Source organism: Streptomyces sp. NPDC050732 (genome assembly GCF_040654255.1).
GTDB lineage: Bacteria > Actinomycetota > Actinomycetes > Streptomycetales > Streptomycetaceae > Streptomyces.
Genome location: NZ_JBFAHP010000004.1, coordinates 172543 through 272457, shown reverse-complemented (window position 1 = coordinate 272457; position 99915 = coordinate 172543). Strand labels below are relative to the sequence as shown.

Below are 99915 nucleotides of genomic sequence, written 5' to 3'. Positions count from 1 at the left end.
GCCGACGTGATCCCGCTGCGGGAACGCGGCAAGTACCAAGGTGCGATCGGTGCCGTCTTCGGGGTGTCCACGGTCATCGGGCCACTGCTGGGCGGCCGCCCACGCACCTCCGTACTCGCACGGTGCCGCTACCGCCGCTCGTAGATCCGCTTGTGGCCGCGCAGGGCGGCCAGCCGGAACGCGCCGCTGGTCTGCACGGGCGTCGGGTGGTCCCCGCCGTCGGTGGGGAAGGACCGCTCGTGCAGCTCGCGGTAGCCGGCGTAGTCCAGCGGCTTGCGCTGCTCGATGACCTGCTGGTGCTCGGTGGTGCGCAGCTGCTCGCGGTAGCCGGCCACGACCTCGCCCGCGAAGAACTCCGCGACACTGCCCGAGCCGTAGCTGAGGAACCCGATGGAGCGTCCCGTCAGGTCGTCGGCCTGGTCCAGGAGCGCGGCCAGGCCCAGGTACACCGAGGCGGTGTAGCTGTTGCCGATGACCCTGTTGTACGCCGTGGTCAGGCCGAGGTGGCCCTCGATGGCGTCCTTGTCGGTGTCGTGGCCGCAGTAGTTCAGCAGGTGGCGGTGTGCCTTGTAGGCCATCTTCGTGAACGGCTGGTGGTAGCAGAACGCCGCGAAGTCGTCCAGGGAGCGACCGCCCTGCTCGCTGTAGTCCTTCCAGCAGCCCTCGACCGCCTGCAGGTACGCGTTGATCGACTCCTGGCCGTCGACCAGCGCCGCGTCCCGGTAGTTGGGCCGCCAGAAGTCCATCACGTCCGCGGTGAACAGGCCGGAGGGGCCCTCGATCCGCACCAGCGCCGGATCCGCGCTCACCAGCATCGCCACCGCCGCCGCGCCCTGGGTGGCCTCGCCGGGGCTGTCCAGCTCGTACTTGGACACATCGCTGGCGATCACGAGGACCTGCTGGGAGGGGTCGCGTGCCACCAGGCCCAGCGCGAACTGCAGCCCCGCGGTCGCCCCGTAACAGGCCTGCTTCAGCTCCACCACCCGCGCCGCCGACGGCAGCCCGAGCAGGGAGTGGACGTACACGCCGCCCGACTTGGCCTGGTCGATGGAGGACTCGGTGGCGAAGACCACCGTGCGGATCTTCTCGCTGCCGTGCCGGGCGACGATCGGCGCGGCGGCCGCGGCGCCGAGCGTCACGATGTCCTCGTCGGCGGCCGGGACGCTCATCGACTCCTGGCCGATGCCGATGTGGTACTTGCCGATCTCCGTGCCGTTGTACTCGGCGAGCGCCGTATGCGGCAGCACGAACTCCGTCGTCGCGAACGACAGATCGTGAATCCCTATGCCTGAACCACTGGCCATGCCCTACACACCGACCTTTTCCGTCTTGTTGTCGCGCTCCAACTGGACATGTGCACGCATCAGTTCGCCGGGGTTGGTCTGCGCCGCGAGCAGCGAGAGCTCGCCGCACAGCACGGTCGCGGCCGCGATCACGGCGAGCCGGCGGGCGTTCTCGCCGGGCTCGCGCTCGACGCGGCAGCCGAGCCGGGCGAGGTTGGTCTCGACGAACTCGATGCCCTTGCCGTTGCCCACCGTGCCCACGATCAGGTTGGGCAGGGTGCAGGCGAAGTAGAGATCGCCGTCGCGGTCCTCGGCCATGGTGACGCCCTGGGAGCCCTCGACGATGTTGGCGGCGTCCTGGCCGGTGGCGAGGTAGAAGCCGAGCAGCATGTTCGCGTAGTGGGCGTTGGCCGAGCGGATGCCGCCGGCGAGCAGCGTGCCGAGCATGTTCTTGCGGATGTTCAGCTGGACGACCTTGGCGGCCGTCGTGTGCAGGACGTCGGTGACGACGTCGCGCGGGATCAGGAGCTCCGTGACCACGTTCTTGCCGCGGCCGAGGATGCCGTTGATCGCGGTGGCCTTCTTGTCCGTGCAGTAGTTGCCGGAGATGGAGCCGTAGGCGATGCCCGGGATGGTGTCGAGGAGGTGCTTCAGGAGCGCGTCGGACGCGAGCGTCGCCATGTTGTGCCCGGACGCGTCACCGGTGGTGAACTCGAACCGGATGAACAGCAGGTTGGCGTTGATCTCGTGCCGGATGTTGATGAGCTGGGCGAACCGGCTGCAGCCGCGCACCACTTCGCGCAGTTCGTCGATGCGGGCGTCGATGGCGCGGGCGGCCACGTACGCGGTCTGCGCGTCCGTCGCCTCCACGAGCACGGACCGGGTCATCCGCTCGTCGACGAGGGTGGCGACGATGCCGTTCTCGGCGAGCATGGACACCTTGGCGCCGCGGCCCACGGAGGGCCACAGCGGTGTCTCGTAGGTGGCGAGGGGGACCTGGGTCTCGGTGGTGGCGACGTTGCCGGAGATGCGCAGGGGGCCAACCCAGCGCATCGGGACGCCGGCGATCGCGTGTGTCTCGGTCATCGGGTGCTTCCCGTCAGTTCGTGGGCGGCCTGTACGGAGCGGGAGCGCTGCGCGAACGGCGCCGTGTCGATGCCTCGGTCGGCGCAGAAGTCCCGGAGTTCACCGCGGATGAGCAGGTCGCAGCGGGTCAGGTCGGCGGGGGTGCGGGCGCCGAGCATGGTCTGCAGCGCGGCGAGCTGGTCGAGCCACGTCGAGATCTGCGCGATCAGCGCGGAGACGCCCTCGTCCTTCAGGGTGCGGAGGAATCCGCCGGACGCGCCGACGCCGGACGCGCCGAGTGCCAGCGCGCGGGCGACGTCGAGGGCGTTGCGTACGCCGCCGGAGGCGAGTACGGGGATGCCGACGTCCTGGTTGTCGAGGAGGCAGGCCGCGGTGGACTGTCCCCAGCCGTGCATGAACGCGTACTCGCCGAGTTCGCGGCGGCCGTTCTCGATGCGGGCGAAGTCGGTGCCGCCGCGGCCGCCGAGGTCCGCGACCTGGACGCCGAGGCTCTCGATGAGCAGGACGGTCTCGCGGCTCAGGCCGTTGCCGACCTCCTTGACGATCACGGGGACCTCGACGGCCGCCGCGATCTTCTCGATCTGCGGGACCCAGGAGGAGAACGACCGGTCGCCCTCCGGCATGGGCGTTTCCTGCGCGGTGTTGATGTGGATCTGCAGGGCGTCGGCCCGCACGAGGTCGATGGCGCGCTGCACCTTGTCGACCGAAGCCGTCGCGTTGACGTTGGCCAGGACGAACCCGTCGGGGTTCTCCTTGCGCAGCACGCTGAACGTGTCGGCGCAGGACGGGTCCTTGAAGTACGCGCTCATGGACCCGGAGGCGACGGCGACGCCGGTCTCGCGGGCGGCGATGGCGAGGTCCCGGTTGATGACGCCGGTGCTGACGCTGCCGCCGGTCATCGCGTTGATGTAGAGCGGCACCGGCCAGGAGATGCCGGCGAAGGTCGTGGCCAGGGACACGTCGGGCCGGTCGAGGCCGGCCAGGGCGTGGTGGACGAACGACACCTCGTCGAACTGGTTGTGTCCGCTGTGCTGCCGCTGGTGCTCGACGGCGAGGCGGACGTGGTCGTCCTTGCGTTGAGAGATCATTCTTCGTTCCCTTCCATGGCGGGACGGATCGGCAAGGGCCGCACCCCCGCCGTGGCCCACCGTTTCCGTACTTGGGCGATGTCCAGTGCCGCGTCGGCGTCGAGCAGGGCGATGCCGCAGTCGCCGCCGCCCGCCCCGGAGGGCTTGGCCGCGCCGCCGACCGCTTCGGCGGCGTCGCACAGCGCGGTCAGCCGAGGCGTGAAGATGCCGAGCCCGGCTTCTTCGTCGATGCGCGCCAACTCCCCTCGGGCGCGACGGATCTGACGCAGCAGTCCTTCGTGGTCGGCGCGGTCCAGTGCGTCGGCCGCGGCGTGCACGAAGTCGTTGCTGGTCTCCACGAACCTCCGGTGGGAGGCGCTGCCCCGCCAGGTCTTCCGGTCCAGGCCGGACACGAGGGACGAGGTGGAGGCGGGTGTCCCGGTCCAGCCGACTTCCAGTGAGAGGGCCGCGGGCTGCGGCAGTCTGCGTACGTCGTGGCCGGGCCAGGGCACGCGCAGGGCCTCCTCGACGCCGGCTCTCGCGGCCAGGTCGAGGACGGCGGCCCGGTCGGGTGCCCGGTAGGCGATCCAGCCGCCCCAGGTGCCGGCGGCGAGGTCACCGCCGGAGGCCCTGGGTTCGAGGCCCGCCGTGGCGAGCATCGCGAGGCGGTAGCGGGCGTCGCGCGTCAGGTGGAGGCCGCAGTGGGCCGCCAGGGCGGCGACGGTCGCCACGACGACCGCTCCGCTGGACCCGAAGCCGAACTTGGTTCCGTTGTCGTGCAGTTCGCTGCTGACCGAGATGTCGAGGGCGGGCTCGGGAAGGCCTCGTTCGGCGAGCAGCCGGCCGACGGTCTCGACGGCCGCCGCCACGTGGGCGAAGCTCTCGCGGAGCAGGTGTGCGTCCCGCGGTTCCGCCCCGTCGATCCTGCCGTCCCGCCAGCGGCAGTGTGCCGTGTACGGGGTGAGGTCGGAGGAGAGGGCGACGCCGGGGTCGCCGGGGTCGGACACGGTGACGGTGACGTACCGGTCGACGGCGATCAGGATCGCCGGGTTGCCCGGTTCCACGACCGCGTACTCGCCCGCGACGAACAGTTTGCCCGGCGCGCGCCGGACGACCGTCGGCCGACGGGTCACCGCCCGTCCCCGGTCAGGAGCCGGGCGCCGGGGCCCGGGCGGGCGATGTGGACGGCGCCGCCCCGCGCGGCGGCGCGCACGGCGTCGGCGACCCGGTCGGCGTCGGCGTCGTGGCAGAGCACCTTGACGTTGGGTCCGGCGTCCATGGTGGCGTAGGCGGCCACGCCGTCGCGTCTGAGCTGCAGGACGCTGTCGAGGACGGTGAGCGAGGCCGGTGACATGTAGCGCACGGCGGGGCGGGCCGCCAGCATCGTGGCGTGCATGCCGAGCGCATTGCGTTCGGCGATCTCCCCGACCGCTTCGAGGTCGCCGCGGCCGAGCGCCCCGCGCATGTCGGCCAGGTCGTCCTTGCTGGAGGCGGCCCACGGTTCGTAGAGCGGTGAGGTGTCGACGGTGCGTCGCATGGCCGCCCGGCTGGACACGTCCTTGGGTCCGGCGTTGACGACGGCGACGACCAGGGCGGGGGCGAGGGGCCCGGTGGGCACCGGCTCGGCGTACGAGCTCAGGTCGGCCTCCTCGTCGGTGCCGGTCTCCCGGCCCGCGTGCCAGACCACGAAGTCCCCGAAGAGGGACCGGGAAGCCGAGCCTGAGCCGCGCCGGGCGAGGCGCGACAGCGCGACGGCGTCGAGGTCGAGGCCGTAGGCGGTGGCCGCGGCCACCGCCAGGGCGGCGAAGCCGCTCGCGGAGGACGCGAGGCCCGCCCCGGTGGGCACGGTGTTCTCGGTGTCGACGACGGCCCGGTCGGTGACGCCGGACCGCTCGCGCACCAGGTCGAGGAAGGTGACGATGCGCCGCCGCGCCTCGCCCTCCGCCGGTGTGCCGCCGAGCATCACCTCGTCGTGGCCGGCCCCGGGGGCCAGCCGGACGCGGGTGGTCGTGGGGAAGATGTCCAGGGTCATGGACAGGCTGTCGGTGCGCGGCAGGATGAGCCGCTCGTCGCGCTTGCCCCAGTACTTGATGAGGGCGATGTTCGGGTGCGCCACGGCGGTCGCGGTGCCCGCCGTGGCCTTCGGTGCGGTTCTCACCGCGGTGGCCCGCTGTTCAGCGCCCATGACCGGCAAACCCCCTCAGCGGTACGACCCATGTCTGAACGGCACCGGCTTCGTGCAGTTGCCGGGTCACCGCGCTCGCCTGCTCCGACCGGGTCAGTGCGAGCACGCAGCCGCCCATGCCGCCGCCGGTGATCTTGGCGCCGAGGCTGCCCGCCGAGACCGCGCCGTCGACCAGCGCGTCGATGCGATCGGTGCTCAACCCGGCGGCGCGCAGCAGCTCGTGATACTCCGTCATCCGGGAGCCGAGCTCCTCGGGCTTGCCGTCGGCCAGGGCGTGCCGGGCCTCGTCGGTCAGCTCGGTCGCGCGGCGCACGAACCGCTCCTGTGCCCCTTCGTGGCGCTGGAATCCTTCGCGCAGCATGCCGACGGCGTCCTTGGTGCGGCCCACCTCGCCGCTGTCGGCGACGATGAACAATCCCTCGCAGCCGATGGGCAGTTCCTCGGAGCGGCCCTGTTGGAACAGCAGCGGGCCTGGGGCGCCGACGGCGGTGGCGTCGACGCCGCTGGCGCGGCCGTGGGCCACGTTCTCGGCGGTCTGCACGAGGTCGAAGGCGGTCTGCGGGGTGACCTCGCGGTCGAAGAGGTCGGCCAGCGCGAAGACGACGGCCCGCGCGCAGGCCGCGCTGGAGCCGAGCCCGCGGCCGGGCGGGATGGCGCAGTCGAGGATCACGTCGAGGTGCACGTCCTCGGCGACGTTCATGGTTGTCCGGAATTCGGCGGTCAGCCGCCGCAGCCAGTCGGAGGCCTGGGTGGCGACCGGCCGCGTGGCGGAGCCGGTCATCGTCAGAGACACGTCGCCGGTGTCACCCGGGGCCTTGGCCGACCACCCGGCGCTCGCCGTGACCGTCAGCTGGGGCACCGGGAGAGCGAGTGCGGGAGCGCCGTAGACCACCGCGTGCTCCCCCAGCAGAATGGTCTTCGCATGGGCGCGGCCGATTCCGACGGAACGGGCCCGACGTATTTCCGACACCCCCTCCGCCGAGGTCGGTGGCGTCAACGCACTCAGCTCCCTTTGTCTTTTCTGCATGGAGATCGCATCGTCCAGATTTCTAGGAAGGAAACGTTCCAGAGAAAAGGGCTTGCGGAGAGGCGATGTCATCGCCTCTCCGCAAGCCCTTGGAATGTCCGCCCCGGTGGGCGGGAGCGGTGTCAGCCGTCGGCGCGCAGCAGCTTCTCCACGCGCTTCTGCCACTGGTAGTACGACGCGATCTTGTGGTACTCGCCCTTCGGCGTCGACGCGATGCCGTAGACGTAGTTGCGGCCCTCGGTGTCGTACGGCGCGCCCTTGATGAGCCGCTCGAACGTCGGGGCGAGGTCCACCGGGAGGCCCAGCGGCTCCGGCGTCATGACGGAGTACGTGAACCGGTTGATCTTCGGCGAGTCCCAGTTCAGGGTGACGTAGATGACGAACGAGCGCTCGCAGAACTTCAGGAGCTCCTCGCTCGGCGCCGCGAGGCCGAGCTCGCCGAGGATCGCCCGGACGCCCTTCTCCTCGAACACCCCGGCCGGCACGCGGTCGCCCACGCCACCGCCGAAGTAGAGGTTCATCGTGCGCTTCGAGTAGTCGATGCCGACCGTGCTCACCATGTCGGCGATGCCCCACTTCTCGAAGAAGTCGAGGTTCGCGGCGACGGCGTCCGGTATGGACGGGAGCTTGATCAGCTCGGAGACCTTCCCGAGGTTCTCGGCGCTGGGGAAGGACCAGGTCTTCGTGAAGCCGCCGGCGACGCCGAAGTCGACACCGCAGCTGGTGATGGGGAGGTTCTGGTGGACCTCCTTCAGCAGGCTGCCGACGGGGTGGTCCGTCTTCGGGGTGAGGCCGTGCTCCAGGGCGCGGGCGTACGGGTCGAGGTCCTTCGGGAGCATCGTGAAGCGGCAGTCGAGGTCGTCCGCGCTGCTTCCGGTGGAGGCCCGGAAAGAGATCACGGAATCCGCGATCACGTCCTGGAAGGCATTCAGGATGGGCCATACCTTTTCGTGCGAAGCGGTGACGTCCACCACCTGAGCCGTCTTCTCGATGATCGAGTAAAGCTCTGTCAGGTCGGCGCTTTCCGACATGGTTCCTCCACTGATCGAATGATCGAATTTGGCGAATTCGCCGGGTTACGTCACAACTTAAGGTCGTCAATCCCCCCACCGCCCGCGAAAATCGCAGCAAAAGGAGGGGGCACCATCACGCGATGGGATGCGAAGGGGAATCGGTACTGCGTCGAGCGCGGACTCGGCCTCGCCGGCACGAACCGGCGGCTACGGCACTCGACCCGCGGCCTCGCGGCGGGTTTTGGGCAGAGTCGGCGTGCAGAAATAGTGACACGGGCGGCACCTTCGAGCCAAGGCCCCTCCGAAGTGACCCGGGTCACATCAGGTGAAGTGGCGCCGGGGCCCCGCCAGTTGGGCGGGACCCCGGTCGATGCAGCTCAGACGTACTGGCAGAGGTCCCTCCGCAGGAACGACCCGTGCCCCGCGCGGCCCGTGTACACGCGGTCGTCGATCACCGGCACGCCGCGGGACAGCACCGTCTCCACACGTCCCGTCACCCTCTTGCCCTCGTAGGCCGAGTAGTCGACGTTCATGTGGTGCGTCCGCGCGGACATGGTCTGCTCGGCGTGCGGGTCGTAGATGACGATGTCGGCGTCGGCGCCCGGGGCGATCGTGCCCTTCTTCGGGTAGAGGCCGAACATCCTGGCCGGTGTCGCGCAGGCGACCTCGATCCAGCGGCGTCGGCCGATGTGCCCGTCCACGACCGCCTGGTGCAGCAGGTCCATGCGGTTCTCCACGCCCGGCATGCCGTTCGGGATCTTCGAGAAGTCCTCACGGCCCATCTCCTTCTGCCCCTTGAAGCAGAACGGGCAGTGGTCCGTGGAGACCACTTGGAGGTCGTTCGTCCGGAGCCCGCGCCACAGCACCTCCTGGTGCTCCTTCGGGCGCAGCGGGGTCGAGCAGACGTACTTCGCGCCTTCGAAGTCGGGCTCGGCGAGGTTGTCGGTCGACAGGAAGAGGTACTGCGGACAGGTCTCGCCGAAGACCGGGAGTCCGTCGTCCCTGGCCCTGGTCAGTTCGGCGACGGCCTCCCGCGCCGACACGTGCACCACGTACAGCGGCGCGCCCGCCACCTGGCTCAGCTTGATGACGCGGTGGGTCGCCTCCGCCTCAAGGAGTGCCTTCCTGACCTCGCCGTGGTGGCGGGGGTCCCGTTCACCGCGTGCGAGGGCCTGTTCCACCAGGACGTCGATGGCGAGTCCGTTCTCCGCGTGCGCCATCACGAGACCGCCGTTGGCGCCCGCGCGCTGCATCGCCCGGAGGATCTGCCCGTCGTCGGAGAAGAAGACGCCCGGGTAGGCGGTGAACAGCTTGAACGAGGTGACCCCGGAGGAGACGAGGGTGTCCATCTCCTTGAGCGAGGACTCGTTCACATCGGACATGATCATGTGGAATCCGTAGTCGACCGCGCACCGCCCGGCCGCCTTCTCGTGCCACGTGTCGAGCCCCTCCGCGAGCGTGCCGCCCTTGGGCTGGATCGCGAAGTCGACGATGGTGGTGGTGCCGCCCCAGGCCGCGGCGCGGGTGCCGGTCTCGAAGGAGTCCGAGGCGAGGGTGCCGCCGAACGGCATCTCCATGTGCGTATGGGCGTCGACGCCGCCCGGGATCACGTACTTCCCGGTGGCGTCGAGCACACGGTCGGCGGTCCACCCGTGGCTGCCCCGGGTGGCGAGCGCCGCGACCCGGCCGTCCTCCACCAGGACGTCGACGGGCAGTTCGTCGGAGGCCGTGATGACCAGGCCGCCGGTGATCAGAGTGCGGGTACTCATGTGGTGCGCTCCCTTTCCTGCGGGCCTGCGAGGATCATGCCTGCCCGAACTACGCGCTGTGCAGCGCGCGTTCGAGGATCGCGGCGCCCTCCTCCGCCTCCGCGACGGTCAGTGAGAGCGGCGGGGCGACGCGCAGCACGCTGGTGTCGTGCCCGCCGCCCTTGCCGATGAGCAGGCCGCCCTCGCGGGCCGCTTCGAGCACGGCGGCGGCCGCCCGCGGGTTCGGCCGGTCCGTGCCGGGCTCGACCAGTTCGATGCCGATCATCAGACCGCGTCCGCGCACCTCGCGTACGACGGGCAGCTGGGCGCAGACGGCCCGCAGCCGCTCGATGAGGAGCCCGCCGACGCGCCGGGCGTTGCCCTGAAGGTCGTGCTCCAGGAGGTACGTGAGGTTGGCGAGGCCGGCCGCCATGGTGACCGGGGAGCCGCCGAACGTCGAGATGGAGTTGGCGTCGAGGGAGTTCATGACCTCGGCGCGGGCCACGACGCCGCCGACCGACATGCCGTTGCCGATGCCCTTGGCGAAGGTGAGGATGTCCGGCGGGCCGTGCTGCGCGTGCGCCTGCCAGCCCCAGAAGTGGTCGCCCGTGCGGCCCCAGCCGGTCTGCACCTCGTCGGCGATCCACAGGATGCCGTGCTCGTCGAGGACTTCGCGGAACGCGGCGTACAGGCCGTCGGGCGGCGAGGTGAAGCCGCCGACGCCCTGCACCGGCTCGGCGATCAGCGCCGCCACTCCCCCGCGGGTCTGCCCGAGCATGTCCCGCAGGTCGGCGACGCAGGCCGCGGTGAACTCGGCGTCGCCCAGAGCGGCGTACGGGCCGCGGCTGCGGACGCCCCCGTGGACGTACAGCGTCTGGAGGGGCGAGAGGCTGGTCGGCGACCACGCCTGGTTGCCGGTGATGCCGACGGTCGTGAAGGACCGGCCGTGGTAGCTGTTGCGCATCACCAGGATCTGGTTCGAGCGGCGGTGGGCGGTGGCGAGGAGCAGCGCCGCGTCGTTGGCCTCGGTGCCCGACGTGGTGAAGAAGACGCGGGCGTCGGGGATGCCGGACAACGCCGCGATCCGCTCGGCGAGTTCAACCATCGGGCGGTTGAGGTACAGGGTCGAGGAGTGGATGATCCGGCCCGCCTGCTCGCTCACCGCCTTGGTGACCTCGGGCAGGGCGTGCGCGGTCATGGTGGTGAGGATGCCGCCGAAGAAGTCGAGGTACTTCCTGCCGTCGGCGCCCCAGACGTGGCGGCCCTCGCCGTGGGTGAGTTCGATCGGCCGCTGATAGTAGAGCGCGAGCCAGTCGGGCAGCACCGCCCGGTGGCGGTCGTACAGATCGGTCACGGCTGCACCAGCCCTTCGTAGGCATCGGGACGGCGGTCTCGGTAGAACGCCCACTGTTGGCGTACTTCCTCGATGAGGCCGAAGTCGAGGTCCCTGACGACGAGTTCTTCGGCCTTGTCGCTCGCGGGCTCGCCGACGAACTTGCCGCGCGGGTCGACGAAGTAGCTCGTTCCGTAGAAGTCGTTGTCGCCGTACTCCTCCTGGCCGACGCGGTTGATCGCGGCGATGAAGTATTCGTTGGCGACGGCCGCGGCGGGCTGTTCGAGCTGCCACAGGTGCGCGGAGAGGCCGCGGTGGGTGGCGGAGGGGTTGTAGACGAGCTGGGCGCCGTTGAGCCCCAACTGCCGCCACCCTTCGGGGAAGTGGCGGTCGTAGCAGATGTAGACGCCGACCTTGCCGACCGCGGTGTCGAAGACGGGCCAGCCGAGGTTCCCCGGCTTGAAGTAGTACTTCTCCCAGAAGCCCTTGACCTGGGGGATGTGGTGCTTGCGGTACTTGCCGAGGTAGCTGCCGTCGGCGTCGATCACGGCCGCGGTGTTGAAGTAGAAGCCGGACTGCTCGACCTCGAAGACGGGGACGACGATCACCATGCCGGTCTCGCGGGCGAGTTCCTTCATGCGGGTGACCGTGGGTCCGTCGGGCACGGGCTCGGCCCACCGGTAGTGCTCGGCCTCCTGGACCTGGCAGAAGTAGGGGGCGTTGAAGACTTCCTGGAAGCCGATCACCTTCGCGCCCTGCCGGGCCGCCTCGCGGGCGTGCTCCTCGTGCTTGGCGATCATTGACTCGGTGTCGCCCGTCCAGGTGGCCTGGACCAGTGCGGCGCGTACGACGTTGGCCATGAGCTGCTCCTTCGTAGGCCCGTGGGAGGGCGTCAGAGAGCTTCTACGCACGTAGATCTGCTGCGTGGATCAGGAAAACGTAAGCCTCCCCGACGGGCTGAGCAAGACCATCGCCGTCAACCGGTGGAGTCGATCATGTTTCGCACCCGAGCGGGCCAGAAACGGGCAGGGGCGATCCCCGTCAGGCGCTGAATCCGGCTACGCGCAGCGCGTGCACCAGGTCCCAGTGGTGCTCGTCCGAGACCTGCCGGGCCGTCTCCAGGAGCAGGGGTATGAGGCGCTGCGGGTCCGTGTGCGCGCACCGGGCCACGTCCTCGGGGGTGCGCACGCGGAGGTAGGAGTCGAGGAGCGCGCGGGCCTCCCGCTCGCGGCCCGCGTCGATGAGCGCGACGACCGCCTCGGCGATCTCCGGCGCGGGGCGTGCGACGCCCTGCCGCAGCAGCTTCCTGCAGTCGTCGGCGCGGCCGGCCCCGGCCAGCGCGTCCGCCAGCGCGACGAGTTGGTCCGGCGGCAGCGAAGCGGCCTCCCACAGCAGCGTGGCCCAGTCGGCGCCGAGCCCCGCACGGTGCAGCTCGACGGCGAAGAGCGGCAGCCTGGCCGCGGGCCAGCCCGCAGCCTCGACGAGCACGCCGTGCGCCTCGCCGCTGCGGCCCTCGCCGCGGAGTTCGACGAGCTTGCGCACGGCGTCGGAGGTGGCGCGGGCGGCGGGGTCCTCGTCGGGGAGGTGCGGCGCTTCCTGAGCGGTCCCGGTGTCGGGGGCGCCGGCGTACTGCCCGTCGTCCCCGAGCCCGGCGAACCGCGCGCCCCTGGGGTATGCCCGTGCCGCAGCGCGGGGCGCGGAGGCCTGCCGGGGCACGCGCAACCCGTCCTCTTGCGCCCGGGACGACCCGGGTCCGTCATCCGCCGCCGCCGCGCCGAGGTCCGCCCACGACGGCCGGTCCGCCTCGGCCAGGCGGTCCATCCGCTCCTGGAGCTCGGCGCAGCGGGCGGTCGCGCGCTCGTGGTCGTCGCGCACCCAGGCCAGGTCGAGGTTGATGCGGTCGGCCTCGTCGGCGTCGGTCGCGGCGGTCAGCCGGTGCGTCAGGTCGGCCTGCCGCTCCAGGGCGATGCGCTGCTCCGTGAGCATCATGTCGAGCCGGTCGCCGAGGAGCTCCCGGCCGCCGGGTCTGGCGTCGTACGCGGCGATCGACGCGCGGTGCAGGGCGCGCGCCACGGCCGCCTCGCGCTCGGCCTCCGGGAGGCCGCGGTCCGCCGCGAGGTCGTGGAGCAGCGCCTGCACCACGTCCCAGGGCGGCACCTCGGCGCCGTCCAGACAGGCGCGCATGCCGTCCGGATCGCGCTGCCAGAACACGCCGCACCAGCCTGCCCCCTGGTCAAGACGCCCCAGCAGGTCCCTCAAGTACCTCGCGAACTCCCTTACCTGCTGCGGGAGTTGTTCCACTACCATCCGACCGGCACCGCCCCGTGGAGACTGGAGTCTTCCGGTCCGGAAGATAACACCAGACGTGTTACAGGACGACTACACGCAGTTTTCCGCACGCCGTGAAAAGTCATCCAACGGGGCACTCAGACAGCCGTCAGCTCGCACCGGACCACCAGCTCGTCCAGCGAGAGCCCCAGCACGGAGGCCAGCGCCGCCACGGTGAACAGCGCGGGCGTCGGTGCCCGCCCCGTCTCGATCTTCCGCAGCGTCTCCGCGGAGAGACCGGCCTCGGCCGCGACCGACACCATGCTCCGCTCTCCCCGGGCCTCCCGCAGGAGCACCCCGAGACGCTCGCCGCGCTCACGCTCTTCCGGGGTCAAAGGAGTCCGCACCATGCCTCCACCCTACCCGACCCCCGATTTGTATACCGGCATTCAAATACCGGTATACAAATTGGACACCTGACACCAGAGACGAACGAGCTGGAGCGGAACTGCGCGGCGTCACCCGTGCCGTAGCGCGGGACCGTGGCCCCGGCTCACCGGCCGGGGCTCACCACCATCGCCGAACCGCCGCCCCTGCGGACCTTCTCCGCCGCCGCGAGCCACCTGCCGTCCGGCAGCCGCTGCACGCCGGTGGCCGCGCCGATCTCCGGGTTCTGCTTGAAGGAGTGCCCGATCGACTCCAGCGACTGCCTCGACCGGCTGTTCCAGAGCCCCGGTTCGAGTTCGGTCTGCGCGGCGTTGCGCTGGCTGGCGCGCGGCGCGGCGATCGCGTCGACCAGCGGCAGGCCCCGGTCGAGGAAGCCCGTCAGGGTCTGCAGGACCGTCGTGACGATGGTCGCGCCGCCCGGCGAGCCGAGCGCCACGACCGGTTTGCCGTGCTTGAGCACGATGGTCGGGGAGATCGAGGAGCGCGGCCGCTTGCCGGGGCCCGGCAGGTTCGGGTCGTGCACCCCGGGGCTCGCGGGCGCGAAGGAGAAGTCGGTCAGTTCGTTGTTGAGCAGGAAGCCGCGGCCCGGGACGGTGATGCCGCTGCCGCCCGTCGACTCGATGGTGAGGGTGTACGCGACGACGTTGCCCCACTTGTCGGCGGCCGTCAGATGCGTGGTGTTCTCGCCCTCGTACGTCGTCGGGGCCGCCTTGCCGCCCGTCGCGCACGGCCTCGGGTGCCGCGGGTCGCCGGGCGCGAGCGGGCTCTTGAGGACGGCGTCGTCCTTGATCAGGCACTCCCGCGAGTCGGCGAACCGCTGCGAGAGCAGCTGCTTGGTCGGTACGTCCTCGAAGGCCGGGTCGCCCACCCAGCGCCCCCGGTCGGCGAAGGCGACGCGGCTCGCCTCGATGAAGCGGTGCAGGTACTTCGTCTTCGACGCCCTGGAGAGGTCGGTGCGCTCCAGGAGGTTGAGCGCCTCGCCGACGGTGGTGCCGCCGGAGGACGAGGGCGCCATGGAGTAGACGTCGAGTCCGCGGTACGAGGTCTTCGTCGGGGCCTGGGGTTTGACCGCGTACGCCTTGAGGTCCTTGAGGGAGAGGTCGCCCGGCCGCACGACGCGGTCCGCATCCGGGTCGACCGGCGGCTTGTTCACCGTGCGCACGAAGTCCTCGGCGAGGTCGCCGCGGTAGAGCGCGCCGACGCCCTCGCGGGCCAGTTCGCGGTAGGTGCGCGCCAGGTCGGGGTTCTTGAACGTCGAGCCGACCACCGGCAGCTTGCCGCCGGGCAGGAACAGCTTGGCCGATGCGGGGAAGTCCTTGAACCGCTGCTGGTTCGACTCGGTCTGCGCGCGGAAGGTCGGGTCGACCGTGAAGCCGTCGCGGGCGAGGCGCTCGGCGGGCTTCAGGAGGGTGCCGAGGCGCTTGGTGCCCCACCGGTCGAGCGCCGACTGCCAGGTGGCGGGGGTGCCGGGGGTGCCGACGCCGAGGCCGCTGGTGACCGCTTCCTGGAAGGGGATCGGCTTGCCGTTCTCCAGGAAGAGCCCGGAGTCGGCGGTGCGCGGGGCGGTCTCGCGGCCGTCGATGGTGCTGACCTTCCGGGTCCCGGCGTCGTAGTGCACGAAGTACCCGCCGCCTCCGACGCCCGCCGAGTACGGCTCGGTGACGCCGAGCGCGGCGGCGGTGGCGACGGCCGCGTCCACGGCGTTGCCGCCCTTCCGCAGGACCTCGATGCCGGCCGCCGAGGCGTCCGGGTCGACGCTGGCGACCGCTCCGCCGTGGCCGACGGCGACGGGCGTCTTCTCCGGTGCGGCCGGTTCCGCCGAGCGCGTGGGCGCGGGGGGCGCGGCCGCACCCACCGACACCAATACCCCTCCGACCGCCCACAGCGTCAGATTCCGTACGACAGCGCGACGCATTCGTACCTCCTGTCAACAACGGTCTGCGCAGCGTAACTTCGGATCGACCGTCGCGACAGGATCTGCTCGAACACGGGTGCGGCGGGCGGCTAGCATGCGCCCCCATGACTGACGACGTGCGCACCCTCGTCCTCGGCCTGACCGTCGGGCTGCTCGCGGCCGGCCTCGGTGCCGCCTTCGGCTGGCTCGCCCGCGGCCATCTGCTGAAGCGCAGGCTCCGTCGCAAGCAGGCCTTCTTCGGGCTGCCCGACAACGCCGAGTCGCTGCTCGTGGTGAACCGTGACGCGGGCGGGCCCGAGCTGACCGTGGTGCGCCAGGACGTGTTCGCGCTCCTGGAGCTGGCCGCGGTCGTCAAGGAGTGCGGGGCGCACTCGCAGCTCGTCGCGCACGACGCGGCCCAGCAGGGCTTCGGCGAGCGCACCGAGTTCTGCGTGGGCAACCCGGCGGCCAATCGCCGCCTGGCCGCGCACCTGCATTCCCTGCTGCCCGGTGTCCGGGTGAACGTCGATCCCGAGCCGGTGCCCGACCGCGGCGCCTTCCAGATCGGCTCCGAGCGCTACCGGCTGGAGGCCGGGCTCACGGAGTACGTGATCCTCGCCCGCCTCACCGCCGACCAGGGCCAGGACGCGCGGCCCGTCTTCCTCTTCTGCGGCCAGCGCGCGGTCACCAGCCAGGCGGCGACCCGCTATCTGGCCCGCCACCACGAGAAGCTCGCCCGCAAGCACGGCACCAACTCCTTCGTCCTGCTCCTGAAGATCGTCAATTCGCAGGCGTACGGGCCCGACGTCGTCGAACTCGTCGGGGACGTGACGCGCGCGGCGCAGACGCCACTCCCCACCCCGTCGGCCCGCACCTCCCATCGCGCCAAGTGACGCGCTCCTCACCGTGCGCCGACCGGATCGGAGCACTTACGTGATCTAGCAGGGAATTTCGGGACAACAGGCAACCCGTCCGGCCGAACGCCCCTCTCACCGTGCAGTCCACATTCGCACGGAGGTACGTTCCTTGACCCCCCAGAGCTCTTCGAGCCGCCGACGCCCCCTTCGCACCCGCCACGCGGCGACCGCGGGCCTGGCGGTGCTGGCCGCCGCCCTCACCGCCTGCTCGGGCGGCGGCGACTCGTCCGGCGCCGCCGAGGCCGCCGAGAAGCCGAAGATCTCCGTGAACCTCTCGGGTCAGCAGGCGGAGGCGGGCAAGCCCGTGCAGGTCAGCCTGGCCGACGGCCGGCTGAAGCAGGTCACGGTCGCCGACGACAAGGGCACGAAGCTGCCCGGCAAGGTCTCGGCGAACGGCTCCACCTGGACCTCGGAGCGCAAGGCGGCGCCCGGCACGGCGTACCGGGTCGAGGCGAGCACCGACAAGGGCGGCAGCGCGAAGGCCTCCTTCAGGACGGCCGCGCCCGAGCAGGTCAACAAGGTGACCCTCGCGCCGGGCAAGAACTCCACCGTCGGCATCGCCCAGCCCCTGTCGATCACCTTCGACCACCCGGTGCGGAACAAGGCCGAGGTCGAGAAGCACCTGAAGGTGACGACCTCGGACAACACGACGGGGTCCTGGGGCTGGATCAAGAACCACGACGGCAAGGACCGCGTCGACTGGCGCCCCAAGGAGTACTGGAAGTCCGGCACGAAGGTGAAGCTGGACGCCCGGCTCAACGGCATCGACTCGGGCGGCGACGACTGGTTCGTCCGCGACTACGCGACGAACTTCACCGTCGGCAGGTCCCAGGTCGTCAAGGTGAACCTGGACAGCAAGACGACGACGCTGACGCGCGACGGCAAGACCGTGAGGTCACTGCCCATGTCGGCCGGCACGCCCGGCGGCGAGAAGGCCTCCTGGGGCGGCACCTCCGTCCTGATGTCGAAGGAGGGCACGATCAACATGCGCTCCGAGACGGTCGGCCTCACCGGCAGCAACAGCTACGACAAGATGGTCGACTACTCGATGCGGCTGACCTGGTCGGGCATGTACGCGCACGCCGCCCCGTGGAACGCCTCGTACTTCGGCAACACCAACCACAGCTCGGGCTGCGTCGGCATGAGCACCGGTGACGCGGGCTGGCTCTACCGCGAGGCCCAGATAGGCGACCCCTTCGAGGTCACGGGCAGCGGCTCGAAGGGCGTCCCCGAGCCGGGCAACGGCTACGGCGAGTGGAACCTCTCCTGGTCGGACTGGCAGGCGAAGAGCGCGCTGAATTAACCGTGCCCCCTTCAACGATCGTTACCGGGGCGTAACTTACCGACGGGTTACCCCTGGTAAAGGTTCGCGGTTACCGTCGGGTCACTTTGCACTTTCAACGAGTGAGGAAGTGACCCGTGAGAGCTCCGCACCCCCACCGGGCCCTGCGTAAGACCACCGTGGGGACCGTTTCGGCGGCCCTCGTCGCCGGTGCCGCCTTCGGTCTCGCCCCGGCGGCACAGGCGGCCCCGGCCGCCGCGCCGCCGGCCGCGAGCGCCACCGACGTGCGCTTCGTCGACATACCCGGCGACGGCGGCACGATCCTCAAGGCCAACGTCTTCACTCCTCAGGGCGCGCAGCCGGGCACCCGTTACCCCGCGATCGTGCTGCCCACGAGCTGGGCGATGCCGCAGATCGAGTACGTGGCCCAGGCCCAGAAGCTCGCGAACTCCGGCTATGTCGTGGTCAGTTACAACTCGCGCGGCTTCTGGCAGTCCGGCGGCGAGATCGAGACCGCGGGCCCCGAGGACATCGCCGACGCGTCCAAGGTCATCGACTGGACCCTCGCCCACACCCCGGCCGACCCGTCGAAGGTCGGCATGGCGGGCGTCTCGTACGGCGCGGGGATCAGCCTGCTCGCCGCCGGGCACGACAAGCGGGTCAGGGCCGTCGCCGCGCTCAGCGGCTGGGGCGACCTGATCGACTCGATCTACAGCGGCCGCACCCAGCACGCCCAGGCCGCCGCCCTCCTCGGCGGCGCGGGCGCGCTCACCGGCCGCCCGAGCGCCGAACTCCAGCAGACGCTCAAGGACTTCCTCGGGTCCAACCTGGACAAGGAGGACGAGATGATCGCGTGGGGCGCGAAGCGCTCCCCCGCCACCTACCTCGACGAGATCAACGAGAACGGCGCGGCGGTCATGCTCGGCAACGCCTGGGGCGACACGCTCTTCCCGCCGAACCAGTACGCGGAGTTCTACGAGCGGCTGACAGGACCGAAGCGCCTGGAGTTCCGCCCCGGCGACCACGCGACGGCCGAGGCGACCGGCCTGCTCGGCCTGCCCAACGACACCTGGACCTCCACCCAGCGGTGGTTCGACCACTACCTCAAGGGCGCGGACAACGGCATCGACAAGGAGCAGCCCGTCCAGCTCAAGTCCCGGTCCACCGGCGGCTACGAGGGCTACCCGGACTGGAAGTCGGTCGGCCCCACCCGCCAGAAGATCGCCATGGCGGGCTCCACCACGATCCACGCGAACGTCGACTCGGGCGCCAACGGCGGCATCGCGATCCTCTCGAACGCCCTGGAGCAGTTCCTCAAGATCCCGCCGACGGCCTCGGTGCCGCTGCTCCCGCGCCGCTACACGGGCGTCTGGCAGTCGGAGCGGTACGCGTCGGCCCAGCGGGTGCGGGGGACGGCGAAGCTGCACACCACGCTCACCAGCACCAAGGAGAGCGGCACCCTCGTCGCGTACCTCTACGACGTGGGGCCGCTCGGCCTCGGCAAGCTGGTCAGCAACGCGCCGTACACCTTCCACGGCAAGACGCCGGGCCGGCCGTTCGGCGTCGACCTGGAGCTGTTCTCCACGGCCTACGACGTACCGGCGGGCCACCGGCTCGCCCTGGTGGTCGACACGGTCGACCCGCTCTACATCGAGCACAACCCGTCCGGCGCGCAGCTGACCTTCTCCTCGCCGGCGACGGACCCGTCCTACCTGTCCGTTCCCCTGCGCGAGCAGTGATCTCCGGCTGCTGCCGGGTGGGCCTGTTTCAGCTACCGCGTACCTGGCAGCAGCGTCCCTGGTTCCGCCGGGGCCACGTCCGCGGCCTCGGTCTTGGGGTTGCGCCGCTGACGCTTGGACACCCACTGGGCGAACCACGACAGCAACATGCACATCCCGATGTAGATCGGTGAGATCACCATGACAACGGGGATGAACGGCAAATCGTAGTCGAGGTTCGACGCGATGAGCTTCCCGGCATGGAGGAACTCCTCGTAGGTGATCAGATATCCGAGCGAGGTGTCCTTCAGGGCCACCACCAGCTGGCTGATGATGGCGGGCAACATGGCCCGCACGGCCTGCGGTACGAGGACGTGTCCCATGACCTGTGTCTTGCGCATTCCGAGTGCGTAGGCTGCCTCCCGCTGCCCCCTCTCCACGGAGTTGACGCCGGATCGGAAGACCTCGGCGAGTACGGAGCCGTTGTAGAGCGTGAGCCCGGCGACGAGCGCGGGCAGCGGCTGGACCTTCAGCGCCACGAAGACGAAGAAGATCATCACAAGCACGGGCATCGCGCGGAAGAACTCCACGACGAGCGTGGCCGCCCAGCGCACGGGCCGGTGGTCGGAGAGGCGCCCCATGGCGAGCAGGCCGCCGAGCGCGAGGGCGAGGACCGCGGAGATCGCGAAGGCCTTGAGCGTGTTGCCGAGGCCGCGCAGGAGGAGTTCCTGGATGCCCTGGTACTCGAAGGGCGCCCACTTCGTGGCGGTGAACTGGTCGGTGTCGAAGAGCAGGTACAGGAGCCAGCCGACGAGCGCGAGGACGAGCAGGGTGGAGAGCACCCCGTACAGCCTGTGGCGCCGGACGGTCCGCGGTCCCGGGATGTCGTAGAGGGCGGTGGAATCGTGGGAGAGGGCTTTCATCGGGCGACTCCCCAGCGCTTTTCGAGGACATTGAAGATCGCGCTGATGGCGAGGGTGATGATGAGGTAGCCGAGGGCGATCCAGACGAACGTCCAGATGATGTTGTAGCCCAGCTCGCTGAGCGTCTTGTACGTACCGAGCAGCTCGGTGACGCTGAACGCGCCCGCGATCGCCGAGTTCTTGGCCAGCGCGATGAGGTTGGAGCCGACCGGCGCGATGACGGACCGGAAGGCCTGCGGCAGCACGACCATCGACAGCGTCTGGCCGAAGGTCATGCCGAGGCTTCTGGCCGCCTCGCCCTGCCCCTTGGGCACGGTGTTGATGCCGGACCTGAGCGCCTCGCAGATGAAGGCGGAGGTGTAGCAGCCGAGGGCGAGCACGGCGAACACCTTGAAGGGCAGGACGAGTCCGAAGCGCGGCAGACCGAGCAGCACCGCGAAGAAGAGCAGCGTGAGCGGGGTGTTGCGCAGGACCGTCACCCATACCGTGCCGAACGCCCGGAAGGACCCCACGGGCGCCACCCGGAACGACGCCATGACGAAGCCGAGGACGAGCGCGAGGACCGAGGCGTAGACGGTGAGTTCGACGGTGCCGAGGAAGCCCTCGCCGAACGTGGAGAAGTTGTCTGTCAGTACGTCCACGACGCCTCCTCAGCTCGCCGGGTAGCGGTCGATGGCGGGCGGTTTCGGCGCCGGGACTCCGGAGAGGCCGAGCGTGGCGTCGTACGCCTTCTTCCAGTCGCCGTTCTTCTCGCCCGCGGCGAGGGCGTCGTCGACGGCGAACCGGAGGGCGTTGTCGCCCCGGGGCACCCCGATGCCGTACGGCTCCTCGGAGAACGGCCTGCCGACCACCTTCAGTTCGTCGGGCACCTTGGCCGCGTAGCCGATCAGGATCGCGTCGTCGGTGGTGACGGCGTCGACCTGATAGGTCAGCAGGTTGTCGACGCAGACCGAGTACGTGTCGTACGCGACGAGGGTGGCCTTCGGGTGGTCCTTCTGGATGCGCTGGTACGGGGTCGACCCCGCGGCCGAGCAGACGCGCTTGCCGGCCAGGTCCCCCGGTCCCTCGATGTCGTCCTCGTCGCTGCGCACCAGCAGGCCCTGGCCCGCCATGTAGTAGGGGCCGCCGAAGCCGACGAGCTTCTTGCGCTTGTCGTTGATGGTGTAGGTGCCGACGTAGTAGTCGATCTGCCCGTTCTGCAGGGCGGTCTCGCGGTTCGCCGACGCGATGGTCTTGAACTCGATCCTCTTGGGATCGAGGCCGAGCGAGGCGGAGACCATCTTGGCGATCTCGATGTCGAAGCCGGAGTAGGTCCCGGTCGCCGGGTCCTTCTCGCCGAGGTAGGGCTGATCCTCCTTGGCGCCGACGATGAACCGGCCGCGGCTCTTCGCCTTCTTCCAGGTCCCCGACTCCGGCAGCTGGAAGCCGGTCGCCACCCGGTACTTCGGCAGTTCGTCGGCCGCGGGTCCCTTGGTCGGCGGGCTTCCCTCCTTGCCGCACGCGGCGGCGGTGAGGGCGGCGGCGACGAGGGCCACGAGCAGCCGCGTCGTACGCATGGTGTGTCGCTTCACGAGCACGTCCCCCCGTCAGTGCTTGAGGATCTTGGAGAGGAAGTCCTTGGCGCGTTCGCTCTCCGGGCGGGTGAAGAAGTCCTCGGGGGTCCGGTCCTCGACGATGCGGCCGTCGGACATGAAGACGACGCGGTTGGCCGCGGAGCGGGCGAAGCCCATCTCGTGGGTGACGACGACCATGGTCATGCCCTCCCGCGCGAGCTGCTGCATGACTTCGAGGACCTCGTTGATCATCTCGGGGTCGAGGGCCGAGGTCGGCTCGTCGAAGAGCAGCGCCTTGGGGTCCATGGCCAGCGCGCGGGCGATGGCGACGCGCTGCTGCTGGCCGCCGGAGAGCTGCACCGGGTACTTCTCGGCGTGCGCGGACAGGCCCACGCGCTCCAGGAGTTCGCGGGACCGCTTCTCGGCCTCGTCCTTCCTGCGGCCCCGCACCTTGATCTGTGCCAGGGAGACGTTCTGGAGGACGGTCTTGTGCGCGAAGAGGTTGAAGGACTGGAAGACCATGCCGACTTCGGCGCGGAGCCTCGCGAGTGCCTTGCCCTCGGCGGGCAGTGGCTGCCCGTCGAGCCTGATCTCTCCCGACTGGATGGTTTCGAGCCGGTTGATCGTTCGGCAGAGTGTTGACTTGCCCGACCCCGACGGGCCGATGACCACGACCACCTCCCCCTTGCCGACGGTGAGGTTGATGTCCTGGAGGACATGCAGCTCTCCGTAGTACTTGTTCACATCACGCAGCTCGATCAAAGGATCGACGGCCATGGCAAGACCTGCCCACTCTCAGCTGTGTACGTCCGCGCAAACTATCCACGTGAAAACGGGACTTACTGGACGACACGCACTTATGGGCATTAACCGTATTTGAGGCAATTCCGGTTACGTCTGCCGCGCCGGAAGCCCGTCGCTCACGTCTCGGAGGCCTCTCCGTAGACCTGCGACAGCTGCGGCGCCCCCTGCACCGCCCAGTCGAGCCCCGCCTCGACGACGTGGATGTCCCGCCCGGTCCTCAGCCGCACGACGGGGCTGCCGCCCGGCCAGACGTGCCAGGTCGCGCCCGGTACCGTCCGCACCACGACGGAGCCCAGGTACAGCCCCGCGTCGTTGCCGAGCCAGGGCAGCAGCTCGGGGTCGTCGCGCCAGCGCGGCAGGAGCTGGTCCAGGGCCGCCAATGACGCCGGGGAGTCGTCCAGTTCGAACCCGGCGGCGCTCGCCTGGGACCGGAGCAGCTCGCACTCGGAGAGCAGCGCGGCCACGCCGTCCGGATCCTCCTCGAACGCGGCCGCGAGCCCCTCGGCCCCGTCCGTCGCGGAGTGCCGCCTGCGCCACTTGTCGAGGAACGGGATGTTCATGGTCGGCCTCTCCGTCGGGTGGCGCCCGCCGGATGCGCGGCCTGGCGCTGATTCCGTATGTCCAAGTCCGTAGGTCCAAGAATGTATCTTGCATCAGTTGATCACGGAATGAGCGGATCGGGGCGGGGTACCCGTGACAGCCCGCGGGGGTCGGTTCCGCTCGGTCCGGAGGTGGGCGATGGTGTGGTGGGCGTGGTTGATCGCCGTGGTCGTCGTGGTGGGGCTGCTGGCCGCCGCGGTGATCGGTGTACAGGCCCGGCGGCGCGGCGGAGGCGTGATCGTGGTGCGCAGGGGCCGCGGGTCCGGACGGGGGAACGCCCGATGACGGCGCCCGTCCCCGCGCTGATCCCGGCCACCGACCTCACCAAGCGCCCGGTGGTCACACTGGACGGCGAGGCGGTCGCCCAGGTCAAGGACGTCGTGCTGGACGGGGCGGGCGGCCGGATCGCCGGCTTCACCCTGGCCGGCCGGGGCCTGCTGTCCGGGCCGCTGCGCAAGAGCGTCCCCTGGTCGGCCGTGCACGCCCTGGGCACGGACGCCGTGATGATCACCTCGGCCGACGCGCTGGAGGACCGCTCCGCCGTCGCCTCCGGAGAGGAGGCGTCCGGCGGCCTGCTCCGCGGGGCCCGCGTCCTGACGGACCAGGGGGTCCAGGTGGGCACGGTGCTCGACGTGGTGGTCGAGGCGGGCCGTGAGGGCCGGGTGGCCGGCATCGAGATGGCCTCCACGGAGGCGCTGGGCCGCCATGAGCGCAAGGTCTTCCTGCCCCTCGGCGAACGCTCGGCGATGACGGGCGACACGCTGGTGATCCCCGCCCGCGACACGGAGCACGCGGTGGACGAGCTGAGCGAGCTGGTGGCGGTGGTGGGGAGTCGGCGCGGATGGCTCGCGGACGCGGGAGATCCGCCCAGGCCCCTCACCGACGCGAACCGGCCCGGCGCTGCCGGGGAAGCGTGGGAAACCGGGGAAACCGGGAAGGGGCGGATCTCATGATGCTGCTCAGTCAGGCCGTGGGGCGCCCGGTCGTCAGCGCGGCCGACGCCACGCACATCGGTACGGTCGCCGGGCTCGTCGTCTCGCCGCCGGAAGAGGCATTGATCACCGCCATCCGGCTGAACGGCGTCAAGGGCGGTGCCGACGTCGTCGCCTGGGCGGACGTGCACGCGGTGGGGCCGGACGCGGTCGTCGTCGGGGCGGCGTCGGCGGCCCGGTTCGCCTCCACGGACTCGCCCGAGAGCCAGGACCTGCTCGGCAAGCGTCTGCTGACGGAGCTGGGCGACGCCGTCGGAACCCTGACCGACGTCACCTTCGACCCGGAGTCCGGCCGCGTCCACACCCTCCACACCTCCCGGGGCCATCGCGTCCCCGGCTCCCACCTGCTCGGCATCGGCTCGTACGCGGTGGTGATCCGAGCGGCCGACGAGGCCGCCAGCCGGGCCTGACCCGCGCGCCATGACCGCGTGCGCCATGACTCGTGCGCCATGACCCCGGCGGCTGTCGACCGGGGTTGTACACCCGTGGTCGATTCCCGGCGTACGGCCTCCTGGCTACGATCGGCGCATGTCAGCCACCCCGCCGATATCCCTGCTCAAGCACGCGCCGCCGGGCGTCTGGGCGGCCGTCGCCTGGTGCCTCGGCACGGCCTCCGGCGCCCGTGCGTACTACGGGATCTCGTGGCTGCCGACCAGCACGCAGGAGGCACCAGGGCCGTGGGAGTGGCTGCTCGTGGCCGTCGCGACGGGCATGGCGCTGTCCGTCGTCCGGCTGCTGAGCCGCCACCCGCTGGTGGCCCTCGGACTGCTCGTCGCCGCCTCGTACGCCGCGACGCTCGCGATCGGCGCCACCAACATAGGGTTCGCGCAGTACGCGTCGGTCGACATCGCCATGGGCTACGTCGTGGCGACCGGGGCCCGCCGGGCCCGCGCCACCGCCGTCGTCCTGGCGCTCTGCGTCCTGCCCGGCTACGCCCTGCTGCGCCGGCTCCTCGGCCTCCCCCTCCGCCTTGACCACACCATCAGCTCCAGCTGGTCGGACTGGCAGACCGTCGCCCTGACGGCCGCCGTCGCCTGGCTGGTCGGCAACTCGGTGCGGCAGGCCCGCGCCCACACGGAGCGGCTCGGCGCGCAGGCCGCCGCACAGGCCGTCACCGCCGAACGGCTGCGCATCGCACGGGAGATGCACGACACGGTGGCGCACAGCATCGGCATCATCGCGCTGCAGGCGGGCGCGGCGGCGCGGGTCGTCGAGACCCAGCCTGCGGGCGCGCGCGAGGCGATGGTCGCGGTGGAGAAGGCGGGCCGGGAGACCCTGGCCGGGCTGCGCCGGATGCTGGGCGCGCTGCGGGAGAGCGACGGTGACGGCGGCGGTCGAGGCCCTGACGGGGCGCGGGAGACGGCGCCTCGCGGCCCGGCCGAGGGCCTCGCGGACGTGGCACGGCTCGCCGCGTCGACGACGGCCGCGGGGGTGCGCGTGGACGTGGTGTGGCGCGGCGAACGGCGGCCGCTGCCCGCGGACGTCGACCTGTCGGCGTTCCGCATCATCCAGGAGTCCGTCACCAACGTGGTGCGGCACGCGGGCGTCACGTCCTGCACGGTGTCCGTGGACCACCACGACGAGGAGGTCGTCATCGAGATCGAGGACTCCGGGCGGGCCCGCGCCGGCGCGCGGCCGCACGGCAGCGGATACGGCCTGCTCGGCATGCGTGAGCGGGTCGCCCTGCTGCACGGCGAGTTCAGTGCCGCGCCACGCCCCGAAGGCGGCTTCCGGGTGAGCGCCCGGCTGCCCGTCCCGGCCACGGCGGACGCCCGATGACGATCCGCGTCCTGCTGGTCGACGACCAGCCCCTCGTCCGCACCGCCCTGAGCATGGTCATCACCGAGGCCCCGGACATCGAGGTCGCGGGCGAGGCGGCCTCGGGCGACGAGGCGGTCCGCCGGTGCGCCGAACTGCGCCCGGACGTCGTGGTGATGGACATCCGGATGCCCGGCATGGACGGCATCGAGGCCACCCGGCTCATCACATCGGGCCCGGCGCCCGCGCACGTCGTCGTCCTGACCACGTTCGACGACGACGATTACGTGTACGGGGCGCTGCGCGCGGGGGCCGCCGGATTCCTCGTGAAGGACATGGCCCTGGACGACATCCTCGCGGCGGTGCGGACCGTCGCGACCGGCGACGGCCTGCTCGCGCCGAGCGTCACGCGCCGTCTGATCAAGGAGTTCGCGGACCGCCCCGTGCACACGCCGCCGCGCGACGCGCCGGTCGAGGGCATCACGGACCGCGAGCGCGAGGTGCTCACCCTGGTCGGCCGCGGCCTCTCGAACACCGAGATAGCCGGGGAGCTCTGCCTCAGCGTCGCCACCGCGAAGACGTATCTGACCCGGCTGCTCGCCAAGCTCGGCGCCAGGGACCGGGTGCAGCTGGTGATCATCGCGTACGAGAAGGGGCTGGTGTCGGCGGAGCGCTGACGGACCGGTCGGCGCGGTCGGCGACTTCGCGCCGCCCCCGGGCGAGTTCGTGTCGTGTTCACGCTCTCCTCATTGACTCGTCCCCCGCGCCTCCTTAGCTTCATGGCGCATCTGCCAATACGGGAGGGGTCCGTCGTGCGCCGACACATCTGGGGGGCGGCCGCCGTGCTCGCCCTGCTCACGGGCCTCGTACCCACGGCGTCGGCGCAGGCCGCCGCCCCGCGCGGAGCCGGGCCGCTCCCCCTGGAACGGCTCTTCGACAACCGTGCGGTGAGCGACGACGCCCGGCCCGCCGACGCGGACTTCGACGGGTCGGGCCGCTCGCTGTCCGCGCGGGACCTGGCGTCGGCGGGCTGGACTCCGGGGCGTTCGCTCGCCGTCGACGGGGCCCGCCTCACCTGGCCGCGCACCGCGCCGGGCGCCCCGGACAACGTGCGCGCCGACGGGCAGTCGGTGCGACTGCGCGGCCGTGGCGACGCCCTGGCCTTCCTGGTCGCGGGCACGGGCGGCGAGGCGAGCGGCACGGGGACGGTCCGGTACCGGGACGGCTCGCGCGGCGGTTTCCGGCTCACCGCGCCGGACTGGCGTTCGGGCCCGCTCGCCACGAAGTCCGTGGCCCTGCCGCACATCAACACGCCCGGCGGCCAACTCGCCGAGAAGGCGCGGCTCTACGTCGTTTCGGTGCCGCTGGCCCGGGGGCGCGAGGTCGCCTCGGTGGAGCTGCCGCGCGACCCCGGCGCCGCCGACCTGCACGTGTTCGCCCTGTCGGTGCGGACGGAGGCGAGGGGCTGGACGGGCACCTGGTCGGCGTCGGCCTCGGGCTACACGGCGGTGGGTCCCTGGGCCGACCGGACCGTGCGGCTCGTCGTCCACACGAGCACGGGCGGGCCGCGGGTCCGTGTCCGGCTCGACAACACCTTCGCGGCGGCCCCGGTACGGATCGGCAGCGCGACGGTGGCGGTGCAGGAGTCCGGGGCGGGCGCGCGGGGCGAACCCCGGAGGCTGTCCTTCCGCGGCTCTTCCGGGACGGAAATCCCGGCGGGCGCCCAGGCGTTCAGCGATCCGCTCGGCTTCGACGTGCCCGCCGACGCGAACCTCCTGGTCAGCTTCCACCTGCCGGGCCCCGTGGCGGCGGCGCCCGTGCACAGCCAGGCCGTGCAGCGGTCGTACGTCAGCGTCCCCGGCGACCACACGGCGGACGGCTCCCCCGCCGCGTACACCTCGACGATCACGACGTGGCCGCTGCTCACCGGCGTCGACGTGGGCGGCGGGCCCGGGTCCGTGGTGCTGCTCGGCGACTCGATCACGGACGGCGCGAAGTCCACGCAGGACGCCAACAGGCGCTGGCCCGACGTCCTGGCGGACCGCCTCCGGAACCAGTCCGCCGTCCCGCGCTACGGAGTGCTCAACCAGGGCATCTCCGCGAACCGCGTGATCGCCGACCGCTATCCCGGCGACGGCGTCTCCACCGACACGGGCGGCGTGAGCGCCCTGCACCGCCTCGACCGCGATGTCCTCGCCCAGACGTCGGCACGCACCGTCGTTGTCTTCGAGGGGGTCAACGACGTGCGCTGGGGCGCCTCGGCGGACCAGGTGATCGCCGGTCTGCGGGAGATCGCGGACCGCTCCCACGCGCGCGGGCTGCGGGCCGTGGCGGCGACGATCGCACCGTGCGAGGGCGAGAGGCTCTGCACCGGGGCCGCCGACGCACAGCGGGAGAAGGTCAACGCCTACCTGCGGGGCACGGACGACTTCGACGCCGTGCTCGACTTCGACGCGGTGCTGCGCGATCCCGCGCACCCGGCGCGCATCCTCCCCGCCTACGACAGCGGGGACCACCTGCATCCGGGCGACGCGGGGCTCGCGGCACTGGCGGAGTCGGTGGACCTGCGCCTGCTCGTGCCCTGAGGCCCTGGAGCGTGTCCTAGACGTCCAGGTCGACCACCACCGGCGCGTGGTCCGACGCTCCCTTGCCCTTGCGCTCCTCACGGTCCACGTAGGCATCGGAGACGGCCTTCGCGAACGGCTCGTTCCCGTACACGAGGTCGATGCGCATGCCCTTGTTCTTCGGGAAGCAGAGCTGGCGGTAGTCCCAGTACGTGAACGGGTGGTCGTACTTGAGGGGGCGCGGCACGACGTCCGTCAGGCCCGTCTCGCGCAGGGAGGCGAGTGCGGCGCGCTCGGCGGGGGTGACGTGCGTGGAGTCCACGAAGAGCGCGGGGTCCCAGACGTCGTCGTCGGTCGGCGCGACGTTGAAGTCGCCGAGGACGGCGAAGGGGCGGGAGCCGCCCGCGTCCCCGGCGACCGCGGCCTTCAGCGCCTCGAACCACTGGAGCTTGTACGCGTAGTGCGCGTGGTCGACCTCGCGGCCGTTCGGCACGTACACCGACCAGAGGCGGACCGGGCCGCAGGTCGCGGAGACGGCGCGGGGCTCCTGCACCCCGTCGTACCCGGGGTCGCCCGGCAGGCCCCTGACGATGTCCTCAAGGCCGACCTTGGAGATCAGCGCCACGCCGTTCCACCGGCCGGTCGCGTGGACCGCCGACTCGTACCCCAGCTCGCGGAGGGCTTCGGTGGGGAAGCCCTCGGCCGTCGTCTTGGTCTCCTGTATGCACACGACGTCGGTGCCGGTGGCCTCCAGCCAGGCCAGGAGCCTCGGCAGACGAGCGGTGATCGAGTTCACGTTCCAGGTCGCAATGCGCATGCCTCACAACCTACCGGGCGGCACTGACAGTCACAGAGCGGCCGACTCCCCCGGCGTCAGACGCAGGTGCTCGGCCCCGCCGAGGGCGCCGATCTGGTTGTCGTAGATCGGCCGGGCGAGGTCGGTGAGGAGCGCGTCGTGGATGTCGTAGGCGCGCCGGGGCTTGACCTCGCGTACGTAGTCGATCACTTCGGAGATCTTGCTCCAGGGGGCCATGACGGGCAGCATCAGCGTCTCGACGGGCTGGTCGGGGACGGTGAGCGCGTCGCCGGGGTGGAACACCGAGCCGTCCACCAGATACCCCACGTTCGTGATCCGGGGGATGTCCGGGTGGATGACCGCGTGCAGCTCGCCGTGCACCTGGACGTCGAACCCGGCGGCCGTGAACGTGTCGCCGTGCCCGACGGTGTGGACGCGCCCGGGGAAGGCCGCCGAGATCTTGTCCGCGACGGACCTGAGCGTCCAGATCTCGGCGTCGGGGCGGTCCTCCAGGGCGGCCCGCAGCCGGCCCTCGTCGAAGTGGTCCGGGTGTTCGTGCGTGACGAGGATCGCGTCGGCGCCGAGCGCCGCGTCGTCCTCGCTGAAGCCGCCGGGGTCGACGACGAGCGTGCGTCCGTCCTTTTCGAGACGCACGCACGCGTGGGACTTCTTCGTGAACGTGATGCGCTCCGCGCGCGTGGAGTGGGTGTCGGGAGAAGTCGTCATGCCTCCCATCCTGCTACTCCTGCGGCGTGGTTTCCTCACGGATCACGGCCTGCGCGACCTTGAAGGCGGAGTTCGCCGCGGGGACGCCGCAGTAGACGGCGGCCTGGAGCAGGACTTCCTTGATCTCCGCCGGGGTGAGGCCGTTGCGCAGCGCGGCCCTGGTGTGGAAGCCGAGCTCGTCGAGGTGGCCGCCCGCGACGAGCGCGGTGAGCGTGACGCAGCTGCGGGAGCGGCGGTCCAGGCCTGGCCGGTTCCACACCTCGCCCCAGGCGTAGCGCGTGACGAGCTGCTGGAAGTCTCCGGAGAAGTCGTCCGCGGCGTCGAGCACCCGGTCGACGTGCGCGTCACCCAGCACCTCACGACGGACCTTCATCCCCGCCTCGTACAGATCGGGACCGGCCCCGCCCGGCACGGCCGCGGGCTGCTCCGCGGCCGCGATCTCGGCGACGGGCGCGACGGGCGGCGGGGCGAGGACGGGCTTGACGGGCGGCGCGGAGATGGCCGACTGGCCGACGGTCGCCTCGGTGGCGGGCTGCCAGGCCGACGAGAAGTGGCGTACGAGGAGGTCGGTGACCGCGGCGGGCTGCTCGACCGGCGCGAGGTGCGAGGCGCCCGGCACGACGGCGAGCCGCGCGTCGGGGATCCCGGCGACGAGCGTGCGGGCCTCCCCCTGCCCCGTGACCTGGTCCTCGGACCCCACGAGCACCAGCGTCGGCACCCCTATCCGGCCCAGCTCGGCGCGCACGTCGAAGGCGGCGAGGGCCTCGCAGGCGGCGATGTAGCAGCCGGGGTCGGTGGTCCGCACCATCTGCACGGCCCAGTCGGTGATGGCGGGCTGGGCCGCGGCGAAGCCGGGCGTGAACCAGCGGTCGGGGGCGGAGCGGGCGATGGGGTCGAGACCGTTGCTGCGCACGATCACGCCGCGCTGGCGGAACTCGTCGGCCGTACCGAACCGCGGCGACGCGGCGATCAGCGCGAGCGAGGCGACGCGCTGCGGGTGCCGGAGCGCGAGCTCGACGCCGATGGCGCCGCCGAAGGCACAGCCCGCGTACCCGAAGCGCTGCACGCCGAGCTCGTCGAGCGTCGCGAGCAGCCGCTCGGCGAGCTCCCCCACGGACCCGCACGGGTGCGCGGGCGCCCCGCCGTGCCCCGGCATGTCGAACCGGAAGACCCGCCAGTGCCGGATCAGCTCGGGTATCTGCCGGTCCCACATGTGCCATGTGGTACCAAGTGAGGCACCCAAGATCAGGACGGGCGCGTCTTCTGGCCCGTCAAAGCGGTATTGCAGGGTGTTCGTCGGTGTCTCACTCACCCGCCCGACCCTCTCATCTGTCACGACAGCCCCTATGAGCGGGGTCCAGCGTAGGGGGCCGGTTACCGAGCAGCGACGTCGTGGAGGTTGGCGGCGGAGACACCGGATCGACAGCGGCGCGCCTTGAGGGCGAACCTCCGAAAGGCGGTTACGTCCGAGAGGCCGAAACATGGTGGCAGTTGGTCCAGGTGCAGCCCGAGGTGGCCATGAAGATGATGGCGGCCCGTTCGACAGCTCGTTCCGGAAGGACGTCCCATGCGCCAGGTCACCCCGCTCGGCTTGTTCGGCGACAGCTCCAGCCAGTCCCATTTCACCGGCCGCGCAGACGAGATCCGGGAACTCTCCGGCCAGCTGCCCGTGAACGAACGCGGACGCGTGGCGGAATACCTGCGGACGGCACCTGTGATCATCGCTCTCATGGGATTCACCGAGGACGTCGTGGGGACCGAATTCTCCGTCATGGGCGGGTCGGCCCTGCACAGTGACGGAACCTTCTACTGGCGCCGCGACACAGCCGAGTACGTGGAGACCTACGGCACGGGTCTTCCCTCCGCATTCATGGAACACGGTGCCCGACTGGCATGGCGGGTGCCCTCCCTCACCGACGAAGAGGTACTGGAGATCGACGACTTCTTCATGTTTCTCCGCGCACGGACCAAAGGGACCAGCTGGTGATCGGTACCTGCCGTCGACGGTCCACGTCTGTACCAATCGGTCCCTGTCCCGGCACAGCGGGCGAGCTGGTTGACGCAACCCGCTGGGCCTCGGCGGTCAAGCAGTAGAAGACGATTTAGCGTAGCGACCGGTCGTCCTGCACCATGCGGACGGCACGAAGGTGACCTGCACCAAGCAGAGCGACGGCAGCTACAGCGCGCCGGAGGGCACGCCTTACAAACTGTCGGCTACGACCGACAGCTACCGCCTGGCGCCGAACAACGAGGGACCGGGAGATGGCCTCCATCTCGCCTACGCGCCGAACGGGCGGATAGCGTCAGTCTCTGATGCCGAGGGCCGTGTGCGCCGGCGCGACGACTCCTGCAGGACGGCTCCCGGACCCTGCCGGCCCACACGCCCGCGGGCAACGCCGACTACTGCCAGAACCCGGCCGGCAAGGCCGACGGCGACAAGATCCGCACCAGGACCGACGCCGTCAGCGGCATGAAGACCAGCTACATGGGGGTGGTCGGATCACGGCCGGCTCACCTCGCTCACGGTCGGCGACCTCAACTACCGGTGCGGGCACGGGCTTCAACCGTGAGCCTCGGGGCACTCTCAACTCCATGCCCTGGGACGGGAAGACCTCCTGCTACCTCACCGATGCGCTCGGCTCCGTCATCACGGTCGCGGACGAGGCCGGCGAGAGGGTCACCACGTACTCCTACAGCAGCGACCGAGGACGCCGATGGGTGACGCAGTCAGAGGTACGCGTAATTTCTCCGCAATAGTGCTCGTGGGAGGGGGCTGCGCATGCATCGCAGGGGCGATTTCCGGTGACGCGGTCCCGATCGCACTTGGGGCGATAGCCGTAGCGAGTGGAGTGGTTCTCGCTGTTCTCGCTCTTCTCGCCCACCGGAAGACCCGCTCCTGAACCGTGCTCGCTCACGTCGCCGGCGGTACGGGCATCGCCAGCCAGGGCGGCGGCGTAGTGACGACGGACGCCTCAACTGCCCCGACCCCTCAGGCCAAGAGAACCAGTCACCCACCGCAGAAGGAGGAGCAGTAGGCGCCATGAGGGTGCAGATTGCGGCTGCGGTGCTTCATCTCGCGGGTCCCAGAGGGGAGCCATGGCATATGTGGCTCGCAGCCGGGACCGCATTCGTCTTTATTGCTCTCCTTGGCCTTTACGTGCGCCGGGATCGCCGGCGGCACCGGAAGTGAACAGCGAGAGCATGCCGGTCCCCCCGGGCTGGACACGGGGAACGTGCTTGTGGCGATGCCTGCGGGGGCTCGGCCGAGAACTGAGTGGGACCAGCCGCGCCCGGTACGGCAGCAGGGCCCGGGCTGCGCGTCGCGGTCCGGGCCCTGATCCGTGCGGTGCCGCCCTGCGGCGGCAGCGCGTCAGCTCTGTGCGGTGTCGTCGCTCGTCTGCCCGGCGTCGCCCTCGGCCGCGCCCACCTTCTCGCGCATCTTGCGCACCAGCTCCGCCTTCTGGTCGGCGGCACCCTGGCGGTCGAGGTTGCGGTGCGGACCGTTGTTCTGCCGCTCGGCGCGGGACAGCCTCTTGCGCTTGCCGCCACCCATGCCGACAGGGTTGTTGATGTTCTTGCTCACGGGTTCTCCCGAAATGGTGTGAAGTGATCTACGGATTCATCGGTGGGGGACGGGCGCGGCGACGTCGAAGGACGTCAGCAGGGGCCCGTCACGCTCTCACTCGTAAATCGGCGTCTGGAAGAACATGACCGAGACGTTACCCGGTTCTGTCGGCTCCGCACACCAAGTTGTTCCGGATCCTGCGGCGCCGTCCGAGGCCGCACCTGCGTGAACGGCGTCGATCCAGACCGTGTGGACCTCAGAAGACGCTCCGACTGCCAGGAGGTCTCGCGGCGCGGGTCACCCCGACGGCAGCTCGGCCCGGCGTACGGCGGGAGAGGCGAGGCGGACCGTGGCGCCGAGGGCGGTGAGCAGTGCGGAGGTCAGGAACGTGGGGGCGGTGCCCCAGAGCGCCACCGCTCCGCCGAACACGGCGTAGGCGAGAGGGCCGAGGCCGAAGCTCGCGAGGCTGATGACGGACATGACGCGGGCGAGGTACGCGGGGTCCGCCGACGCCTGGACCAGCGCGGCGGTCAGGCCGCCCGCGACGCCGAACACGAGTCCCGCCACGGCTCCGAGCCCCGCGGCGACGGTCAGGGCGTCGGTCGCCGCCAGGCAGCCGATGGCCGCCGAACCGATGGTCAGGGCGGTGATCTGGACGAGTCCGGCGCGGGGCGGTCTGCGCAGGACGATCAGCAGCAGGGCGCTCGCCCCTGCGCCGACGCTGAAGGCGCCCACGATCCAGCCCACCCCGGAGGCTCCCCAGCCGCGTTCGTCGGCGAGCAGGACGAGGCCGAGGTTGAGGGGGCCGCTCGTGCCGAGGGTCACGAGGAAGCTGCTGAGGGCGAGCGGGCCGATGAGGGGGTGGTGCCGGATGTAGCGCAGTCCGGCGGCCAGTTCGTTCCCGGTGCGGCCGGAGCCGGAGCCGGAGCGGGTCGCGGTGACCGGCCGCCCGGCGCGTTCGTGTCCGGTGCTGGCGGAGTTCGCGCGGGTCTCGGTGACCGGCAACCCCGCGCTTTCGTGTCCGGTTCCGCCGGAGCCGGAGCGAGCCCCGGTGACCTGCGGCCCCGCGCATTCGTGCCCGGTGCCGCCCGAGTCGGAGCGAGCCCCGGTGACCGGCAACCCCGCGCGTTCATGCCCGGTGCCGCCCGAGCCGGAGCGAGCCCCGGCGACCGGCGGCCCCGCGCATTCGTCCCCCGTGCCGCCCGAGCCCGGGCGGACCCCGGCGACCGGCCACCCCACCGTGACCCGGACCGTCATCAGGAGTGCCAGGGACACCGCGAACAGGGTGCCCGCGAGGGTGAAGGCCGTCGGTGGGCCTTCGGCTGCCATGGCCAGGCCCGCGGCCGGTGGGCCCAGGGTGCCGCCGAGCCGCATCGCGAGTGCGTACATGCCCTGGAGGCGCACCAGTTGGGTGGGGTGCGTGATGCGGGGCGGGAGGGAGCTCACGGCCGGGATGAAGACGGCGTCGACCATGCCGAAGACCAGCGCCACGACCAGTAGCAGCCACACGCCGGGGGAGGTGAGCGCCAGCACCGCGGCCGCCGCGAGGATGGTGAGGCAGCGGACCGTGTCGCTGACGACGACGACCCGGCGCAGCCCGTACCGGTCGGAGACCAGGCCGCCGCCGAGCATCAGGACGGCGCGCGGCACCGCCCCCACGAACAGGACGAGGCCCACCTGCGCCGGCCCTGTGGCCTGGCTCGCCGCCCAGCCCAGGGAGAGGAAGTAGACGCTGTCCCCGATGGCGGAGGCCGTGTAGGCGGTCAGCCAGCGCAGCACGTTCGGGTCGCGGTGGGCGGGCTTCGTGGTGTCCTGCGGCGCGGTCGTCGTCTCAACCGGCTGCACGTGACTCCCCTTTCTCTGCCGCCTCCGATACCTCTCCCTTCTCTACCGCCTCCGGCACCTCTCCCTTCTCTTTCACCTCCGGTGCCTCACCTGCCTCTGCCGTTTCCGCTTTCGCCGCTTTCCCCGCGGCGCCGGTGCGCAGCCGCAGCGCTCCGCTGACGTACCGGGCGACGGCCTCGGGGCCCGGGACGCTCAGCCGCTCCTCGTACGTGCCGCTGGCGGCCTCGTACGACAGTCCCGGGCGGGGCAGCACGATCTGGTGGCCGTCCTCGCGGAGGGTTTTGATGTTCCGCCGGACCGCGGGGTTGCCCAGCATCTGTTCGTTCATGCTGGGGAAGAAGGTGACGCTGTGGTGGTGGGCGAGGAGCGTCGTGGTCAGGAAGCTGTCCGCGAGGCCGTGCGCGGCGGCGGCGATGGTGTGCGCGGTGGCCGGCAGGACGCACACCAGGTCCGCCCAGCGCGCCCACTCGACGTGGTTGTGCGCCAGCGGCGGGTCGTCCGCGGCGGCGACCCGCTCGACCAGCAGCCGGAGGGACGCGGCGGGCAGGAAGGCGCCCGCACTGGCGGTGAGGACGACGCGGAGCTCCGCCCCGCAGTCGCTCGCGATCGTCGTCAGATACGTCGGCAGGTTGAGGATGTTCGCCGATCCGCACGCGCCGATCAGGACGTGGGGCCGGCCGGGGCGCCGGAGCCGTGCCTCGGCCGTCATTGCCTCGGGCGTCATCCGGCCTCCCGGGACAGCGCCGCCACGGCCTCGGGGGCGGAGAGGGGCGTGGATGCGGGGGCCGGGGCGGGGGCGGGGGCGGGGGCCAGGATGTCCGCCTTCAGTGCCTTGGTCACCCACGTGGGGGGCGCCTTGTGGTCCGCCGGTCCTGCCTCCCGGCCGACGGTCTCGTAGGTGCGCAGTTGTTCGGCCAGCACGGTGGGCAGGGCGAACACGGAGCCGTCCTGCCGGACGAACGGCACCTTGGGTGTCTCGTCCGGCGCGTGGCGGCGTACGCGGGGGGTGCCGGTCGTGGGGAACCCGTCGACGGTCCACCCCTCGGGCAGGGCGATGACGCGACCGTTCAGGAGGTGCCGGCCGGGCGCGGCCGACGGGCGCCGGGGTGTCCGGCCCTCGGCGATGACGTCGAGCACCCGTACGCCGTACCGCCGGTGGTAGAAGTACGAGTGCGGGGTGTCGGTGCCGCCCACCCACGGGCGGTCGAACTCGGCGCGCTGGAGGGAGAGTTTGCCCCGCGTGACGCGCGCGTGGTCGGTGTCCGTCCAGGTCTCGTCGTGCCGGTAGCGGAGCAGGCGGTGGATGTCCGTGCCGGGGACCGGTCTCGTGTCCTTCACCCCGAAGCGTCCGGGGTCCTTGGCGATGATGGCGCCCGATGTCAGGTCGAAGCTGCCGAGGCCGCCGAAGGTCCAGTCGTCCCTGATCCCGGCCAGGAACCGCACGGAGTCGAGGGCCTCCTCCGCCGTCTCGCCGGGGAACTCCGTGAAGCCCATCATCTGGACCGCGATGCCCGCGCCCGCGAGGTTGCGGACCGTTCTGCGCGTCTGCTCCACGGTGACGCCTTTGTCGATCAGGCCGAGGACGCGGTCGTTGCCCGACTCGAAGCCGACCGACACGGCCACGCAGCCGCTGCGGCGCAGCACTTCGCACTTCTGCGGCGACCAGTACTTCTCCAGGCGGATCTCCGCGCCCCAGCTGACGTCGATCCCGCGGGCCGTCACGGCCTCGGCGAACTTCAGCATCATGGCGGGTGCGAGCACGTCCACGGAGAAGTAGACGAAGGGTGCCTGCCGGGAGATCTCGGCGACCTGGTCGACGACCTTGTCGACGGGGTCCTGGCGCCAGGGGCTCGTCGGTCCGTCGCCGTTGAGTCCGTAGTCGCAGAACGTGCACTTGTTCCAGTAGCAGCCGCGGGTGGGGCTGTAGTAGACGAACCGGTGCGGCGACAGGTAGAGGTGCCAGGGCAGGCCGGTGTAGTCCGGGGCCGACAGGTCGGCGAGGCGCTCGATGCGGAGCGTGGGCGCGGAAGGGCGGGCGGACGGGCGGGGGGACGGGCGAGGGGCGGGGGCACGGTGCCTGGCCGCGGGGCGGACGTTGCCGGTCGCCGGCCACGTGCCGTGCGAGCGGGCCCGCAGGAGCGACAGGAACCCCGACTCGCCCTCGCCGATGACCGTGGCGTCGAAGGCGTCGAGCAGCTCGTCGTACGTCCGTTCGCTCGCCTTGTACTTCCACAGGTCGGACACCTCGGTGCCGCCGCAGATCAAGGTGGTGTCCGGGCACCGCTCGCGGAGCAGTGCCGCCTGCCAGAGGGCGAACGGCAGCTGTGCCGTGTACGTGATGTTGAGCCCGACGATGTCGTACCGCGCGGCCTCGATCTCGGGCAGCAGCACGTCGTCGTAGTACGGCTGGAAGGGCGCGTTGACGCGGGCGAGCACCGAGGGCGAGCGCAGGGTGCGGGTGTCGGAGACGTTCAGGTGGGGTGCGGCGTGCAGTTCGAACCCGCGGAACTGGCCGGGGTGTCCGAGGGTGGAGAGCAGGCCCATCCACGCCTGGATACGGCCGACGGCGGCACGGTAGCGCCGGTAGTCGTAGAACTCCTCGGCCGACCGGAGGGTGTCGACGGCCGCGGTGAGGGCCCGCAGGTCGCTGACCTCCGCGGTGAGCAGCAGGGCCAGTTCCCGCTGTTCCTCCGCGGTGAGGTCGCGGGCGGCCAGCAGGTGGGCGCGCCGGCGGTGGGCGCGCTCGACGACCGCGCGGTGCCGGTCGGGCAGCAGGGTGTGGTGGAACGCCTCCACGTTGGTGTCCCGGATGCCGACGTCGGGGAAGCCCTGGGCGACGACGTGGCTGCGCAGGTAGGTGAGGCTGTGGTACGGCGCGGTCGGGTCCGTCAGCGGCGGGTAGAGCAGCAGCACCTTCACCTCAGGCACCGCCGGCGTGCTGGAGTTCGTCCGTGGCGGTCGTGAGGCCGTTGAGGGCGGCGGCGACGTCCATGCGGCCCTGGAGGTTCGTCTTGAACGGCGGGCAGGGCGGGTCGTTTTCGCTCCAGTGCTTGGGGCACGAGCCGCCGCACACGGGCAGGAACGCGCAGCCGGAGCACGGTACGGACGACGTGCTCAGCTTCTCGTGCCAGTCGTCGTAGTCGCCGCGCGGGCGCAGCCGCGGGGTCGGCAGGTCGACGACGGGTGTCAGGACGTCCTCGCGCTCGTGCCGGTCGACCAGCGGGTGCTCGGTGCAGCTGAAGACCGATCCGGAGGAGCTGATGACCTCCTGGGAGCGGGTGACCGCGGGGCAGATCTTGCCGGCGCGGGCCCGCGGGAGGACGGCGTGGTTCATGCCGAGGCCGAGGATCTCGCGGATCCACTCGACCTCCTGGCGGGCCAGGTCCTCGCGGTCCAGGCGGACTTCGGAGACGTCGTTGCTCCAGGCGTACACGCCGTGCAGGTCGATGGTGACCATCGGGTGTGCCATGCCCGCTGCCGCGAGGTCGTGCATCAGTTCGGAGACGTGGCCGCGGTTGCGTACGTCGATGTTGACGCGCAGGATCACCGACAGCTCGGGGAAGGTGTCGGCCTCGGCCACCAGGTCGCGCAGCAGGTCGAGGATGCGCTGGTAGGAGCGCTGTCCGGACTTCAGCGGCCGGTGCTCGTCGTGGATCTCGGCCGGTCCGTCGAGGGTGATGCACACCTCGCGGAGGGCGCAGTCGTCGTAGAGCCTGCGCGTCTTGCGTACGGTGAGGAGTGCGCCGTTGGTCGTCATCGTCGCCCGGTAGGGGGTGCCGGTCGCCGCGGAGCCGGCCACGAACTCCTTGGACATGGCGAGCAGGACGGCGTAGGCCATCATCGGTTCGCCGCCGAACCAGCGGACCTCGACCCGGTCGGTGCCCGGCTGCGCCATGGCGGTGAGCACCCGGTCGACCACGTGCCCGCGGTGGTCGGGTGTCAGTCCGCCGCGCACGTGGGTCTGTCCGCAGTAGTCGCAGCCCATGTTGCAGTACGAGGTGGGCAGCAGGACGAACGCCCGGTCGGCGGTGTCGTCGGCCGCGGCCTTCTGGGCGGCGACCACGTCCTGCATCTCCTGTTCGGGGGTCAGCTCGGTGAGCAGTCCGAGCCCCCGCAGCCGGTCGGCGAGAGCCGGCGGCATGTCGTCCGGCGCGCTCTGCTCCAGCTGCCGCGCCGCCTCCTGGCCGAGCAGCGAGACGCGCGTCGTCGCGGTGTTGTACACCAGGCGACCACGCCGGCCGGCCGCATCGGTATAGGTGTTCTCACTGACGATCACATATCGGCTCTTGGCCAGCACAGTGCCTCCCAGGTCGTGAACCGCCCCGGGGCGGCACCGGGGGAAGGTGCCGCCCCGAGGGGAGCCGTCAACAGCAGACGTTGTTGCTGCGTGCTTCCGTCATGCTGGCCGACGTGTCGAAGACGTCCTCCGCCAGCACGTCCAGGTCCTGGGATTCGGTCTCGGCAACGATAATTTCCGCGTTCATCGCAATTCCCCTTTCTGCCAACCGATAACGACGGGGCGATATCGGTAACCGCGGCACCGGAGTTCAGCGCCGATCGGCAGCCACGATAGGAATGGCGCGGCCACGGCCACAAGGCACTTTCGGGCAGGCGATGAGGGGGCGTTCGGGAAGCTTCGGAATCGGCGGCCCCGGATAGCCTCACGCAATGCCCGGGCAATTCCCTTCCGGTGAATCGGAGCTCGACGTGTACGAAGTGGCGATCATTGGCGCGGGCCCCGCCGGCCTCACCGCGGCCCTGGTGTGCGGCAGGCAGCAGCGCCGCGTCCTCCTGCTCGACAGCGGCATGCCACGCAACGCGAGGGCGACGGAGCTGCACATGCTGGTGGGCCGGGACGGGCACTCGCCCGCGCGGCTGCGGCAGACCGGCCGCGAGGAGGTGGCCCGCCATCCGAACGTCCGGATCGAGGACGCGACGGTACGGTCGGCCGCCGCGGTCCCCGGCGGTTTCCGGCTGGAGCTGGCGAGCGGCGCCGAGGAGGCCAGGAAGCTGATCCTGGCGACCGGGCAGGTCGACGTCCTGCCCGACGTCCCCGGCCTTGCGGAGCGCTTCGGCAGCAGTGTCTTCCACTGCCCCTACTGCCACGGCTTCGAGGTCAAGGACCGGTCCGTCGTGGTGCTCGGCGGTGGCTACGCGCACTGCATGCAGGCGCTGTACCTCGCGGACCGGCTGACGTCGGACGTCGTCGTGTGCACCCATGGCGCCACCCCCGAGGAGAGTCTCCTCAAGCGGCTCGCGCGGGCCGGGATCACCGTGCACACCGAGCCGTTGGCCGGGGTCGACGGCGGGCTCGGCGACCTCCGGCTGTCGTTCGCGTCCGGGCGTGTGGTGCGGTGCGAGGCGGTCTTCCACCGCACGGCGACCCGCCAGCACTCCGATCTGGCCGAGCGGTTGGGCTGCGAGATGCTGCCGGACGGCCGGGTCAGGGTCGACGCGGTCCAGCAGACCACCGTGCCGGGCGTCTACGCGGCGGGCGACATGGCCCGGCAGGAGACCCTGCCCGAGGCGACGGCGTTCCTGGCCACCGGAGCCGCGGACGGTCTGCGGGCCGCCATCTGGGCCGATCAGGAGCTGCTCAACGAGGACGCGGAGGTCGCCGCGGCCGCGGAGGGGTGATGTGGAGGCAGGAGGTGACAGGGGTGCGTGGCTCAGATGAGGCCGGCGCGGATGGCCCAGGCGACGGCCTGGGTGCGGCTGCGGCAGCCGAGGCGGCCCATGAGGGCGTACAGGATGTTCTTCACCGTGCGTTCGGAGTAGCAGACCTTCTCCGAGATCTCCGGAAGGCACCAGCCTTCGGAGAGCAGCCGCAGGATGTCCGTCTCGCGCTCGTCGAGTTCCGGCGCGACGGGGTCGCCGTGGTCGGCCCGCCGGATCCGGTCGAGCAACTCGCCCTGGAGGGTGGGCGGCAGGGCGCCACCGCCCCTGCCCAGCGTCAGCAGGGTCCGGACCAGCGTCTCGGCGGAACAGTCCGCCCGGTCGAGTACCGCCCGCACTCCTCGCTGGACCGCCGCAGGGACGTCCGCGCGCCATTTCTCCTCGACCACCAGCAGAAAGGGGGCGTCACTGCACGGCAATGCGCCCAGTTTCCTCAACGCGCGGTCGTCCACGGTGTCGAGAGCCACCACATTGACGTCCACCCGGGTATTTCCGTCCCATTCCACCAGCGATAATCGCTCCTCGCTCTCCATGAAGCGCCGCAGACCGGCTTCGGTGATCGCATCGGGGGCCTGGAGGTAAACGCGCAAGGGGTCGGCACTGTTCTCCTCGGGCATGCGGGTCCTCCTCGATCGTGGTGAACGCCCTGCCGACGGTGGCGCGGCGCGGGCCGCCGCCGCATCGGCAGAAACTACGCAGTCCCGGGAGTTGCGTAGTCCGGGTGCGTACGCAGTCCGGCGCCCGGGCGGTCACAGGAGGATGCGGTGGAGCTGACGGCGCGAGGAGATGCCGAGTTTGCGGTAGATGTTGCGCAGGTGGGAGTCGACGGTGCGCGGGCTGAGGAAGAGCAGCACACCCACCTCCTTGGAGGTCGCTCCGGCGGCGACCTCCCCGGCGATGAGGCGTTCCTGCGCGGTGAGCAGGTCCAGCGGGTCCTCGTCGCCGCGGCGGGGCTGTTCGCCGGTGGCCCGGAGTTCACGGGCGGCGCGTTCGGCGAAGGCGCGGGCGCCCATGGCCGTCAGGAGGTCGTGTGCGGTGCGCAGTTCGGTGCGGGCCTCCGCGCGGCGGTTCTCGCGGCGCAGCCATTCCCCGTACGTCAGCCGGGCGCGGGCGTACAGCACCCGGACCCGGGTCCGCGAGAAGCGCTCGATGGCCTCCCGGTACAGCGCTTCGCGGTCCTCGCCCCGGCCGAGGAGCGCCCGCGCCTGCAGCCACTCGGCGGCGGCCCACGGGGCGGGGTACGCGCGGGCCAGCGCCGCCAGGTGGTCCAGGGCGGCGGCGGCCTCCTCGCCGCGCCCGGCGCGCGCGGCGGCCTCGACGAGTTCGCTGTAGACGGCCCAGATCGAGTAGGAGCCCGCCCGGTGGCGGCGCTGGGCGGCCAGCGCGGCCTCCAGTGCCGCCTCGTAGTCGCCGAGGCCGTTGTGCAGCACCGCGGCGGAGTAGTGTTCGCCGACGGTTTCGAGCGGCCGGCCGCCGCGGCCCATCGTGCGGCGCAGCGCGCGGTAGCCGTCGAGGTCGCCCCTGAAGGCGAGGTGGACGAGTTCGGCGCCCACGAGCGGGGTGGTGCCCGCCGCCTCGTCGACGGCCCTGGCCTCGCCGAGGCTGGTGGCCGCGTCGTCGAAGCGGCCGACCGCGATCCGCGCGACGGCCTGGTAGCGCAGGGCCTGCGGCAGCGCGGCGAGGGCGCCCTGCCGGCGCGCCATGTCCACCTGGTGGTCCGCGATCTCCACCATCAGCTCGTCGTCGCGCAGGTCGGTCACGAGCTGGCAGACCAGGTTCGTCCGCCAGGGGGCCGCCGCCGGTCCGGCGGTGCGGCAGGCGGCGGCCGCGGCCCGCATCGTGGGCACCGCCCGTGCGACGGGCAGCATCGCCTGGTCGAGCAGGGCGTCGAGGAGCAGGTCGACCGGCCGGTCCGAGTCCCTGCGCGGTGCCCGTTCACGCATGTGGGTGGCGAGCTTTTGGAGCCTGCCGGGCTCGGTGTCGTGGTACATGTACGAGGCGAACGCCTCCAGGCAGGTCTCCCTGGCCTGCCCGGGGGTCAGTTCGGTGACGACGTCGACGAGGGTGGCGGTCGCCTGCGGGCTGTGGGCGAGCTGGTAGTCGACCCGGGCGCGCAGCAGGCGGGACTGGGCGCGGGCGGCCCCGTCCATCGTGCGGCGCTCGGCCCGGGCGACGAGGGCGCGGGCCGCGGCCGGTGCGCCGGACTGCAGCCGGAGCTGTGCCGCGGCCAGCAGCCGGCCCGCCTGCCGGTCCGGTTCGGGGGTCAGCTGCGCGGCCCGCTCCATGAACGCCGCCGCGGCGGCGAACCCGCCGCGCAGCCGCGCCCGGTCCGCCGACTCCGCGAGTTCGGCGGCGACGTCCTCGTCGGCGTCGACCACCGCGTGGGCCCGGTGCCACGCCCGGCGGTCCGGGTCCGTGGCGGGGTCGCCCGCCGCGGCGAGCGCCCCGTGCACGCGCCGCCGGGTGCCGGGGGCGGCCGACGCGTAGACCGCCGACCGTACGAGCGGATGGCGGAAACGCAGCCGCGGCCCGAGCGCGACGAGCCCGGCGTCCTCAGCGACGGCCAGCTGCGCGGCGTCCAGTCCCAGGAGCTTCGCGGCGCGCCGCAGCAGGGCGAGGTCGCCGACCGGTTCCGCCGCCGCGAGCACCGCCAACTCCCGGGCGGCGGACGGTAAGTGGTCGAGACGGCGGACGAACTTCTCCTGCAGCGCCTCCACCACGCCCGCCCGGGGGTGCTGCGGGCTCGGCACCCCGAAGGGCCCTGCGTCGTGTGCGAACTCCAGCAGCGCGAGGAGGTTGCCGCGGGCCTCGGCGAGCACCCGGTCGAACACCTCGGGGTCGAGGCCCGCGTGCCCCGCGGCGTCGAGCACGGTCCGGGCGTCGTCGTCGCCGAGGCCCTCCAGGGGCAGCCGCGGCAGGTCGGCGACACCGGCCACCGAGCCGACGTCGCGCGCGGCGAAGAGCATCGCGGCCTTTTCCGTGCCGAGCCGCCTGGCCACGAAGACGAGCACCTGCCGTGACGCCTCGTCGAGCCAGTGCGCGTCGTCCACGACACAGCACACCGGCTGCTCCCGCGCCACCTCGCGCAGCAGGCCGAGCACGGCGAGGGCGACCGTCAACGGCTCGGGCGACACCTGCTCGCCGAGGCCGAACACCGCCTCCAGAGCGCCTCGTTGGACCGCGGGAAGCCCCACCCGGCGCTCCAGGGCCGGCGCGCACAGCTGGTGCAGGGCGGCGTAGAGAAGGTCCTGCTCGAATTCGGCGCCCGCCGCGCGGAGCACCACGACGTCTTGCAGCGCCCCCACTTCGACGTCGATCAGGGCCGACTTGCCGATCCCCGCCTCCCCCGCCACCACGACGGCTCCGCCGCTCCCGGCGGCCGCCTCCCTCAACAGCCGCTGTATTTCCCGCCGTTCCCGTTCGCGGGCCACGAACTCCATGCGCATCGGCCTCCGTTCCAGACCTGCCAAGGATGCTCCCGTCGGAAGATGCGGGTTCCCCGCCACGGGTTGGTCCGGCGTGGCGGATGGCGCAAAGCACCCGGTCGTCCGGAACCGGAAGGGGTAGGGGCAGCCCTATGAGCACACGCACCGCACAGACGGCACGCACCGCACAGCCACCGGCCGGCGCCACGCCGCACCTCGACGCCGCAGCAGTGGCCCGTCTCGTCCCGATGTCCGCCGCGGTCGACGCGCTGGAGGCCGTCCTCGCCGCGGGGCTCGATCCGGCCGCCGAGCCGGCCCGCGCGGTCGTGGACGTGCCCGGCGGCCAGCTCCTGATGATGCCGTCGGCCACGGCGTCGTACACCGGCGTGAAGATCGCCACGGTCACGCCGGGCAACGCGGACCGCGGCCTCCCCCGCGTCCAGGGCATGTACCTCCTCCTGGACGGGGTGACGCACACGCCCCTGGCCCTCCTGGACGGCATCGCGCTGACGTCGCTGCGCACTCCGGCGCTGTCCGGGGTGGCGGTGCGGCACCTGGCGGTCGCCGAGGCCGGCCGGCTGGTCGTCTTCGGGACGGGGCCGCAGGCCTGGGGGCATGTCGAAGCGGCACGGGCGGTACGTCCCGCGCTGCGCCACGTCGATGTCGTCGCGCGGCACCCCGGTCGGGTGGCGGCCTTCGTCGACCGCTGCCGCGCCGCCGGTCTCACGGCGGCCGCGGCGGCGCCGGAGGCCGTGGCCGACGCGGACGTGGTCTGCTGCTGCACCACGGCCCGCGAACCCCTGTTCGACAACGCTCTGCTGCCCGACCACGCGACGGTCGCCGCGGTCGGCTCCCACGAGCCGGACGCCCGCGAGGTCGACGCATCTCTCGTGGGCCGCGCCACGGTGGTGGCGGAGTCCCGCGAGGTGGCGGCGCGGGAGTGCGGCGACCTGGTCATCGCCGCCGCCGAAGGGGCCTTCGACATGGCCCGGCTGCACACGCTGGACGCCCTGGTCCGCGGCGACGTGCGGGCGGCCGAGGGGCGGCCCCGGCTGTTCAAGTCGGCGGGCATGGCGTGGGAGGACCTGGCGGTGGCGGCCGCCGCGTACGAGAGGTGGACGGCCGCCGGGTGACTGGCTCAGGACAGGCCCTCAGGCCTCCACCGTCACCGCGTGCCGCAGCACCGCGTCGAACAGGTACCCCTGCGTGTTGTGCACCGTCGTCGCGGGCTGGGTGCGGCCCGTGGAGTCCGTGGCGCGGGAGAGGAGTTCCGCGGGGCCGGACTTGCGGGGTGTCCACGGGATCGACCAGCGGGTCCAGGAGCCGCGCCGCCCGGGGTCGTGCAGGCGGGCGGCGCGCCAGGACGAGCCGCCGTCCGTGCTGACCTCGACCCGGGTGACCGCGCCGTCGGCCGACCAGGCGCGGCCCGTGAGCCGGTGGCGGGTGTGGGCGGACAGGCGCGCGTTCCAGGGGAGCTCGAAGGCCGACTTCAGGGTCTGGCGGGTCAGCGGGGTGCTGCCCCCGGGCGGGTACGCGTCGCCGTACAGCCGGTAGAAGTCCGTGTTCCACGGCGAGTAGAGGGGCGTGGTCGAGACCTCGATGTCGCCCAGCCACTTGATCGAGGAGATGCCCACCCAGGACGGCGCGAGCAGGCGGACCGGGAACCCGTGGTCGGGAGGCAGGGGCGCGCCGTTCATCTCATACGCGAGGATGACGTCGTCCAGCGCCTTGGAGATCGGCATGGGGCGGCGCACGCGGCCGTAGTTCGTGCCGTTCGACGTGACGTACTCGTCGTCGAGGCCGCGCGGCATCACGTCGACCGCCCGGTCGGAGAGGCCCGCCCTGCGCAGGACGTCGGAGAGGCGCGCCCCGCGCCAGCGCGCCGCGCCTATCGCGCCCGTGCCCCACGGGGTGCCGAGCACGGGCTGGTTCTGCTGGGTCTTGAAGTAGTTCCTTGCGTTGCCCGCGCACTCGACGAACGCCGTGCGCGTCACCGGGGGCAGGCTCCGCAGCTCCGCGAGGCTGAACTGCCGCGCCCCGCCCGTCAGTCCGTCGCCCCAGACCCGCAGTGTCCAGGAGGCCGCGTCGATGCGCGGTGTCGTCGTGTGGTTGCGGACGAAGAAGTGCGAGACGGGGGTGGTGAAGCCGGTGCCCGCGAGGGCTTCGAAGCGGGTCTCCGCGTTCGTGCCGTGCACCGTGAACAGCTCCGGGGGCAGCGGCTTGACGATGCCCTCCCCCGCCGCCCGCACCGGCCGCGCCGCGCTGCCCGGGCCCGCCGCGCCCGCCGCGGGCGCCGACAGGGCGACCGGCACCGCCGAGACGACGCCCGCGGCCGCGAGGAGCCGCACCATGTCGCGGCGCCCCACCCCTTCGGCGCGGGCCTCCCCGGCTAACCACTGGCCCAGTCTGCGCCGGTCGTACGCCGACTCTGATTCCGTGATTCTGGTCATGGCCCACACCGTAGGAGGCGGGGCCGCGCGGGGCCGGGCGATCGCTCCGATCTTCACAATCACGCAGTGTTCGGGGCGGCCGTTCAGGGCGTCGTCGTCGACACCACGTACACCATCGGGTGCTCCGCGTTCGAGCGGTCCACGACCACGTCCTGCGTCGGCTTCGGGTCGTCCTGCTCGTGCGTGAGGCCGGACCAGGGACCCGGGCCCGTGAACTCCCAGCCGACGACCTTCTGGTCCCGCTTGCTGATGGTGATGTCGTTCGGCTTGAGGGCGCCCTCGACCGTGCCGATCTGCTTGAGGAACCTCTCCAGGCCTTCGTTGCTGGTGAGGAACTGGACGTAGAGGCGGCTGGTGCGCCAGTTGTTCGTCTCGTAGTAGGCGACCTCGTCGGAGTACGGCTGGACCGGCACCTCGTACAGGCGGCGCTGCACCTTGGAGGGCCAGCCCGCGGTGAGGCCGGTCGCCGAGTACTTGTCCTCCTTGTCGCGGCCGCTGTTGCGGCTCTGGTTCGCGGAGATCACCAGGTAGCCGGCGGGCACGCCGATGAGCAGCACGATGATGATCGCCGTCAGCCAGCGGCGGCGAATCATGTGGCTGCGGTCCTCGGTCTTGCGGGCCTTGCCCCCGTCCCGGTCCGGCTCGGGTGTGCCGGGGCTGTCCGGGGACGAGGGCTGGCGGGGCACGGTCATCTACTGGGTTCCCTGGGATGTGCGGTCGTCGGTGCGGCGCGCCTCTGCGTAGCGCTCGTAGCGTTCGTAGCGCTCCACGCGGCGCCGGTTGGCGCGGCGGAAGCGGCGGGCGACCAGCCGGGACAGGTCGGCGGCGCCGACCATGCCGGCCTCGGGGCCGAGCTGCGCGCGGGCGATGCGGGCCTCGGGGCGGTAGCCGCGGCCGGTCAGGTGGCGGCGGAAGGCGTCGCGGGCCGGCCCGATCAGGAGGTCGTCGGCGGCGCTGACACCACCGCCGATGACGAAGCAGGACGGGTCGAGGGCCGCCGCCAGGTTGGCGATGCCCACGCCGAGCCACTGGCCGATGTCCTGGAGGAGCTCGACGCACATGGCGTCGCCCTCGCGGGCCAGCTCGGTGATGAGCGGTCCGGTGATGTCGGGGACGTTGCCCTTGACGCGCTCGATGATGCCGTACGCGACCGGGGAGTCGGCGGCGGCGAGCTCGCGGGCCTCGCGGACCAGCGCGTTGCCGGAGCTGTACTGCTCCCAGCAGCCGCGGTTGCCGCACGGGCAGCGGTGGCCGCCGGGGACGACCTGCATGTGCCCGAACTCGCCGGCCACGCCGAACTTGCCGCGCTTGACCTGCCCGTCCTCCAGGATCGCGCCGCCGATGCCGGTGCCGAGGGTGATCATGACGAGGTGGTCCTCGCCGCGGCCCGCGCCGAAGCGCCACTCCGCCCAGGCGGCGGTGTTCGCGTCGTTGTCCACCATGACCGGGACCGCGAGGCGGCCGGAGATGCGGTCGCGGAGCGGTTCGTTGCGCCAGGACAGGTGCGGGGCGAACAGGACGCGGTTGCGGTCCGCGTCCACCCAGCCGGCGGCGCCGATGCCGACGGCGTGCACGTCGTGCCGGTCGGAGAGGTCGAGGACCAGCTCGATGATCGTGTCCTCGACGACGCGGGGGCTCTTCGACTTGTCCGGGGTCTCCGTGCGGAGCGTCTCCAGGATGTTGCCGTCGGGGTCGACGACGCCCGCCATCACCTTCGTGCCGCCGATGTCGATGCCGACGGTGTTGACGCGGGGCGCCGTCAGATGGGATCGGCGTTCACGCGTGCCCACGGTCCGCAGGACGGTGGCTCGTGCGGAGCCGCGGTGCGCGAGGTCGCGGTAGGTGCTCATTGCGGCGATTCTGCCTCAACCTCGCGGGGGCGCGCACAGCGGGATACGGGGCCGGGCCCCCGTAGGGGCGCGGGGAACTGCGCGACAAGCCACGAAAAAGCCGCAGTCGCGTCTGCTCCTGGTCCGGCAGACGCGACTGCGGCTTTTCCTGGGCTGAGCGCGCAGTTCCCCGCGCCCCTGACACAGCGCCCCCAGCCGTCAGGCTGAACCGCGGCCCTCCAGCTCGTGACGGAGGTCGTCGAGTTCGCTGCCGCCCGCCATCTCGCGGGTGAGGTCGTCGAGGGAGATCTCGTCGCGGGTGTAGGAGCCGGACATCGCTCCTCGCTTGAGGAGGACGAACCGGTCCCCGACCAGGTACGCGTGGTGCGGGTTGTGCGTGATCAGGACCACGCCCAGACCCGCGTCCCGCGCCGCGGCCACGTACTTCAGGACGACGCCGGACTGCTTGACGCCGAGCGCCGCGGTCGGCTCGTCGAGGACGAGTACCTTCGCACCGAAGTGGACGGCGCGGGCGATCGCCACGCACTGGCGCTCACCGCCGGAGAGCGTGCCGATGGGCTGGTCCACGTCGCGCAGGTCGATGCCCATGCGGAGCAGCTCCGCGCGGGTCGTCTCGCGCATGAGGTCGACGTCCATGCGGCGGAAAGGACCCGTGCCCTTCGTCGGCTCGGAGCCGAGGAAGAAGTTCCGCCAGACCGGCATCAGGGGCACCACGGCGAGGTCCTGGTAGACCGTGGCGATGCCGAGGTCGAGGGCCTCGCGCGGCGAGCCGAGGCGGGTGTCCTCGCCCTCGATGCGGAAGGTGCCCGCGTCGTGCTTGTGCAGCCCCGCGATGATCTTGATGAGGGTGGACTTGCCCGCGCCGTTGTCGCCGAGCACGCAGGAGATTTCCCCCGCGTGGACTTCGAGGGAGACGCCTTCGAGCGCGCGGATGTTGCCGTAGTACTTGCTGACGTCGTCGAGCTCGACGAGCGGCGTGCGCTCCCCGGCCGCCGGCCCGGCGTCGTCGGCACCGGTCATGTCGGCATCGGTCATGTCGGTCACTTCGTCGCCTCCGCGCGCTTGCGGACCCAGTGGTTGAGGAGGGTCGCCAGGAGCAGCATCACGCCGAGGAAGAACTTGAACCAGTCGGAGTTCCACTCGGCGAAGACGATGCCCTTGCTGACCATGCCGAAGATCAGCGCTCCGACGGCCGCGCCGACGGCGGAGCCGTAGCCGCCGGTGATGAGGCAGCCGCCGATGACGGCCGCGACGATGTAGATCAGCTCGTTGCCGACGCCCTCGCCGGACTGCACGGTGTCGTAGCTGAACAGCAGGTGCTGGCCGGAGATCCAGGCGCCGAAGGCGACGCCCATGTAGAGGCCGATCTTGGTCTTGGCGACCGGGACGCCGACCGCGCGGGCCGCGTCCTCGCCGCCGCCGACCGCGAAGATCCAGTTGCCGACGCGGGTGCGCAGCAGGATCCAGGTGGCGATCAGGATCAGGCCGAGCCACCACAGGATGGTGATCTTGAAGTCGACGCCGCCGACGGTGATCGTCGAGGCGAAGACGTCCTTCGCCGAGGAGAAGCCCTCCATGTCGGCGATCGACTTGGTGGAGACCGTGCCGCTGATCAGCTTGGTGAAGCCGAGGTTCATGCCGGTCAGCATCAGGAACGTGCCGAGCGTGATGATGAAGCTCGGCGGGTCCGTGCGGGTCAGCATCACGCCGTTGAAGACGCCGATGGCGAGGGTGACGAGCAGCGAGACGCCGACGCCGACCCAGACGTTCGCCGTCATCTGGTAGCTGAACATCGACGAGACGAGGGCGGACGTCGTCACGAGGACGCCCGCCGACAGGTCGAACTCGCCGCCGATCATCAGGAGCGCCACCGGCACCGCCATGATGCCGAGGGTGGAGGCGGCGTACAGGACCGTCGCGAGGCTGTTGGCCTGCAGGAAGCTGTCCGCGACGAACGAGAAGAAGAGGAAGACGGCGATGGCGCCGACGACCGAGCCGAGCTCGGGGCGGCCCATCAGCTTCTTCAGCGGCGAGGTCTTGACCAGGCGTTCGTCGGTCCTGGCGGCGGGGGCGGGCGCCGGTGCGGGCGCGGGTGCTTTCGCGGTCATCGGGTCCCTCGAATCGCGTAGTCCTCCAGCTCGTCGGCCTGGTCCTTGGTGACGATCTGCGGGCCGGTGAGGACGGGCTTGCCGCCGCCGAGGACGTCGGCGTTGTACTTGTAGAGCCACAGCAGGTCGACGGCCTGGTAGCCCTGGAGGTAGGGCTGCTGGTCGACGGCGAAGCCGAGGTCGCCGGACTTGAGGCCGGCGGCGACCTTCTCGTTGAGGTCGAAGGTGTCGACCTCCGCCTTGCTGCCCGCGCTGTCCGCGGCCTTCACCGCGGTGTCGGCGAAGGGCGCGCCGAGGGTGACGACCGCGTCGATCGACTTGTCGGTCTGGAGCCGGGCCTCGATGGAGGACTGCACGTCGGGCATGTTGGTGCCGGTCACGTAGAGGTTCTGCAGCTTGCCGTCGAAGGTCTTCTTGGCGCCCTCGCAGCGCTGCTCGTGGCCGACGTTGCCCTGCTCGTGCAGGATGCAGAGCGCCTTCTTCTTGCCGCGCTTGTTGAGCTCCTCGCCGACGGCCTCGCCCGCGATCGTCTCGTCCTGGCCGATGTGGGTGAGGGCGCCGAACTCCTTGGACTCGGCGGAGCCGGAGTTCACGGTGATCACCGGGATGCCGGCCTTCTTCGCGCGGGCCAGGGCGCCCTTCATCGCGTCGGGCTTGGCCAGCGAGACGATGATCCCGTCGACCTTCTTGTCGATGTAGGAGTCCACGAGCTGCGCCTGCTGCTGGGCCTCGTCGTCGTGGGCGTACAGGAAGTTGATGTTGTCCTTGACGGCGGCCTGCTTGGCGCCGTTCTGCACGATGTCCCAGAACGTGTCGCCGTCGCCCGAGTGGGTGACCATGCCGAAGGTCCAGCGCGGCGTGTTCACCGCGGCCTTCCCGCCCGCGGCGGCCGCCTTGCGGGCGTCCTCCGCGCGCTTGCCGCCGGTGCTGCTGCATCCGGTCAGTCCCGCGGTCACGCCGAGCACCGCCACCAGCACGGCGCCCACCGCGCGTACCCCTGTCTTCACCCTTGTCACGACGCCGTGCCCTTCTAGCTCTACTGCTCTGTGCGGCCGGTCCGGAACCCCGGCCCCAGCCGCCCAAGTATCGACCACGCGGATCACGCGTGTGTTCATCGGGTACCGCGAGCGGTGTACTTCTCCAGCTTCGGCACATCCTTCCCGGTGACGACGGCGGGTCCGGTGAGGACGGGCCTGCCGCCTCCCAGGACGTTGGCGTTCGTCTTGTAGAGCCACAGCAGGTCGACGGCCTGGTAGCCCTGGAGGTAGGGCTGCTGGTCGACGGCGAAGCCGACCTCCTTGGCCTTGAGCTGCTTGACGACCTCGGCGTTCAGGTCGAAGGTGTCGACCTCGGCCCCGCTGCCCGCCTCGGTCTTCGCCTTCACGGAGTACGCGGCGATCGGCGCGCCGAGCGTCACGACGGCGTCGATGTCCTTGGTGGCCTGGAGTTTCGCGCTGATGGAGGACTGGGCGGCGGGCGCGTTGGTGCCCTCTACGTTGAGGTTCTCGACCGTGCCGTCGAAGGTCTTCTTGACCCCGGCGCAGCGCTGTTCGTGGGAGACGTTGCCCTGTTCGTGGATGACGCAGAGTGCCTTTTTCTTCCCGCGCGTGTTCAGCTCGGTGCCGACGGCCTCGCCCGCCACGGACTCGTCCTGGCCGATGTGGCTGAGCGCCCCGAACCGCTCGGAGAACTCGCCGCCGGAGTTGATCGTGATGACCGGGATGCCCGCGTCCGCCGCCTCGCCGAGCACGGCCCGCATCGCCTCGGGCTTGGCCAGGGTCACGACGATCCCGTCGACCTTCTTGTCGACGAAGGACTGGACGAGCTCGGCCTGGCCCTTGGCCTCCTTGTCGTTGGCGTAGAGGAACTGGACGTTGTCCTTGCTCGCCGCCTGCTTGGCGCCGCTGCGGACGATGTCCCAGAAGGTGTCGCCCTCGCCCGAGTGCGTGACCATCGCGATCTTCAGGCGGGGTGTGTTCACACCCTTGCCGCCCCCGCCGCCCCCGGACGTGTCCTCGTCGTCCTTGCCGCCGGAGCCGCTGCAGCCGGCCGCGAGCGCGATCACCGCCAGACAGGCCGTGACGCCCTTCGCCGTGCGGGATGTGCGCATGGTGGACCACCCCTCTTCTTCCGGCCGCCTCGGTGCGGCTGGGGGAGTTCTAGCGGGGCGTGCGCGGGACCGTCAATGGCTTTGTCAGAACATTCTGACGCGCGGCCCGGGGGCCTACGGCCGTACGAGGAGCTGGAACTCGAAGGAGTAGCGCGAGGCGCGGTAGACGTGGGAGCCGAACTCGACCGCGCGGCCCGTGTCGTCGAAGGTGGTGCGGCGCATCGTGAGGAGCGGGGCACCGGCCGGCTCGGCGAGCAGTCCGGCCTCCTCCGCGGTGGTGGCGCGGGCGCCGACGGACTGGCGGGCGCTGTGCAGGGTGTGGCCCGCGGCGCGCATGAGGCGGTAGAGGCCGGTGGCCTCCAGGCGCGCGCTGTCGAGGTCGAGGAGCCCGGTGGGCAGGTGGTTGCGCAGGTGGGCCATGGGTTCGCCGTGCGCGAGCCGGAGCCGCTCGACGACGTGCACCTCGTCGCCCTCGGCGATCCCGAGCGCCGCGGCGACCTCGGCGGAGGCGGGCTCCAGGGCGTTGCGCAGAACACGGGTCTCGGGGCGCTGGCCCGCGGCCTCCAGGTCGTCGTAGAGGCTGCTGAGCTCCAGGGGCCGCTTGACCTGGCTGTGCACGACCTGTGTGCCGACGCCGCGGCGCCGGACGAGCAGGCCCTTGTCGACGAGGGACTGGATGGCCTGGCGGACGGTGGGCCGGGAGAGGCCGAGGCGGCCCGCGAGCTCGATCTCGTTGCCGAGGAGACTGCCCGGGGTCAGGGCGCCGCGCTCGATCGCCGCTTCCAGCTGCTGGGACAGCTGGAAGTAGAGCGGGACGGGGCTGCTGCGGTCGACGCCGAGCCGGAGGTCGACCGCGGGGTCCTGGACCGGCTTGTCCCGGGCTGTTCTGGCGACTGGTTTGGACACGGGGCGAGCGTAGTCCCAGGAGATGATGACGGGAAGTTCTTAAGTTCTTTTGTCCGGACAAACCATTGACAGGCGGGGTCGGCGTCGTGAGGGTGGGGCCATGCGCATCGGACTGATCGGAACGGGCCGCATCGGCACCTTTCACTCGGTCGCCCTGGGCCGTCACCCCGAGGTGACGTCCCTGGTGATCGCCGACGTGGACGCCGCGAGGGCGGCCGACCTCGCGGCGCGGACCGGGGCGACGGCGGTGGCCTCGGTGGACGAGGTCTTCGCCGCCGGGGTGGACGCCGTGGTGATCACGGCGGCGACGGCGGCGCACGCCGAGCTCATCGGCAGAGCGGCGCGGGCCGGCCTCCCGGTGTTCTGCGAGAAGCCCATCGCCCTCGACCTGCCGGGCACGCTGGCCGCCCTCGCCGAGGTCGAGGCCGCGGGCACGGAGCTGCAGCTCGGCTTCCAGCGGCGCTTCGACGCGGGGTACGCGGCGGCCCGCGATGCGGTGCGCGCGGGCCGGCTCGGGCGGCTGCACACCGTGCGGGCGGTCACCTCGGACCCGTGTCCGCCCCCGGCCGCGTATCTGCCGCTCTCCGGCGGCCTCTACCGCGACTGCCTGGTCCACGACTTCGACATCCTGCGGTGGGTGACGGGACGCGAGGTCACGGAGGTGTACGCGACGGGCTCCGACACGGGCCCCGCGATGTTCCGCGAAGCGGGTGACGTCGACACGGCGGCCGCGGTGCTCACCCTCGACGACGGCACGCTCGCCACGGCCACCGCGACCCGGTGCAACGGCGCGGGATACGACGTACGCATGGAACTGGCCGGAGAGCTCGACCAGTTGGCGGTCGGCCTGGACGACCGCACGCCCCTCACCTCCGTGGAACCGGCGGGCCCGCCCGCCCCGGACAAGCCCTGGCCCGGTTTCCTTGAGCGCTTCGCGCCCGCGTACGAGGCGGAGCTCGCCGCCTTCGTCGACCTCGTGCGGGGCGAGCGGGCGAACCCCTGCGACGGCCGCGAGGCGCTGCACGCCCTGCGGATCGCCGAGGCGTGCGAACTGTCGCGGCGGGAGCGGCGGCCGGTGCGGCTCGCGGAGATCACGGAGATCACGGAGTCGTACGGGGGGTGAGCTCGCGCGGGTGCGACCGCTCTGCGGGGGCGGGATGTCACGGTGTCCGGTCGAGGCGCTGCGGGGCGGCGTCCGCCGCGAAAGCCGCGGGCTGCCACGGTGGCGCGAGAATCCGGCGCGTGACGTCGTTCACGTAGTCGATCTGCTCGGACGTGAGGTAGTCGCGGAACCCGCCGACGACACCCCGTCGGGTCTTGTACGAGTCCGGGTTCCCCGGAACGGCGGGGCGCAGCCGGTCCGTGCCCAGCCCGTCGGAGAGTTCCATGGCGCGCATGGACGTGAAGTCCGCGAAGCCGACCGCGGTGCGCAGGGACTTTTCGTCGGTCGGGGGCAGGCCACAGAAGTCGAGTACGCGTCGCAGCTCGCCGGCCGTGTCCGCCGTCAGGCGTTCGTACGAGGTGAGCAGGAACGAGGCGGGGACGTTCTGCCGCTCGTGCCAGATGTTCCAGAAGGTCAGGCAGGTCTTGATGCTGCCTTCCTCCTCGGTGAGGAAGTCTCCGATCCCGCCGGTGTACGGAGGCTCCTTGCGCAGGGTGCGCTGGAAGTAGCGGGACACGCCTGTGTCCCGGATGTCGCGGACCAGGAGGACGACTTTCCGGTCGTGGTAGAAGTCCTTGCTCCGGGACAGTTCGGCCGGGGTGCGCCAGGCGACGAAGTCGTCGTGCCAGTAGACGATGCGCGGGACCGCGGAGTCGACGGCGCTGTATTCGGTCAGGGTGAGGTCCCGGCAGACCTCCAGGGGAATGCCGCGCGCGGCCGAGATGGCCTTGGCCATGAGCACCCGCAGCCACGTGCGGCCGCATTTGGGGAAGGAGACGATGTAGACGTCGCCCTCCGCGTCGATCATGTCGCCGGAGTCCTTGGCGAACGGAGGGAGGGGCATGCCGGTCCTTTCCTAACGCGGATTCCCGTCGGCGGCCGTCCGGTTGCGGTGCGGGAAGGGTTGGTCCGGTACGGGCAGGCCGAGGAAGGGGGCGAGCCGTTCGTACCCCTCGCCCGCGGCGATGTCGAGCGTCAGCAGATCCTCGTGCCGGCCGGCGAAGTGGCGGGTCACCGCGGCGGTGTGCTGCTGGGCCACCCGGCGGAACCGCTCCGGGCGGAAGTCGTGGCAGCCGTACACCGCGGCCCGCAGGAAGCGCTGGAGGTCCACGTAGACCTGCCCGCGGTCCGCCTTGCTCTCGATGGGCCGTTCCCAGTGCTTACGGCAGGAGCGCAGCCAGCTCCGCTCCTCGCGGACGGTGAGGACGAACTTCGCTCCCGGCCACAGCAGATCCAGCTCCTGGTACAGGTGGGCGACGGTGATGTCGGTGATCCCGTCGTACCGGTCGAGCAGGGGGAAGCGGGCGGTGCCGGCGAGCAGGGTCGCGTAGGTGGCGGGGTCGGACGGGTAGTGGACGACGTCGAAGCCCAGGGTGTGCAGAGCACTGGTGAGGGAGGTGGTGCCGGTACGCGAGAGGCCGATCCCGAAGACCTTTCCGTGGCCTGTCACCGCTTGTCACCGCTTCCTCCCCGGTGGACGGACGGGAGTAGGGCGTCGGCACGTCCGCGCCCGGGCCGCTCGCTGTCACGGTGCCAGACCGTCCGGGTTCCTTCAACACCGCCGCCACGCCGCCCTGTTCACGTCTCCGTGCGGCGGTGCACCGTTGTGCGCGGACGGGCCCTTTGGTCCAATCGTGGCGTCGTCGGTCCTCGGCCGGCTGAGAGGTTCCACGGGTCCGGGCTGATCCAAAAGACACGCCCCAGCGGAGGAGCGGACGATGGAGGAGGACCCCGCTGCCTACATGGCGCGGAACAGGGAGCAGTGGGAGAGCTGGACGCCGCTGAAGGCGGCCTCCGCCCGAGGCGTCCTCGACGACTTCCGCCGCGGCGGGGTGCGCATCCATCCGCTGGAGCTCGACGAAGTGGGGGACGTATCCGGCCGGTCACTGCTCCACCTGCAGAGTCACATGGGTGTGCGCACGCTGTCCTGGGCCCGGCTCGGTGCCCGGGTGACGGGGGTGGACTTCTCCGCGGAGGGCACCGAAACCGCGCGTGCTCTCGCCCGGGATGTCGCGCCTTCGGCTCGCTTCGTGTGCGCGAACGTCTACGACCTCCCCGATCGGTTGACGGAGACGTTCGACCTCGTCTACATGTCCCACGGCACCCTCGGGTGGCTGCCCGACCTGGTCAGGTGGGCGGAGATCGTTGCCCGGTTCGTCGCCCCGGGCGGACGTTTCCACCTCTTCGAAGCACACCCGACCGCGTGGCTCTTCGACCAGCAAACGCCCTCGCGGGAACTGCGGGCGCGCTACGGGTACTTCAGCCCCGGTGAGCCGCTGCGCTGGCAGTACCGGGGGCTGCGGGCGGCCCGCGGGGCCGAGACGGACGGCTGGGAGTACTGCTGGGGGCACGGCATGGGGACCATCCTGACGTCCCTGGTGGGCGCCGGTCTTGCCGTCTCCCACCTTCGCGAATGGCCGTTCGTGGCCTGGCCCATGTTCCCCTTCCTGGAACAGCGGGACGACGGGTGGTGGCACCTCCCCGATGACGTTCCCGCCATTCCGCTGTCCTTCTCCCTCATGGCGCACAAGCCGCGCTGAAGTCCTGTGGCGGAGGGCGCGGAACGGAGTCGGGCTCTCAGGCCGTGGAGAGCACCGTGCCCTGGGCGATCGCGCACAGCGTCTCGCCTTCCTCGCCGCCTTCCTCACCGACGGTGAACAGTTCGCAGCGGACCACCGCCTGGCGGCGGCCCGAGTGGGCCACGACGGCGCGGGCGACGAGCTTGGCGCCGGTCGCGGGGCGTACGTACTGGATGGAGAAGCCCGAGGTCAGCACGGCGGGGCCCAGGGTGGTGCCGGCGGCGAACGTGATGCTGTTGTCCGCCGCGTAGGCGAGCACGCCGCCGTGCACGAAGCCGTTCTGCTGGTGCAGTTCCTCGCGGATGCCGATCTCCAGGGTGGCCGCGCCCTCGCCGAACCGCGTGACACGGGCCCGGACGAGGCGGCTGAACGGCTGGGCGTCCAGCACCTTCTGGGCCGTCCCGAGGTCGAGAGGGTCGGGCACCGGCTGATCGGGCGACGAGTGATCGGGCACCGGCCCGCCGGGCGACGCGTGTTCGGTCATGACCGAACTACTACCACCGGACGGGAAGCCGCCGCATCCCTCTGATCAAAGTCCCCGGCAGCCACTCCCCCGGCGGCCCGTCCGGGGCGAGGTCGGGGCAGCGCTCCAGGAGCGAGCCGAGCGCGATCTTCGCCTCGATCCGTGCGAGCGGGGCGCCCAGGCAGTGGTGCAGGCCGTACCCGAACGCGACGTGGCCCTGCGAAGCCCGGCGGATGTCGAAGCGGTCGGGCTCGGGGAAGCGGGCGGGGTCCCGGTCGGCCGCGGCGAGGCCGATCCGGACGACGGAGCCCGCGGGGATGACGAGGCCGCCCAGCTCCGTGTCCTCGGTGGCGAAGCGGTACGTCGCGGCCTCCAGCGGGCCCTCGAAGCGGAGGGCTTCCTCGATGGCGCTGTCGAGGAGGGACATGTCGGCGCGCAGCGCGGCGAGTTGGTCGGGGTGGGTGAAGAGGGCGTGGACCGCGTTGCCTATCAGGTTGACCGTCGTCTCGTGGCCGGCGATCAGCAGCACGAAGGCCATGGCGCGCAGCTCGTCGGGCGAGAGCCGGTCGCCGTCCTCCTCGCCCGTGGTGCGGATGAGGGCGCTCAGCAGGTCGTCGCCGGGCGCCGCCCGCTTGGTCGCGACCAAGTCGTCGAGGAATCCCGCCAGTTCGACGAAGGCGGCGGCCTCCTCCTCCTGGGTGGGCGACGCCACGATGCCGTTCGACAGGCGGCGGAACGCGTTCCGGTCGATGTCGGGGACGCCCAGCAGCTCGCAGATGACGGTGATCGGGAGCCGGAAGGCGAGCGCTTCGAGCAGATCGCCGCGGCGGGTCGCGGCCGTCTCGCCCCGCAGGAGCATCTCGTCGAGGAGGTCGTCGGTGATCTCCTGGATGCGGGGGCGCAGGGCCTCGACCCGGCGCATGGTGAACTCGCGGGTGATGAGCTTGCGCAGGCGGGTGTGGTGGGGCGGGTCGGCGATCAGCAGATGCGTGCCGATCAGTCCCTCCTCGCGGAACGCGAAGCCCGCGCTCGCGGAGGACTTGGCGAAGCGGGGGTCGGTGAGGGCGATCCTGCACTCCTCGTACCCCACGATCAGATAGGCGTCGCCGATGTCCTCCGGGGGCGGCAGGCGGACCCGGTGGACGGGTCCGAGGGCGCGCAGCTCCGCATAGACGGGGTGCGGGTCGTCCCTGAACCGCTCGCCGTACGTCGCCAGGTCGATCGTGTCCGCCATGCGGGTCTCCTCCAGTGTGTCCATGTGGTCAACGCTCCGGTCGAGGCGCTGAGTTCCCCTCATCCGTCCTGGTCGAGAAGGCCCGCGTCGTGCACGAGGAGGGCGATCTGCACCCGGTTGTTGAGGTCCAGCTTCGTCAGGATCCGCGAGACGTGCGCCTTGACCGTGGCGACGCTCAGGTACAGCTGGGCGGCGATGTCCGCGTTGGAGCCGCCGCGTCCGACCGCGACGGCCACCTCCCGCTCGCGCTCCCCCAGCGCGGCCAGCCGCTCCGACGCCCGCCTCCTGCGGTCCAGTTGCGGGTCGACGCCGGTCACCCGGCTGATCAGCTGCTGCGTCACCGTCGGGGAGAGCACCGGTTCACCGGCGGCCACCGCGCGCACCGCCGCGACGATCTCGGCGGGCGCGGTGTCCTTGAGGACGAAGCCCGCCGCGCCGGCGCGCAGGGCGCGCAGCACCTGCTCGTCGGCGTGGAACGTGGTGAGGACGATGACCTCGGGCGCGCCGGGGCGCCCGCGCAGGGCCTCCGTGGCGGCGAGGCCGTCCATCCCGGGCATGCGGATGTCCATCAGGACGACGTCGGGGCGGACTTCGCCGACCAGCGGGGCGACCTCGGTGCCGTCGCCCGCCTCGCCCACGATCTCGATGTCGTCCGCGCCGCCGAGCATGAACGAGAGCCCGGCGCGCACCAGCGGATCGTCGTCGACGAGCAGCAGCCTGATCGGTTTCATGACGGCCACGGTAGCCAGGCCTCCAAGTGGAATCCGCCGTCGGGTCCCGGCGCGTGGCGGAGCCTGCCGCCCGCGAGGGTGGCCCGTTCGGCGAGGCCGATGAGGCCCTGTCCCGAGCCGGGCACCTGGGGCACGTCACCGGGCGGTGCGGGGTTGCGCACGGACAGGGTCAGGCCTTCGCCGGGCGCGCCGGTGACGGCCACCGTGACCTCGGCGCCGGGGGCGTGCTTGCGGGCGTTGGTCAGGCCTTCCTGGGCGATGCGGTAGGCGGTGCGGCCGAGGGCGACGGGCACGGCCGCGGGGTCGGTGACGTGGTTGTCGAGGACGACCTTCATGCCGGCCTCGCGGGATTCGGCGACCAGGGTGTCCAGGGCGGCGAGCGTGGGCTGCGGGCGGCCGGAGGCGTCCGCGTCGCCGCCGCGCAGCACACCGATGACCTGGCGCAGGTCCTGGAGCGCCTCGTGGGCGCTCTCCCGGATGACGCCCGCGGCCCGGACGACCTCCTCGCGGGGCGCGTCCGGGCGGAACTCCAGGGCGCCCGCGTGGACGCTGAGCAGGGTGAGGCGGTGGGCGAGGACATCGTGCATTTCGCGGGCGATGTCCTCGCGGGCCAGCCGCTGGGCCTGTTCGGCGCGGAGGGCGGCCTCGTTCTCGGCGCGCACGGCACGGTCGCGCAGGCTGAGCAGGAGCTCGCGGCGGGAGCGCACGAACATGCCCCAGCCGATGACCGACGCGGTCACCAGGACACCGAAGGCGATGGCGACTGCGTACGGCAGGTCCTTGTCGGGCCGCAGCCAGTAGGTGAGCGGGAGCACCGCGATCGAGGCTCCGCCGACCCATGCGACGTACCGGAAGGGCCGGTGGACCGCGAGGGTGAAGAGGGCTGCCGCCGCGGCGCCGCCCGCCGTGTCGGAGGCCACCGCGACCGGCACCATCACGACGGCGAGGCCGAGCGGCCATCGTCTGCGCAGCCAGACCGCGGCGCACGCGAGCGCGCCGATGACCTGGTCGAGCTCCGCGGCTCCCTGGGAGATGTGCGGGTTGTCGGCGACCGCGTCGGCGCCCACCATTCCGATGAAGACGGCGGCGAAGAAGCAGCCGAAGTCGGCGAGCCAGTCGCGCGCGGTCCGCCGCGACCCGCGTTCCGAGCGGCTGGGGTCGAACTCCCGGGCGACGGCGGAGGGCAGCGCCCACGGAGCCCTGACCCAAGGTCCGGACGCGGGTGGTCCGGACGCGTGGTCGGCCGCGGGCTCCGGCTCGGGCCGCCGCGTGGGATCAGTGCCGCTCATGGTCGACAAATCTACGCACCGCAGGCGGGCGCGGACGCACCTCGCACATGATCGTCCACCAAAGTCGCGCAGGCCGTCGACTTTCGGACCGGCGCACGGCGAAGATCCTCGTCCCGCGGCGGATGTCCGCGGGAAAGGCGCGGGACGAGGATCTTCCTCATGAAGGACGGGAAGCGGCTGCTGGAGTTCGTCGGTGTGGTCCTGCTGTTCCAGGGCGCGGTCGGCCTGGTCCACCGGCTCACCGGCGCGCTGCACGGGTGGGGCCTGGTGCGGCGCGTCGGCTTCCTCGACGGCTACGAGACGTATGCGAGCGTGGCGCTGATCGTGCTGGCCTGCGCGCTGTTCGCCGCCGTGCGGAGCTTACGGAGCCTGTCGGCGGGCTGAGTCAGCAGCCGTGGTCGACCAGGTCGAACGAGGCGTAGTGGTCGGCGGTGTAGTAGTCCTCCTGGGGCTTGTCCCCGGTGACGATGCGGCGGGCGCCGCGGTTGTCGGAGCCCGGCGTGATGACCGTGTACTCGTGGTAGTAGCCGGAGCTCTGCCGCGGCAGCTCGCCCTCGCGGTTCTGGAAGACGGTGCCGTCCTGCGGGAAGGGGTAGGGGCCGCCCGCCTCGATCAGGTCGAGGGTGTCGTGCGCCTGGGAGGGCAGCGCGGAGTAGCAGATGTCGCCGACCGCGGTGACGGCGGCGACGGAGTGGGCGGCCGGTGCGGCCGGTGCGGCGGTCGCGGTGGCCGCGGCGGGGCCGCCGAGGAGGAGGGTGGCGGCAAGGGCGGTGGCGCCGAGGAATCGGCTTCGTGGGGGGATTCGCATGGGTCCAGTGTGACGCGCGTAGAGGTTGGCGTGTCAACGTCAAGTCTGTGAAGTTTTCCGGGAGTTAACCATGCGCCGCCGCTCGGTCACCTGTGCGTCGCGCACGCCCGCCTGCGCCGGAGACCGTGTCCGATCCCCGCCAGCCCCCGCCCGCCCCGACGGCTTTCATTGAAACCGCAAGCAGTCAGCACGAAGGCAAGCGGAAGAGGTACGGACATGTCTACTCTCACCGGCAGGACGGCTCTGGTCACCGGCGGCAGCCGCGGCTTGGGTGCGGCGATCGCGCTGCGCCTGGCCGGGGCGGGCGCCGACGTGGCGATCACCTATGTACGGGACGAGGGCGGCGCCCGGGAGGTCGTCGCGAAGATCGAGTCGATGGGGCGTCGCGGCCTCGCCCTCAGGGCGGACGCGGCGGACGCCGGGGACGCGGCGGGCGCGGTGGACCGCGCGGCCGACGACCTGGGCGGCCTGGACATCCTGGTGAACAACGCGGGGATCGGCGTCCTTGGCCCGGTCGGCGAGCTGACGCTCGCGGACATCGACCGGGTCATGGCCGTCAACGTACGAGGGGTCTTCCTGGCCTCGCAGACAGCGGCCGCCCGGCTCCGCGACGGCGGCCGGATCATCACCATCGGCAGCTGCATGGCGCAGCGGGTTCCCGGCCCCGGCGGCACCCTCTACGCGACCAGCAAGGCCGCGCTGATCGGCCTCAACAAGGCGCTGGCACGGGAGTTGGGCGGACGCCGCATCACGGCGAACCTCGTCCAGCCGGGACCGATCGACACCGACATGAACCCGGCCGACGGCCCCTTCGCCGACGCCCAGAGCGCCCTGACGGCCCTCGGCCGCTTCGGCTCCGCCGACGAGGTGGCGTCCCTGGTCGCCTACCTCGCCGGCGACGACGCCGCGTACATCACCGGCACGGAACTGTCGGTGGACGGCGGACACGCGGCCTAGGGGCACGGACTTACGGGGGCCGCCCGCGCGGCACATGGGTGCGGGGCGCACCGGGGCTGTCCACCCGGTGCGCCCCACGTTCTGCGGGGGCGGGTCAGCCGCCCAGCTCCTGGTGGCGGGCGGCCAGCCTGGCCGTGCCGGTTTCGGTCAGGGAACCGAACAGGCGCAGGCGGGAGATGCCGCCGTCCGGGAAGATGTCGACGCGGACATGCGTGCCGACGACGGGTGCGGGCAGCACGAAGCGGTGGTTCGTGTCGGGCTGCAGGCGGGTGCGGGGCAGCGCCTCGGTCCACTCCCCCGTCTCGCCGTCGCGTACCGAGAGGGACGCCCAGCCCGCCGAGTTGCCCTTGAGGTAGGCGGTGTCGATCTCCACGGCGCGGATCTCGGACTGCTGGACGAGCCGGTAGCGGATCCAGTCGTTGCCGGTGTCGCGGCGGCGGCGGGTCTCCCAGCCGTCGTCCATCTTGCGGGAGCGGCCCGGCTGGATGGTGTTGGTGGCCGGGGAGTAGAAGCGGTCGGAGGCGTCCTCGACCTGGCCGCCGTTCTCCAGGGCGACGACGTCGAACGTGCCGAGAGCGGCGAGCCACTTGGGGTCGGCGACGACCTCGCCGTGGACGCGGAGGCGGGCGATGCCGCCGTCGGGGTGCTGGTTGACGCGCAGGTGCGTGAAGCGCTGCTCGACGTCGACGGCGAAGCCGTTGGCGGCGTGCCCGCCGATGGGCGTGCGGGGGACGAGCGTCGTCCACTTCACGCCGTCGCCGCAGAGCTCCTCGGGCGTCGGCGAGCCCTCGACGCTGGTGCCCTCGACGGAGACCGCCTGCGGGTAGTTGCCGCGGAAGTGCGCGGTGTCGATGACGATGCCGCGTATGACACCGGGTGCGCCGAGGCGGACGAGCGCCCAGTCGTGGTCGTCCTCGGTGGGCCACGGGTGCTCGGCCGAGACGCCGCGCCGGCGGCGGGTCTCCCAGCCGTCCATGACCTTGCCCTTGTGCCCGAAGTGCTCCGGGTCGAAGACGGCGTCGTGCGGGAGCAGCAGGTTCTCGCGCATCGCGAAGAACTCGTCGTTGGCGGCGATCACACCGGCGCCGAGCTGCCGGTCGGCGAGGTTGGCGTACTGGGTGAAGGGGAAGTCGGCCGTGCGGTAGTCGGCGTAGGGCTCGCCGCCGCCGTAGGGGCTCGCGTCGCCGGTGAAGGTGGCCACGGGGGATATGTGCTGCGCCGTCACTGTTTCAGTTGTTCCTTTCCAGAAGTCGGCCTGCGGGTTCGCTGAACTCGCCGCCGTGCAGGATGCGTTCGCCGCGCAGCCAGGTGGACTTCACGACGCCGCTGAGGGTCTTGCCCGCGTACGCCGTGACCCGGTTCCTGTGGTGCAGCTCCGCGGGGTCCACGGTGAAGGTCTCGTCGGGCGCGAGGACCGCGAAGTCGGCGTCGCGGCCGGCCGCGATGGCGCCCTTCCGGTCGAGGCCGACCAGGTGTGCGGTGCGCTCCGACATCCAGCGCACCACGTCGTCGAGGGTGTGGCCGCGCCTGCGGGCCTCGGTCCAGACCGCGGGCAGGCTCAGCTGGAGTCCGGAGATGCCGCCCCACGCGGTCGCGAAGTCGTCGGTCTTCAGGTCGGCGGTGGACGGGGAGTGGTCGGTGACGACGCAGTCGATGGTGCCGTCGGCCAGCGCCTCCCACAGCAGGTCCTGGTTGCCGGCCTCGCGGATGGGCGGGCAGCACTTGAACTCGCTGGCGCCGTCCGGGACTTCCTCGGCGGTCAGGGTGAGGTAGTGGGGGCAGGTCTCGACGGTCAGCTCGACGCCTTCGCGCTTGGCGGCGGCGATGAGCGGCAGGGCGTCGGAGGAGGACAGGTGCAGGACGTGGACGCGAGCGCCGATCCGCTTGGCGACGGCGATGAGCCCCTCGATCGCGGTGTCCTCGGAGATACGGGGCCGGGTCTGCAGGTAGTCCGCGTACTTGGGGCCGCTCTTGTGCGGGGCGGCGTCGAGCTCGTGCGGGTCCTCGGCGTGCACGATGAGGAGACCCCCATGAGGACCCAAGCCGGCGATCTCGGCCATCGAGGCGGCCAGCTGGTCCTGGTTCAGCTCGGGGAACTCATCCACGCCCGAGGGCGAGAGGAAGCACTTGAAGCCGTAGACGCCCGCGTCGTGCAGCGGCTTGAGGTCCTGGACGTTGTCGGGGAGGGCGCCGCCCCAGAACCCGACGTCGATGTGGGCCTTGCTGCGGGCGACGTCCTGCTTGGTGCGCAGGTTGTCCACCGTCGTCGTCGGCGGCAGGGAGTTGAGGGGCATGTCGATCAGGGTGGTGATGCCGCCGGCGGCCGCGGCGCGGGTGGCGGTCCAGAAGCCCTCCCACTCCGTGCGGCCCGGGTCGTTCACGTGGACGTGCGTGTCGACCAGGCCGGGCAGCAGGGCGTCGTCGCCGAGGTCCTCCAGGCGCGCGCCGGCCGGCACCTCGGCGTCGTACGCGGTGACGGCCACGATCTTCCCGCCGGAGACGGCGACCGAGGCGGCCCGCGTCCCTTCCGGGGTGACGACCCGGGTCGAGCGGAGCACCAGCTCCACGCTCCGGCCCGCCGTCGCGTCCACGTCCACGTCCCTTTCGGACACCCGCGTCCCCTCTCTTCTGTTCCGCTGCACAGACCTTTTGCTTCCGCTTAACGGAATTCAACGTTCTGTTGAAGGAGTTTTCACGCTCGCGCCGACGGCGTCAAGGGTCGGCTTCCACGGGCCCCGTGAACGGCGCCCGCACTGGACGTTTCCACAGAGTGGAATTATGATTCCGCCTAACAGAACGTAGCTACACACAACGACAGCGCCGAAGGGTCGCGGGACAACCCTGCGGAGACATGGACAAACGCCCCCTGACCGGCGGCGACGGCATGCCGAGCGACAGTCCTCGTGAAGAACCGACCGGTAGGCTGCTTCCTTGCCCGCCAGCACCGAAAGGAACGCGCCGTGCCGACGTCAAGCGCCAGCGACGCCCCTGCTGAAATCGCCGCCTCCAAGACCCCCGCCGCGAGTGGTGGCGTCCAGTCCCTTGAGCGCGCCTTCGATCTGCTTGAGCGGATGGCGGACGCGGGGGGCGAGGTCGGTCTCAGCGAGCTCTCCGCCAGCAGCGGCCTGCCGCTGCCCACGATCCACCGCCTCATGCGCACGCTGGTCGCCTGCGGGTACGTACGCCAGCAGGCCAACCGCCGCTACTCCCTCGGCCCGCGCCTGATCCGCCTCGGCGAATCCGCGTCGCGGCTGCTCGGCACGTGGGCGCGCCCCTACCTCGCCCGCCTCGTCGAGGAGACCGGCGAGACGGCGAACATGGCGCTGCTCGACGGCGACGAGATCGTGTACGTCGCACAGGTGCCGTCCAAGCACTCCATGCGGATGTTCACCGAGGTCGGCCGACGGGTCCTGCCGCACTCCACGGGCGTCGGCAAGGCGCTGCTCGCCCACACGTCGCCGGAGGAGGTCAGGGCGCTGCTCGCCCGCACCGGGATGCCGGCCGCCACGGAGAAGACGATCACCACGCCCGAGGGCTTCCTCGACGCGCTGGAGGTCGTGCGCCGCACGGGGTACGCGGTGGACGACAACGAACAGGAGATCGGCGTGCGGTGCCTGGCCGTGCCGGTGCCCAACTCGCCCACGGCGGCGGCGATCTCCATCTCCGGTCCCGCGGGGCGGGTGACCGAGGCGGCCACGGAGAAGATCGTGCCGGTGTTGCAGCAGGTGGCCGTGGAGTTGTCGGAGGCGCTGGTCTCGGCCGGTTCTGGCTCCTGAGCCCTGGGCGGAACACTGGTCCGCCGCTCCGCGGCGGGTTTCTCGCCCACCCACCCGTTTGCCCCGCGACGTCACTGCCGGGTAGGGGCAGGTCCGGTCAGGGGGCCGAACCGCCCCGGCGGACTCACCGGCCCTTCGGCTCGCCGAACATTTCCACCGCGCCCCGCACCGCCGCCAGCCCCGCGGCCAGTGCGCTGACGGAGCCGATCGCCCCGGCCACGAGCAGGAGGGACCGGCGCATCCGGGGGACCTCCGGGGTGCCGTACGCCATCTCCGCCAGCGCCGCCAGTTCGTCCTCGGCGATGCCGCGGTCCGCGAACTCGGCCGGATGGGCGGCGAGTTCACGGCGCAGCCGGGCGACGGCGGCGCGCAGTTCCGCCACCCGTGGGTCCTCGTCGCTCCCGGCCACCTGACTCTGCTCCACGCTCCGCAACACGGCTCTCCCCCTCGCACGTCCCCGTGCGGCTGTTCCGTTCATCTTTCACGGCCCCCTGAGGCGCTGGTCAGGCGCCGGGGGCCGCGGGTCAGTAAACCGCCCCCGATGCGGGATGCGCCACTTCGCGCACGCTGTCGCGACGTGTATGCAGGAGCCATGACGACAGAACCGATGAACGTGCGGGCCGCCGGGGCGGGGGAGGTCGTCGGGCTGCTGCTCGCCGCCGGTGGCGGACGGCGTCTCGGCGGGCGGCCGAAGGCCCTCCTGGAGCACCGGGGCGCGCCACTGGTGGAGCACGCGGTGCGGGTGCTGCGCGACGCCGGGTGCGAGCGGGTGCACGTGGTGCTCGGCGCGTCCGCCGGCGCCGTGCGCGAGCGGGCCTCGCTCCCCGGCTGCGTCCTGGTCGACAACCCGGAGTGGGCGGAGGGCATGGGCTCGTCCCTGCGGGCCGGGCTCGCCTCGCTCGCCGGCACCGGCGCGTCCGCCGCGCTGGTCTCGCTCGTCGACCAGCCGGGGATCGGAGCGGCCGCGACGGCCCGGGTGCGCTCGGCGTACCGGTCGCCGACGACGCTCGCGGCGGCCGCTTACGAGGGGCGGCGGAGCCATCCCGTCCTGTTCGGGAGTGCGCACTGGGCGGGTATCGGGGCGAGTGCGGTCGGGGACCGCGGGGCACGCGACTACCTGCGGGCGCACGCCTCAGCGCTCACGCTGATCGAGTGCGGGGACGTCGCGGAGGCGTACGACATCGACACGGCCGAGGACCTGATCCACTTGGAGTGACCGGCGTGGCACTCAGCGACACGTTGTGTCGACGAGAAGAATCTCGACATCAACAAACCATTGAACTTCCACTATGAGGAAACTAGTATCCACTGACCAGAAGGCCCGTTACCTCGGACGGGGCCCCGCAGCCGTACCTCGGCTCCTGTGGCACCCAGTGCCACCGCGTCTGCCCGGCGGCCCGCCCGGCACCGTCCGCGCAGCTCTCTGAAGGAAGTGACAGCTCATGTCCGCACTAGCGCCGTCGCCGCTGGCCATCGTCGACGCAGAGCCCCTGCCCCGGCAGGAAGAGGTGCTCACCGACGCGGCCCTCGCCTTTGTGGCCGAGCTGCACCGGCTGTTCACGCCCCGGCGTGACGAGCTCCTCGCCCGGCGTGCCGAGCGCCGTGCCGAAATCGCCCGCACCTCCACCCTGGACTTCCTCCCGGAGACCGCCGCGGTCCGCGAGGACGACTCCTGGCAGGTCGCCCCGGCCCCCGCCGCGCTGAACGACCGCCGCGTGGAGATCACCGGCCCGACCGACCGCAAGATGACCATCAACGCCCTCAACTCGGGCGCGAAGGTCTGGCTCGCGGACTTCGAGGACGCCTCGGCTCCCACCTGGGAGAACGTGATCCTCGGCCAGCTCAACCTCACCGACGCCTATGAGCGCCGCATCGACTTCACCGACGGGCGCACCGGCAAGTCGTACGCCCTGAAGGGCGCCGACGAGCTGGCCACCGTCGTCATGCGGCCGCGCGGCTGGCACCTGGACGAGCGCCACCTCCAGGTCGACGGCAAGCCGGTCCCCGGCGCGCTCGTCGACTTCGGCCTCTACTTCTTCCACAACGCCAAGCGCCTCATCGAGCTCGGCAAGGGCCCGTACTTCTACCTCCCGAAGACGGAGTCGTACCTGGAGGCCCGCCTCTGGAACGACATCTTCGTCTTCGCGCAGGACTACGTCGGCATCCCGCAGGGCACGGTCCGCGCGACCGTCCTGATCGAGACGATCACCGCCGCGTACCAGATGGAGGAGATCCTCTACGAGCTGCGCGACCACGCGTCCGGCCTCAACGCGGGCCGCTGGGACTACCTCTTCTCCATCGTCAAGAACTTCCGTGACGGCGGCTCGAAGTTCGTCCTGCCGGACCGCAACCTGGTGACGATGACGGCCCCGTTCATGCGGGCGTACACCGAACTCCTCGTCCGCACCTGCCACAAGCGCGGCGCGCACGCCATCGGCGGCATGGCGGCGTTCATCCCGTCCCGCAAGGACGCGGAGGTCAACAAGGTCGCGTTCGAGAAGGTCAAGAACGACAAGGACCGCGAGGCCGGCGACGGCTTCGACGGCTCGTGGGTGGCGCACCCGGACCTGGTCCCGATCGCCATGGAGTCCTTCGACGCGGTGCTCGGCGACAAGCCGAACCAGAAGGACCGCCTGCGCGAGGACGTGCGGGTCGCGCCCGAGGACCTGATCGCCATCGACTCCCTCGACGCGAAGCCCACGTACGACGGCCTGGTCAACGCCGTCCAGGTCGGCATCCGCTACATCGAGGCGTGGCTGCGCGGCCTCGGCGCCGTCGCCATCTTCAACCTCATGGAGGACGCGGCCACCGCGGAGATCTCGCGCTCGCAGATCTGGCAGTGGATCAACGCGGGCGTCGTCTTCGAGACGGGCCGAACCGCCACCGCCGACCTCGCCCGCGAGGTCGCCGCCGCCGAACTGGCCGCGATCCGCGCCGAGATCGGCGACGAGGCCTTCGCGGCCGGCAAGTGGCAGCAGGCCCACGACCTCCTCCTCCAGGTCTCCCTGGACGCGGACTACGCGGACTTCCTGACCCTCCCGGCGTACGAGCAGCTGCGCTGACGTTCCGCGTACGGACAGCACGAGGCCCCCGGCACCGCACAGCGCCGGGGGCCTCGTCGCGTCCGCTCGACGTCACGCCACGTCACCTCACGTGTCGCGACCAGTCCTGCTCCGCCGCGGGCTTCCCGTGCAGATCAGGAACCCGCTTCAGCCAGGCGGGACGGCCCTTCTCCGTGGCGGCCGCGCGCCTCGCGTCCGCGGCGGCCAGCTCGCCCCGGCTGGGAAAGTCCACCGGCAGCCATGCCGCGGAGGACCGGGCGCGGGCCAGCAGGAACGCCACGTACGCCGCACGCACCTCGTCCGGGGACGTGAAGCCGGGCTCGTCGGCGAGCCACGCGTCCGGCACGAGGCCCACGATCCCGTGGAGCACGGCCTCCGTGACGAGCGGCGCCAGCTCGGCGTCGGCGGCGGCCGTGTCCGGGCCGTACCCGCCGAGGGCGTGGTGGCGGAAGTCGTACGCCTTGTCGGGCGGCGTCGCGCCCCAGCGGTGGTGGAAGACGAGCGCGGCGCCGTGGTCGATGAGCCACAGCTTCGGCTCGTGGACGCCGAAGGTGGGCCAGACCATCAGGTTCGAACTGTGCACCGTGCGGTCGACGTTCGCGGTGAGGGCGTCGAGCCAGACGACCTTGCCGGCCTCCAGCGGGTCGACGTCGATCGCCTCCGGGGTGAAGTCCGCGGCGCCCGGCAGCAGGTCCATGCCGAGGTTGCGGCCCGCGCTGGCGTGCAGCAGGTCCTGGACCTCCTGGTGCGGTTCGTCGGCGGCGACCGCCGGGTCGAAGTCGACGAGGACCAGTTCGGGGAAGCGGAGGCCGAGGTGGCGGGCCAGCTCGCCGACGATGATCTCGGCAACCAGCGCCTTGCGGCCCTGGGCGGACCCGGTGAACTTCACGACGTACGTGCCCATGTCGTCGGCCTCGACGACACCCGGCACGGAACCGCCGGCCCGCAGGGGCTCGATGTAGCGGGTCGCGACGACCTGCCTCAGCGCCTTCGCCGGTCCCGCTCCCCGGCTCTCTTCTTTCATGAGCCGAGCATAATCACCGCGCGTCGATGATCCGCTAAGCGCCCACCCAAGCGGTTGATCTTGGTGCGTTCCCGGGGCGGCGCTCCCCCGGCATGCCACCGATCGACGCCCGCACGCCCTGCGAGACGCCGTGCCGGCTGCCGAGATACACAGTGGCTTCTCATTTCTGGTTTCTCGCTTTCTCGTGGTGAAGGACGGCCCGCTCATGCCCGCACGACCCGACCTCATGGCCCCCGGAACGGACCGGGACGAGCCGATCGCGATCGTGGGAGCCGCCTGCCGGTTTCCCGGTGGGGCCGACTCCCTCACCTCGCTGTGGCGCTTGCTGATGGCACGTCGGGAGACGGTGCGTGAGGTGCCCGCCGAGCGGTGGGCGCAGGCGGAACTGGCCGGTCTCCCCGCCCAGGTCGCGGACCGGCTGCGGTACGGCTGTTTCCTGGACGACGACGTCTACGCCTACGAGCCGGAGTTCTTCGGGATCAACGCGGATGAAGCGCCCTGGGTGGACCCCGAGCACCGGCTGCTTTCGGAGGTCGCCTGGGAGGCCATCGAGCACTCCGGGATTCCGGCCCAGCGGCTGTCCGGCACGCCGACGGGCATGTTCTTCGGCATCTACCAGAAGGACTACATGCTGCGTGTGCAGCGGCCGTTGGAGGACGTCAACGCCTACGCGATGTACACCGGCTTCGACAGCATCGGCCCGGGCCGGGTGGGCTTCATGCTGAATCTGCGGGGTCCGCAGGTCGTCATGGAGAGCGCCTGCGCCTCCGGTCTCGTCGCCGTGCACTCCGCCTGTCAGAGCCTGCGGACCGGCGAGTCGGACGTGGCGCTCGCCGGTGCCGCCATGCTGACCCTGGGGCCTGAGGGCGTCATCGCCCCCGCGCTGTGGGGCGTGTTCTCGCCCACCGGTCGCTGTCACGCCTTCGACGCCGCCGCCGACGGCTACGTACGCGGCGAGGGCTGCGGTGTGGTCGTGCTCAAGCGGCTTTCGGACGCGGTACGGGCCGGGGACCGGGTGCTCGCGGTGGTGCGCGGCTCGGCGGTCAACCAGAACGGGCGGGGCACGCGGCTGAGCGCGCCCTCCGAACCCGCGCAGATCGATCTCTACCGCCTGGCGCTGGAGCGCGCGGGCGTCGACGCCGGTGACGTCGGGATGGTCGAGGCGCACGGGCCCGGCACGGCGGTCGGTGACCCCATCGAGTTCAGCGCGGTGGCTGCCGTCTACGGCAAGGGGCGCGACCGGTGCGCGCTGGGTTCGGTGAAGACCAACATCGGCCACACCGAACCGGTGTCGGGCGTGGCCGGTCTGCTGAAGGCCATCGCGTCCCTGCGGCACGGCATGGTGCCGGCCAGCCTGCACTTCAACGAGTGGAACCCGCAGATCGACGCCGACGGCACCCGTCTGTTCGTACCCACCGACACGACCGAGTGGCCGGTACGGGAAGGTGCCCGGCTGGCCGCCGTGTCCTCCTTCGGCATCAGCGGCACCAACGTCCACGTCGTACTCGAACAGCCGCCCGCACCGCCCTCGCTGCCCGCCGCGAGGCGCCCGGTGCCGCCCGACCGTTCCGCTGCGGCGTCCGGTGACGACGAGGCCCTGCGCGTGTTCCCGCTCTCCGCGGGCACGCCCGTCGCCCTGCGGTCGGCGGCCGGCCTGCTGGCGCGGTGGCTGCGGGGCGAGGGGTCGCGCGTGCCGCTGTGCGACGTGGCGCACACCCTGGCGACCCGCCGTTCGCCCGCACGGGAGCGAGCCGCACTGGTCGCAGCGGGCCGGCCGGAACTGGTCGCGCGGCTCGATGAGTTCGCGGCCGGTGGCGCTCCCGCCGCCGGGGTGGCGACCGGCCGTGCGGTGCCCGACGCCGGACGGGGCGTGGTGTGGGTCTTCTCGGGACACGGCTCGCAGTGGGCAGGCATGTGCCGTCAACTCCTCGATCGCGACCCGGAGTTCACCCGGGTGATCGACGAGCTCGAACCGCTCGTGGCCGAGGAGTCCGGCCTCTCCCTGCGCGAGACCCTGTGCCGCCCCGAGGTGGTGACCGGGTTCGACCGGGTGCAGCCGGTGATCTTCGCCGTCCAGCTGGGTCTCGCGGCGATGTGGCGTTCGCACGGCGTCGAACCGGCGGCCGTGATCGGCCACTCCATGGGGGAGGTCGCCGCGGCGGTGGCCGCGGGGGCGCTCGGCGTACGGGACGGGGTACGGGTCATCTGCCGCCGCTCGCGCCTGATCCTGCGGACGGCCGGGCAGGGCCTGATGGCGTCGGTCGCCCTGGGCCGCGCCGAGGTCGAACGGCTCCTCGCGGAGGACGACGTGCGGGGTGTGACCGTCGCGGTCGTCGCGTCGCCGGAGAACACCGTCGTCGGCGGCGACGCGGACCGCATCCGGCGCCTCGCCGAGGAGTGGGACGCGCGCGGCATCGGCATCCGCGTGGTCGAGGTGGACGTCGCCTCGCACACCGCGCACATGGACCCGATCCTGCCCGACCTCGCCGACGCGCTCGCCGGGGTCGCGGGCCGGTCACCGGGCACGGCGTTCTACAGCACCGTCACCGACGACCCGCGCGAGCACGCCGCCTTCGACGCCGCCTACTGGTCGGACAACCTCCGCCGCGAGGTGCGCTTCGCCGACGCGGTGCGGGCCGCGGCCGAGGACGGGCACCGCGTCTTCGTCGAGATCGGTCCGCACCCCGTCCTCGTCCACCCCGTGCAGGCCACGCTCACGGCGCACGGGCACACCGGCACCGCGGTCGTGCCCTCCCTGCTGCGCGACACCGACGACGCGCTGGCCTTCCACACCCACGTGGCGGCGCTGCACTGCGCGGGCCACCCGCTGGACTGGGCAGGACGTTACGGTGTCGGCGCCCTGGCCGACGTACCGCCGACCACCTGGGAGCGCACCCGGTACGTCGTCGATCCCTCCCCGCTGCGGCAGTCGTCCGGGGCCCACTCCTCCCCCGCCGCGCACCCGCTCACCGGAGCGCACACCGCGGACCCCGACGGTGCGGGACGCCACCTGTGGCAGACCCGCGTCACGCCCGGCACCCTGCCCTGGCTGGACGCGCACCGCGTCGACGACGTCCCCGTGGTGCCCGGCGCGGCCCTGTGCGAGATGGCCGTCGCCGCCGCCCGCGACCTGTACGCGGCGGGGCCGGAGCGGCTGCGCATCACCGGCGTGGACCTGGAGCGGCTGCTGCTGCCCTCGTCCGACGGCACGTCCGTGACCGCCACCGCCGAGGCGGCGGGGCCGGACACCGCGCACTGGCAGGTGGTCAGCACGGCCTCCGACGGCACCTCCGTCCGGCACGCCCGGGCGTCCCTGCACCTCGCGCCCGAGGGTGAGCCCGTGCCGGAGGGCCGCGCCCCACAGGAGTTGCTCGCGGAGTTCCCGCACGCCGTGGACCCGGCGGACGTCTACCGGCAGATGCGCGAGGAGCGCGGCGTGCACCACGGCCCGCCGTTCCTCGGCCTCCAGGCGCTGTACACGGACGGGGCACCGGCCGACCGCGCGGGCGCCCGCCTGCTTGCCCGCCTGCGCGTGCCCGACGGCGGGCGGGCCGGCGCGCAGGCACTCCACTGCCACCCCGTCGCGCTCGACACCTGCCTCCAGGCCGTCGCGGGCGCCGTGCTGCGCACCGGCTCCGTGCCCGCGGGCGGCATCCTGCCCCGGGGCATCGAGTCGCTGCGCCTGTACGGGACGGTCCCGCTCACCGGCTACTGCCTGGTCACCCTCCGACTGGTGGGCGCCGACCGGTTCCTCGCGGACTTCCGGCTCTGGGCCGACGACGGCTCCGTCGTCGCCGACGCCACCGGCGTGGAATTCCGTCACGTACCCGCCGAGAGCGCGGAGGAGCGCTTCGCCGGGCGGCTGCTCCGGGCCGCGTGGGAGCCGGGCGAGCGTCCGGCACCGGCCGGGGAGCCCGGCGCCTGGACCCTCCTGGCGGAACCGGGACGTGCGGCGTACGCGCACGACCTGGCCGGGGCGCTGCGGGTGCGGGGCGCGACTGTGAGCGTCCAGGAACTCGTTTCTGACGGCGGCCCGGAACGCGGCGGTACCCCCGTGGTGCCGACCGAGGCCGTCGCGCAGGCGTCGCGCGCGGTGGTGTATCTGCCCGCGTGCGGCGACGACATCGGCACCAGTCTCGACTGCTCGTCAGGTGTAAATACGACCCCCGACCGCCCGGCGCGGCAGCAGGTCGCGCGGCTTGCGGAAGCGGCCCGCGCGCTCACCCGGACCACGGGCGGTGGCGGCGGGACGGCCCCGCGCCTGTGGACCGTCACCGCCACCGCGCAGCACGTCGCGCCCGGGGACCGGCCGGACCTGGCACAGGCCGGGCTGCGCGGGCTCGTGCGGGTGCTGAGCTACGAGCACCCCGAACTGCGCCCTGGCGTCCTGGATGTCGATGTGTCGACACCGGTCGCGGAGGTCGCCGCGGAACTGCTCGCCTGCCCCGACGAACAGGACGAGATCGCCTACCGCCACGGCACGCGTCACCTCGCGCGCCTGCGCAATGTCCCGCTGGACGGCGAGGAGCGCCGCCGGGCCACCGTCGACCGGGGCGGCGACCGGGTGGCCCTGCACCTCGGGCGCCCCGGCGACCTGGACTCCTTCGAGTTCGTCGCCCAGTCCCGGCGGCGTCCCGGGCCGGGCGAGGTCGAGGTCCGGCTCGACGCCACCAGCGTCAACTTCATCAATGTGCTCCAGGCCATGGGCGTCTACCAGCGGTTCAACACCGGTGAGGAGCAGCCGGACGTCAGCGCGTTCGACGGCGCGGGCGTCGTCACCGCCGTCGGGGACGGCGTCCGGGAGGTGCGGGAGGGCGACCGCGTGGCCGCCATGTTCGTGGACGCCTCGCAGCCCGCGGTCATGTCCTCCTTCACGACCGTCCGCGCCGACTGCCTGCTGCCGCTGCCCGACGGGGTGAGCGCCCGGGACGCCGCCGCGCTGCCGTGCGCCTACCTGACCGCCTGGTACGCCCTGCGGCACCTGGCCCGGCTCCGGGCGGGGGAGAAGGTGCTGGTCCACTCGGCGAGCGGCGGCACCGGTCTGGCCGCGCTGAATCTGGCACGGGCGTGTGGCGCGGAGGTCCTGGCGACCGCGGGCAGCGAGGCCAAGCGGGCGTACCTGCGGAGCCTCGGCGTCGCGCACGTCATGGACTCCCGCACCCTCGACTTCGCCGACCAGGTGCGCGACGCGACCGGGGGCCGCGGCGTCGACGTCGTACTCAACTCCCTCACAGGACCGGCGCAGACCGCGAGCCTCGGCCTGCTGGCGCACCGGGGCCGCTTCCTTGAGCTCGGCAAGCGGGACATCTACGCCAACACCCGTCTCGGCCTGCTGCCCTTCCGCCACAACGTCACCTTCTCCGGTGTCGACGTGCTGATGATGCTGCGGCAGGACCCCGAACTCCTCGCCGAGGGCTACCGCGAGCTCTCCGGCATGCTCGCGGAGGGCACCCTTCCGCTGCTGCCCGTCACCGAACACCCCGTCGCCGAGGCGTCGTCGGCGTTCCACACCATGGCGTCCGCCCGGCACACCGGCAAACTCGTCCTCACCTGGCCCGCCGCGGGCACGGACACCCTGCCCGTACGCCCCGAGGACGTTCCGGTCGTCCGCCCCGACGCGAGCTATCTGGTCACGGGCGGGCTCGGCGGCCTCGGACTCCTGGTCGCCCGGTGGCTCGCCGGACGGGGCGCCGCCGCCGTGGTGCTCACCTCCCGGAGCGCCCCGACCGCTGATACGCGTACCGCCATCGACGCCCTCACCGAGGAGTTCGGCACCCGCGTCGATGTGGTCCGCGGCGACCTCGCCGAGCCGGGCGTCGCCGACACGCTCGTACGGGCCGCCCTGGACACGGGCCACCCCCTGCGCGGTGTCGTCCACGCCGCGGCCGTGGTCGAGGACGCCACCGTCGCCAACCTCTCCGCCGCTCTCCTGGAGAAGGTCTGGCGGCCCAAGGCGACCGGCGCCTGGCTGCTCCACCGGGCCACCGAGGGCGCGCCCCTGGACTGGTGGGTGACCTTCTCCTCCGCCGCCTCCCTGCTGGGCAACCCCGGGCAGGGCGCCTACGCGGCCGCCAACGCCTGGCTCGACGAGTTCACGAGCTGGCGCCGCGCCCAGGGGCTGCCCGCCACCTGCGTCAACTGGGGGCCGTGGGCCGAGGTCGGGCGCGGCACCGGGATGGCCGAACGCGGCTACGCCATGATCGCGCCCGCCGAGGGCATCGAGGCGCTGGAGCGCATCCTCCGCCACGACCGCGGCCGCACCGCCTACACGCCCGTCGACCTGGCCCGGTGGCTGGAGTCCTTCCCCGCCACCGGCCGCACCGCCTTCTTCGCCGAACTGGCCGCCCCGGCGGCGGGCACGGACGGTGCCGGGTCCCGCAGCGCCCTCCTGGAGTCGCTGCGGGCGGCGGACTGCCCCCAGCGGCGGCAGCAGTTGCTGCTGCCCGAGGTCGTCGGCCACATCGCGGCGGTCCTGCGGCTCGGCACCGACCGGTTCGACGCCAACACGTCCCTGGTCACGCTCGGCCTGGACTCCCTCATGGCCATCGCCCTGCGCAACCGCCTCCAGCGCGAACTGGCCCTGGACATCCCCACGACCGTGATGTGGACCCACCCGACGGGCACGGCCCTCACGCGCTACCTCCTTGCGCGCCTCCACCCGGAGGAGGAGCAGGAGCCCACAACAAGAGAGTCCTCCCCCACCCCGACCGCTAGGTGATCAGCGCATGTCCGCTCCTTCCCACCCCACCCGCGCGCCCGGCATCTGGGACGTGATCGTCGTCGGAGCCGGCCCCGCCGGCGCCACGGCCGCCCGCGTCGCCGCCGAGAACGGCTGTACGACACTGCTGCTGGAACGCGCCACGATCCCCCGCTACAAGACCTGCGGCGGCGGCCTCATCGGAGCGTCGCTCGCCGCCCTGCCGCCGGGCCTGTCCCTGAAGGTCTACGACACGGCTCGCCGGTTCACCTTCGCCCACAACGGCCACAAGGAGCGCACCCTCGACTCCAGCTCACCGACGTGCGCCATGGTCTACCGCAGCGAACTCGACGCCGCGCTGACCGAGGCGGCCGCCGCGGCCGGCGCGGAGGTCAGGGACGGCACCGCGCTGACCACGCTCGAACAGCGGGGCGACACCGTCAGTGTGAGGACCAACCGCGGCGACACGCTCCGCGCCCGCGCGGTCGTCGGCGCCGACGGCAGTGCGAGCCGGGTCTCGCGGTACGTGGGCGTGCAGTGCGCGCAGGTCGACCTCGCCCTGGAGGTGGAGGTGCCGGTCGACGAGAGGACGGCGGACCGCTGGCGCGGCCGCGCCCTGATGGAGTGGGGGCCGCTGCCGGGCTCGTTCGGCTGGGTCTTTCCCAAGGGGGACGTGTGCACCGCCGGAGTGGTGGCCGCCCGGGGCAACCCCGTCGCCCTCCGCGCCTACAAGGAGGACTTCCTGACACGCCACGGGCTCATCGGCCCGCGCCCCCTCCACGACACCGGCCACCTGACCCGGTGCCGCCGCCCGGACTCCCCGGTGGCCCGGGGGCGCGTACTGGTGGCCGGTGACGCCGCGGCGCTGGTCGACCACTGGTCGCGGGAAGGGATCTCCTACGCCCTGCGCTCAGGGGACCTGGCGGGCCGCGCCGCGAGCCGCGTGGTCGGCGCGGACGAGCCGGGAGCGCGCGCCGCCGCCGATGACTACGGCCGCCGGATCAACGACGTCCTGGGCGCCGAAATGCGGGCGAGCAGCTCCCTCATGGCCCTCTTCGCCCGCAACCCAGCCCTCGTCCACACGGCCCTGACCCGAGTTCCCCCGGCGTGGCACCGTCTCGACGCGTACATCGCCGGACGTACGAGCGTGGCGGGCATCATGACCACGCCTCTCGCCCGCACGGCAGCGGCCGTGGCGGGACGCCTGCCGGCGAGCCGCCGCGGTTCGGGCCGGCCCGGGAGGGTCTCGTAGGGCGCTGTGCCCCGGGAGCCCCTTGCGTACCCTTGCCGCATGCGTATGCGTCCCACTCTGAGCTGGAGTCCTCCCGAGGATCTGCCACCGGCCACCACGGATCTGGGTCCGGTCACCGGCGCGCTGGAGGCCGGTGGCGTGGTGGTGCTCAGTGGGGCGGGGATCTCCACGGAGTCGGGCATTCCCGACTACCGGGGTGAGGGCGGCAGCCTGAGCAGGCACACTCCGATGACCTACCAGGAGTTCACCGCCGACGCCCGGGCCCGGCGCCGGTACTGGGCGCGCAGCCACCTCGGCTGGCGGACCTTCGGGCGCGCCCGGCCCAACGCGGGGCACCGGGCCGTCGCCGCGTTCGGGGAGCACGGGCTCCTGTCCGGTGTGATCACCCAGAACGTCGACGGGCTGCACCAGGGCGCCGGCAGCACGGGCGTCGTGGAGCTCCACGGCAGCCTGGACCGTGTCGTCTGCCTCTCCTGCGGCGCCCGCAGTCCGCGGCGTGAGCTCGCCCGGCGGCTGGAGGAGGCCAATCCCGGGTTCGAGCCGGTGGCCGCGGGCATCAATCCGGACGGTGACGCCGACCTCAGCGACGAACAGGTGGGGGACTTCCGCGTCGTACCGTGCGGAGTCTGCGGTGGCGTCCTCAAACCGGACGTCGTGTTCTTCGGCGAGGCCGTTCCGCCGGAGCGGGTCGAGCACTGCCGCGAGCTGGTCCGGGGGGCGACCTCGCTGCTGGTCCTCGGCTCCTCCCTGACGGTGATGTCGGGGCTCCGGTTCGTCCGTCAGGCCGCGCAGGGCGGCAAGCCGGTGCTGATCGTCAACCAGGACCCGACCCGCGGCGACCAGCACGCCGTCGCCCGGGTCGCGCTGCCCCTCGGCGCGGCTCTCACCACCGTGGCGGGCCGGCTGGGCGTCCCCGTTCCGGCCCGGTAACCGAACGTCACGCCCGGGCGTACACTCGGCCGCATGGGTCCCATGGGTTTCACGAGGTGCACGAGGGCGCCTCGGACCCGCCCCTTCGCGCTTCACATCACGCTTCGTACCGCACTTCGCAGTGCGCTTCGCGTCTCCCTGCACGAGCACGGCTAGCGACTCCCGCGCCGAAACGCCTCGGCCGCCGCAGCCACCGCCGCCGCTCCGCCCGGCCGCGACCGCACGACCGGGTCCGCGCCACTTCGAATGGATCATCGTGAAGCTGAACGACTTGTTGGCCGGACACGACCATCACGTACTGCGGGGCGAGCCGGGCTCCGTCGCGGTCACCGCGGGGGTGACCTTCGACGTCGACCGGGTCGGGCCCGGTGCCGTGTTCGTCGCCGTGCCCGGGCACCGGGAGGGCGGTCCCGGCGCCGTGGGCGCCGCGTTCGCCCGCGGTGCCGCGGCCGTCATCGTCGAAGGGGCCGACCCGATGCCGTCGGCGGTTCCGCCGTCCGCGACCGGGTGCGTCGTGCGGGTGGCGGACACGCGGCGGGCGGCCGCGGTCGTGGCCTCGCGGTACTTCGGCGAACCGGGGCGGCACATGGATGTGGTGGCGGTCACCGGCACCAACGGCAAGACGTCCGTCTCGTACATGGTCGAGTCCGCCCTGCGGCTCTCCTCCGGGGCGAAGGTGGGGGTCATCGGGACGGCCGGCAGCCGGATGGGCGACGAACTGATCCCGATGCCGCGGTCCGTGCTCACCACCCCGGAATCGCCCGACCTGCAGTACCTCCTCGGCCACATGCGCGACCGGGCGACCGGCAGCGTGGTGCTTGAGGCCACCTCCATGGCGCTGCTGACACACCGGGTGGACCGCACCTTCATCGACGTCGGCGTCTTCACCAACCTGACGCAGGATCACCTGGACGACCACGGCACGATGGCCGACTACCGGGACGCCAAACTCCGGCTCTTCCAGGGCCTTTGCCGGCACGCGGTGGTCAACGCCGACGATCCCGTGGGTGCCGGGATCGGCGCGCTGATGCCGGGCGCGGTGACCACGTACGCGCTCGACGGGCCTGCGGACTACCGGGCGACCGACCTGGTGGTGAGCGCGTCGGGCACGCGGTTCACCCTGTGGCACGGGGGTCTTGCCCGTCCCGCGTCGATCCCTTTCCCCGGCCGGTACTCCGTGGCCAACGCCCTCGCGACGCTCGCCTCCTGCCACGTACTGGGCCACGACCTGGACGCCCTCGTCGCCGCGCTGGCCCAACTCCCGCCCGTGCCCGGCAGGTTCGAACGCTTCGAGACGCCGGAGGGTACCTCCGTGATCGTGGACTACGCCCACTCCCCCGACTCCCTGGACAAGGTCCTGACCACCATCCGCGGCTACGCGCGCGGCCGGGTGATCACCGTCTTCGGCTGCGGCGGCGACCGGGACACCACGAAGCGCGCGGACATGGGGAGGATCGCCGGGGCCCACTCCGACCTCTGCGTCGTGACCTCCGACAACCCGCGCGACGAGGACCCGGAGGCGATCCTGGACCAGATAGTTCCCGCTCTCACGGCGACCGGGACGCCGTTCGAGCGGCTCGCCGACCGGCGCGAGGCCATCGCCTTCGCCCTGTCGTCGGCGGGCCCCCGGGACACGGTCCTCATCGCGGGCAAGGGCAGCGAACCGCATCAGACCGTCCGCGGGGAGCTGCTTCCGTTCAGCGACATCGCGACCGCGCGGGAACTCGCGGCCGCGCAGACGGCGGCCGGGCGTCCGGGAGTTCAGTCGGTACGTTGAGCCGTCCGGGCCGCGTCCGCGCGGGCCGTCACATCTCGCGCAGCGCCTTGGCGACGACCGAGTCGCCGGCGACCTCGATCCGCCCGTCCCGGACGCCCTGGCCGAGGGTGAGTTCGCCGCGGCTCACGGCCACGCACGCGTCGGCGTCCAGGGTGAGGGTGGCGTCGGCCCCGTCCGGCGCGGGCCCGTCGCCGTAGGCCTGCTCACCGTCGGCCTGCTCACCATCGGACTGCTCGGCGTCGGTGAGCCGGACGTGGAAGCAGCCCTCGTCGAGCCGCACCTCCACCACGCCCTCGGCACCCGCCCCGGCGCCGGCCGCCGCGAGATGCCTCAGCAGCGGCAGCGCGAACCAGTGCGCGCGCACCGCGTCCGTGGGCCTGCGCTCCTCCAGGGCCGGGGCGCCCCACGCGGCGAGGGCCTCAAGGACCGGCAGCAAGCCGCGCCCCCTGCCGGTGAGTTCATAGACGTACGCCGCGGAGGGCGCCGGCAGCCTGCGGCGGGTCGCGAGACCCCGCTGCTCCATGTCCTTCAGGCGCGAGGCCAGCACGTCCGTGCTGACGCCCGGCAGGTCGGCGTGGAGGTCGGTGTAGCGGCGGGGACCGACCAGCAGTTCCCTGACGATCAGCAGGGTCCAGCGGTCGCCCACGGCGTCCAGCGCCCGGGCTGCCGCGCAGTACTGGTCGTAGCTTCGGCGAGGTGGCATGCGACATAGTCTATGCAAGTTGTTGGACTTTCCAAGCGGGGGCTTGGTAAAACCAAGTAACACACGTCACGGGAGGCGCAGCGCATGGAGTTCCGGCAGTCGAGCAAGCTCAGCGAGGTCTGTTACGAGATCCGGGGGCCCGTCATCGAGCACGCCAACGCGCTGGAGGAGGCGGGCCACAGCGTGCTGCGCCTCAACACCGGCAATCCCGCGCTCTTCGGCTTCGAGGCGCCCGAGGAGATCGTCCAGGACATGATCCGGATGCTCCCCAAGGCGCATGGCTACACGGACTCGCGGGGCATCCTCTCCGCCCGGCGCGCGGTGGCCCAGCGGTACCAGGCGCTCGGCCTGGACGAGGTCTCCGTAGACGACGTCTTTCTCGGCAACGGCGTGTCCGAGCTGGTCACCATGGCCGTACAGGCCCTCCTTGAGGACGGCGACGAAGTCCTCATCCCGGCGCCCGACTTCCCCCTGTGGACCGCCGTGACGACCCTCTCCGGAGGCAAGGCCGTCCACTATGTGTGCGACGAGTCCGCCGACTGGTACCCCGATCTCGACGACATGGCCTCGAAGATCACCGACCGGACCAAGGCCGTCGTGATCATCAACCCGAACAACCCCACGGGCGCGGTCTATCCGAAGGAGATCCTGGAGGGCATCCTCGACCTGGCGCGCCGGCACGGCCTGATGGTCTTCGCCGACGAGATCTACGACCAGATCCTGTACGACGACGCGGTGCACCACAGTGTCGCCGCCCTCGCGCCCGACCTCGTGGTCCTCACCTTCTGCGGCCTGTCCAAGACGTACCGGGTGGCGGGCTTCCGCTCCGGCTGGCTGGTGGTCACGGGGCCGCAGCAGCACGCGAAGAACTACCTGGAGGGCCTGACGATGCTCGCCTCCATGCGGCTGTGCCCGAACGCCCCCGCCCAGTACGCCATCCAGGCGGCGCTCGGCGGCCGCCAGTCCATCCGTGAACTCACCGTGCCCGGTGGGCGGTTGCACGAGCAGCGCGACAAGGCGTGGGAGAAGCTGAACGAGATCCCGGGCGTCTCCTGCGTGAAGCCGAAGGGCGCCCTGTACGCGTTTCCGCGCCTGGACCCGAAGGTCCACCCGATCCACGACGACGAGAAGTTCGTCCTCGACCTCCTCCTCCAGGAGAAGATCCAGGTCGTCCAGGGCACGGGCTTCAACTGGCCCCGCCCCGACCACTTCCGCATCCTCACCCTCCCCTACGCTGACGACCTCGACGCGGCGATCAGCCGCATCGGCCGCTTCTTGAGCGGATACCGGCAGTGACTCACCCCGGGAGCACCGTGTCGCCCTGCACCGCCTGCGGACAGCCCGTCCACACGCAGTTCGCCTCGCCCGAACTCGTCGCGCCCATCGTGTACGAGGACTTCGACCGCGCCGCCGACCCGGCGTGGCGCACCTCGGGCGCGGCGACCGTCGAGGACTACGCGCGCTGGTGCGGCCACCTGTGCGGGCTGACGTGCTTCCGGATGGCGCTCGGCCCGTCCGCGCCGACCCTGTTCGACCTGCGGGACGGCGCCCTCAAGTACGGCGCGTACACCGAGGTGGACGGGGTCATCAAGGGAATGATCTACGCCCCGTTCGCCGAGTACGCCCGCGACGCGTTCGGCCTCGACGCCGAGGTCCACCGGCACCTCTCGGTCGAGGAGATCGGCCCGCTCCTCGACGAGGGACGCCAGGTCATCGCCTCCGTGCACTACGAGATCCGCCGACCGCACCGCCCCTCCCCCGGCAGGGGCGGGCACCTGGTGCTGCTCACCCGGCGCACGGCCGAGGGGCTGCTGCACCTGCACAACCCGTCGGGCGTCGACGCGCGCACCCGTGCCGCCGACATGCCCGCCGGCGAGTTCGAGCCGTTCTTCGCCGGGCGCGGGGTGTCGCTGCGCTGACAGGGGGTCACCGCGGCTGCCAGGATGGCGGGATGATGCGTGGAGGCAGCGTCGCCGTCGTGGGCGGCAGCATCGGTGGGTGCGCCGCGGCGCTGGCCGCGCACCGCGGTGGCGCCGACGAGATCACCGTGTACGAGCGCGCCGCGGGAGACCTGGCGGACCGCGGCGTGGGGCTGGCCATGCACGATTCCCGTTACGCGGAGCTGGAGTCGGCCGGATATGTGGACGCGGGCATGGCGTGGGTGCAGCTCGTGCGGCGGCGCTGGTATGTGCGGGACGACGCGGCCGTGTCCCCGCTGGGCCGGGAGATCGCCGTGCTGCCGTTCCCCTTCCGTACGTACAACTGGGGCCCGCTGTGGCGGGAGTTGCGCGGACGTCTGCCCCGGAGCGTGGACTTCCGCCCGGGCGCGACGGTGCGGGCGGTGCGTCCCGGCGACGGGGGCGTCGAGGTGACCACCGACGCCGGGAGCACGGAACACGACCTCGTCGTCGGCGCCGACGGTTACCGCTCGGCGGTCCGCGCGGCCCTCTTCGGCGACGTACGTCCGGCGTACGCGGGGTATCTCGCCTGGCGCGGCGCCTTCCCCGAGGCACGGCTGAGCGATCCGGAGCCGTGGGCCGACGAGGACTGCGTGTACGCCGTCTTCCCCGGCGGCCACGCGATCATCTACCGCATTCCGGACGGCACGGGCGGCCACCGCGTCAACTGGGTCCTGTACACCGCCCCACCCCCCGGGCTCGACCTCGGGCTCGGCCTCGACCTGCGGCTCACCGGCCCCACGAGCCTGCCGCCCGGCGGCCTCACGGAGGCGCTCGCCACCCACCTCGCGTACGTGGCCGACGAGCTCCTGCCGCCCTACTGGGGCGCGCTGCTGCGGGAGACCGCGCCCGACGAGACCTTCCTCCAGCCCATGTACGACTTCACCGCGCCGCGCTGCACGGCGGACCGCGTCCTGCTGGCCGGCGACGCGGCGGCGGTGGCCCGGCCGCACACCGGCGCGGGCGCGGTCAAGGCGCTGCAGGACGCGACGGTCCTGGAGGCCGCCCTCACCTCGGCCGGCACGTGGGAGGAAGCCCTGGCCGCGTACGACACCGACCGGACCGTCTCCGGCCGTTCGATGGTCGACCTGGGGCGGCGGCTCGGCGGGGCGCTCGTCCAGGCGACCCCGGACTGGCGGGCCATGGACCAGGCGGCGACGGAGGCCTGGTGGAAGCAGGCGGACGGCACCGGGGCGTTCGGCGGCCGGGAGCTCAGGCGCTGACCCGCGGACCTGTTCCGGCCCCGTTTTGGGGATGCGCCACGAAGATCAATAGTATCCGGCGATGATCACAAGACAACGGCCGGCGGCCTGGGCCATGGCCCTGCTCGCCGCCCTGACCGCCGGGCTCGTCACGGCAGGCCCCGCCGCCGCCGATGACGACGACGAACCGGCACAGCCCGCCCCCAAGGTCGAGCTGGTCCTCGACGTCAGCGGCTCCATGCGGGCCCGCGACATCGACGGCAAGTCCCGGATGGCCGCCGCGAAGCAGGCCTTCAACGAGGTCCTGGACGCGACCCCGGACGAGGTCGCGCTCGGCATCCGCACCCTCGGCGCCAACTACCGCGGCGACGACCGCAGGACGGGCTGCAAGGACACCGAGCTGCTCTACCCCGTGGAGCAGCTCGACAAGGCGGGCCGCACCGACGCGAAGACCGCCGTGGCGACGCTCGCGCCGACCGGCTGGACCCCGATCGGCCCGACGCTCCTCAAAGCTGCCGACGACCTGACGAAGGACGACGCCGAGCGCAGCCGCCGCATCGTGCTGATCTCCGACGGCGAGGACACGTGCCGGCCGCTCGACCCGTGCGTGGTCGCCCGGGAGATCTCCGCCAAGGGCATCCACCTCACCATCGACACGCTCGGCCTGGTGCCGGACGCCAAGACCCGCGACCAGCTGAGCTGCATCGCGGAGGCCACCGGCGGCACGTACACGTCGATCCGGCACACCGACGAACTCTCCGGCCGCGTCAAGCAGTTGGTGGACCGGGCGGCCGATCCGGTCGTCACGCCCGCGGCGGTGAAGGGTGCCGCGCGGTGCACCGAGGCGCCCGAGCTGAAGTCGGGTCTCTACACCGACCGTGAGAAGTTCGGCGAGCACCGCTGGTACCGCGTGGAGGTCCCGGCGGGCAAGGAGCTGCGCGCCTCCGTGAGCGTCGCGGCCGACCGTGCCGTCAACAAGGACTACGGCGTGCTGCTGCGCGCCGAGACGCCGCGGGGGCGCGAGATCGTGCGGGGCCAGGAGTCCGGCGACGGGCGCACCGACGTGATCTCGACGGGCCTGCGCCACCCGACGCCCGAGGCGGACGACGACGAGGAGGAAGCCACCTCCGAGACCGTCTGTCTGCGCGTCAGCAACTCGTTCTCCGCGCCGGCCTCCGCGAAGACCGCGCCGGGCCTGCCGGTCGAGCTCGCCGTGGACCTGGTGGACTCCCCCGACGAGGCGTCGGACGTCGCCTCCTTCGGGCTCGGCCACGGCTGGTGGCTGCTCGGTGTGCTCGTCCTCGTCGGCTTCCTGGCCGGTCTGGTCTGGGGCTGGCTCTCGCGCTGGCGCTTCGCGGTCTGGAGGACCAACTGATGCGTACGGACCGACTGATGCGTACGGACCGACCGATGCGTACGACACGTGTGGTGCGGCGTTTCGCGGTGACGACCGGTGCCGCCCTGCTCGCGCTGACCGGGGCGGCCGGTTCCGCCGCCGCCGACGGCGAGACGCCCGAGAAGGTGACGGAGGCGGGCACGTCCTTCCGTACCGCTACCGCGATCCGCCCCGACCAGCAGGCCACGGCGGAGGCGTCCACGGGTGACTACCTGTACTGGGCGTTCCCCGTGGACACCGGGCAGCGCGCCACCGTGCACGCGACGGTGAAGCTGCCCGAGGCCGCGGCCCGGCACGCCGCGTCCACCTGGCAGGTCGACGTGTACGACGGGCTGCGGCGCCGCCAGGCCTGCCGGCTCGGCACGCCCACGAAGACGGCCGCCCAGGACGTCTCGTCGGTGTCGCTGTCCTGCACGCTGCGTACCGTCAGGTCCTGGTCGGAGCAGTGGGCGAACGATCCGCTGCCGGGCACCTACTACCTGCGGCTCACGGTCACCGACCTCAAGGCGGACGACCTGGGGCTGCCGGTGCGGGCCGAGGCGAAGGTCACCACGACCGACGCGGGCGGCGCGCAGGCGGTGGACGGGGCGCTCGCGGAGCCGCTGGTGCCTGGCGCGGGTGCGGACGGCTCGGACCAGCGGCGGACCGCCGCCGTGGAGCCCGAGGACGGCTGGTCGGGCGGCTGGTGGTCCTCGCGCTGGCTGTGGACGGCAGCCGGCGGTGTCCTCGCGGCGCTCGCGGGCGTCGGCGGTTACGCGCTGACGCGTGGTTCGGGACGGCCCGCCCGGGTGCCGCAGGGCATGTAGCACGGGGTGTCACGCCCGCTTGCCGGGTCCCGCCGGGCGCGGAGGCCGGGCGGCGTGGCAGGCTCGGTGGTGGCGGTGCCGGACGGCCCGCCACCACCGGGAGAACAGGAACGGCGCGACCATGGGTGATCTGCTCCTCGTCCGGCACGGCGAGACGGAGTGGTCCCTCTCGGGACAGCACACCAGCTGGACGGACATCCCCCTGACGGACAACGGCAGGGAGCAGGCCCGCTCGCTGGCCCCCCTCATCAGCAGGTTCCGGATCGGGGCGGCGTTCACCAGCCCGCGGCAGCGCTCGCGGGAGACGGCGGAGCTGGCCGGCTTCGGCTCCGCCCGGGTGGACCCGGACCTGAGCGAGTGGGAGTACGGCGCGTACGAAGGCGTCACGACCGTCGAGATCCACCGCACCCGGCCGGACTGGTACCTCTTCACGGACGGTGTGGCGCCCGGCCCGCCCGAGCATCCCGGCGAGAGCCCTGAGCAGGTGGGCGAGCGGGCCGACCGCATGCTGGCCAAGGTCGACGCGGCGCTCGCCGACAACGAGGGCAGCGTCGTCCTCTTCGCCCACAGTCACTTCCTGCGCGTCCTCGCGGCCCGCCGCCTGGGCCTGCCCGCGTCCGGCGGCTCGATGTTCCTGCTCGCCACCGGCACCGTGAGCCGGCTGAGCACGGAGCACCGGCGGCATGTGGTGGCGAGCTGGAACCTCCGCCCCCAACTGCTGAAGTGACCTGCCCGGCCATGTGATCCGCGGTCGTGGCATTCGACAGGCGCGACGATGATCATCAAGACTGCGGTCATGCGATACGGCGTGAATCTCCTCAACTTCGGCTCCGGCACGACCCCCGACTCGCTCGTGCGGCAGGCGACCGACGCCCGTGAACTCGGCTTCGAGTTCGCGATGATCTCCGACCACATCGCGGTGACCCCCGACGTCCACGAGGTCTATCCGGCGCCGTTCTACGACCAGTTCGTGCTCGCCGCGCATCTCGCGGGGCGCGTGCCGGGGCTGCGGCTCGGCACGACGATCACCGTGATCCCCTACCGGCATCCGCTCCAGACGGCGCGTCTCGCCGCGAACATGGACCGGCTGAACGCCGCCGGGTTCATCCTCGGCGCCGGTGTCGGCTGGTCGGCCGCCGAGTACGAGACGCTCGGCGTGCCCTTCCGCGAGCGCGGCGCGATCACCGACGAGTACCTCACCGCGATCCGTGCCGCGTGGCGCGAGGACCCGACGTCCTTCCACGGCAAGTATGTGGCGTACGACGGCGTCCGCACGGCCCCGGCCCCCGCGACCAGCCCCTGCCTCCCCGTCTGGGTCGGCGGCAACTCCCCCGCGGCGCAGCGCCGCGCGGCCCGCCTGGGCGAGGGCTGGCACCCGTTCATGCCGACCTTGCCGCTGCTGGCCGAGGCGCTGCCCCGCATCGCGGCGGAGGCGGAGGCCGCGGGCCGTCCCGTCCCGGACCTGGTGCCGCGCCTCCAGATCCGGCTCGGGCAGCGGCAGGACACGCCGGAGCGTCCGCTCGGCCACGGCAGCGCCGACCAGATCCGGGGCGACCTGGAGACGCTGGCGGAGCTCGGCGCGACGGACGTACTGCTGGACACGTACCCCGGCAGCCCGGCGGAACGGGCCGACGCGGCCGACGACCGCCGCGTCCTGGAGCTCCTGATGTCGGTGGCTCCGAACCCCTGAGGTCAGCGGCTCCGGGGCCCGATGTCAGTGGCACAGTGCACCATCGGTATCAGGTGACGGAACCGGCCGGGCAAGGGGAAGGGGTGCGTGGGGTGAAGCCTTTGACAGCTGCCCAGCGACGGATCGTCGAGGCCGCGGACCCGGAGACCGGGCGTCTCTCCGGCACCGAGGCCCAGCTGACGGCCCTGGTGCGGGCGCGCCTCGCCTTCCGCCATCCGCGGCCGCCGCACGCGTGGTTCCTGACCCCGGCCGGTCATCGCGTACGGGAGGAGGGCACCCCGGGCGCCGCCGCTCCGGAGCCGTCGCCGGCCCCCACGGCCTCGGAGGGGTTCGCCGCGCGCACCGGCGCGGAGACGGCACCGCACGCCGTCGAGGGCCCCGCCCGCGCGCGGGAGGTGCGCAGCGCGTGGGAGGGCCTGGTCGAGCTGCGCCGCATGACGAACGCCGACGGGGCCAGGGACCGCCCCTGCGCGTGGGAGCGCACGCACCTCGTGCGGGCCGCGGCGCTGGCCCTGGAGGCGGCGGGCTGCCGCCCCGCGGGCCCGGGCACCGAGGGGTACCGGGTCGACGCGACACCGCAGCCGGAGGCCGTCGCCGTGCGGGAGCCCACACAGGAGGGGCTGCGGGCGTGCGGGGCGGCCCTGGAGCGGGCCGGATGGCAGGTCAGCGAGCACGCGGAGCCACGCGCGGGCGGCCGCTCCCGCTATGTCCTCGCGTCGCCCCGCAGGAAGTGAGGCACCGGGGCAGCCGGGCCGCCCGGAATGCCGTACGGGCCGGCCGAGTTGAACGCACCGAAACCGAAGAGCGTCGAAGGGGATCCCGTGTCATTGCCGTTTTCCGTGAGCGTCGGCGTCCGTGGGTACGAGACGGACACGCAGGGCCACCTCAATCAGGCCGTCTACCTGCAGTACGCCGAGCACGCCCGCTGGTCGCTGCTGCGCGAGGCCGGCATCGAGCAGACCGACCTCCTGGACAAGGGCGTGGGCCCGGTGGTCCTGGAGAGCACCGTCCGCTACCGGAGCGAGCTGCGCGCGGGGGACGAGACGACGGTGACGTGCGCGTTCGTGTGGGGCGAGCGGAAGACCTTCGGTGTCGAGCAGACGATCACGAAGGCGGACGGCACGGTCGCCGCGACGGTCACCTCCGTCAGCGGGCTGCTCGACCTCAAGGAGCGGCGGCTGGTGGCGGACCCGCGCGAGTACTTCAGGGCGCTGGCGGCCGACCCGGCGGCGCTAGGCCTCTGATCCGCCCGGCTTCTGGCGCCGTGTGCATGGCGCCGTATGCATGGCGCCGTGTGCATGACATCGTTACCCGACCGCCCCACGACGTTCACACAGTCGTACGCACATCCGTGCCACTCTCCCGGTTGTTGACTGGTCAACTCGCGTAGACCGCGTGTCCTTTGGCGGGCGCGTGGCGCGCGAGACCTCCGGGAAAGGACACCCCCCACATGCCCGTCCCGCGTGTACACCGCTGGAAATCCCTCGCCCTGACCGCCGCGGCGCTGCTGGTCGGCATCACCATGCCGACCACCGCCACCGCCACCGCGTCCGGTTCGGCCTCCGGTTCGGCGTCCGCCGCCGTCGGCGCCTACGACGACACGTACTACAAGGACGCGCTCGGCAAGACAGGCCCCGAGCTCAAGTCCGCGCTGCACACGATCATCAGTGAGCAGACGAAGCTCTCGTACGACAAGGTCTGGGACGCCCTCAAGACCACCGACGAGGACCCGGCGAACAGCGCGAACGTGATCCTGCTCTACACCGGCACCTCCCGGAGCAAGAGCAGCAGCGGCGGCGACCAGGGCGACTGGAACCGCGAGCACGTGTGGGCCAAGTCCCACGGCGACTTCGGCACGGCGACAGGACCCGGCACCGACATCCACCACCTGCGCCCCGAGGACGTCACGGTCAACAGCATCCGTGGCAACAAGGACTTCGACAACGGCGGCGGCGCGGTGGCGGGAGCCCCCGGCAACCTCACCGACGGCGACTCGTTCGAGCCCCGCGACGCCGTCAAGGGCGACGTGGCCCGCATGATCCTCTACATGGCCGTCCGCTACGACGGCGAGAACGGCTTCCCCGACCTGGAGCCCAACGACCGGGTGGACAACGGCAGCGCGCCCGCCATCGGCCGCCTGTCGGTCCTGAAGCAGTGGAGCGCCGAGGACCCGCCGGACACGTTCGAGAAGAACCGGAACCAGGTCATATTCGACAGGTTCCAGCACAACAGGAACCCGTTCATCGACCACCCGGAGTGGGTGGAGGAGGTCTGGTGACCTCTCCCTGACGTGGAACTCATCCCACCGGTTCGTTCTTCCGCTCCTGCAAGGCCGAGCGCATGAACCGGCAGCGTTCCTTGCTGCGGCGTCGCGTCCAGTGGATCCAGTAGCAGAACGCGCCCGCACCGGCAGCGAAGAGGAAGAAGGCCGGCGAGCCGGTGGCTGCTCCGAGGACGATCGCGGCTACGGCGAGGAGTCCGATGCAGCCCAGCCAGTACGGAAGCCACCGCTCCGACCGCTCCAGCTGCCTCTCGTACGCGGTGACCAAGCGCCGCATCGTCGCCCGTTCGCCGGGGTCGCCCGGCACCTCGCGGTGCCGGATCCTGCCGTTGAGATCGGCGACCGTGTGCGGGTCCGAGCCGACGGCGCGGCTGATCCTGCGACGCTGGAAGGCCAGGCAGGCGAGGGCGGCCCCGGTGTAGATCGCGCCTTGTATCAGCCATCGGACCGGGTGTGCGTCCGGCCGGAACAGTGCGGTGATCCCCACACCGGGCGGGAAGAGCAGCAGTGCCTGCGCAAACAGGCTGCGGTCGAGCCAACGCTTTAAGCCGTGCACGGCCGGTGCCTCCTTGGAATCGACGACCGTGGTGTCGGGTCGATTCCCCGGGTACCCCGGCCGGGCCGGGGTACCCGACGGCCTAGACGGGTCCGGCGAGTTCGGCCAGGTCGGCCAGGTCTTCGGCACCGAGCCGGAGCGCGGCCGCCGCCACGTTCTCCTCCAGGTGGGCCGGGGACGACGTCCCCGGGATCGCCAGCGTCGTCGGTGAGACGGCGAGCAGCCACGCCAGGGTGACCTGGGCGGGTGTGGCCCCGTGCCGGTCGGCGACGCGCCGGAGTGCCGAGAGGTCGGGGGCTCCGGCGCCGCCGAACGGGAAGTAGGGGACGTACGCGATGTCCCGCGCCGCGCACAGGTCGACCAGCTCGGCGTGCTCGCGCGTCAGCGGGCTGTACCGGTTCTGGACGGCGGCGACGGGCGCGATCTCCTGGGCCTCCGCGAACTGTCCGGGGGTGGCGCTGCTGACGCCGAGGTGGCGGATCAGGCCCTCCTCGCGCAGGGCGGCCAGCGTGGCGAAGCGGTCCTCGCCGGGGCCGTCGGTCCGCAGGAAGCGGAGGTAGACCAGGTCGAGGTGGTCCCGGCCCAGCTCGCGGAGGTTGCGGTGCACGGCCGCGCGCAGCTCCGCCGGGTCGGCGGGGTTCATCCAGCTGCCGTCCGGGAAGCGGCCGGGGCCGACCTTGGTGGCGATGACGAGGTCGTCGGGGTAGGGGTGCAGGGCCTTGCGGATGAGGTCGTTGGCCGCGATGTCCTCGTAGAAGTAGAAGGCCGCCGTGTCGATGTGGTTCACGCCGAGCTCGACCGCGCGGCGCAGCACGGCGATGCCGCGGTCGGGGTCGTGCGCGGGGCCGTCCCAGTGCGCGGAGGGGAGCCGCATCGCGCCGAATCCCATGCGGTGGACGGGCAGTTCACCGCCGATGAGGTACTGCCCGGCCGCGGCGGCGGCGCCGACTGAAGTGCCATCCGTGGTCCGGTCCGTGGTCGTCATGCGCCAGATCCTCTGCCGCCCGCCCGCCGCGCGCGAACACGTGGCCACTTGCTGCCACCGTTGACCCCTTGCGTGTCGCGCCACAGACTGTCGCCACGATGGCGAGCACAAGAAGCACACGGAGCACAGGCAACACGGACCAGGTCGTGTCCCTGCGGGGCGAACGAGAACTGGTGCGCCGGGCCGGGGACCTGTTCACCGGCGCCCGCGAGGAATTCCTGTGCGCGGCGGCGGACCTGGTGACCTTCTCGCCGGGGGTGAACGCCGCGTTCGCCGGGGGCAGGCGCCCGCCGCTCGTGCCGGGCGGCCTGACGATGCGGAAGCTGTACACGCCGCGCGCGCTCGCGGACGCCGGGTCGGAGGCGCGACTGGTCCGGATCGCCGACTCCGGGGCGGAGGTGCGCATCTCGACGGCGCCGCTCGCCCATGAGGCGATCGTCATCGACCGGCGGGTGGCGATCCTCGCCGGGGCGCCGGTGCGGGGGGTGCGGACGTTCACGGTGATCCGTACGCCGGTCGCCGTGGAGGGGGTCAGGGCGCTGGTGTACGCGGCCTGGGAGACGGCCACCGACCTCGACGAGTTCCGCCGGACGCGGCCTCCCGCCCTGGGCGAGGAGGCGCGCCGGATCCTGCGGGCGCTGGGCGCGGGCCATACCGATGAGGTGACGGCGCGCGGCCTCGGCATGTCGCTGCGCACGTACCGCAGGCGCGTGGCCGAGGTCATGGCGGCGCTCGGTGCGACGTCCCGTTTCCAAGCCGGTCTGCGGGCCCGGGAGTTGGATTCCGGCATCTGGGGCGGGGCGGGCGACCGGGCGGACTCCGGGCGGTCTAGATTGTCGCTTGATCGTTGAACGCTTGATCGTCGGACCGTCCGGTACGGCGACAGGTGAAGGTACGTTGACGTGGCCAGGAGGCTCCCGTGTCAGATCACGACCCCCAGCTCGGCTCAGCCGCCGACATACGCGCGCGCATCGACACCAGCACGCCGCATTCGGCGCGTTTCTGGAACTACTTCGTGGGCGGCAAGGACAACTACGAGAAGGACCGGGAGCTCGGGGACCACATCAAGGAGATCTTCCCCGGCCTGGTCGACGTGGCGCGCACCAGCCGCCTCTTCCTGGGCCGCGCGGTGCGCCACCTGGCCGCGGAGCGGGGCGTGCGGCAGTTCCTGGACATCGGCACGGGGCTGCCAACGGCGGACAACACGCACGAGGTCGCGCAGCGGGCCGCCCCCGACGCGCGCATCGTCTACGTCGACAACGACCCGCTGGTCCTCGCCCACGCGCGGGCCCTGCTGACCAGCACGCCCGAGGGCGAGACGGCGTACATCGACGCGAACCTCTACGAGCCCGAGGCGATCCTGGCGGAGGCCGCGAAGACGCTCGACCTCTCGCAGCCGGTCGCCCTGATCATCCTCAACACCCTCGGTCACGTCGCCGACCACGACCAGGCACGCGACCTGGTGTCCCGCCTCATGTCGGGCCTGCCGTCCGGCAGTTACCTGGTCATCAGCGACTCCACGGCCACCAGCGAGGGCATGATCGCGGCGTCGAACGAGTACAACAAGAGCGGCGCGATCCCCTACTACGTCCGCGAGGTCGACGAGATCGGTGCCTTCTTCACCGGCCTCGACCTGCTGGACCCTGGAGTCGTCCAGGTCACGCGGTGGCGCCCGGACACGGAGGACGCGACGGCGGTCGACGCGTATGGGGCGGTGGGCCGCAAGGCGTAACGGGACCCCGGGGCGTCGCGCTCCAGCCGCCGTCACCGGCTGAGCGCGACGCCCGGGCGTCAGGAGTGCTCGTCTTCGTGGACCGCCTCGTGCCATCTCCCGGCCCTGGCGAGACACGGCCCGCTCACGCTGTCGGAGCCCGCGACGTACGCGAGCCAGCGCAGTTCGTCGCAGGCGAAGAAGGACTCGCCCCAGGTGTCCACCCAGATCCGGGCCGTCCCGTCGCCCTTCGAGTGCGTCAGGTCCCACCACGCCCAGCCCCGGCTCTCGGAGTCGGGGTCGAACTCGTGGAGCCAGGTGTGGAGCTCCCAGTCCCCTCCCCGGATCTCCGCGGCGTACCGCTCCCTGCCCCGCCGCGCGAACTCCGGCGCCTCCGCGAAGCGAGGCCCGCTCACGGCGGCGAACCACCCGGGGACGGAGTCCGCGGGCAGTTCTTCCTCACCGAAGTCCGCGGAGAGGGCAATCCCCAGAGCGACGTCGAGCACCGCGCGCAGCCGGGCCGTGTACGTGCCGACGGGCACCGTGGGGGTGACGTCGAACCAGCACAGCACCGGGGGCGCGTCCTGGACGGAGGGCCGTCGGGCGACGCGGAGCCTTTCCTGCTCTATGTCCTCGGTCTCGTGCATCATGTCGGTGCCGCCTCATCCATCACGGCGCCGAAGGCCCCGGGCATCGTCGGATCCTCTCGCGGTCCCGCCCCTGTCAGTCAACGGCCGTGTGCCGCAGCCAGCGCTCCAGGGCTTCCCGCGTCTCCTGCGGTGTCTCGGGCGACGCGGCCATGCGGGCGCCGAGCTCCCGCATCGACGGGAGGCGGTGTGGGTCTTTCAGGAGGACACAGTCCGTCCACTCCTCCCCCTCCACTCCTCGCACGACGACGGTGCCGTCGAGGGAGAGCATCGCGAAGTCGATGTGGCCCGCCCCGCGCCCCGTCACCCGCGCCTCGGCACCGGCGCCCGCGATGTCGGAGTGCCCGGTCAGGGTCACCCGTGCCCACCTCAAGGGCTCTCGGGGCACCGTTTCCCTGGCGCCGACAGCGATCAGGAACTGTGGGTCGTCCATCGGGAAAAGCCCTTGGTCCGCACTGAGCAAGTACCACCCGTGGTCCACCTTTTCCCGCAGGTCGGGCTCGTCGGATGCCACGCTCACAGCCCATTCCTCGCCGCCGGTTTCCACGGAATCCGCACAGAATGCGAGGCACGGAGGCATCAGCGGCGCGGACACGTCCACCAACCCCAGATAACGCAGGCCGGCTTTGGCCAGCGAATTCTTCAGCTCTACTTCCCGCACGCCATTTCCTCGAAGAGTGTGTGATCAGGGGCCTGCCTGGCCGGACCGCGGCTGCGCCTTCGCCCAAGGGTACGGCAAGACCTGGTCATAGTTGTGTGAGCCGTCCTTGCGCCTGCCGAAGTAGGCGATGTTGCCGTCTCGGTCCACCACAACTCGTGCCTGACTCAACGGGTTTCCGTTGTCATAAATGGGTTGGCCCTTCCACCGCTGTCCGGCACGAGAATTCCCGCCGCGATAATTGTCGGCCACGCGGTTGCCCGCCGGTCCGGTATAACGCTGTTCCTTGTTGGGGTTCTTGACGATGTCGTCCACCAATTTGTGGATGTCGTCCGGGGTCGCGAGCCATTTCTTGCGGTCCTCGTTGCCCGCGATGCGACGCGCGATCTCCTCCGGCGAATAGTCCTCGTCCGGCACCCAGTTGCTCGGCGGGACGTCGGCGTCTCCGCACTCCGGTGCGAGACCGAGCGGGTCCGACCAGGTGCATGGGTTGTGCGGGTACGTGAAGGCGTTGTCCGCGGGGCGCAGGCCCAACGGGTCCGGAGAGTGATAGCGGCCCGTACTCGGGTCATAGTGCCGGAAGTAGTTGTAGTGCAGGCCCGTTTCCGGGTCGAAGTACTGGCCCGGGAATCGGAGCGGTGTGTACGTGGTGCTGTCGGCTGCCCACGTCGTGGCGCCCCAGAGGGTGGAGCGCGTGCGCCATGCGATGTCCCCGTGCTCGTCGACCAGTTCCGTCGGGGTGCCGACGAGATCGGTGACGATGGCGTAGAAGCGGTCGTCGATGTGTTCCGCTGCGATGCGTTCCGTCTGGGCCAGCGGGCGTACCCCGTCGTGGTCCCACGTCAGCGTGACAGGAGAAGGGAAGCTGTCACCCCGCGTGGTCTGCTCGCACAGCGTCGTGCCGTCCCAGGTGAAGTCGACGCGCTCGGCGACCTGCTTCCCGTCGCCGCCGATCCGCTCCTTGGCGATACGCCGCCCGAGGGGGTCGTAGGTGTATCGCCAGCGCGTCCCGTCCGGAGTGACGACCGACGTGAGCCGGTCCTCCGCGTCCCATGTGTACCGCCACGTGTCCGGCTTGCGCGACAGGCGAGTCTTCTGACTGAGTACGACGCGGCCCGCGGCATCGTACTCGTACCGGACGCCACCCGCCCTCAGGAGCGTCATCCCGGCGTACTCACGTCGCCCTTGAGCCTCTTCGTCCGGCTGCGTGGCGGGCCAAGAGGCATGTGTCTGGTTGCCCGCCGCGTCGTACGCGTATGTCTCGCGCCATCCCCGGGCACTGACACCCGTGATCCGGCCGACCGCGTCGAGCTCGAAGTCGCGGGCGCCGTTCGCCGGATCCTCGACACCTGTCAGGTGGCCGTCCGGGCGGTATCGGTAGGTACGCGACCGGATGCCGCGTCCGTCCGGGCCCTCGACGGATCGGACGCGCAGTCGGCCCACTTCGTCGAAGGTGTGGGTGAACGTGAGGCTGTCGCCGACGTGGCGGCTGACCTCGCGGCCTGCCGCGTCGTGCTGGAAGCGCAGACGGCGCCCGCCCGTGGTCAGCTCGGTGCGGTTGCCGACCGCGTCGTACGCCCATGTACTCACCGCTCCGGACGGCGTCGTGCGGTGTGTGCGGCGACCGAGTTCGTCGTAGGCGTAGCTCAGTTCCCTGCCCGCGACCGTCTCCGCGCGCAGTCGGCCCCTCTCGTCCCAGCACCATTCGACGACCGCGCCGGGCGAGGCTGCGCGCAGCATGCGGCCCGCCGTGTCGTAAGTGAAGTCGGTGATCTCGCCGGCGGCGTCCTTCCGCGTCACCTGTCCGAACACATCGCGCTGGTAGCGGATCACTTCGCCCAGCGGGGTCGTCCGATGAGTCAGGTGGCCCGTCGCGTCGTTCGCGTACCGGTGCGAGCGACCGTCGAAGTCCGACTCCGCGACCAGGCGGCCTGCGGCGTCGTACTCGTAGTCCCAGGTCAGCCCCTGAGGATTGGTGACTGTGGTGAGCCGCAGTTCGCTGTCGTAGGTGAAGGCGTGGCGCACTCCGTCGGCACTGGTGCGCGCCGCCAAGAGGTCGAAACAGGTGTATTCGAAGCGGGCTACGCCGCCGTTGGCGTCCGTATAGTGCGTGCAGTTGCCTTCACCGTCGTAGATCCACGTTTCCTGGGAGCCGTCGGCCGCGATGCGTCGGGCAGGCCTCCCCTCGACGGTCCACTCCAGGCGGGTCCGCGCGCCGAGCGGATCCGTCAGGACGACGAGGCGCCCGAACGCGTCCCGCTCATAGGTGTTCTCAGCTCCCAGCGCGTTCGTCACCGAGATTGGCAGCCCCGCGCTGTCGCAGCGGACCCTGACTGTGTGCCCAAGGGTGTCCGTGACCTCCGCGAGGCCGCCCACCGAGTCGTAGACGAATCGCGTGGTGCGTCCCTCGGGATCGGTGACGGCCACGGGGTTGCCGATACTGTCGTACTCCCGCATCCAACGGGAGCCGTCCGGTTCGATGGTGAGTACCGGATGGCCCGACTCGTCGAACTCGACGAAGGAGTCCTTGCCGTCCGGTCGAGTCACGCGGGTCAGGCGCCCGTCCCGGTCGTAGGCATAGCGGGTTGCCCGGCCCAGCGCATCCGTCACCCCGACAAGCCGCAGTTCCCCGTCCCACTCCTGCTCCGTCACATGCCCCAGCGGATCCGTCTCCCGAATAAGCCGGAACGCGTCGTTGTGCTCGTACACGCGGACGTGGCCCAGCGAGTCCGTCACGCGGGTGGTGTGCGTCGCGTCCTCGTACGTGAGCGTGGAGGCCAGGGCGTTGCCCGTGCCGCCGGTGGTGGTGACTCGGCCACGGGAGTCGTACGTGTACCAGTACGTCGTGCCGTTGCGGTCGGTCCAGGAGGTGATGCGGCCCTCGGGGTCGTAGGTGTAACGCATGGGGAGGCCCGAGGAGTTGGTCTCCTCGGTGAGGTGGCCGGACTCGTCGTAGCCGAAGGTGAGCAGGGTCGTGCCGGGGGCGGACGGCTCCGACGGGTCGAGGAGGCGTAGGGCCGTGATGCGGGAGTCGGTCTCGTCGCGGTCCAGGGCGATGCGGTAGCCGCCGGAGTGGGTCACCGCCGCGGGGATGTCACCCTCGTCGTACTCGATGGTGATCCGGTTGCCGTTGCGGTCCTCGACGTACTGGAGCGGGACGTCGACCGCTTCGCCGGCGGCGGCCGGGACCGGACTGTGGAAGACCTGGACGAGGCCGCTGTCGGGGTCCGTGACGCACAGTGCGCCGTCGAATCCGTCGGCCCAGGACAGGGTCAGGCGCGAGCCGGGCGTGTCGGGGCGGACCGCCTCGCCGGTCTCCGCGTCGGGCACGGGGAAGCAGAGCCGGGCGCCGTCGGCGGCGGCGTAGACGAAGCCGTTCTCGTCGGCCTGGATCCGCTGGTCCAGGGTGGACGCCCAGGACGGGCCGAACCAGCCGCCGAAGCGGTAGGAGGAGAGGTGCGTGCGCTCCAAGGTCAGAGGCAGGACGCCGGGCAGTCGGACGTCGGTGCGGGTCAGCGCCATGTCGCCGGTCGCCACGTCGATCGGGTCGCGGACGAACTTCTTGAGCGCGTTGCGCACCGAGGCGGGCAGCTTGTCGAAGCCGGGGCGGAGGGAGAGGCGCTCGAAGGAGGCGCAGTTGAGCTTCATGGCGCCGCGCAGCC

88 protein-coding genes (1 of these 88 only partly in view) are annotated in these 99915 nt (G+C 71.9%); 35 read left to right on the top strand and 53 right to left on the bottom strand.

Translation table 11 applies throughout. The features are described from left to right. Positions 1-128: 128 nt before the first annotated feature. The 13 genes from AB0H82_RS05990 to ggt all read right to left on the bottom strand — a co-directional run bounded on the left by AB0H82_RS05990 (position 129) and on the right by ggt (position 15372). Positions 129-1304, bottom strand: coding sequence for a hydroxymethylglutaryl-CoA synthase (locus AB0H82_RS05990; RefSeq protein WP_362989247.1), 1176 nt, complete (start codon positions 1302-1304; stop codon positions 129-131). Between the two features lie 3 nt (positions 1305-1307). Continuing rightward, positions 1308-2369, bottom strand: coding sequence for a hydroxymethylglutaryl-CoA reductase (locus AB0H82_RS05985; protein ID WP_362989245.1), 1062 nt, complete (start codon positions 2367-2369; stop codon positions 1308-1310). Beyond that, on the bottom strand, positions 2366-3457 hold the full coding sequence (gene fni / locus AB0H82_RS05980; protein WP_362989243.1) for a type 2 isopentenyl-diphosphate Delta-isomerase: 1092 nt from the start codon (positions 3455-3457) through the stop codon (positions 2366-2368). Before fni ends, AB0H82_RS05985 begins: the two co-directional genes overlap by 4 nt. After that, positions 3454-4569 (bottom strand): phosphomevalonate kinase, encoded by a 1116-nt coding sequence (locus tag AB0H82_RS05975; protein WP_362989241.1) that lies wholly within the window; start codon positions 4567-4569, stop codon positions 3454-3456. The genes fni and AB0H82_RS05975 overlap by 4 nt, the downstream gene beginning before the upstream one ends. Beyond that, positions 4566-5621 carry a diphosphomevalonate decarboxylase gene (gene mvaD, locus AB0H82_RS05970; protein WP_362989239.1) on the bottom strand — a complete coding sequence of 352 codons (1056 nt, stop codon included), beginning with the start codon at positions 5619-5621 and terminating at the stop codon, positions 4566-4568. The genes AB0H82_RS05975 and mvaD overlap by 4 nt, the downstream gene beginning before the upstream one ends. Further along, on the bottom strand, positions 5611-6591 hold the full coding sequence (gene mvk, locus AB0H82_RS05965; RefSeq protein WP_362989236.1) for a mevalonate kinase: 981 nt from the start codon (positions 6589-6591) through the stop codon (positions 5611-5613). Before mvk ends, mvaD begins: the two co-directional genes overlap by 11 nt. A gap of 179 nt (positions 6592-6770) precedes the next feature. Continuing rightward, positions 6771-7679 (bottom strand): aromatic prenyltransferase, encoded by a 909-nt coding sequence (locus AB0H82_RS05960; protein ID WP_362989234.1) that lies wholly within the window; start codon positions 7677-7679, stop codon positions 6771-6773. 359 nt (positions 7680-8038) lie between these two features. After that, positions 8039-9430 carry a dihydropyrimidinase gene (hydA, locus tag AB0H82_RS05955; protein WP_362989232.1) on the bottom strand — a complete coding sequence of 464 codons (1392 nt, stop codon included), beginning with the start codon at positions 9428-9430 and terminating at the stop codon, positions 8039-8041. Positions 9431-9479: 49 nt separating this feature from the next. Continuing rightward, positions 9480-10763 (bottom strand): aspartate aminotransferase family protein, encoded by a 1284-nt coding sequence (locus AB0H82_RS05950; RefSeq protein ID WP_362989230.1) that lies wholly within the window; start codon positions 10761-10763, stop codon positions 9480-9482. Next, positions 10760-11602, bottom strand: a complete 843-nt coding sequence (locus AB0H82_RS05945; RefSeq protein WP_362989228.1) for a nitrilase-related carbon-nitrogen hydrolase — start codon at positions 11600-11602, stop codon at positions 10760-10762. Before AB0H82_RS05945 ends, AB0H82_RS05950 begins: the two co-directional genes overlap by 4 nt. A 181-nt stretch (positions 11603-11783) precedes the next feature. Continuing rightward, positions 11784-13049 (bottom strand): hypothetical protein, encoded by a 1266-nt coding sequence (locus AB0H82_RS05940; protein ID WP_362989227.1) that lies wholly within the window; start codon positions 13047-13049, stop codon positions 11784-11786. A 119-nt stretch (positions 13050-13168) separates the two neighbouring features. Beyond that, the gene (locus AB0H82_RS05935) at positions 13169-13420 is read right to left on the bottom strand and encodes a helix-turn-helix transcriptional regulator (RefSeq protein WP_362989225.1); all 252 of its coding nucleotides are present in this window, start codon (positions 13418-13420) and stop codon (positions 13169-13171) included. A gap of 143 nt (positions 13421-13563) precedes the next feature. Next, entirely contained in the window at positions 13564-15372 is a 1809-nt protein-coding gene (gene ggt / locus AB0H82_RS05930; protein ID WP_362989223.1) for a gamma-glutamyltransferase, read from the bottom strand. 104 nt (positions 15373-15476) lie between these two features. On the opposite strand from ggt, the gene AB0H82_RS05925 reads away from it, so the two are divergent. From AB0H82_RS05925 to AB0H82_RS05915, 3 genes are all read left to right on the top strand, one after another. Beyond that, on the top strand, positions 15477-16244 hold the full coding sequence (locus AB0H82_RS05925; protein WP_362989221.1) for a hypothetical protein: 768 nt from the start codon (positions 15477-15479) through the stop codon (positions 16242-16244). A gap of 199 nt (positions 16245-16443) precedes the next feature. Further along, positions 16444-17571, top strand: coding sequence for an Ig-like domain-containing protein (locus tag AB0H82_RS05920; RefSeq protein WP_362989283.1), 1128 nt, complete (start codon positions 16444-16446; stop codon positions 17569-17571). A gap of 116 nt (positions 17572-17687) precedes the next feature. Then, the gene (locus AB0H82_RS05915; protein ID WP_362989219.1) at positions 17688-19289 is read left to right on the top strand and encodes a CocE/NonD family hydrolase; all 1602 of its coding nucleotides are present in this window, start codon (positions 17688-17690) and stop codon (positions 19287-19289) included. 32 nt (positions 19290-19321) lie between these two features. Here AB0H82_RS05915 and AB0H82_RS05910 read toward each other — a convergent pair whose 3' ends face one another. From AB0H82_RS05910 to AB0H82_RS05890, 5 genes are all read right to left on the bottom strand, one after another. Then, positions 19322-20191: an amino acid ABC transporter permease gene (locus AB0H82_RS05910; RefSeq protein ID WP_362989217.1), complete on the bottom strand. Its 870-nt coding sequence runs from the start codon at positions 20189-20191 to the stop codon at positions 19322-19324. Then, positions 20188-20832: an amino acid ABC transporter permease gene (locus AB0H82_RS05905; RefSeq protein WP_362989215.1), complete on the bottom strand. Its 645-nt coding sequence runs from the start codon at positions 20830-20832 to the stop codon at positions 20188-20190. Before AB0H82_RS05905 ends, AB0H82_RS05910 begins: the two co-directional genes overlap by 4 nt. A gap of 9 nt (positions 20833-20841) precedes the next feature. Continuing rightward, a complete protein-coding gene (locus tag AB0H82_RS05900) occupies positions 20842-21747 on the bottom strand; it encodes a glutamate ABC transporter substrate-binding protein (protein ID WP_362989281.1) in 906 nt (301 codons plus the stop codon). A 30-nt stretch (positions 21748-21777) separates the two neighbouring features. Then, on the bottom strand, positions 21778-22521 hold the full coding sequence (locus AB0H82_RS05895) for an amino acid ABC transporter ATP-binding protein (RefSeq protein ID WP_362989213.1): 744 nt from the start codon (positions 22519-22521) through the stop codon (positions 21778-21780). 143 nt (positions 22522-22664) lie between these two features. After that, positions 22665-23108 carry a DUF6278 family protein gene (locus tag AB0H82_RS05890; protein WP_362989211.1) on the bottom strand — a complete coding sequence of 148 codons (444 nt, stop codon included), beginning with the start codon at positions 23106-23108 and terminating at the stop codon, positions 22665-22667. 178 nt (positions 23109-23286) lie between these two features. On the opposite strand from AB0H82_RS05890, the gene AB0H82_RS05885 reads away from it, so the two are divergent. From AB0H82_RS05885 to AB0H82_RS05860, 6 genes are all read left to right on the top strand, one after another. Further along, a complete protein-coding gene (locus AB0H82_RS05885; protein ID WP_362989209.1) occupies positions 23287-23433 on the top strand; it encodes a hypothetical protein in 147 nt (48 codons plus the stop codon). Further along, positions 23430-24101, top strand: coding sequence for a PRC-barrel domain-containing protein (locus AB0H82_RS05880; RefSeq protein WP_362989207.1), 672 nt, complete (start codon positions 23430-23432; stop codon positions 24099-24101). Before AB0H82_RS05885 ends, AB0H82_RS05880 begins: the two co-directional genes overlap by 4 nt. Further along, positions 24098-24550, top strand: a complete 453-nt coding sequence (locus tag AB0H82_RS05875; protein ID WP_362989205.1) for a PRC-barrel domain-containing protein — start codon at positions 24098-24100, stop codon at positions 24548-24550. The genes AB0H82_RS05880 and AB0H82_RS05875 overlap by 4 nt, the downstream gene beginning before the upstream one ends. A gap of 118 nt (positions 24551-24668) precedes the next feature. Further along, positions 24669-25919: a histidine kinase gene (locus AB0H82_RS05870; protein WP_362989203.1), complete on the top strand. Its 1251-nt coding sequence runs from the start codon at positions 24669-24671 to the stop codon at positions 25917-25919. Then, complete coding sequence (locus tag AB0H82_RS05865; protein WP_362989201.1) at positions 25916-26575, top strand: response regulator transcription factor; 660 nt, start codon at positions 25916-25918, stop codon at positions 26573-26575. Before AB0H82_RS05870 ends, AB0H82_RS05865 begins: the two co-directional genes overlap by 4 nt. Before the next feature lie 102 nt (positions 26576-26677). Next, complete coding sequence (locus tag AB0H82_RS05860; RefSeq protein WP_362989199.1) at positions 26678-28483, top strand: SGNH/GDSL hydrolase family protein; 1806 nt, start codon at positions 26678-26680, stop codon at positions 28481-28483. Between the two features lie 16 nt (positions 28484-28499). On the opposite strand, the gene AB0H82_RS05855 is transcribed toward AB0H82_RS05860, so the two are convergent. From AB0H82_RS05855 to pcaC, 3 genes are read right to left on the bottom strand one after another with little or no spacing between them, the layout of a single operon-like run. Continuing rightward, positions 28500-29279 carry an exodeoxyribonuclease III gene (locus tag AB0H82_RS05855; RefSeq protein WP_362989197.1) on the bottom strand — a complete coding sequence of 260 codons (780 nt, stop codon included), beginning with the start codon at positions 29277-29279 and terminating at the stop codon, positions 28500-28502. A 30-nt stretch (positions 29280-29309) separates the two neighbouring features. Beyond that, positions 29310-29942 carry an MBL fold metallo-hydrolase gene (locus AB0H82_RS05850; RefSeq protein WP_362989279.1) on the bottom strand — a complete coding sequence of 211 codons (633 nt, stop codon included), beginning with the start codon at positions 29940-29942 and terminating at the stop codon, positions 29310-29312. Positions 29943-29997: 55 nt separating this feature from the next. Further along, positions 29998-31296: a 4-carboxymuconolactone decarboxylase gene (gene pcaC / locus AB0H82_RS05845; protein WP_362989195.1), complete on the bottom strand. Its 1299-nt coding sequence runs from the start codon at positions 31294-31296 to the stop codon at positions 29998-30000. Between the two features lie 255 nt (positions 31297-31551). Between pcaC and AB0H82_RS05840 the strand changes: the two genes are divergently transcribed. After that, the gene (locus AB0H82_RS05840) at positions 31552-31971 is read left to right on the top strand and encodes a hypothetical protein (RefSeq protein WP_362989193.1); all 420 of its coding nucleotides are present in this window, start codon (positions 31552-31554) and stop codon (positions 31969-31971) included. A 1383-nt stretch (positions 31972-33354) separates the two neighbouring features. On the opposite strand, the gene AB0H82_RS05835 is transcribed toward AB0H82_RS05840, so the two are convergent. From AB0H82_RS05835 to AB0H82_RS05815, 5 genes are all read right to left on the bottom strand, one after another. Further along, positions 33355-33567 carry a DUF6243 family protein gene (locus AB0H82_RS05835; RefSeq protein ID WP_030778304.1) on the bottom strand — a complete coding sequence of 71 codons (213 nt, stop codon included), beginning with the start codon at positions 33565-33567 and terminating at the stop codon, positions 33355-33357. Between the two features lie 279 nt (positions 33568-33846). Next, a complete protein-coding gene (locus tag AB0H82_RS05830) occupies positions 33847-35394 on the bottom strand; it encodes an MFS transporter (protein WP_362989190.1) in 1548 nt (515 codons plus the stop codon). Next, complete coding sequence (locus tag AB0H82_RS05825) at positions 35381-36118, bottom strand: flavoprotein (protein WP_362989188.1); 738 nt, start codon at positions 36116-36118, stop codon at positions 35381-35383. The genes AB0H82_RS05830 and AB0H82_RS05825 overlap by 14 nt, the downstream gene beginning before the upstream one ends. Continuing rightward, complete coding sequence (locus AB0H82_RS05820) at positions 36115-38322, bottom strand: B12-binding domain-containing radical SAM protein (RefSeq protein WP_362989186.1); 2208 nt, start codon at positions 38320-38322, stop codon at positions 36115-36117. Before AB0H82_RS05820 ends, AB0H82_RS05825 begins: the two co-directional genes overlap by 4 nt. Continuing rightward, complete coding sequence (locus tag AB0H82_RS05815) at positions 38315-39691, bottom strand: radical SAM protein (protein WP_362989184.1); 1377 nt, start codon at positions 39689-39691, stop codon at positions 38315-38317. Before AB0H82_RS05815 ends, AB0H82_RS05820 begins: the two co-directional genes overlap by 8 nt. 371 nt (positions 39692-40062) lie before the next feature. Between AB0H82_RS05815 and AB0H82_RS05810 the strand changes: the two genes are divergently transcribed. After that, on the top strand, positions 40063-41031 hold the full coding sequence (locus tag AB0H82_RS05810) for an NAD(P)/FAD-dependent oxidoreductase (protein ID WP_362989182.1): 969 nt from the start codon (positions 40063-40065) through the stop codon (positions 41029-41031). A gap of 32 nt (positions 41032-41063) precedes the next feature. Here the strand turns inward: AB0H82_RS05810 and AB0H82_RS05805 are convergent, their stop codons facing one another. Both AB0H82_RS05805 and AB0H82_RS05800 read right to left on the bottom strand, forming a co-directional pair. Beyond that, complete coding sequence (locus AB0H82_RS05805) at positions 41064-41687, bottom strand: response regulator transcription factor (RefSeq protein WP_362989181.1); 624 nt, start codon at positions 41685-41687, stop codon at positions 41064-41066. 132 nt (positions 41688-41819) lie between these two features. Further along, a complete protein-coding gene (locus AB0H82_RS05800; RefSeq protein WP_362989178.1) occupies positions 41820-44540 on the bottom strand; it encodes an AAA family ATPase in 2721 nt (906 codons plus the stop codon). Between the two features lie 107 nt (positions 44541-44647). Here AB0H82_RS05800 and AB0H82_RS05795 point away from each other — a divergent pair, with 107 nt between their 5' ends. Further along, a complete protein-coding gene (locus AB0H82_RS05795; RefSeq protein WP_362989176.1) occupies positions 44648-45628 on the top strand; it encodes an ornithine cyclodeaminase family protein in 981 nt (326 codons plus the stop codon). A gap of 18 nt (positions 45629-45646) precedes the next feature. Here the strand turns inward: AB0H82_RS05795 and AB0H82_RS05790 are convergent, their stop codons facing one another. The 8 genes from AB0H82_RS05790 to AB0H82_RS05755 all read right to left on the bottom strand — a co-directional run bounded on the left by AB0H82_RS05790 (position 45647) and on the right by AB0H82_RS05755 (position 53811). After that, positions 45647-46945: a sulfite oxidase gene (locus AB0H82_RS05790; RefSeq protein ID WP_362989174.1), complete on the bottom strand. Its 1299-nt coding sequence runs from the start codon at positions 46943-46945 to the stop codon at positions 45647-45649. Between the two features lie 83 nt (positions 46946-47028). Then, complete coding sequence (locus tag AB0H82_RS05785; RefSeq protein ID WP_362989172.1) at positions 47029-47637, bottom strand: sugar kinase; 609 nt, start codon at positions 47635-47637, stop codon at positions 47029-47031. Beyond that, positions 47638-48795, bottom strand: a complete 1158-nt coding sequence (locus AB0H82_RS05780; RefSeq protein WP_362989170.1) for an ROK family glucokinase — start codon at positions 48793-48795, stop codon at positions 47638-47640. 198 nt (positions 48796-48993) lie between these two features. Then, complete coding sequence (locus AB0H82_RS05775; protein WP_362989277.1) at positions 48994-49815, bottom strand: ATP-binding cassette domain-containing protein; 822 nt, start codon at positions 49813-49815, stop codon at positions 48994-48996. A 20-nt stretch (positions 49816-49835) separates the two neighbouring features. Further along, the gene (locus tag AB0H82_RS05770; RefSeq protein WP_362989168.1) at positions 49836-50903 is read right to left on the bottom strand and encodes an ABC transporter permease; all 1068 of its coding nucleotides are present in this window, start codon (positions 50901-50903) and stop codon (positions 49836-49838) included. After that, positions 50900-51919, bottom strand: coding sequence for a sugar ABC transporter substrate-binding protein (locus tag AB0H82_RS05765; RefSeq protein WP_362989166.1), 1020 nt, complete (start codon positions 51917-51919; stop codon positions 50900-50902). The genes AB0H82_RS05770 and AB0H82_RS05765 overlap by 4 nt, the downstream gene beginning before the upstream one ends. A 95-nt stretch (positions 51920-52014) precedes the next feature. Next, positions 52015-53013 carry a sugar ABC transporter substrate-binding protein gene (locus AB0H82_RS05760; protein WP_362989164.1) on the bottom strand — a complete coding sequence of 333 codons (999 nt, stop codon included), beginning with the start codon at positions 53011-53013 and terminating at the stop codon, positions 52015-52017. 114 nt (positions 53014-53127) lie between these two features. Further along, complete coding sequence (locus tag AB0H82_RS05755; RefSeq protein ID WP_362989275.1) at positions 53128-53811, bottom strand: GntR family transcriptional regulator; 684 nt, start codon at positions 53809-53811, stop codon at positions 53128-53130. Between the two features lie 208 nt (positions 53812-54019). Between AB0H82_RS05755 and AB0H82_RS05750 the strand changes: the two genes are divergently transcribed. Continuing rightward, positions 54020-55042 (top strand): Gfo/Idh/MocA family oxidoreductase, encoded by a 1023-nt coding sequence (locus tag AB0H82_RS05750; RefSeq protein ID WP_362989162.1) that lies wholly within the window; start codon positions 54020-54022, stop codon positions 55040-55042. A 37-nt stretch (positions 55043-55079) separates the two neighbouring features. Here the strand turns inward: AB0H82_RS05750 and AB0H82_RS05745 are convergent, their stop codons facing one another. Together AB0H82_RS05745 and AB0H82_RS05740 are read right to left on the bottom strand one after the other, a co-directional pair. Then, on the bottom strand, positions 55080-55925 hold the full coding sequence (locus tag AB0H82_RS05745) for a sulfotransferase domain-containing protein (RefSeq protein ID WP_362989160.1): 846 nt from the start codon (positions 55923-55925) through the stop codon (positions 55080-55082). Positions 55926-55937: 12 nt separating this feature from the next. Further along, on the bottom strand, positions 55938-56531 hold the full coding sequence (locus AB0H82_RS05740) for a sulfotransferase family protein (RefSeq protein WP_362989158.1): 594 nt from the start codon (positions 56529-56531) through the stop codon (positions 55938-55940). Between the two features lie 268 nt (positions 56532-56799). Here AB0H82_RS05740 and AB0H82_RS05735 point away from each other — a divergent pair, with 268 nt between their 5' ends. After that, positions 56800-57621 carry a class I SAM-dependent methyltransferase gene (locus tag AB0H82_RS05735; RefSeq protein WP_362989156.1) on the top strand — a complete coding sequence of 274 codons (822 nt, stop codon included), beginning with the start codon at positions 56800-56802 and terminating at the stop codon, positions 57619-57621. A gap of 37 nt (positions 57622-57658) precedes the next feature. Here AB0H82_RS05735 and AB0H82_RS05730 read toward each other — a convergent pair whose 3' ends face one another. The 4 genes from AB0H82_RS05730 to AB0H82_RS05715 are packed head-to-tail and all read right to left on the bottom strand — an operon-like array spanning position 57659 to position 61377. Then, on the bottom strand, positions 57659-58144 hold the full coding sequence (locus tag AB0H82_RS05730) for a PaaI family thioesterase (RefSeq protein WP_362989154.1): 486 nt from the start codon (positions 58142-58144) through the stop codon (positions 57659-57661). Between the two features lie 10 nt (positions 58145-58154). After that, entirely contained in the window at positions 58155-59357 is a 1203-nt protein-coding gene (locus AB0H82_RS05725; protein ID WP_362989273.1) for a cytochrome P450, read from the bottom strand. Positions 59358-59416: 59 nt separating this feature from the next. Further along, positions 59417-60088: a response regulator transcription factor gene (locus tag AB0H82_RS05720; protein ID WP_362989152.1), complete on the bottom strand. Its 672-nt coding sequence runs from the start codon at positions 60086-60088 to the stop codon at positions 59417-59419. Then, the gene (locus AB0H82_RS05715; RefSeq protein WP_362989150.1) at positions 60085-61377 is read right to left on the bottom strand and encodes a histidine kinase; all 1293 of its coding nucleotides are present in this window, start codon (positions 61375-61377) and stop codon (positions 60085-60087) included. Before AB0H82_RS05715 ends, AB0H82_RS05720 begins: the two co-directional genes overlap by 4 nt. A 159-nt stretch (positions 61378-61536) precedes the next feature. Here AB0H82_RS05715 and AB0H82_RS05710 point away from each other — a divergent pair, with 159 nt between their 5' ends. Continuing rightward, complete coding sequence (locus AB0H82_RS05710; RefSeq protein ID WP_362989148.1) at positions 61537-61761, top strand: hypothetical protein; 225 nt, start codon at positions 61537-61539, stop codon at positions 61759-61761. A 1-nt stretch (position 61762) separates the two neighbouring features. On the opposite strand, the gene AB0H82_RS05705 is transcribed toward AB0H82_RS05710, so the two are convergent. Then, positions 61763-62185 carry a ribonuclease gene (locus AB0H82_RS05705; protein WP_362989146.1) on the bottom strand — a complete coding sequence of 141 codons (423 nt, stop codon included), beginning with the start codon at positions 62183-62185 and terminating at the stop codon, positions 61763-61765. 216 nt (positions 62186-62401) lie between these two features. Between AB0H82_RS05705 and AB0H82_RS05700 the strand changes: the two genes are divergently transcribed. Further along, positions 62402-63142 carry an SDR family oxidoreductase gene (locus AB0H82_RS05700; RefSeq protein WP_362989145.1) on the top strand — a complete coding sequence of 247 codons (741 nt, stop codon included), beginning with the start codon at positions 62402-62404 and terminating at the stop codon, positions 63140-63142. A gap of 94 nt (positions 63143-63236) precedes the next feature. On the opposite strand, the gene alc is transcribed toward AB0H82_RS05700, so the two are convergent. Together alc and allB are read right to left on the bottom strand one after the other, a co-directional pair. Beyond that, complete coding sequence (alc, locus tag AB0H82_RS05695; RefSeq protein WP_362989143.1) at positions 63237-64367, bottom strand: allantoicase; 1131 nt, start codon at positions 64365-64367, stop codon at positions 63237-63239. Positions 64368-64371: 4 nt separating this feature from the next. After that, positions 64372-65754 (bottom strand): allantoinase AllB, encoded by a 1383-nt coding sequence (gene allB, locus AB0H82_RS05690; protein WP_362989141.1) that lies wholly within the window; start codon positions 65752-65754, stop codon positions 64372-64374. 384 nt (positions 65755-66138) lie between these two features. Between allB and AB0H82_RS05685 the strand changes: the two genes are divergently transcribed. After that, positions 66139-66918, top strand: coding sequence for an IclR family transcriptional regulator (locus tag AB0H82_RS05685; protein WP_362989271.1), 780 nt, complete (start codon positions 66139-66141; stop codon positions 66916-66918). A gap of 124 nt (positions 66919-67042) precedes the next feature. Here the strand turns inward: AB0H82_RS05685 and AB0H82_RS05680 are convergent, their stop codons facing one another. Then, on the bottom strand, positions 67043-67327 hold the full coding sequence (locus AB0H82_RS05680) for a DUF5955 family protein (protein ID WP_362989269.1): 285 nt from the start codon (positions 67325-67327) through the stop codon (positions 67043-67045). A gap of 183 nt (positions 67328-67510) precedes the next feature. On the opposite strand from AB0H82_RS05680, the gene AB0H82_RS05675 reads away from it, so the two are divergent. Together AB0H82_RS05675 and aceB are read left to right on the top strand one after the other, a co-directional pair. Next, positions 67511-68134: a nucleotidyltransferase family protein gene (locus tag AB0H82_RS05675; protein WP_362989139.1), complete on the top strand. Its 624-nt coding sequence runs from the start codon at positions 67511-67513 to the stop codon at positions 68132-68134. A gap of 226 nt (positions 68135-68360) precedes the next feature. After that, positions 68361-69980, top strand: coding sequence for a malate synthase A (aceB, locus tag AB0H82_RS05670; RefSeq protein WP_362989138.1), 1620 nt, complete (start codon positions 68361-68363; stop codon positions 69978-69980). Positions 69981-70062: 82 nt separating this feature from the next. On the opposite strand, the gene AB0H82_RS05665 is transcribed toward aceB, so the two are convergent. After that, on the bottom strand, positions 70063-71004 hold the full coding sequence (locus tag AB0H82_RS05665) for a HipA family kinase (protein ID WP_362989136.1): 942 nt from the start codon (positions 71002-71004) through the stop codon (positions 70063-70065). Positions 71005-71209: 205 nt separating this feature from the next. Between AB0H82_RS05665 and AB0H82_RS05660 the strand changes: the two genes are divergently transcribed. The 4 genes from AB0H82_RS05660 (at position 71210) to AB0H82_RS05645 (ending at position 81660) form a co-directional block, all read left to right on the top strand. Continuing rightward, on the top strand, positions 71210-77722 hold the full coding sequence (locus AB0H82_RS05660; RefSeq protein WP_362989134.1) for a type I polyketide synthase: 6513 nt from the start codon (positions 71210-71212) through the stop codon (positions 77720-77722). Positions 77723-77729: 7 nt separating this feature from the next. After that, a complete protein-coding gene (locus tag AB0H82_RS05655; RefSeq protein WP_362989132.1) occupies positions 77730-78953 on the top strand; it encodes a geranylgeranyl reductase family protein in 1224 nt (407 codons plus the stop codon). A 39-nt stretch (positions 78954-78992) separates the two neighbouring features. Beyond that, a complete protein-coding gene (locus AB0H82_RS05650; RefSeq protein WP_362989130.1) occupies positions 78993-79883 on the top strand; it encodes an NAD-dependent protein deacetylase in 891 nt (296 codons plus the stop codon). A gap of 256 nt (positions 79884-80139) precedes the next feature. Next, the gene (locus AB0H82_RS05645; RefSeq protein ID WP_362989128.1) at positions 80140-81660 is read left to right on the top strand and encodes a UDP-N-acetylmuramoyl-L-alanyl-D-glutamate--2,6-diaminopimelate ligase; all 1521 of its coding nucleotides are present in this window, start codon (positions 80140-80142) and stop codon (positions 81658-81660) included. 28 nt (positions 81661-81688) lie between these two features. Here AB0H82_RS05645 and AB0H82_RS05640 read toward each other — a convergent pair whose 3' ends face one another. After that, positions 81689-82363, bottom strand: coding sequence for a winged helix-turn-helix transcriptional regulator (locus AB0H82_RS05640; protein WP_362989126.1), 675 nt, complete (start codon positions 82361-82363; stop codon positions 81689-81691). 84 nt (positions 82364-82447) lie between these two features. Here AB0H82_RS05640 and AB0H82_RS05635 point away from each other — a divergent pair, with 84 nt between their 5' ends. From AB0H82_RS05635 to AB0H82_RS05590, 10 genes are all read left to right on the top strand, one after another. Continuing rightward, a complete protein-coding gene (locus AB0H82_RS05635) occupies positions 82448-83659 on the top strand; it encodes a pyridoxal phosphate-dependent aminotransferase (RefSeq protein WP_362989124.1) in 1212 nt (403 codons plus the stop codon). 17 nt (positions 83660-83676) lie between these two features. Beyond that, positions 83677-84282, top strand: coding sequence for a peptidase (locus tag AB0H82_RS05630; RefSeq protein ID WP_362989122.1), 606 nt, complete (start codon positions 83677-83679; stop codon positions 84280-84282). Between the two features lie 32 nt (positions 84283-84314). Continuing rightward, positions 84315-85544, top strand: coding sequence for an FAD-dependent monooxygenase (locus AB0H82_RS05625; protein ID WP_362989120.1), 1230 nt, complete (start codon positions 84315-84317; stop codon positions 85542-85544). A 61-nt stretch (positions 85545-85605) separates the two neighbouring features. Continuing rightward, positions 85606-86898: a VWA domain-containing protein gene (locus AB0H82_RS05620; RefSeq protein WP_362989118.1), complete on the top strand. Its 1293-nt coding sequence runs from the start codon at positions 85606-85608 to the stop codon at positions 86896-86898. A 35-nt stretch (positions 86899-86933) separates the two neighbouring features. After that, complete coding sequence (locus tag AB0H82_RS05615) at positions 86934-87725, top strand: hypothetical protein (RefSeq protein WP_362989116.1); 792 nt, start codon at positions 86934-86936, stop codon at positions 87723-87725. A gap of 121 nt (positions 87726-87846) precedes the next feature. Next, the gene (locus AB0H82_RS05610; protein ID WP_362989114.1) at positions 87847-88452 is read left to right on the top strand and encodes a histidine phosphatase family protein; all 606 of its coding nucleotides are present in this window, start codon (positions 87847-87849) and stop codon (positions 88450-88452) included. 69 nt (positions 88453-88521) lie between these two features. Then, entirely contained in the window at positions 88522-89415 is an 894-nt protein-coding gene (locus tag AB0H82_RS05605) for a TIGR03619 family F420-dependent LLM class oxidoreductase (RefSeq protein ID WP_362989112.1), read from the top strand. Positions 89416-89507: 92 nt separating this feature from the next. Continuing rightward, positions 89508-90149, top strand: coding sequence for a hypothetical protein (locus AB0H82_RS05600; RefSeq protein ID WP_362989110.1), 642 nt, complete (start codon positions 89508-89510; stop codon positions 90147-90149). Between the two features lie 87 nt (positions 90150-90236). Then, positions 90237-90659, top strand: coding sequence for a thioesterase family protein (locus tag AB0H82_RS05595; RefSeq protein WP_362989108.1), 423 nt, complete (start codon positions 90237-90239; stop codon positions 90657-90659). Positions 90660-90865: 206 nt separating this feature from the next. After that, positions 90866-91693 (top strand): endonuclease, encoded by an 828-nt coding sequence (locus AB0H82_RS05590; RefSeq protein WP_362989106.1) that lies wholly within the window; start codon positions 90866-90868, stop codon positions 91691-91693. A gap of 19 nt (positions 91694-91712) precedes the next feature. On the opposite strand, the gene AB0H82_RS05585 is transcribed toward AB0H82_RS05590, so the two are convergent. Both AB0H82_RS05585 and AB0H82_RS05580 read right to left on the bottom strand, forming a co-directional pair. Further along, on the bottom strand, positions 91713-92252 hold the full coding sequence (locus tag AB0H82_RS05585; protein WP_362989104.1) for a hypothetical protein: 540 nt from the start codon (positions 92250-92252) through the stop codon (positions 91713-91715). An 82-nt stretch (positions 92253-92334) separates the two neighbouring features. After that, positions 92335-93237 (bottom strand): oxidoreductase, encoded by a 903-nt coding sequence (locus AB0H82_RS05580; RefSeq protein ID WP_362989102.1) that lies wholly within the window; start codon positions 93235-93237, stop codon positions 92335-92337. Positions 93238-93335: 98 nt separating this feature from the next. Between AB0H82_RS05580 and AB0H82_RS05575 the strand changes: the two genes are divergently transcribed. Continuing rightward, the gene (locus AB0H82_RS05575) at positions 93336-94088 is read left to right on the top strand and encodes a DNA-binding response regulator (RefSeq protein ID WP_362989100.1); all 753 of its coding nucleotides are present in this window, start codon (positions 93336-93338) and stop codon (positions 94086-94088) included. 68 nt (positions 94089-94156) lie between these two features. Beyond that, on the top strand, positions 94157-94969 hold the full coding sequence (locus tag AB0H82_RS05570) for an SAM-dependent methyltransferase (protein ID WP_362989098.1): 813 nt from the start codon (positions 94157-94159) through the stop codon (positions 94967-94969). Positions 94970-95028: 59 nt separating this feature from the next. On the opposite strand, the gene AB0H82_RS05565 is transcribed toward AB0H82_RS05570, so the two are convergent. The 3 genes from AB0H82_RS05565 to AB0H82_RS05555 all read right to left on the bottom strand — a co-directional run. Further along, on the bottom strand, positions 95029-95598 hold the full coding sequence (locus AB0H82_RS05565) for a hypothetical protein (RefSeq protein ID WP_362989096.1): 570 nt from the start codon (positions 95596-95598) through the stop codon (positions 95029-95031). Between the two features lie 73 nt (positions 95599-95671). Next, complete coding sequence (locus AB0H82_RS05560) at positions 95672-95953, bottom strand: hypothetical protein (RefSeq protein WP_362989094.1); 282 nt, start codon at positions 95951-95953, stop codon at positions 95672-95674. A 327-nt stretch (positions 95954-96280) separates the two neighbouring features. Continuing rightward, positions 96281-99915, bottom strand: the 3' portion of a protein-coding gene (locus tag AB0H82_RS05555) for a DUF6531 domain-containing protein (protein WP_362989092.1). 793 nt of this gene lie beyond the right edge of the window; 3635 of the gene's 4428 nt are visible here — the last part of the coding sequence; its start codon lies off the right edge, out of view; its stop codon occupies positions 96281-96283.

Excerpts from the sequence above, each read along its gene's own strand:
- AB0H82_RS05990 (WP_362989247.1), bottom strand. The coding sequence starts at position 1,304 with ATGGCCAGTGGTTCAGGCATAGGGATTCACGATCTGTCGTTCGCGACG.
- AB0H82_RS05985 (WP_362989245.1), bottom strand. The coding sequence starts at position 2,369 with ATGACCGAGACACACGCGATCGCCGGCGTCCCGATGCGCTGGGTTGGC.
- fni (WP_362989243.1), bottom strand. The coding sequence starts at position 3,457 with ATGATCTCTCAACGCAAGGACGACCACGTCCGCCTCGCCGTCGAGCAC.
- mvaD (WP_362989239.1), bottom strand. The coding sequence starts at position 5,621 with ATGGGCGCTGAACAGCGGGCCACCGCGGTGAGAACCGCACCGAAGGCC.
- AB0H82_RS05960 (WP_362989234.1), bottom strand. The coding sequence starts at position 7,679 with ATGTCGGAAAGCGCCGACCTGACAGAGCTTTACTCGATCATCGAGAAG.
- hydA (WP_362989232.1), bottom strand. The coding sequence starts at position 9,430 with ATGAGTACCCGCACTCTGATCACCGGCGGCCTGGTCATCACGGCCTCC.
- AB0H82_RS05945 (WP_362989228.1), bottom strand. The coding sequence starts at position 11,602 with ATGGCCAACGTCGTACGCGCCGCACTGGTCCAGGCCACCTGGACGGGC.
- AB0H82_RS05940 (WP_362989227.1), bottom strand. The coding sequence starts at position 13,049 with ATGGTAGTGGAACAACTCCCGCAGCAGGTAAGGGAGTTCGCGAGGTAC.
- AB0H82_RS05935 (WP_362989225.1), bottom strand. The coding sequence starts at position 13,420 with ATGGTGCGGACTCCTTTGACCCCGGAAGAGCGTGAGCGCGGCGAGCGT.
- ggt (WP_362989223.1), bottom strand. The coding sequence starts at position 15,372 with ATGCGTCGCGCTGTCGTACGGAATCTGACGCTGTGGGCGGTCGGAGGG.
- AB0H82_RS05925 (WP_362989221.1), top strand. The coding sequence starts at position 15,477 with ATGACTGACGACGTGCGCACCCTCGTCCTCGGCCTGACCGTCGGGCTG.
- AB0H82_RS05910 (WP_362989217.1), bottom strand. The coding sequence starts at position 20,191 with ATGAAAGCCCTCTCCCACGATTCCACCGCCCTCTACGACATCCCGGGA.
- AB0H82_RS05900 (WP_362989281.1), bottom strand. The coding sequence starts at position 21,747 with ATGCGTACGACGCGGCTGCTCGTGGCCCTCGTCGCCGCCGCCCTCACC.
- AB0H82_RS05895 (WP_362989213.1), bottom strand. The coding sequence starts at position 22,521 with ATGGCCGTCGATCCTTTGATCGAGCTGCGTGATGTGAACAAGTACTAC.
- AB0H82_RS05890 (WP_362989211.1), bottom strand. The coding sequence starts at position 23,108 with ATGAACATCCCGTTCCTCGACAAGTGGCGCAGGCGGCACTCCGCGACG.
- AB0H82_RS05885 (WP_362989209.1), top strand. The coding sequence starts at position 23,287 with ATGGTGTGGTGGGCGTGGTTGATCGCCGTGGTCGTCGTGGTGGGGCTG.
- AB0H82_RS05880 (WP_362989207.1), top strand. The coding sequence starts at position 23,430 with ATGACGGCGCCCGTCCCCGCGCTGATCCCGGCCACCGACCTCACCAAG.
- AB0H82_RS05875 (WP_362989205.1), top strand. The coding sequence starts at position 24,098 with ATGATGCTGCTCAGTCAGGCCGTGGGGCGCCCGGTCGTCAGCGCGGCC.
- AB0H82_RS05870 (WP_362989203.1), top strand. The coding sequence starts at position 24,669 with ATGTCAGCCACCCCGCCGATATCCCTGCTCAAGCACGCGCCGCCGGGC.
- AB0H82_RS05865 (WP_362989201.1), top strand. The coding sequence starts at position 25,916 with ATGACGATCCGCGTCCTGCTGGTCGACGACCAGCCCCTCGTCCGCACC.
- AB0H82_RS05860 (WP_362989199.1), top strand. The coding sequence starts at position 26,678 with ATGGCGCATCTGCCAATACGGGAGGGGTCCGTCGTGCGCCGACACATC.
- AB0H82_RS05855 (WP_362989197.1), bottom strand. The coding sequence starts at position 29,279 with ATGCGCATTGCGACCTGGAACGTGAACTCGATCACCGCTCGTCTGCCG.
- AB0H82_RS05840 (WP_362989193.1), top strand. The coding sequence starts at position 31,552 with ATGCGCCAGGTCACCCCGCTCGGCTTGTTCGGCGACAGCTCCAGCCAG.
- AB0H82_RS05825 (WP_362989188.1), bottom strand. The coding sequence starts at position 36,118 with ATGACGCCCGAGGCAATGACGGCCGAGGCACGGCTCCGGCGCCCCGGC.
- AB0H82_RS05810 (WP_362989182.1), top strand. The coding sequence starts at position 40,063 with ATGCCCGGGCAATTCCCTTCCGGTGAATCGGAGCTCGACGTGTACGAA.
- AB0H82_RS05805 (WP_362989181.1), bottom strand. The coding sequence starts at position 41,687 with ATGCCCGAGGAGAACAGTGCCGACCCCTTGCGCGTTTACCTCCAGGCC.
- AB0H82_RS05795 (WP_362989176.1), top strand. The coding sequence starts at position 44,648 with ATGAGCACACGCACCGCACAGACGGCACGCACCGCACAGCCACCGGCC.
- AB0H82_RS05790 (WP_362989174.1), bottom strand. The coding sequence starts at position 46,945 with ATGACCAGAATCACGGAATCAGAGTCGGCGTACGACCGGCGCAGACTG.
- AB0H82_RS05785 (WP_362989172.1), bottom strand. The coding sequence starts at position 47,637 with ATGACCGTGCCCCGCCAGCCCTCGTCCCCGGACAGCCCCGGCACACCC.
- AB0H82_RS05780 (WP_362989170.1), bottom strand. The coding sequence starts at position 48,795 with ATGAGCACCTACCGCGACCTCGCGCACCGCGGCTCCGCACGAGCCACC.
- AB0H82_RS05775 (WP_362989277.1), bottom strand. The coding sequence starts at position 49,815 with ATGACCGGTGCCGACGACGCCGGGCCGGCGGCCGGGGAGCGCACGCCG.
- AB0H82_RS05770 (WP_362989168.1), bottom strand. The coding sequence starts at position 50,903 with ATGACCGCGAAAGCACCCGCGCCCGCACCGGCGCCCGCCCCCGCCGCC.
- AB0H82_RS05760 (WP_362989164.1), bottom strand. The coding sequence starts at position 53,013 with ATGCGCACATCCCGCACGGCGAAGGGCGTCACGGCCTGTCTGGCGGTG.
- AB0H82_RS05750 (WP_362989162.1), top strand. The coding sequence starts at position 54,020 with ATGCGCATCGGACTGATCGGAACGGGCCGCATCGGCACCTTTCACTCG.
- AB0H82_RS05745 (WP_362989160.1), bottom strand. The coding sequence starts at position 55,925 with ATGCCCCTCCCTCCGTTCGCCAAGGACTCCGGCGACATGATCGACGCG.
- AB0H82_RS05735 (WP_362989156.1), top strand. The coding sequence starts at position 56,800 with ATGGAGGAGGACCCCGCTGCCTACATGGCGCGGAACAGGGAGCAGTGG.
- AB0H82_RS05730 (WP_362989154.1), bottom strand. The coding sequence starts at position 58,144 with ATGACCGAACACGCGTCGCCCGGCGGGCCGGTGCCCGATCACTCGTCG.
- AB0H82_RS05725 (WP_362989273.1), bottom strand. The coding sequence starts at position 59,357 with ATGGCGGACACGATCGACCTGGCGACGTACGGCGAGCGGTTCAGGGAC.
- AB0H82_RS05720 (WP_362989152.1), bottom strand. The coding sequence starts at position 60,088 with ATGAAACCGATCAGGCTGCTGCTCGTCGACGACGATCCGCTGGTGCGC.
- AB0H82_RS05715 (WP_362989150.1), bottom strand. The coding sequence starts at position 61,377 with ATGAGCGGCACTGATCCCACGCGGCGGCCCGAGCCGGAGCCCGCGGCC.
- AB0H82_RS05710 (WP_362989148.1), top strand. The coding sequence starts at position 61,537 with ATGAAGGACGGGAAGCGGCTGCTGGAGTTCGTCGGTGTGGTCCTGCTG.
- AB0H82_RS05705 (WP_362989146.1), bottom strand. The coding sequence starts at position 62,185 with ATGCGAATCCCCCCACGAAGCCGATTCCTCGGCGCCACCGCCCTTGCC.
- AB0H82_RS05700 (WP_362989145.1), top strand. The coding sequence starts at position 62,402 with ATGTCTACTCTCACCGGCAGGACGGCTCTGGTCACCGGCGGCAGCCGC.
- AB0H82_RS05675 (WP_362989139.1), top strand. The coding sequence starts at position 67,511 with ATGACGACAGAACCGATGAACGTGCGGGCCGCCGGGGCGGGGGAGGTC.
- aceB (WP_362989138.1), top strand. The coding sequence starts at position 68,361 with ATGTCCGCACTAGCGCCGTCGCCGCTGGCCATCGTCGACGCAGAGCCC.
- AB0H82_RS05665 (WP_362989136.1), bottom strand. The coding sequence starts at position 71,004 with ATGAAAGAAGAGAGCCGGGGAGCGGGACCGGCGAAGGCGCTGAGGCAG.
- AB0H82_RS05660 (WP_362989134.1), top strand. The coding sequence starts at position 71,210 with ATGCCCGCACGACCCGACCTCATGGCCCCCGGAACGGACCGGGACGAG.
- AB0H82_RS05655 (WP_362989132.1), top strand. The coding sequence starts at position 77,730 with ATGTCCGCTCCTTCCCACCCCACCCGCGCGCCCGGCATCTGGGACGTG.
- AB0H82_RS05650 (WP_362989130.1), top strand. The coding sequence starts at position 78,993 with ATGCGTATGCGTCCCACTCTGAGCTGGAGTCCTCCCGAGGATCTGCCA.
- AB0H82_RS05640 (WP_362989126.1), bottom strand. The coding sequence starts at position 82,363 with ATGCCACCTCGCCGAAGCTACGACCAGTACTGCGCGGCAGCCCGGGCG.
- AB0H82_RS05635 (WP_362989124.1), top strand. The coding sequence starts at position 82,448 with ATGGAGTTCCGGCAGTCGAGCAAGCTCAGCGAGGTCTGTTACGAGATC.
- AB0H82_RS05625 (WP_362989120.1), top strand. The coding sequence starts at position 84,315 with ATGATGCGTGGAGGCAGCGTCGCCGTCGTGGGCGGCAGCATCGGTGGG.
- AB0H82_RS05620 (WP_362989118.1), top strand. The coding sequence starts at position 85,606 with ATGATCACAAGACAACGGCCGGCGGCCTGGGCCATGGCCCTGCTCGCC.
- AB0H82_RS05615 (WP_362989116.1), top strand. The coding sequence starts at position 86,934 with ATGCGTACGACACGTGTGGTGCGGCGTTTCGCGGTGACGACCGGTGCC.
- AB0H82_RS05610 (WP_362989114.1), top strand. The coding sequence starts at position 87,847 with ATGGGTGATCTGCTCCTCGTCCGGCACGGCGAGACGGAGTGGTCCCTC.
- AB0H82_RS05605 (WP_362989112.1), top strand. The coding sequence starts at position 88,522 with ATGCGATACGGCGTGAATCTCCTCAACTTCGGCTCCGGCACGACCCCC.
- AB0H82_RS05590 (WP_362989106.1), top strand. The coding sequence starts at position 90,866 with ATGCCCGTCCCGCGTGTACACCGCTGGAAATCCCTCGCCCTGACCGCC.
- AB0H82_RS05580 (WP_362989102.1), bottom strand. The coding sequence starts at position 93,237 with ATGACGACCACGGACCGGACCACGGATGGCACTTCAGTCGGCGCCGCC.
- AB0H82_RS05575 (WP_362989100.1), top strand. The coding sequence starts at position 93,336 with ATGGCGAGCACAAGAAGCACACGGAGCACAGGCAACACGGACCAGGTC.
- AB0H82_RS05565 (WP_362989096.1), bottom strand. The coding sequence starts at position 95,598 with ATGATGCACGAGACCGAGGACATAGAGCAGGAAAGGCTCCGCGTCGCC.